General features: G+C 52.1%; 99 protein-coding genes and 1 pseudogene (1 of these 100 running past the window's edge). 46 read left to right on the top strand and 54 right to left on the bottom strand.

What is annotated here, in order from left to right; genetic code table 11:
• The 3 genes from PsAD46_RS11690 to fahA form a co-directional block, all read right to left on the bottom strand.
• Positions 1-944: the 5' portion of an FAD-dependent oxidoreductase gene (locus PsAD46_RS11690; RefSeq protein ID WP_063306929.1), read on the bottom strand. The gene continues 679 nt to the left of window position 1, outside the view; 944 of the gene's 1,623 nt are visible here — the first part of the coding sequence; its start codon is at positions 942-944; the stop codon falls past the left edge of the window.
• A 401-nt stretch (positions 945-1,345) separates the two neighbouring features.
• Positions 1,346-2,296: an MBL fold metallo-hydrolase gene (locus PsAD46_RS11685; RefSeq protein WP_057461345.1), complete on the bottom strand. Its 951-nt coding sequence runs from the start codon at positions 2,294-2,296 to the stop codon at positions 1,346-1,348.
• Between the two features lie 14 nt (positions 2,297-2,310).
• The gene (gene fahA, locus PsAD46_RS11680) at positions 2,311-3,579 is read right to left on the bottom strand and encodes a fumarylacetoacetase (protein ID WP_063293430.1); all 1,269 of its coding nucleotides are present in this window, start codon (positions 3,577-3,579) and stop codon (positions 2,311-2,313) included.
• Between the two features lie 310 nt (positions 3,580-3,889).
• Here fahA and PsAD46_RS11675 point away from each other — a divergent pair, with 310 nt between their 5' ends.
• From PsAD46_RS11675 to PsAD46_RS11640, 8 genes are all read left to right on the top strand, one after another.
• Positions 3,890-4,390: a MarR family transcriptional regulator gene (locus PsAD46_RS11675; RefSeq protein WP_208981803.1), complete on the top strand. Its 501-nt coding sequence runs from the start codon at positions 3,890-3,892 to the stop codon at positions 4,388-4,390.
• 89 nt (positions 4,391-4,479) lie between these two features.
• On the top strand, positions 4,480-5,115 hold the full coding sequence (gene maiA / locus PsAD46_RS11670; RefSeq protein WP_063306928.1) for a maleylacetoacetate isomerase: 636 nt from the start codon (positions 4,480-4,482) through the stop codon (positions 5,113-5,115).
• 413 nt (positions 5,116-5,528) lie between these two features.
• Positions 5,529-7,106: an ABC transporter substrate-binding protein gene (locus tag PsAD46_RS11665; protein ID WP_063287591.1), complete on the top strand. Its 1,578-nt coding sequence runs from the start codon at positions 5,529-5,531 to the stop codon at positions 7,104-7,106.
• Between the two features lie 186 nt (positions 7,107-7,292).
• Positions 7,293-8,234: an ABC transporter permease gene (locus PsAD46_RS11660; RefSeq protein WP_063287592.1), complete on the top strand. Its 942-nt coding sequence runs from the start codon at positions 7,293-7,295 to the stop codon at positions 8,232-8,234.
• Positions 8,231-9,106, top strand: coding sequence for an ABC transporter permease (locus tag PsAD46_RS11655; RefSeq protein WP_063306927.1), 876 nt, complete (start codon positions 8,231-8,233; stop codon positions 9,104-9,106). The genes PsAD46_RS11660 and PsAD46_RS11655 overlap by 4 nt, the downstream gene beginning before the upstream one ends.
• The gene (locus tag PsAD46_RS11650) at positions 9,106-10,101 is read left to right on the top strand and encodes an ABC transporter ATP-binding protein (RefSeq protein ID WP_063306926.1); all 996 of its coding nucleotides are present in this window, start codon (positions 9,106-9,108) and stop codon (positions 10,099-10,101) included. Before PsAD46_RS11655 ends, PsAD46_RS11650 begins: the two co-directional genes overlap by 1 nt.
• Positions 10,098-11,099 (top strand): oligopeptide/dipeptide ABC transporter ATP-binding protein, encoded by a 1,002-nt coding sequence (locus PsAD46_RS11645; protein ID WP_063306925.1) that lies wholly within the window; start codon positions 10,098-10,100, stop codon positions 11,097-11,099. Before PsAD46_RS11650 ends, PsAD46_RS11645 begins: the two co-directional genes overlap by 4 nt.
• A 26-nt stretch (positions 11,100-11,125) precedes the next feature.
• Positions 11,126-12,931, top strand: a complete 1,806-nt coding sequence (locus PsAD46_RS11640) for a M24B family metallopeptidase (protein ID WP_063306924.1) — start codon at positions 11,126-11,128, stop codon at positions 12,929-12,931.
• Positions 12,932-13,003: 72 nt separating this feature from the next.
• Here the strand turns inward: PsAD46_RS11640 and PsAD46_RS11635 are convergent, their stop codons facing one another.
• The 7 genes from PsAD46_RS11635 to PsAD46_RS11605 all read right to left on the bottom strand — a co-directional run bounded on the left by PsAD46_RS11635 (position 13,004) and on the right by PsAD46_RS11605 (position 20,976).
• The gene (locus tag PsAD46_RS11635; protein ID WP_063306923.1) at positions 13,004-14,167 is read right to left on the bottom strand and encodes an iron-containing alcohol dehydrogenase; all 1,164 of its coding nucleotides are present in this window, start codon (positions 14,165-14,167) and stop codon (positions 13,004-13,006) included.
• Positions 14,168-14,172: 5 nt separating this feature from the next.
• Entirely contained in the window at positions 14,173-15,555 is a 1,383-nt protein-coding gene (locus PsAD46_RS11630) for an aldehyde dehydrogenase family protein (RefSeq protein ID WP_063307056.1), read from the bottom strand.
• 35 nt (positions 15,556-15,590) lie between these two features.
• On the bottom strand, positions 15,591-16,988 hold the full coding sequence (locus PsAD46_RS11625; RefSeq protein ID WP_063306922.1) for a glutamine synthetase family protein: 1,398 nt from the start codon (positions 16,986-16,988) through the stop codon (positions 15,591-15,593).
• A gap of 131 nt (positions 16,989-17,119) precedes the next feature.
• Positions 17,120-18,175: a TRAP transporter substrate-binding protein gene (locus PsAD46_RS11620; protein ID WP_057461334.1), complete on the bottom strand. Its 1,056-nt coding sequence runs from the start codon at positions 18,173-18,175 to the stop codon at positions 17,120-17,122.
• A gap of 139 nt (positions 18,176-18,314) precedes the next feature.
• Positions 18,315-19,640 (bottom strand): TRAP transporter large permease subunit, encoded by a 1,326-nt coding sequence (locus tag PsAD46_RS11615; protein ID WP_063287599.1) that lies wholly within the window; start codon positions 19,638-19,640, stop codon positions 18,315-18,317.
• Positions 19,637-20,146, bottom strand: a complete 510-nt coding sequence (locus PsAD46_RS11610) for a TRAP transporter small permease subunit (RefSeq protein WP_063287600.1) — start codon at positions 20,144-20,146, stop codon at positions 19,637-19,639. Before PsAD46_RS11610 ends, PsAD46_RS11615 begins: the two co-directional genes overlap by 4 nt.
• The gene (locus PsAD46_RS11605) at positions 20,146-20,976 is read right to left on the bottom strand and encodes an N-formylglutamate amidohydrolase (protein ID WP_063293600.1); all 831 of its coding nucleotides are present in this window, start codon (positions 20,974-20,976) and stop codon (positions 20,146-20,148) included. The genes PsAD46_RS11610 and PsAD46_RS11605 overlap by 1 nt, the downstream gene beginning before the upstream one ends.
• A gap of 162 nt (positions 20,977-21,138) precedes the next feature.
• Here PsAD46_RS11605 and PsAD46_RS11600 point away from each other — a divergent pair, with 162 nt between their 5' ends.
• The gene (locus PsAD46_RS11600) at positions 21,139-22,014 is read left to right on the top strand and encodes a MurR/RpiR family transcriptional regulator (protein ID WP_063306921.1); all 876 of its coding nucleotides are present in this window, start codon (positions 21,139-21,141) and stop codon (positions 22,012-22,014) included.
• Here PsAD46_RS11600 and PsAD46_RS11595 read toward each other — a convergent pair.
• Entirely contained in the window at positions 22,011-22,988 is a 978-nt protein-coding gene (locus PsAD46_RS11595; RefSeq protein ID WP_063293439.1) for a TDT family transporter, read from the bottom strand. The genes PsAD46_RS11600 and PsAD46_RS11595 overlap by 4 nt on opposite strands.
• 155 nt (positions 22,989-23,143) lie before the next feature.
• On the opposite strand from PsAD46_RS11595, the gene PsAD46_RS11590 reads away from it, so the two are divergent.
• The 3 genes from PsAD46_RS11590 (at position 23,144) to PsAD46_RS11580 (ending at position 27,389) form a co-directional block, all read left to right on the top strand.
• Entirely contained in the window at positions 23,144-24,037 is an 894-nt protein-coding gene (locus tag PsAD46_RS11590; protein ID WP_063293440.1) for a LysR substrate-binding domain-containing protein, read from the top strand.
• A gap of 274 nt (positions 24,038-24,311) precedes the next feature.
• Positions 24,312-25,280: a helix-turn-helix domain-containing protein gene (locus PsAD46_RS11585; RefSeq protein WP_063293441.1), complete on the top strand. Its 969-nt coding sequence runs from the start codon at positions 24,312-24,314 to the stop codon at positions 25,278-25,280.
• A gap of 117 nt (positions 25,281-25,397) precedes the next feature.
• Positions 25,398-27,389 (top strand): tyramine oxidase, encoded by a 1,992-nt coding sequence (locus PsAD46_RS11580; RefSeq protein ID WP_063293442.1) that lies wholly within the window; start codon positions 25,398-25,400, stop codon positions 27,387-27,389.
• Positions 27,390-27,443: 54 nt separating this feature from the next.
• On the opposite strand, the gene PsAD46_RS11575 is transcribed toward PsAD46_RS11580, so the two are convergent.
• Entirely contained in the window at positions 27,444-28,088 is a 645-nt protein-coding gene (locus PsAD46_RS11575) for a DJ-1/PfpI family protein (protein WP_063293443.1), read from the bottom strand.
• Positions 28,089-28,503: 415 nt separating this feature from the next.
• Here PsAD46_RS11575 and PsAD46_RS11570 point away from each other — a divergent pair, with 415 nt between their 5' ends.
• Positions 28,504-29,112, top strand: a complete 609-nt coding sequence (locus tag PsAD46_RS11570; protein WP_063306920.1) for a TetR/AcrR family transcriptional regulator — start codon at positions 28,504-28,506, stop codon at positions 29,110-29,112.
• Positions 29,113-29,156: 44 nt separating this feature from the next.
• On the opposite strand, the gene PsAD46_RS11565 is transcribed toward PsAD46_RS11570, so the two are convergent.
• The 7 genes from PsAD46_RS11565 to PsAD46_RS11535 all read right to left on the bottom strand — a co-directional run bounded on the left by PsAD46_RS11565 (position 29,157) and on the right by PsAD46_RS11535 (position 35,454).
• Positions 29,157-29,507, bottom strand: a complete 351-nt coding sequence (locus PsAD46_RS11565; protein ID WP_063306919.1) for a RidA family protein — start codon at positions 29,505-29,507, stop codon at positions 29,157-29,159.
• A gap of 35 nt (positions 29,508-29,542) precedes the next feature.
• The gene (locus tag PsAD46_RS11560; protein WP_063306918.1) at positions 29,543-30,658 is read right to left on the bottom strand and encodes an FAD-binding oxidoreductase; all 1,116 of its coding nucleotides are present in this window, start codon (positions 30,656-30,658) and stop codon (positions 29,543-29,545) included.
• Positions 30,655-32,070 (bottom strand): NAD(P)/FAD-dependent oxidoreductase, encoded by a 1,416-nt coding sequence (locus PsAD46_RS28730; protein ID WP_063306917.1) that lies wholly within the window; start codon positions 32,068-32,070, stop codon positions 30,655-30,657. Before PsAD46_RS28730 ends, PsAD46_RS11560 begins: the two co-directional genes overlap by 4 nt.
• Positions 32,063-32,392: a (2Fe-2S)-binding protein gene (locus PsAD46_RS11550; protein ID WP_063306916.1), complete on the bottom strand. Its 330-nt coding sequence runs from the start codon at positions 32,390-32,392 to the stop codon at positions 32,063-32,065. The genes PsAD46_RS28730 and PsAD46_RS11550 overlap by 8 nt, the downstream gene beginning before the upstream one ends.
• Before the next feature lie 146 nt (positions 32,393-32,538).
• Positions 32,539-33,543: a TRAP transporter substrate-binding protein DctP gene (gene dctP, locus PsAD46_RS11545; RefSeq protein ID WP_063306915.1), complete on the bottom strand. Its 1,005-nt coding sequence runs from the start codon at positions 33,541-33,543 to the stop codon at positions 32,539-32,541.
• A gap of 95 nt (positions 33,544-33,638) precedes the next feature.
• Positions 33,639-34,937: a TRAP transporter large permease gene (locus tag PsAD46_RS11540; protein ID WP_057461316.1), complete on the bottom strand. Its 1,299-nt coding sequence runs from the start codon at positions 34,935-34,937 to the stop codon at positions 33,639-33,641.
• 1 nt (position 34,938) lies between these two features.
• Positions 34,939-35,454: a TRAP transporter small permease subunit gene (locus tag PsAD46_RS11535; RefSeq protein ID WP_057461315.1), complete on the bottom strand. Its 516-nt coding sequence runs from the start codon at positions 35,452-35,454 to the stop codon at positions 34,939-34,941.
• A gap of 143 nt (positions 35,455-35,597) precedes the next feature.
• Between PsAD46_RS11535 and PsAD46_RS11530 the strand changes: the two genes are divergently transcribed.
• Complete coding sequence (locus PsAD46_RS11530; RefSeq protein WP_063293450.1) at positions 35,598-36,539, top strand: LysR substrate-binding domain-containing protein; 942 nt, start codon at positions 35,598-35,600, stop codon at positions 36,537-36,539.
• A gap of 95 nt (positions 36,540-36,634) precedes the next feature.
• On the opposite strand, the gene PsAD46_RS11525 is transcribed toward PsAD46_RS11530, so the two are convergent.
• The 3 genes from PsAD46_RS11525 to PsAD46_RS11515 are packed head-to-tail and all read right to left on the bottom strand — an operon-like array spanning position 36,635 to position 38,328.
• Positions 36,635-37,252 (bottom strand): pyridoxamine 5'-phosphate oxidase family protein, encoded by a 618-nt coding sequence (locus PsAD46_RS11525; RefSeq protein WP_063293451.1) that lies wholly within the window; start codon positions 37,250-37,252, stop codon positions 36,635-36,637.
• A 14-nt stretch (positions 37,253-37,266) separates the two neighbouring features.
• Entirely contained in the window at positions 37,267-37,731 is a 465-nt protein-coding gene (locus PsAD46_RS11520) for a nuclear transport factor 2 family protein (RefSeq protein WP_063293452.1), read from the bottom strand.
• Positions 37,732-37,782: 51 nt separating this feature from the next.
• On the bottom strand, positions 37,783-38,328 hold the full coding sequence (locus PsAD46_RS11515) for a carboxymuconolactone decarboxylase family protein (protein ID WP_063287619.1): 546 nt from the start codon (positions 38,326-38,328) through the stop codon (positions 37,783-37,785).
• 131 nt (positions 38,329-38,459) lie between these two features.
• On the opposite strand from PsAD46_RS11515, the gene PsAD46_RS11510 reads away from it, so the two are divergent.
• Positions 38,460-39,359: a LysR family transcriptional regulator gene (locus PsAD46_RS11510; RefSeq protein ID WP_063293453.1), complete on the top strand. Its 900-nt coding sequence runs from the start codon at positions 38,460-38,462 to the stop codon at positions 39,357-39,359.
• Positions 39,360-39,417: 58 nt separating this feature from the next.
• Here the strand turns inward: PsAD46_RS11510 and PsAD46_RS11505 are convergent, their stop codons facing one another.
• The 3 genes from PsAD46_RS11505 to PsAD46_RS11495 are packed head-to-tail and all read right to left on the bottom strand — an operon-like array spanning position 39,418 to position 43,159.
• Complete coding sequence (locus PsAD46_RS11505; protein ID WP_063293454.1) at positions 39,418-40,206, bottom strand: enoyl-CoA hydratase-related protein; 789 nt, start codon at positions 40,204-40,206, stop codon at positions 39,418-39,420.
• A 2-nt stretch (positions 40,207-40,208) separates the two neighbouring features.
• Entirely contained in the window at positions 40,209-41,522 is a 1,314-nt protein-coding gene (locus PsAD46_RS11500; RefSeq protein ID WP_063293455.1) for a hypothetical protein, read from the bottom strand.
• A complete protein-coding gene (locus PsAD46_RS11495; protein ID WP_063293456.1) occupies positions 41,522-43,159 on the bottom strand; it encodes an AMP-binding protein in 1,638 nt (545 codons plus the stop codon). The genes PsAD46_RS11500 and PsAD46_RS11495 overlap by 1 nt, the downstream gene beginning before the upstream one ends.
• 152 nt (positions 43,160-43,311) lie before the next feature.
• Between PsAD46_RS11495 and PsAD46_RS11490 the strand changes: the two genes are divergently transcribed.
• From PsAD46_RS11490 to PsAD46_RS11480, 3 genes are all read left to right on the top strand, one after another.
• Positions 43,312-44,133 carry a DUF6502 family protein gene (locus PsAD46_RS11490; RefSeq protein ID WP_063293457.1) on the top strand — a complete coding sequence of 274 codons (822 nt, stop codon included), beginning with the start codon at positions 43,312-43,314 and terminating at the stop codon, positions 44,131-44,133.
• A complete protein-coding gene (locus tag PsAD46_RS11485; protein ID WP_063293458.1) occupies positions 44,133-45,023 on the top strand; it encodes a DUF5666 domain-containing protein in 891 nt (296 codons plus the stop codon). Before PsAD46_RS11490 ends, PsAD46_RS11485 begins: the two co-directional genes overlap by 1 nt.
• 184 nt (positions 45,024-45,207) lie before the next feature.
• Positions 45,208-45,603, top strand: a complete 396-nt coding sequence (locus PsAD46_RS11480; RefSeq protein ID WP_063306914.1) for a hypothetical protein — start codon at positions 45,208-45,210, stop codon at positions 45,601-45,603.
• A gap of 90 nt (positions 45,604-45,693) precedes the next feature.
• On the opposite strand, the gene PsAD46_RS11475 is transcribed toward PsAD46_RS11480, so the two are convergent.
• Positions 45,694-47,082, bottom strand: coding sequence for an NAD(P)(+) transhydrogenase (Re/Si-specific) subunit beta (locus tag PsAD46_RS11475; RefSeq protein ID WP_063306913.1), 1,389 nt, complete (start codon positions 47,080-47,082; stop codon positions 45,694-45,696).
• Between the two features lie 18 nt (positions 47,083-47,100).
• Entirely contained in the window at positions 47,101-48,669 is a 1,569-nt protein-coding gene (locus PsAD46_RS11470) for a Re/Si-specific NAD(P)(+) transhydrogenase subunit alpha (protein WP_057461303.1), read from the bottom strand.
• 844 nt (positions 48,670-49,513) lie between these two features.
• On the opposite strand from PsAD46_RS11470, the gene PsAD46_RS11465 reads away from it, so the two are divergent.
• Together PsAD46_RS11465 and PsAD46_RS11460 are read left to right on the top strand one after the other, a co-directional pair.
• Positions 49,514-49,861 (top strand): hypothetical protein, encoded by a 348-nt coding sequence (locus tag PsAD46_RS11465; RefSeq protein ID WP_208981801.1) that lies wholly within the window; start codon positions 49,514-49,516, stop codon positions 49,859-49,861.
• A gap of 121 nt (positions 49,862-49,982) precedes the next feature.
• On the top strand, positions 49,983-50,279 hold the full coding sequence (locus PsAD46_RS11460) for a hypothetical protein (RefSeq protein WP_063293462.1): 297 nt from the start codon (positions 49,983-49,985) through the stop codon (positions 50,277-50,279).
• A 119-nt stretch (positions 50,280-50,398) separates the two neighbouring features.
• Here the strand turns inward: PsAD46_RS11460 and PsAD46_RS11455 are convergent, their stop codons facing one another.
• From PsAD46_RS11455 to PsAD46_RS11445, 3 genes are all read right to left on the bottom strand, one after another.
• Complete coding sequence (locus PsAD46_RS11455; protein ID WP_063306912.1) at positions 50,399-51,910, bottom strand: FG-GAP repeat protein; 1,512 nt, start codon at positions 51,908-51,910, stop codon at positions 50,399-50,401.
• A gap of 187 nt (positions 51,911-52,097) precedes the next feature.
• Positions 52,098-52,448, bottom strand: a complete 351-nt coding sequence (locus tag PsAD46_RS11450; protein WP_063306911.1) for a RidA family protein — start codon at positions 52,446-52,448, stop codon at positions 52,098-52,100.
• A gap of 17 nt (positions 52,449-52,465) precedes the next feature.
• Complete coding sequence (locus PsAD46_RS11445; protein ID WP_063306910.1) at positions 52,466-53,566, bottom strand: FAD-binding oxidoreductase; 1,101 nt, start codon at positions 53,564-53,566, stop codon at positions 52,466-52,468.
• A gap of 697 nt (positions 53,567-54,263) precedes the next feature.
• Between PsAD46_RS11445 and PsAD46_RS11440 the strand changes: the two genes are divergently transcribed.
• Complete coding sequence (locus tag PsAD46_RS11440; protein WP_063306909.1) at positions 54,264-55,247, top strand: TRAP transporter substrate-binding protein; 984 nt, start codon at positions 54,264-54,266, stop codon at positions 55,245-55,247.
• Between the two features lie 77 nt (positions 55,248-55,324).
• Here the strand turns inward: PsAD46_RS11440 and PsAD46_RS11435 are convergent, their stop codons facing one another.
• From PsAD46_RS11435 to PsAD46_RS11425, 3 genes are all read right to left on the bottom strand, one after another.
• Positions 55,325-56,113, bottom strand: coding sequence for a pentapeptide repeat-containing protein (locus PsAD46_RS11435; protein WP_063306908.1), 789 nt, complete (start codon positions 56,111-56,113; stop codon positions 55,325-55,327).
• A gap of 482 nt (positions 56,114-56,595) precedes the next feature.
• The gene (locus tag PsAD46_RS11430) at positions 56,596-57,741 is read right to left on the bottom strand and encodes a helix-turn-helix transcriptional regulator (protein ID WP_057462401.1); all 1,146 of its coding nucleotides are present in this window, start codon (positions 57,739-57,741) and stop codon (positions 56,596-56,598) included.
• Positions 57,742-57,986: 245 nt separating this feature from the next.
• Complete coding sequence (locus PsAD46_RS11425; RefSeq protein WP_063306907.1) at positions 57,987-59,201, bottom strand: NnrS family protein; 1,215 nt, start codon at positions 59,199-59,201, stop codon at positions 57,987-57,989.
• A gap of 338 nt (positions 59,202-59,539) precedes the next feature.
• Here PsAD46_RS11425 and PsAD46_RS11420 point away from each other — a divergent pair, with 338 nt between their 5' ends.
• On the top strand, positions 59,540-60,247 hold the full coding sequence (locus PsAD46_RS11420; protein WP_063306906.1) for a DUF930 domain-containing protein: 708 nt from the start codon (positions 59,540-59,542) through the stop codon (positions 60,245-60,247).
• Between the two features lie 3 nt (positions 60,248-60,250).
• On the opposite strand, the gene PsAD46_RS11415 is transcribed toward PsAD46_RS11420, so the two are convergent.
• The 4 genes from PsAD46_RS11415 to PsAD46_RS11400 form a co-directional block, all read right to left on the bottom strand.
• Positions 60,251-60,778 (bottom strand): DUF1566 domain-containing protein, encoded by a 528-nt coding sequence (locus PsAD46_RS11415; protein WP_063306905.1) that lies wholly within the window; start codon positions 60,776-60,778, stop codon positions 60,251-60,253.
• Positions 60,779-60,978: 200 nt separating this feature from the next.
• Complete coding sequence (locus PsAD46_RS11410) at positions 60,979-61,341, bottom strand: VOC family protein (RefSeq protein WP_063302964.1); 363 nt, start codon at positions 61,339-61,341, stop codon at positions 60,979-60,981.
• A gap of 182 nt (positions 61,342-61,523) precedes the next feature.
• A complete protein-coding gene (locus PsAD46_RS11405) occupies positions 61,524-62,552 on the bottom strand; it encodes a 2-oxoacid:ferredoxin oxidoreductase subunit beta (protein ID WP_063306904.1) in 1,029 nt (342 codons plus the stop codon).
• The gene (locus PsAD46_RS11400) at positions 62,549-64,540 is read right to left on the bottom strand and encodes a 2-oxoacid:acceptor oxidoreductase subunit alpha (protein ID WP_208981800.1); all 1,992 of its coding nucleotides are present in this window, start codon (positions 64,538-64,540) and stop codon (positions 62,549-62,551) included. Before PsAD46_RS11400 ends, PsAD46_RS11405 begins: the two co-directional genes overlap by 4 nt.
• 307 nt (positions 64,541-64,847) lie before the next feature.
• Between PsAD46_RS11400 and PsAD46_RS11395 the strand changes: the two genes are divergently transcribed.
• Both PsAD46_RS11395 and PsAD46_RS11390 read left to right on the top strand, forming a co-directional pair.
• Entirely contained in the window at positions 64,848-65,660 is an 813-nt protein-coding gene (locus PsAD46_RS11395) for an SDR family oxidoreductase (RefSeq protein ID WP_063306903.1), read from the top strand.
• 201 nt (positions 65,661-65,861) lie between these two features.
• Positions 65,862-68,723, top strand: a complete 2,862-nt coding sequence (locus PsAD46_RS11390; protein ID WP_063306902.1) for a DUF2339 domain-containing protein — start codon at positions 65,862-65,864, stop codon at positions 68,721-68,723.
• A gap of 47 nt (positions 68,724-68,770) precedes the next feature.
• On the opposite strand, the gene PsAD46_RS11385 is transcribed toward PsAD46_RS11390, so the two are convergent.
• Positions 68,771-69,763, bottom strand: a complete 993-nt coding sequence (locus PsAD46_RS11385; protein ID WP_082826927.1) for a threonine dehydratase — start codon at positions 69,761-69,763, stop codon at positions 68,771-68,773.
• Positions 69,764-69,899: 136 nt separating this feature from the next.
• On the opposite strand from PsAD46_RS11385, the gene PsAD46_RS11380 reads away from it, so the two are divergent.
• Positions 69,900-70,757, top strand: coding sequence for an AraC family transcriptional regulator (locus PsAD46_RS11380; protein ID WP_208981799.1), 858 nt, complete (start codon positions 69,900-69,902; stop codon positions 70,755-70,757).
• On the opposite strand, the gene PsAD46_RS11375 is transcribed toward PsAD46_RS11380, so the two are convergent.
• The 3 genes from PsAD46_RS11375 to PsAD46_RS11365 all read right to left on the bottom strand — a co-directional run bounded on the left by PsAD46_RS11375 (position 70,711) and on the right by PsAD46_RS11365 (position 73,512).
• Positions 70,711-71,193 carry a GNAT family N-acetyltransferase gene (locus PsAD46_RS11375; RefSeq protein WP_063306901.1) on the bottom strand — a complete coding sequence of 161 codons (483 nt, stop codon included), beginning with the start codon at positions 71,191-71,193 and terminating at the stop codon, positions 70,711-70,713. The two genes, PsAD46_RS11380 and PsAD46_RS11375, sit on opposite strands and share 47 nt — an antisense overlap.
• A 21-nt stretch (positions 71,194-71,214) precedes the next feature.
• Positions 71,215-71,991 carry an SDR family oxidoreductase gene (locus tag PsAD46_RS11370; protein ID WP_063306900.1) on the bottom strand — a complete coding sequence of 259 codons (777 nt, stop codon included), beginning with the start codon at positions 71,989-71,991 and terminating at the stop codon, positions 71,215-71,217.
• Positions 71,992-72,171: 180 nt separating this feature from the next.
• A complete protein-coding gene (locus PsAD46_RS11365) occupies positions 72,172-73,512 on the bottom strand; it encodes a YheC/YheD family protein (RefSeq protein WP_063293477.1) in 1,341 nt (446 codons plus the stop codon).
• A gap of 534 nt (positions 73,513-74,046) precedes the next feature.
• On the opposite strand from PsAD46_RS11365, the gene repA reads away from it, so the two are divergent.
• From repA to PsAD46_RS11335, 6 genes are all read left to right on the top strand, one after another.
• The gene (repA, locus tag PsAD46_RS11360; protein WP_057462928.1) at positions 74,047-75,255 is read left to right on the top strand and encodes a plasmid partitioning protein RepA; all 1,209 of its coding nucleotides are present in this window, start codon (positions 74,047-74,049) and stop codon (positions 75,253-75,255) included.
• Positions 75,252-76,301: a plasmid partitioning protein RepB gene (repB, locus tag PsAD46_RS11355; protein ID WP_063306899.1), complete on the top strand. Its 1,050-nt coding sequence runs from the start codon at positions 75,252-75,254 to the stop codon at positions 76,299-76,301. The genes repA and repB overlap by 4 nt, the downstream gene beginning before the upstream one ends.
• A gap of 282 nt (positions 76,302-76,583) precedes the next feature.
• A complete protein-coding gene (gene repC, locus PsAD46_RS11350; protein ID WP_063293479.1) occupies positions 76,584-77,951 on the top strand; it encodes a plasmid replication protein RepC in 1,368 nt (455 codons plus the stop codon).
• Between the two features lie 50 nt (positions 77,952-78,001).
• A complete protein-coding gene (locus PsAD46_RS11345; protein WP_063293480.1) occupies positions 78,002-78,529 on the top strand; it encodes a GNAT family N-acetyltransferase in 528 nt (175 codons plus the stop codon).
• A 162-nt stretch (positions 78,530-78,691) separates the two neighbouring features.
• Positions 78,692-79,771, top strand: a complete 1,080-nt coding sequence (locus PsAD46_RS11340; RefSeq protein ID WP_063293481.1) for a trifunctional transcriptional activator/DNA repair protein Ada/methylated-DNA--[protein]-cysteine S-methyltransferase — start codon at positions 78,692-78,694, stop codon at positions 79,769-79,771.
• The gene (locus PsAD46_RS11335) at positions 79,758-80,522 is read left to right on the top strand and encodes an isocitrate lyase/phosphoenolpyruvate mutase family protein (protein ID WP_063306898.1); all 765 of its coding nucleotides are present in this window, start codon (positions 79,758-79,760) and stop codon (positions 80,520-80,522) included. The genes PsAD46_RS11340 and PsAD46_RS11335 overlap by 14 nt, the downstream gene beginning before the upstream one ends.
• Positions 80,523-80,571: 49 nt before the next feature.
• On the opposite strand, the gene PsAD46_RS11330 is transcribed toward PsAD46_RS11335, so the two are convergent.
• The 7 genes from PsAD46_RS11330 to PsAD46_RS11300 all read right to left on the bottom strand — a co-directional run bounded on the left by PsAD46_RS11330 (position 80,572) and on the right by PsAD46_RS11300 (position 91,230).
• Complete coding sequence (locus PsAD46_RS11330) at positions 80,572-80,859, bottom strand: hypothetical protein (protein ID WP_208981798.1); 288 nt, start codon at positions 80,857-80,859, stop codon at positions 80,572-80,574.
• Between the two features lie 351 nt (positions 80,860-81,210).
• A complete protein-coding gene (locus PsAD46_RS11325) occupies positions 81,211-81,549 on the bottom strand; it encodes a hypothetical protein (RefSeq protein WP_057462935.1) in 339 nt (112 codons plus the stop codon).
• Positions 81,550-81,857: 308 nt separating this feature from the next.
• Positions 81,858-82,871, bottom strand: coding sequence for a glutathione S-transferase family protein (locus PsAD46_RS11320; RefSeq protein WP_063306896.1), 1,014 nt, complete (start codon positions 82,869-82,871; stop codon positions 81,858-81,860).
• A gap of 61 nt (positions 82,872-82,932) precedes the next feature.
• Positions 82,933-83,847, bottom strand: coding sequence for an alpha/beta hydrolase (locus tag PsAD46_RS11315; protein ID WP_063306895.1), 915 nt, complete (start codon positions 83,845-83,847; stop codon positions 82,933-82,935).
• 130 nt (positions 83,848-83,977) lie between these two features.
• Complete coding sequence (locus PsAD46_RS11310) at positions 83,978-88,726, bottom strand: DUF5801 repeats-in-toxin domain-containing protein (protein WP_063306894.1); 4,749 nt, start codon at positions 88,724-88,726, stop codon at positions 83,978-83,980.
• Entirely contained in the window at positions 88,723-89,607 is an 885-nt protein-coding gene (locus PsAD46_RS11305; RefSeq protein ID WP_063293487.1) for a hypothetical protein, read from the bottom strand. Before PsAD46_RS11305 ends, PsAD46_RS11310 begins: the two co-directional genes overlap by 4 nt.
• 366 nt (positions 89,608-89,973) lie before the next feature.
• Complete coding sequence (locus tag PsAD46_RS11300) at positions 89,974-91,230, bottom strand: Hsp70 family protein (protein WP_063293488.1); 1,257 nt, start codon at positions 91,228-91,230, stop codon at positions 89,974-89,976.
• Positions 91,231-91,552: 322 nt separating this feature from the next.
• Here PsAD46_RS11300 and gmd point away from each other — a divergent pair, with 322 nt between their 5' ends.
• The 3 genes from gmd to PsAD46_RS11285 all read left to right on the top strand — a co-directional run bounded on the left by gmd (position 91,553) and on the right by PsAD46_RS11285 (position 94,066).
• A complete protein-coding gene (gene gmd / locus PsAD46_RS11295) occupies positions 91,553-92,614 on the top strand; it encodes a GDP-mannose 4,6-dehydratase (RefSeq protein WP_208981817.1) in 1,062 nt (353 codons plus the stop codon).
• Positions 92,607-93,575: a GDP-L-fucose synthase gene (locus tag PsAD46_RS11290; protein ID WP_063306893.1), complete on the top strand. Its 969-nt coding sequence runs from the start codon at positions 92,607-92,609 to the stop codon at positions 93,573-93,575. Before gmd ends, PsAD46_RS11290 begins: the two co-directional genes overlap by 8 nt.
• A gap of 146 nt (positions 93,576-93,721) precedes the next feature.
• The gene (locus PsAD46_RS11285; RefSeq protein ID WP_063302983.1) at positions 93,722-94,066 is read left to right on the top strand and encodes a RidA family protein; all 345 of its coding nucleotides are present in this window, start codon (positions 93,722-93,724) and stop codon (positions 94,064-94,066) included.
• A gap of 677 nt (positions 94,067-94,743) precedes the next feature.
• Here PsAD46_RS11285 and PsAD46_RS11280 read toward each other — a convergent pair.
• Complete coding sequence (locus tag PsAD46_RS11280; RefSeq protein WP_063287657.1) at positions 94,744-96,267, bottom strand: CoA-transferase; 1,524 nt, start codon at positions 96,265-96,267, stop codon at positions 94,744-94,746.
• A gap of 228 nt (positions 96,268-96,495) precedes the next feature.
• On the opposite strand from PsAD46_RS11280, the gene PsAD46_RS11275 reads away from it, so the two are divergent.
• The 8 genes from PsAD46_RS11275 to PsAD46_RS11240 all read left to right on the top strand — a co-directional run bounded on the left by PsAD46_RS11275 (position 96,496) and on the right by PsAD46_RS11240 (position 106,390).
• The gene (locus PsAD46_RS11275) at positions 96,496-97,158 is read left to right on the top strand and encodes a YrbL family protein (RefSeq protein ID WP_208981797.1); all 663 of its coding nucleotides are present in this window, start codon (positions 96,496-96,498) and stop codon (positions 97,156-97,158) included.
• Positions 97,159-97,394: 236 nt separating this feature from the next.
• Positions 97,395-98,684 carry an MFS transporter gene (locus PsAD46_RS11270; protein ID WP_063293491.1) on the top strand — a complete coding sequence of 430 codons (1,290 nt, stop codon included), beginning with the start codon at positions 97,395-97,397 and terminating at the stop codon, positions 98,682-98,684.
• Positions 98,685-98,799: 115 nt separating this feature from the next.
• The gene (locus PsAD46_RS11265; protein ID WP_063306892.1) at positions 98,800-99,957 is read left to right on the top strand and encodes an iron-containing alcohol dehydrogenase; all 1,158 of its coding nucleotides are present in this window, start codon (positions 98,800-98,802) and stop codon (positions 99,955-99,957) included.
• A 28-nt stretch (positions 99,958-99,985) separates the two neighbouring features.
• A complete protein-coding gene (locus PsAD46_RS11260; RefSeq protein ID WP_063306891.1) occupies positions 99,986-100,444 on the top strand; it encodes a thioesterase family protein in 459 nt (152 codons plus the stop codon).
• Positions 100,445-100,672: 228 nt separating this feature from the next.
• Positions 100,673-103,069, top strand: a complete 2,397-nt coding sequence (locus tag PsAD46_RS11255) for a HAMP domain-containing methyl-accepting chemotaxis protein (protein ID WP_208980592.1) — start codon at positions 100,673-100,675, stop codon at positions 103,067-103,069.
• A gap of 366 nt (positions 103,070-103,435) precedes the next feature.
• A complete protein-coding gene (locus tag PsAD46_RS11250; RefSeq protein ID WP_063293494.1) occupies positions 103,436-103,960 on the top strand; it encodes a PAS domain-containing protein in 525 nt (174 codons plus the stop codon).
• The gene (locus tag PsAD46_RS11245) at positions 103,938-105,263 is read left to right on the top strand and encodes a methyl-accepting chemotaxis protein (protein WP_063307053.1); all 1,326 of its coding nucleotides are present in this window, start codon (positions 103,938-103,940) and stop codon (positions 105,261-105,263) included. The genes PsAD46_RS11250 and PsAD46_RS11245 overlap by 23 nt, the downstream gene beginning before the upstream one ends.
• 107 nt (positions 105,264-105,370) lie before the next feature.
• Complete coding sequence (locus PsAD46_RS11240) at positions 105,371-106,390, top strand: alpha/beta fold hydrolase (RefSeq protein ID WP_063306890.1); 1,020 nt, start codon at positions 105,371-105,373, stop codon at positions 106,388-106,390.
• 34 nt (positions 106,391-106,424) lie between these two features.
• Here the strand turns inward: PsAD46_RS11240 and PsAD46_RS11235 are convergent, their stop codons facing one another.
• Positions 106,425-108,044 (bottom strand): alkaline phosphatase family protein, encoded by a 1,620-nt coding sequence (locus PsAD46_RS11235; protein WP_063306889.1) that lies wholly within the window; start codon positions 108,042-108,044, stop codon positions 106,425-106,427.
• Between the two features lie 191 nt (positions 108,045-108,235).
• Between PsAD46_RS11235 and PsAD46_RS11230 the strand changes: the two genes are divergently transcribed.
• Positions 108,236-109,135: an alpha/beta fold hydrolase gene (locus tag PsAD46_RS11230; protein ID WP_063306888.1), complete on the top strand. Its 900-nt coding sequence runs from the start codon at positions 108,236-108,238 to the stop codon at positions 109,133-109,135.
• Positions 109,136-109,259: 124 nt separating this feature from the next.
• On the top strand, positions 109,260-110,093 hold the full coding sequence (locus PsAD46_RS11225; protein ID WP_063307052.1) for an alpha/beta fold hydrolase: 834 nt from the start codon (positions 109,260-109,262) through the stop codon (positions 110,091-110,093).
• 63 nt (positions 110,094-110,156) lie between these two features.
• On the opposite strand, the gene PsAD46_RS11220 is transcribed toward PsAD46_RS11225, so the two are convergent.
• Together PsAD46_RS11220 and PsAD46_RS11215 are read right to left on the bottom strand one after the other, a co-directional pair.
• Positions 110,157-110,618 (bottom strand): SRPBCC domain-containing protein, encoded by a 462-nt coding sequence (locus PsAD46_RS11220; RefSeq protein WP_208981796.1) that lies wholly within the window; start codon positions 110,616-110,618, stop codon positions 110,157-110,159.
• Positions 110,602-110,952, bottom strand: coding sequence for a metalloregulator ArsR/SmtB family transcription factor (locus tag PsAD46_RS11215; RefSeq protein ID WP_063306887.1), 351 nt, complete (start codon positions 110,950-110,952; stop codon positions 110,602-110,604). Before PsAD46_RS11215 ends, PsAD46_RS11220 begins: the two co-directional genes overlap by 17 nt.
• Positions 110,953-111,369: 417 nt before the next feature.
• Between PsAD46_RS11215 and PsAD46_RS11210 the strand changes: the two genes are divergently transcribed.
• Positions 111,370-112,260, top strand: a complete 891-nt coding sequence (locus tag PsAD46_RS11210; protein ID WP_063287666.1) for a DMT family transporter — start codon at positions 111,370-111,372, stop codon at positions 112,258-112,260.
• An 82-nt stretch (positions 112,261-112,342) separates the two neighbouring features.
• A complete protein-coding gene (locus PsAD46_RS11205; protein ID WP_063306886.1) occupies positions 112,343-113,077 on the top strand; it encodes an MBL fold metallo-hydrolase in 735 nt (244 codons plus the stop codon).
• Here PsAD46_RS11205 and PsAD46_RS11200 read toward each other — a convergent pair.
• Positions 113,074-114,762 carry an EAL domain-containing protein gene (locus tag PsAD46_RS11200; protein ID WP_063293501.1) on the bottom strand — a complete coding sequence of 563 codons (1,689 nt, stop codon included), beginning with the start codon at positions 114,760-114,762 and terminating at the stop codon, positions 113,074-113,076. The genes PsAD46_RS11205 and PsAD46_RS11200 overlap by 4 nt on opposite strands.
• Positions 114,763-115,197: 435 nt before the next feature.
• Positions 115,198-115,343, bottom strand: a pseudogene (locus PsAD46_RS28555) (gfo/Idh/MocA family oxidoreductase); the annotation flags it as partial.

The raw sequence follows: 115,343 nt of genomic DNA, 5'->3' as shown, positions 1-115,343 counted from the left end.
CTGTCACCAGCAAAGATCACTCGGCCTTTGCGGAACTGTTCCATGCGGCGGCACTGGAAGGTGTAGATGGAAACCCACTCAAGCTCGAAGTTCACATCCTCGCCCAGCATGGCTTTCAGGCGTGGAATGACGTTTTCGGGCTTCTTCTCTTCTTCCTTGTCGACATCCCAGCCAAGCTGAAGATCGATGCGCCACACATTGTCTGGCTGCTTGTGAAGAAGAGCGGACTGACCACGGTTGAATGGCGGATCGAACCAGAACCAGCGCTCTGTCGGGAAGTTCGCTTCCATAACCACGTCAGCAATCAGGAAGTTGTCTTCAAAGATGCGGCCTACAAAATCCATACCCATCATGGCACGGATTGGAGAGGCAGCCCCGTCACAGGCGATCACCCAGTCGGCTTCGACGGAATAGTTGCCTTCCGGCGTTTCCAGCTCAACAGTTGCAAAGTCATTGCCCTGATCAACGGAGACAACCTTGTTGTTGCCGCGGATCTCGATAGGCTTGCCTTGGGCCTGAAGTTCTTTAACCCGGTCAACCAGATACTCTTCAAAGTAATACTGTTGCAGGTTGATGAAAGCCGGACGTTTGTGGCCATCTTCCGGCAACAGGTCAAACTGATAAACCTGACGCTCGTCAAAGAACACCTTGCCCACGTTCCACTGAACGCCTTTGTCGACAAACTGGTCACCACAGCCAATGCGGTCGAGGATTTCCAGCGGGCGCTTTGCATAACAAACCGCGCGAGAGCCCCAGCTCACCTTGTCGTTGTCATCAACAACAACAACTTCAACATCCTGCATAGCCAGTTCAATTGCTGCGGCCAGACCAATCGGGCCTGCTCCCACCACAACAACCTTATGGCGCACTGCCTTTTCCGCATCCTGATCCGGCGACCGGACATATGGATAAAGCGGAACTTCGAAAATCTTTTTTTTCGTCATACGCTGCCTCCCAGCAAGTGTGATGCCTCAGCCAGCATCCGGCAAAACATCAATCAACTTTGGAGTGCCGGCTGGAACTTGGGGTCCATCCGGCGCCCTGACGCATATGGGGTGGCTTTCGCCTGCGGTATTGAAGGTGGAAGGGGCCAGCAAAATTGGTGTTCAGGATAAACACTGCCAAAATGCTGAGAGAGACAAGAACTCAAGGTGTTGCCGTGAGCCAGTATTTTCTATTTCTTGGACGCATTCGCTCTGTTGCGAGTGACCCAAATTCTGTAGTTTCCTGTCGTCTCTATTTAGGTCTTCCACCTCGAATTTGCTTGAGCTTTGCGGTCTTTATCCCTTGAAGGGGAAAAGGTGGTGAGGAGGATCTTGGACATCCTCACCTCGGCTCATTCATATTAACCCTGCAACGCTGCCCACATTTCCTGATCTCGTTCAGCGGTCCAGATGCGTGGGGTGTCGATGCCGCGAGCCTCATCAAAAGCGCGGGCGACGTTGAAAGGCAGACAATGCTCGTAGATTGCGTAGTCAGCGAATTTCGGATCGCATTCTGCGCGCACTGCGTCCCATGCTTCTTTCAGCGTGCCGCCTCGTACTGCCACGCGGGCGGCTGGTTTATAGGTGCTCTCAACAAAGTCGCGCGTGTTTTCAATGGCTTTGTTGACCATGTCCTGACCCACAAGCGCATCACCGCGACCCGGTGCAATTGCGTCTGGATTGTAGGCTTTGATTGCGTCGAGCGTGTTGCCCCAGTCCTTGAAGTGACCGTCGCCGCAGTAACAAGCAGAGTGGTACTCAACAATGTCACCAGTGAACATCACGCCTTCATCGGGAACCCATGCAACAATGTCGCCTGCAGTGTGGGCACGGCCCAGATGCATCAGCTCAACCTTACGGCTGCCCATGTTGATGGTCATGCGGTCTTTGAAGGTCATGGTTGGCCATGTGAGGCCCGGAATGGAGTCCGCTGCATCAAATAGGCGTGGGAAGCGTCCGAACTCGGAGTCCCAGTCTTCCTGACCGCGCTCGTAGATCATGCCCTCACACTTTTCAGAGGCAATGATTTCTGAAGCGCCGTAACCGGACGCACCCAGCACGCGCACAGCGTGGTAGTGAGACAAAGTCACGTATTTGATCGGCTTGTCAGTCACTTCACGGATTTTATCAACCACGAGCTGAGCCATGACAGGTGTTGCCTGCGCATCAACCACCATGACGCTGTCATCACCAATGATGACGCCGGTGTTTGGATCACCTTCAGCGGTGAACGCGTACAGATCGCGTCCAACTTCGGTGAAGGAGATCTTTTTGGCTTCCATGTCGCCACTGGATGCAAATGCTTTAGCCATCGTCACTATCCTAATTAAGCTTTGAAATCTGGAGCTGGCAGAATTTTGCCGGTACATTCGCCGAAGCCAATGCGGAAGCCATCGCCCTGCGCCCAGCCTGTCAGCGTCAGGGTGTCACCATCCTCGATGAACGTGCGGCTTTCACCGCTGTCCAGAGTGATTGGCTCTTTGCCACCCCATGTGAGTTCCATCAGGGAGCCAAACTCGGACTTTTCTGCACCGGAAATGGTGCCGGAGCCGAGCAGGTCACCCGTGTTCATTTTACAGCCGCCAATGGCATGGTGTGTCAGCTGCTGTGCCGCAGAGTAGTACATGCGGTTGTAGTTGGTGTGGCAGAGCAGTGTCGCTTTATCAGCGCCTTCCGGCTGCATGTAGGCCTGTAGTTCAATGTCGTAGATCATCGGACCCGGCTCATTGAGGTAAGGCAGAAGCTCTTTTTCGCGCTCTGGTGTGCTGGTGCGGAAAGATTCCAGTGCAGCCTTCGTCACAACCCATGGGCTGATGGAGGTTGCGAATGCTTTTGCCTGGAATGGGCCAAGCGGCTGGTATTCCCAGCCCTGAATGTCACGAGCTGACCAGTCGTTCAGCAGCACGTAACCGAAGATCATGTCATCGGCTTCCTGCACGGTGATCGGCTGACCCATAGTGCTTGGCGTGCCAACAACAGCACCCATTTCCAGCTCGATATCGAGGCGAGCGCAGGCTTTGAAAGATGGGACCTGAGCGGTTGGCGCTTTGGTCTGGCCCAATGGGCGCTTGATGTCTGTCCCGGATACAATGACCGTTGAGGCGCGGCCATTGTATCCGATTGGGATATGCAACCAGTTTGGTGGTAGTGCATTCTCAGCGCCGCGCAAGATGGTGCCAATGTTCATGGCATGCTGCTTGCCGGCGTAAAAGTCAGTGTATTCGGAAACTGCAAAGGGCAGGAACATCTGCGCCGCGCTCATAGGCACCAGCGCTTTCGCTTTCAGCGTTTCGTTGCCGGAAAGCGCGTCATTGCCATCTTTCGCAAACAGGGATGTCAGCTGTTCGCGAATGCTGTCCCAGGATGTTTTGCCAAGGCCCATGAAGTCATTCAGAGTTGGCTTATTGAAAACGGTAGTGGTGCCGCCCGCCTTGAGCAGGCCGGCAGATTCCAGCGCAGCCATGTCAACAACCATGTCACCGATAGCAACACCACACCGTGGCTCTTCTCCGTTTTTGGCAAACACGCCGTAGGGAAGATTTTGGATTGGGAAATGGCAGTGCGGTGCGTTCGCACTCTCGATCCAACTCGTCATAACACATCCTTGGCAATTGAAGATCACAGCAAAGTCCTCCCAGACTCAGGCAATCTGTAATTTATCTAATCTCAGAATAGTTTCACTTGTAACTTTGTCAATAACATTTTCCGCCAAAACAAATTCCCTAAGCGTAAGAATGCGCGCTAAAATGCTGTAAAATGGCTAAAAACAGCTGATTATCCTGCTTTTGGATATATATCAGAGGCGCTGATCAAGCTCTTGACATATAGTTGCAATTGATACTATCAGGATGATTGTGCAAGTATGAGTGCGCAATAGTTTCATTTAAAACCAACGAGACATGATGATGGCGACTGCGAATAACACGATGGACAAGGAAGACTTCCAGCTTGGGTCGTTCTTTCCCTATAAGGTCCGTGTTTTTGGCACTGCCGTTAGTACTGCTGTCTCAAGTGTTTACCGGGAACGGTACGGCCTCAGCGTCTCTGAGTGGCGCACCATGGCAATTCTGGGTCGCAATCAGGCGCTGTCCGCCTCTGAGATTGTTGAGCGCTCCAGTATGGACAAGGTGAATGTCAGTCGCGCTGTGCAGGCGCTTCGTAAGAAAGAGTTCCTGCGCCGCGACATTGACGGAGAAGACCGCCGCAAGTCCGTTCTGCGCCTGACCGAAAAAGGCCTTGCCGTGTTCAACGATGTCATTCCGTTGGTCCGGGATGTGGAAGCTGCGCTGACTGGGAACCTTTCCGCAGAAGAACAGGCCGTTCTGCTGTCTTTGATGGAAAAGGTTCAGAAAAACGCAGAGGGACTCATTGGGGAAATGAGTGCCGAGGCTGCCGACGGGACCTAAAGCGTATCCCCCCGAAAGTTGGGAACCGACTCTCGGGGAAGGATACGCGTAAGATCATGAATTGAGCTCTGGGAGGGGGCGCCAATACAATGAGCAACATAAAATTATATGATTACTGGCGTTCTTCCGCGAGCTACCGGGTCCGCATCGCACTGAACCTGAAAGGGCTCTCCTTCGATATGGTCACGGTCAATCTGCTCAAAGGCGAGCAGAAGGCTGATGAGAACCTGAGCCGCAATCCGCAAGGCTTTGTGCCGTCGCTGGATCTGGACGGCGATATGCTGACCCAGTCGCTCGCCATCATCGAATATCTGGATGAGCTGCACCCATCCCCTGCCCTGTTGCCATCCACCGCCCGCGAACGGGCCCGCGTCCGTGCGCTGTCTCATGCAATCGCGATGGATATTCACCCGGTTTGTAATCTGGGTGTGGTTCAGCGCATCGTGGAGCTGGCTGGCAGAGACGATCAGGTCAAAATTGACTGGATGCGTGAGTTCATCGCCAAAGGCCTCGATGCTTTTGAGCAGATGCTGGCAGATGGGCAGAGCGGTAAGTTCTGTCATGGGGATCAGGTGGGACTGGCTGATATCTGCCTTGTGCCGCAAGTTTACAATGCGGATCGCTGGGGCGTAGACCGCTCTCACCTCACGCGCATCAGTGCTATTTTTGAGCAAACAGAGCAGATTGAAGCCTTTCAAAAGGCTGCACCAAAACAGGTTGCGTGAGGGAAAATATCCCTCAGTTTAATGAATGAGCTTCATTTTTAACGCGGTGTTGGAAAAATATTCCTGCGCCGCGTTTTCGCGTTTGAAGAGCATCATTCCAGAATACATCAATAGTTTGGCTCCGAGATTGTTAGAATACCTCCAAGCTTCCTAGGAGGAATGGGCGCAAGTTTCTCTCAGTGAAACTGCAATTTTAGCAATATTTCACTTCTAAACTATCTCCCCGCATGGATTTGTTGTCATGAAAATTCTTCTTTACTGAGTTTTGCCTCTTGCCAATAGAGATATATCAGAGATAATGCTGATATATCACCGGTGGCTAATGGAATTTTTGGGAGAGGCCACCACCTGCACGCCACCATGCATCATAAAATAATAAGCAGGTCCGGCGTGTATCAATTGAGGGGACTATCATGAAGACTTTGTTGATTGCCGCGCTTGCAGGCGTGTCGATGCTCGCCATCAATTCGGCTCAGGCCGTGGAACGTGGTGGCACGCTCACCTTTGCCCGCTATGATGATTCCAATCTGGTTGATCCAGTCTATGCAGACCGGAACCCGGATATCTGGATGGTCACAAACCTCTATGATACCCTGCTCCGCACCAAGGCAGATGGCAAAACCATCGTTCCAGGCCTCGCATCCGGTTATGAGGTTTCCGCAGATGGTAAAACCATCTCCATCACCCTACGCGACGGCATCAAGTTTTCCGATGGTTCCGCGATTACTGCGGCAGACGTGAAATTCTCTTTGGAGCGCGCCACCAATCCTGATTTCGGTCCATGGTCCGGTCTTCTGGGCTCTGTTGAAAGTATCACTGAGACCGACAATGGCGTGACGCTCGCCATGAAGAACCCTGATCCGACCATCATCTCAATTCTGGCGACCTTCAACACCGCGATCGTGTCCAAGGCCGCGTTTGACGCTGCGCCAGGGGCAAACGATCAGGAAAAGGCAACTGCCCTTTTCGCTCCGGGTACGCCTGTTTCCGGCCCGTTTACGCTGAAAGACCGTAGCCGCGGCAGTACCATGACGTTCTCTGCCAACCCGCATTACTGGCGTCAGGGCGAAGACGGCAAACCACTACCGTATCTGGATGAGGTCAGCTTCGTCGTGATTCCGGATGATGCAACCCGTATCCTGAAACTGCAGGCAGGTGAAGTGAACGGTGCTGAGTTTGTTCCATTCTCTCGCGTGGCTGAGCTGAAGGCAGACCCTGCGATCAACATGGAGCTGTATCCATCCACCCGCATCATCTACAGCCCGATCAATTCTCGTGAGACCCGCGCAGATGGCTCTCCAAACCCGATGGCAACCAAAGAGGCGCGTCAGGCGCTGAACTATGCCATCAACAAAGATGCGCTGGTTCAGTTGATTACGCATGGCACTGGCAAGTCGATGACATCCCCACTGATGGCATCGACAACCCAGCTGGCACATGATGGTGGCCCGCTTTACCCTTATGATGTTGCCAAGGCGAAAGAACTGGCTGCTGCATCAGGTCTTGAAGGGGCTGAAATCACGCTGACCACACTTGCAGGCTCTTCTGATGACGCAACTCTGTTTGCTGCCATCCAGCAGATGTGGGGCGCCATTGGCGTCAACGTGAAAGTGGAGCAGGTTGATAACCCGACCCGCGGCGCGAAGAACCGCTCCGGCGAGTTCGACATTCACACCTATGGCTGGGTGAATGATGTGAATGATCCGGCACAGGTTGCAGGTTGGCTGGGCTATTACCCAACCCGTAAAGCTGTTGGGACTGGTTGGAACAATGCGGAGTTCAACTCCCTGTTTGAGGCCTCCAACACCGAGATCGATCCGGAAAAACGCAGTGAGCAATATAAGCGCATGCAGGAAATCTATGCCGATGCGGCCCCGCTTCTGTTCCTCTATGAAACGCCATTTGCTGTTGCACTGTCGGCCAACGTGAACGGTTATCTCCAGACACCGTTGGGGAACAATGAGTTCTCCTCGGCGTGGATTGCAAAATAACTCCTCCTCTGAGTGCACCCGGCCTGCATCAACAGGCAAGCCGGGTGTGAAGTAAACGGAGCGGGTGGTCTGATCAGAAAACGGCAGGACCAGACCGTCTGCCCTATGCAATCCGGAAAGCCGAAGCGTCAATCCCATTATCAGTCGCTTCGGCTCTCAATGCTCACGCCCTATTAGGACTCAGGAATGTCGTCACTTTCCTATCTGGTGTCACGGCTGCTGCAGATTATTCCGACCTTTCTTCTTGTGATGGTCGTTATCTTTCTGCTGGTACGTATGCTGCCAGGGGATCCGGCCATCGCCATGGCCGATGCCAAAGCCACCGAAGCTCAGCTGGAACTCATCCGCCAAAAACTCGGGCTAAATGAACCGCTGGTCATGCAGTTCTTTTATTTTGTCAGGAACACTTTGAGTGGAGATATGGGCACATCCATTCTTCTCAAAGCGCCAGTTCTGGAAGTCATCATTGAACGCATTCCAGTCACTGCGTTCCTCACGCTCTATGCCGTTTGTCTTTCCATTCTCATTGCTGGCCCATTGGCCTTTGTCGCCGCGCTGAACAAAAACCGTGGGCTCGACATTGCCATTCGCAGTGGTTTTCAGGTCGGCTTGTCGACCCCTGTGTTTTACATCGGCCTGTTGTTGCTCACGTTCCTTGCAGCGTCCCTGCGATTGTTTCCGGTTGGTGGTTATGGCACGACGTTTTTGCAGCACCTGCACCACTTGATGTTGCCCGCGCTGACGGTCGCGCTCTACACCTCTGCCATCATCATGCGGAACTTGCGTTCTGCGGTGATTGAGGTGCTGGATGCGGACTATGTTCAGTTCGCCCGCTCCAAAGGGTTATCCCGAAGCGTTATTCTGGGTCGCCATGTCCTGCGCAATGCGCTCATTTCCACCGTTACACTGCTCGGCCTTTCTATCGGGAATCTGATGAGCGGAACGCTGGTGACGGAGACGGTGTTCGCGGTTCCCGGTCTTGGCCGGTTGATGCTGGAGGCGATATTTGCCCGTGACTACCCGCTGATACAGGGCCTCACCCTCACCTTCGCTGTTATGGTTTCTCTCGTGTTTCTGTTCACCGACATGGTGCAGGCATGGCTTGATCCGAGGTTACGCCTGTCATGACCCAGCTCGATACACTCCAAGCCAGCACGCCGCAGAAGAAAAAGCTCCATCCACGGGTCAAAGCTCTGCTTCGTCCAGGCTTCCTGCTTGGCTTCTTCATCCTGTCCTCTTCCATCCTGCTGGCTGTGTTCCCATGGGCGTTTGCGCCGTATGATCCCAACGCCTTTGACTTCAATGCGATCCAGAAGTCACCAAGCTGGGCGCATCCGTTTGGCACAGACAATCTGGGCCGTGACACGCTTTCCCGCGTGATCTGGGCGTATCAGGTTGATATGCAAATCGCGTTTTTTGCCACCTTCTTCGCCATGGTGATTGGCGTTGTGGTCGGATCGCTGGTGGCCTATCACGGCGGCATTGCCGATGTGCTCTTTGGCCGCTTGGTGGATGTCACCATCACCTTCCCGTTTCTGGTGCTGGTCATTGCAGTTGTTGCAGTTTTGGGACCGGGGCTGACCAACATGTATGTGGCGGTGACGCTTGTACAGTGGGTCTATTACGCCCGCCTCACCCGCGCTGAAATCATGACGCAAATGACCAGCGATTATGCCTCTGCCGGACGGGTGATGGGCTACTCCTCTGGCCGCATCATCTTCCGCCATTTGTTGCCCAACGCCATGACGCCGCTCATCACCTACTGGATGACCGACATGGCTCTCGCCATCCTGCTCGGGTCCTCCCTTGGCTACCTCGGCCTTGGCGCGCAGCCGCCGCAGGCAGAATGGGGCGTACTGATCGCAGAAGGCCGCAACTTTATCACCACCGCCTGGTGGATGAGTCTGATGCCAGGTGTCGCGATTGTGTTGACGGGGCTTGGATTCTCTCTTGTTGGAGACAGCCTTGCTGATGTTCTCAGACCACGGGGGGCATCCTGATGACCAACCAAAACGAGAGCCTGTTACAGGTTCGAGACCTCACAACCACCTTTCACAGCAAAGGCCGCGCGTTGCGCGCTGTTGATGGCATCTCCTTTGATGTGCGTGCTGGCGAAGTGCTTGGTCTGGTGGGCGAAAGTGGCTCTGGTAAATCCATCAGTCTGCGCTCCATCATCGGCCTAGCCCGCGACTATGGCACGGTGGAAGGCAATGTCTACTGGAAGGGAGAGGATCTGCTCACCCGCACAGACAAGCAATTGCAGTGCGTTCGTGGAAGTCAGATCTCCATGATCTTTCAGGAGCCAATGACCTCGCTCAACCCGCTGCTCACCGTGGGCTTGCAGATTGAGGAGAACCTGAAAGCCCACACGGATCTGGATCGCCGTGCCCGCAAGGCCCGCGCCATCGAGCTGCTGGACACTGTTGGTATTCCTAGCGCCTCGTCCCGCCTCAAGGATTTCCCGCACCAGTTCTCCGGCGGCATGCGCCAACGGGTGATGATCGCCATTGCGCTGGCGTCCAATCCAGAATTGTTGCTGGCGGATGAACCCACCACCGCGCTGGACGTGACCATTCAGGATCAGATCCTGCAGCTGCTGTTGTCGCTGGCCAAAAACCTCAATATGGCGATTGTGCTGGTGACACATGATCTGGGCGTGGTCGCGCAAACCTGTGATCGCGTGGCGGTGATGTACGCTGGTCGATTGGTAGAAACCGGTTCCGTTCGTGACGTGTTGAAACGACCTCAGCACCCTTACACGCTCGGACTGCTGAAGTCGGTACCAGAAAACATTCCACCCCGCACACCACTCTATTCTGTTCCCGGCACACCTCCGGCGCTGGATGCCCTGCCGAAAGGATGCGCCTTTGCGCCGCGCTGCCACAAAGCGGAGGATGTATGCCTTGGTAGCAAACCACCACTCTCCCAGTTGGGAGATGGAATTTCATCTGCTTGCCATTTCACAGCAGATATTCGTGAGGAGGTGCTGGCATGACCTATGAAGCTCCGGTTTTGGAAGTTGAGGGCCTGCATTTACACTTTCCGCTCAAAAGAACCCTCTTCGACGCAATTCAACGCAAAGAAAAACGCATCGTCAAAGCACTCAATGGGGTAAGCCTTGAGGTGAAACGGGGTGAAACTCTTGGAATTGTTGGCGAATCCGGCTGCGGAAAGTCCACTTTAGCCCGCTGTCTGGCCCGTCTTTATGAGGCTGACAAAGGCACCATCCGCTATGACGGGCAAGAGGTTGCGGCCAAAGATGCTGGTGCATTGCGGGAGTATAACCGCAAGGTCCAGATGATGTTTCAGGACCCGTATTCCTCCCTCAATCCCCGCATGACAGTCCGGCAAGTACTCACGGAAGCTCTGCGTGTTCATAATATGCGACCTCCTGAGCAGATTAGTGATCGCATTGCCGAGCTGCTTGATCTGGTGCGCCTGCCGCAAGATGCTGCGGATAAGTTGCCCCATGAATTTTCTGGCGGGCAACGCCAACGCATTGCTATTGCAAGGGCTTTGTCGGTTGAGCCGGAGGTGCTGGTTGCGGATGAGTTGGTGTCGGCGCTGGATGTTTCGGTGCAGGCGCAGGTGGTGAACTTGCTGCTGGAACTGCAGGACAAACTGGATCTGACTATTCTGTTTGTGGCGCATGACCTCAGACTTGTCCGCCATGTATCCCACAGGGTCGCGGTGATTTATTTGGGCACAATTGTTGAGATCGGCGATTCAGAACAGCTCTTCAACGCCCCCAAACACCCCTACTCCAAGGCTCTGTTGGCAGCTGCCCCTTCTCTTGATCCAGACAAACGTCATACTCGGCCTTCAATATCAGGCGAACTGCCCAGCCCGCTCAACGTGCCAAAGGGTTGCGCATTCCATGCAAGATGTCCCCATGCCTCGGGGCAATGCCAAAGTGAAACTCCCAGATTGAGGGCGTTAGACGAGCTCGGTAAAGTGGCTTGTCATCATGCTGAAGCTCTTTTATCAGCATAAAACCCCATCACACGATCGAGAAAAAAATGTTGGAAAATCAGAAATTTGAAAGAACCACAGATCGCTTGAGCCTCATACGAGACGAGCTGAAGCGCAACGGACTGGATGCGGTTATCATCCCGCGTTTTGACGAGCATCAGGGGGAGTATTGCGCCCCGCATGATGAGCGTTTGGCATGGGCAACTGGCTTCACTGGCTCCGCTGGTCTGGCGATTGTCACGGTAGATCAAGCGGTTATGTTTGTTGATGGTCGCTACACCGTTCAGGTGCGCAACCAATGTAGCAGTGAGTTCTTCTCCTACCAGCATATCTTTGATGAACCATTGGAAAACTGGATTTCTGCCAATATAAAGGCAGGACAGCAAATCGGCGTCGACCCGATGCTTATCCCCTCCGCATGGTGGGATCGTTTTGCTGGCGGAGCTAAAGACACAGGTGCCACACTGGTGGCAACAGCTAGCAATATCATTGATGCAGTCTGGTCGGACCAACCAGAACAACCGCTCTCTCCAGTTACGCCGTACTCCCTTGATAAAGCAGGGAAAACCAGCCTTGAGAAACGGACTGAAATTGCAGCGCACCTGAAGCACAAAGGCGCAAAGGTGCTGGTTGAAACCCAGCCCGACAACATCGCCTGGCTTCTAAATGTTCGCGGTGATGACGTGGAATTCAACCCTATCCCACATTCCTTCCTGCTGCTGAAAGACGATGGCTCTGCGAGTTGGTTCGTGGATTCTCGTAAACTTTCCAATAGCTTGGATGAGTATGAACTGGAGAAAGTGGAAACCGCTGACCCTGCTAGCTTCATCAGCTCGCTGGAAAAAATGACCGGAGAAGGAACGCAGGTTCTGATCGATCCGATGTTCTCTCCCGTCGCAACCCGTCTTGCTGTTCAGGCCTCTGGTGGTATTCCCGTCTTGGAACAGGGTGCTGTGACACTCACTAAGGCTAAGAAAAACGCAAATGAACTCAAAGGTTTGCGCGACTGTCATGTGCGTGATGGCATCGCATGGACCGAGTTTTCTGCGTGGTTGAAACGGCAGGTTCCGCATAGAGCCAAGGTAGGTGATCCGGTGTACGAGCTGGAAGCGGAAGAGCGCATTCTGACAGAACGAAAACGCCAGAAAGACTTTGTTTATCCGAGCTTTAGAAGCATTTCTGCCGCTGCTGGCAATGCCGCAATGTGCCACTACGCTGCTACAGAAGCGTCGAATACTGCAATCCTGCCCGAGCACACATACCTGCTGGATTCTGGTGGTCAGTATCAGGACGGGACAACGGACGCCACGCGTACCTTTGCCTTTTCGGAAACATCTGATGAGTTCAAAGCCGCCTACACCGCTGTTTTCAAAGGCTTTGTAGCGTTGGCTTCGCTGCGTTTCCCGAAAGGCACACAAGGCCACCACATCGACGGATTTGCCCGCAGGCCACTTTGGGATCTGGGGCTCGATTATGATCATGGTACTGGTCATGGGATCGGGCACTTCCTCTCCGTTCACGAACAGCCGCAACGCATCGGAAAGCCTTACAATCCGGTGGACTTTGTTGCTGGCATGGTGATGTCCATTGAACCGGGATATTACGTTGCAAATCAATACGGTATCCGGATTGAGAACCTTTTTGAGATCGTAGAGGAAGACGATGGTTTCCTCGTTTTCAAGAACCTCTCCTACATCCCGATTGAACCGCAGATGCTCAACATGGTTGAGCTCACCCGCGCCGAAATCAAATGGCTTGGCGACTACAATGCTGATTTGAAACGGGTTCTTGGCCCGGAACTGAGCCCGGATGCCTATGACTATCTGATAAGTTGTTGTGAACTGCCGGAGTAATTACGGCTGACAAAAAAAGCCCTGCAGAGCTTGAAGCTTTGCAGGGCTAATCGTATGTAAATTAGAGAGAAATCAGGCCGATACCTGTTCTCCAATCGCTTCAATAAGCAGCGCTTTCGCAGCTTCCAGCGTAAACTCAACTGGATTGCCGCCTGCACTTGGATCTTTCACTGCTTCTTCTGCAAGCACGTCAATCTTGTCAGTACCCACGCCAAGCTCGGCAAGGGTATTTGGCACGCCCATATCCGAGCGCATCTTCATAACAAAATCGAAGAAACCGTCGAAACCGCCGGGAATATCAAGGTAAGCCGCCAGTTTCTCAATTCGCTCTTCAATCGCTGCACGGTTGAACTTGAGCACAGTTGGCATGATCACAGCATTGGTCAGACCATGATGCGTGTTGTAAACCGCCCCAACCGGATGAGCCAGCGCGTGAATACCGCCAAGGCCTTTCTGGAAGGCGACAGCACCCATCGCAGCGGAACTCATCATGTGACCGCGAGCTTTGATATCATTCGGATTTGCAACGACTTTCGGCAGATTCTCCTTCACAAGGCGCATACCTTCCAGCGCGATGCCCTGAGACATCGGATGGTAGTGCGGAGAGCTGTAGGCTTCCAGACAGTGCACGAATGCATCGATGCCAGTCCCAACAGTGATCATCTTCGGCATGCCAACAGTCAGCTCTGGATCACAGATCACAACGCTTGGGAGAATCTTTGGATGGAAGATGATCTTCTTTACGTGGCTCTCAGAATTGGTGATCACGCTTGCGCGACCAACTTCTGAGCCAGTGCCAGCAGTGGTTGGAACAGCAATGTTCGGGTAGATCGCATCCGCGTCAGCTCGTGTCCACCAATCACCAATATCTTCGAAATCCCAAACAGGGCGAGTTTGACCTGCCATGAACGCAATCAGCTTGCCAAGATCGAGGCCTGAGCCTCCACCAAATGCAATCACGCCGTCATGACCACCAGCGTTGAAGGCTGCAACGCCCGCTTCCAGATTGATCTCGGTTGGGTTTGGATCAACCTCAAAGAACATGGCACGGCCAAGGCCAGCCTTTTCCATCACATCCAAAGTGCTGGCAGTGACTGGTAGATTTGCGAGGCCTTTGTCAGTGACAAGCAGCGGCTTTTTAAAACCAGCAGCAGCGCACGCGTCGGCCAATTCCTTAATGCGCCCGGCACCAAAGCGGATGGCGGTCGGGTAGCTCCAGTTTGCTGTCAGAGTCATTTTTCTTATGCCTTTTTAAGGTGATATGATTTTGGACGGGTCAGGTTCTGGTAACCGATCTCAGACAGAGCACCGCCGCGGCCCGTGTCTTTGCAGCCTGTCCAGCACAGGGCCGGGTCCAGATAGTCAGCGCGGTTCATGAACACGGTACCGGTCTCGATCTGAGCGCCGAGCTTTGCTGCCCGTGCAGGATCCTGTGTCCACAGCGATGCCGTCAGGCCGTAGTGGCTGTCGTTCATCAAGCGGATTGCTTCTTCGTCGCTCTCCACTTTCATGATGCCGACCACAGGACCGAAGCTCTCTTCGCGCATAACTTCCATATCGTGGTTTACATCCACGAGGATTTGAGGTGCGAGGTAAGCTCCACCATCATCTTCCGGGAAGAGGCCCGCGTCGATCATAGGCTTTGCGCCCTGCCCAACAGCATCTGCCACCTGTTTGCGTACCAGCTCTGCAAAACGAACGTTCGCCATCGGGCCGATGGTGGTTTTCTCATCCAGCGGGTTGCCGAGTTTATAACCGGAAACGATCTCGACAGCCTTCTTTACAAAGGCATCGTACTTGGAAGAATGGACATAGATGCGCTCGATACCACAACAGCACTGGCCGGAGTTGAACATAGCACCATCAATGAGTGTTTCAGCCGCAGCCTCAACATCCGCATCATCCATCACGTAGCCCGGATCTTTACCACCCAGCTCAAGGCCAAGGCCCGTGAAGGTGCCCGCTGCTGCGATCTCCATCGCACGACCGCCACCAACAGAGCCTGTAAAGTTGACGAAACCGAAATTGCGGCCTGCGATCAGGTGGGAGGTGGTGTCATGATCCAGGAAGAGGTTCTGGAATACCTCTGCCGGAACACCTGCCTCTGCAAAGGCACTTGCCATACGCTCACCAACCAGAAGCGTCTGGGTGGCATGCTTCAGGATCACCGCGTTGCCAGCAATCAGGGCCGGAGCGACGGTGTTGACCGCAGTCATGTATGGATAGTTCCATGGTGCGATCACGAGGATGACGCCGTGCGGCTCCTTCTCGATGCGGCGCTCGAAGTTGTCACTCTCTTCGGCAATGATCGGCTTAAGGCTTTCTTCCGCGATCTTTGCCATGTGAGAGGCACGTTCGTTAAAGCCGCCAAACTCACCGCCATAACGGACCGGGCGGCCCATCATCTTAGCAAGTTCAGGAACGATTTCGTCGTTCTGTTCACCAATCTTTGCGACGCCAGCCATCACCAGTTTGATGCGCTCTTTGAGTGGACGAGCAGCCCACTCTTTCTGCGCGCTCTTGGCACTGGCAATGACGGCTTCTGCTTCTTTCTGGCTTGCCACCGGACGTTCTGCAAATACAGAACCATCAACCGGCGAAATACATTTTAGTGTTTTTGTCATGGTCAACTCATCATTCACAGCGTGGGCTGGTTTTATCAGGCCCGTTCAAACCCGCGCGCAACTTCCCAGTCGGTTACACGGCGGTCATATTCATCCTGCTCGATCTTGGCGGCATGTGCGTAGTGATCAATCACATCGCCCCCAAATGCAGCACGAAGCATCTCGGAAGACTTCATTTCGGTAGCTGCGTCGCGCAAAGTTGTCGGAATTTCGCGAGCACCCTCACCTCCGTAAGCATCGCCTCTGAACTCTGGCTCCAGCTCAAGTTTGTTTTCGATGCCATCAATACCAGCAGCGAGCAGCGCGGCCATTGCCAGATATGGGTTCAGGTCTGCACCGCCAACACGGCACTCAACACGCACAGCCTTGGTACCATCGCCACATACGCGATAGCCAGCGGTACGGTTGTCCATACTCCAGATTGCTTTGGTCGGCGCAAAGGTACCAGCGGCAAAGCGCTTGTAGGAGTTGATGTTTGGCGCAAGGAAATAGGTGATCGAACTTGCGTGCTTCAGCAAACCAGCGAGGTAATGGCGCATCATCTTGGACATGCCGTACTCGCCGGATGGATCGTAAAACAGAGACTCGCCATCCTTGCCCCAAAGAGACTGGTGCACGTGGGAGGAACTGCCGGAAGCATCATAATGCCACTTGGCCATAAAGCTGATGCTCTGGCCGTTCTGCCATGCGATCTCTTTACAGCCGTTTTTGATAATGGAATGGCGGTCTGCCATATTCAGTGCATCAGAATAACGGACGTTGATCTCTTCCTGACCAGCATCAGCTTCGCCTTTGGAGCACTCAACCGGAATATCGGCGCCGTTAAGGCCGTTACGAATGGCACGCATCACGTTCTCTTCCTTGGTGGTCTGGAAGATGTGATAGTCCTCATTGTAGGCGGAGACTGGCGAAATATTGCGGTAACCCTTGGCGTGAGCTTCTTCAAAACTCTCTTTGAACAGGAAGAACTCCAGCTCGGTCGCCATGTTAGCGGTCATGCCCATGCCTTCGAGGCGGTCGACCTGGCTTTTCAAAATGGCGCGCGGAGAATGTGGAACTTCTTTATGGGTGTGGTGGTCCAGCACATCGCACAGTACCAGTGCGGTGCCTTCCAGCCACGGAATAACGCGCAAGGTGGCAAGGTCCGGCTTCATGACGTAGTCGCCATAACCCGCTTCCCAACTTGTTGCTTTGTAGCCATCCGGAGTGGCCATCTCCATGTCGGTTGCAAGCAGGTAGTTACAGCTGTGGGTCTCTTCCCAGGCGCTGTTCACGAAGAACTGAGCCTGAAAGCGCTTGCCCATCAAGCGGCCCTGCATGTCCACTTGTGCGGCAATAACGGTGTCTATCTCACCGGTGTCGACCAGCTCGCGTAACTCGTCGAGGGTCAGTTTTCCGGTTCTACGTGTCTTTTTGGTTTCTTCTCGCAACATACCTGTTCCCCGAGGACCCTGTTAAAGCGGCGGATGCCTGTGCCTCTCCTGCATGGCATCACCGACACTGCTTCGTTACTGTGTGGTGTGGCCAGCCCGAAAACCGGGCTGACCAATCTTGGAAAAACAGTTTAGCCGTAGCGATAAGGACGACCAGCTTTTGCCATTGCTGCGTTGTATTCCTTCAGGATTTTAACAACGCGGGCGTTACGCTCGGATTTGGCTGCAATTTCATCCCAGAACTTGAGAGCTTCGTCTTCAACAGTTGCCCACTCTTCATCAGGAATGGAGGTCAGCTCCATCTTCTCGCCTTGTGTGCGCAGCTTAGCTTCGCCTGCCCAGTACCAGTGCTGGCGGTAGTAGTGAGAACTATCCATGCACAGGTTAAAGAGGGTCTTCAGGTGATCTGGCAGTTCATTCCAGCGCTCTTCGTTGGCAAAGTAAGAACCAGCCCACGCACCGGAGATGTTGTTGGTGAGGAAGTAGTTGGTCACGTCAGCCCAACCTACAGTGTAATCCTCAGTGATACCGGACCACGCAATCCCGTCCAGTTCGCCAGTCTGCATTGCAACTTCAATGTCTTCCCATGGCAGGGTGACCGGAACAACGCCGAAGCGTGTCAGGAATTTGCCAGCGGTTGGGAAGGTGAAGACGCGCTTGCCTTTCAGATCAGCAAGGCTGCGGATCGGGTCTTTTGTCGCAAAGTGACAAGGATCCCATGCACCAGCGGAAAGCCACTTAACGCCTTCAACTTCGTCATAAGCTTCTTCCCAAATCTCTTTCAGACCCCAGTGGTTAAACAGAGCTGGAACATCAAGGCTGTAACGGGAAGCGAATGGGAAATAGCCACCGAAAACAGATACATCTACTGGTGCTGCAATGGAGTCATCATCTGACTGAACAGCATCAATGGTGCCGCGCTGCATGGCACGGAACAGTTCACCAGTTGGTACCAGCTGGTCTGCGTAGTATAGCTCGATCTCCATCTCACCATTTGCTGCCTTGTTGAAGGCGTCAATGGATGGCTTGATCACATGTTGAGCAAGTGCTGCACCAGCATATGTCTGAAGGCGCCATTTGATAGGACGACCTGCAGCATGAACAGCCGGGGCTGCAAGGGTAGATGCACCAGCAGCGGCGACGGTTGTTAAACCAGCTTTCTTAAGAAAATCACGTCTATTCGTCATACTCAATTCCCCTTGGAATATGAATTTCTGGATCCCTCAGAACCGGTGGACTTTTTATAGCGAGGGGTGTGATTTTTATCTGTCTCCATCCGGAATTCGCTAATTACTTCAATGGGTACGTTTGTGATGCCTTGTCATGTCACCTCGCGTAGTAAAGGTTGGGCAGCCAAAGCGCGATTTGCGGGAAGACCGTGACCAGAGCCAATCCAAACACCATGATTGCCACGAATGGAATGATGGATTTGTAGATGTCTGTCAGCGAAATCTCCGGCGGCGCCATGGCACGCATCAGGAACAGGTTGTAGCCAAATGGCGGTGTCATATAGGCGATCTGACAAGTGATGGTGTACAGCACGCCGTACCAGACCAGATCAAACCCAAGCACTTTGACCAATGGCACGTAAAGCGGAGCCACAATCACGAGCATCGCGGTGTCATCCAGGAACATGCCCATGACGATGTAGGAGAGCTGCATCAGCAGAAGGATTTCCCATGGGCCAAGACCAAGGTCGCCCACGAAGAAGCCTTCAATCGCACGCACAGCGCCCAATCCGTCAAACACAGCACCAAACGCAAGAGCTGCAAGAATGATCCACATGAACATACAGCTGATCTGAAGCGTCTTTTCAGTGGTGATGTGCAGCAAGCGGAAGGTGAGGCGCCGTTTGAATGCAGCGGCCAGTGTCGCAGCTGTTGCTCCAACAGCGGAACTTTCCACGAGGCTGGTCACACCCATCAGGAACAGACCAGTCATCGCAAAGAAGATGAACAGCGGGATCACACCAGCTTGTAACAAGCGGATTTTCTCAGACCATGTGATCTCTTTGCGCTCTTCTTCAGAAAGGGTTGGACCCAATTCCGGCTGAAGGCGGCAACGCACCACAATGTAAAGAATGAACAGTCCTGCCAGTAACAAACCCGGAATAGCGCCTGCGAGCCAAAGTTTGCCAACTGGTTGACGGGCAATCATGCCGTAAAGAACCAGAACAACGCTTGGCGGTACGAGAATGCCCAGTGAGGAACCAGCCTGAATAACGCCAGTCACCATAACCTTGTCATAGCCTCGACGCAGCAACTCAGGCAGAGCGATGGTTGCGCCGATGGCCATACCGGCCACAGACAGACCGTTCATGGCTGAAATCATCACCATGAGGCCGACTGTGCCGATGGCCAATCCACCATGAAGGCCACCTGTCCAGACATGGAACATCTTATAAAGATCTTCGGCAATGCCTGATTCAGAGAGCATATAGCCCATGAAAATGAACAGTGGCAGCGTGAGGAGCGGGTACCACTTCATCAGCTTCATGCTGGCGGAGAAGGCAATTTCGGAGCCACCATCACCCCACAGCAGAAGGGCGGCGATAACAGCAACGGAACCAATTGCAGCAAAAACACGTTGCCCGGTCAGGAGCATCAGCATCATGCTGGAGAACATCAAAATTGCGATCAGTTCATAACTCATGGCGCAGGCCTCCCAAGGGCTGCGGCCAAGTCTTTAAAGAACGTCGCGATTGCCTGAAGCAGCATCAAGAATATTCCAAAACACATAATGGCTTTGATTGGCGCCATAGGTGGTGCCCAAGCCGAGTAGCTTTCCTCACCGTATTTGACTGCGTATTCCAACGAGGAAAGACCGCCGTAAAGGAGGAAGATGAGGTACAAAATCAGAAGCAGGATGGTCATGACATCCATGGTGGCTTTACGCCGTGGAGACCAGCTTCCATAAAACAAGTCCATGCGCACGTGAGACTGTGTCTGCATGGAATAGGCGCCACCCAGAAGGTAGTAGGCTGCCATGGTGAACTGGGCTGTTTCCAACGTCCAGAGCGGCGGTGCGAAAAAAGTCTTCGCGATGGAGGAGTACAACAGCACCCCCAGCATCACGAAAATGAGGTACATGGCAAAGCGGCCAACATATTTGTTGATCCAGTCCACATACCTGACGAAAACAACTATTCCCCTTGGCATTAATCTGCTGCCCTTGCTTTTGTTGTTGCTCCCTGCCCGCTCACAGTTATTTCAGCGCTAAACTGTGGCAGGACTTGCAGAATTGCCTCTCCTAACAAGTCTGCAATTTTCTTCTGGTCTGCTCGCTTTGCGATTAAGTCGTTGCGCACTTCAATCATAACGTTTAGCAGGCCGCGGGATTGTGCCTGATCAACGAGGGTATGCGTAACCCCGTCTTCCGGCCCATATGGTTCGTTTCTTTGGATGACGTAGAGATCCGATGGGCACAGTGCTTCCAGCAGTGCATCGGCAAAGCGGGTATCGCTGTCATGCAGCACACCTACCTCGACGGCTCTTTTCTTGCCGTTGTAAACTGGTGTGAACGAGTGGATCGTGACCATCACCGGAAGCTGACCCGCCGTATATTTGGCGTCGATCACCTGTTTTACTTCAGACTGGAAGGGGCGATAAAATTTGTTGGCCCGGTCTTGCCGCTGTTCATCATTCAACGAAACATTGCCCGGCACCTCGTAGATCTCGCTTTTTTCCGGCATGGCACTGGGTGCTTCCGGTGGGCGGTTACAATCATAAACGAGGCGCGAAATTCGTTGAGCGACCAAAGGTGCGTTCAGCTTGGTGGAGAGAAGTTTGGCAATCGCCAAAGCTCCTGGATCCCAAGCTGCATGGCTGCTTGCAGCTTCTTCACTTAGACCGAGGCCATTTAGGTATGCAGGAATAAACTTGGATGCATGTTCGCAGATCAACACAACTGGAGCCGTTCCTCCTGTATTGATCGTTTCAACAGTGTCGTTGCCAACAGATTCTATCTGGTCAGTTTTGACTTCAGACAAGAACAGTCCCCCCGAATGCATCTTGTTTTTCCTTGTACTTTCAGTCTTTTTATTCGTAAAAGAGTTTCTGAAAGAAACGTTTCCAAGGAGACTAATCTGAAAGGAACGTTTCACAAAGCCTAAAAACTAGGCAAATATACATACATCAGGTAGGTGAGAGACGTGCGAGACCCAAATGAACAGACCGTCGCAGAAAAATTACGCGGACATTTTAATGGGTTAACTCGTGCAGAGCGTCAGCTGGCCGTCTCCTTGCTTGCAAATTATCCAGTCAGCGGATTAGGCAGCGTTTCAGAGCTTGCAAAGTCGGCAAATGTCTCTGGTCCAACGGTCGTCAGAATGGCGCAAAAGATTGGTTTTGCTGGGTTTACGGAGTTGCAATCAGCCTTGAAGTTGGAAGTGGAAGAAACAATTTCCAACCCGATTTCCAAACAAGAGCGCTGGACCCGAAATGCACCTGATGCACATATTCTGAACAGGTTTGCTGACGCGGTCATCGACAATCTGAAACAAACCTTACAGCAACTCGATACGCAGGATTTCGATCAGGCTGTGGGTTTGTTTACGGAGCGCGAGCGGGCTGTCCACATTGTTGGTGGTCGTATTACACGTGCTTTATCGGACTATTTCTTTACGCATTTGCAGGTGATCCGTGATGATGTAATTGCCATCGCCTCCAACTCCAACACGTGGCCGCACTATCTCCTGAACATGAAACCGGGTGATGTTGTGGTGGTGTTCGACATCCGTCGATACGAACATGATATCCTGCGCTTTGTCGATCTGGCGCGTGAACGCGGGGCGGTTGTGATCGTCTTTACCGATCAGTGGACGTCGCCCGCAGCTGTTAATGCGGAATATGTTTTCAACGCCCGTATTGAAGCGCCGTCGGCCTGGGATAGCAGCGTTGTCATCATGTTTATTCTGGAAGCCATGATTGAAGCCATGACCACCTCCACATGGAAGGTGACCAAGGAGCGGATGAACACGCTGGAGAACCTGTTTGACAAGACTAAAATGTTCAGCAAGTCCAGTTAGTTGGTCTGCTGTCCCGTTGCGCGCGCTGGTAACAGAGCCGGTGCGAAGAATGTCAGGTATTTGAAACTGACATAGAGAACGACGGCTGTTGCCACATAAAGTTCAATGTGCGCCAAGGCTCTGATCTGCGCGACAAGATTGGCATTCGCACCCAGACTTTCCATCCATGATACCGTTTTAAAGAGCGCTGTTGCGCCAATTACGAGCGGAAATGTGAAGGCGGAAAAGCCTGGAGAAAATGGCAGGCGGAACAAGCGCAGGAATGAGATATAAATCAGCGCCGTCATAGCAACTGCAATTCCGCCAAGCACGGCGACCATAATTGGAGATGGATTACTCGTCAGAGTGAGATAACCAGCAAGCGAAAGACTGGCAGGTGCGGCGAGGATCGCGATGGTTGGTTTCGCTGCATCGGGCACTTCGGCGTGAAAAATCAAACGATACAGCATCATTGGTAACATCAGCGCATAGGCGACCAGACCAAACCAGAGCAAGGCGTTCGCAAAGCCTTCAAACACACCGCCGGGAAAAGCAACAGCTGCCACGATGATTCCAACTGGTGGCACAAACCAGCTTGGGACCATGTGCTGTAGACTGAAGCTTTTTGCACGATGATAAATGAACACAGATAAGAACGTGAGATGCAGGGCAATACCCAATAGCCAAAGCATCTGCCCGATTGTGAAATTGTATTGCGCGATTGCGTAGGATACGATCATCAGCGCCATTGCGGTTGTCGGGAGCACACTGCCAACAACTGGATGCCTCAGATCTTCAAAAACTGCGGTGTGCGCAAAAAAGATTTTTCCAAGCAGTAGCACGAGCAAAACGCTCGAAATCAATGCGCCCGTGAGTTGCAGCGCCCCTCCAAAATTGCCAGCATTTTCCATTGACCAACCGAGACTTGCTATCCCTAGCGCGAGACCACCGAGAGGGGCCGGAACATGAGCCAGTTTGTTTCGAAGAGTATTCATCGGAAATGCCAATAACCTGAGGGTGAGAAGACAAAGTATGCAACTCCAGTTCCTAGCTGATTTGATATGTCCTGAAAATCTGAATATATTGAATAGGTGGTTCAGTAAAATTGAACCCCATACAATACTGTCCCACAGATTGGCCTTGAAAAGAAATGAATGTAACGTTTCGTCAGCTTAAAGTGTTTGTTTCGATTACGCAGGAAGGCTCGATCACAGCTGCGGCAGAAAAACTGTTTCTCACCAAATCAGCCGTTTCTATGGCTCTTGCTGAGCTGGAACGTCAACTGGGGTGGAAGATGTTTGATCGTGCCAACAAGCAACTCATCTTAAACGAGCAAGGCCGCCGTTTACTTCCTCTGGCGGATGAACTGCTGGATAGATCTGAAGCGATCACGCAGCTTTTTGAAGGGGATGATGCAACCAACGGTAACTTGCGGATTGGGTCCAGCTACACAATTGGTAACCACCTGCTGCCCACCCTGCTCGGAGATTTCCGTGAAAACACGGGGTATCTGCACCAGTCTATGAGCCTCTCCAATTCCACCAAAACCTGCAGAATGCTACTGGATTTTGAGTTAGATCTTGGGTTCATTGAGGCAAAGGTCAGTGACAAACGTCTCAAGGTTGAACCGTGGATGACGGACGAAATGGTCGTGGTCTGCGCGCCATCTCAATGTCCCGCTACCGATAAGCCGCTTGAGTTAGATGCGCTCGAAGGCAAGAGCTGGGTTTTGAGGGAACCGGGATCTGGCACACGAGAGTATTTTCTGACTGAAGTTGCTGCGAACCTTGAAGAGTGGACAGAAGCGTTCGAGCTCAACAGCACCACGGCTATCGTCAACTCAGTCATCGCAGGGCTCGGTCTGACTGTGCTTTCTCGCCGCTCTGTCAATGCCGCCGTTCAAGATGGTCGCTTATCGATCGTGCCCTTGAAGCACAAGATGATCAGGCAATTTTCGCTGGTCTATAACACGGAGAAATACCAGAGCCCCGTCTTCAAATCCTTTCGGGAGTTCGCCCACAACTGGACTTTGGGTCGGGATTAACGGGCAGCTTGCGCAACATTAGTTTTATGGAAATGCAAATAATTAGCGTTTGAATGTATTTCGACTATCGTACTCACTCCTGTGGTTTAATAGCCATTTTATCCAATAAAACCATTATCTTGCAACCTCATATCCAAGACGCACCTAGTTGATCTTGTAGTTGAAACTGACTTAGTCTGAGCATGAAATAAGCGATTTATAGGAAAATGCATATATCTGGCTTGATTGCTGTTTAGATTCTTTCTAGCATTCCCCTTGGTTAGGGGAGGCGCCAGTGTGTATTCAGATACCTTCAACTCAATCCTGCCGATATGAGCTGGATGAATGGAACACACGGCTGACTGAAATCTGTGGTCACTTTGTTACAAACACAGAAGCTGGAAGTGTCATGGGAAATGCCTCCATACTCCAGCTTGGTGATGTTGATTGCGCCCGCGTCACTCACAATGCAAGAGAGATCACCCGTGGACCTGCTGATATCAGCAAGGACGGCGAGGCCTACTATTTTCTGATCCTGCAGCTTCGGGGAGAAGCGGAGCTGGAACAGAATGGACAAACCGCGCTGCTTTCCAAGCCCGGAGACATGACGTTGATCGATTCCGTCAAATCCTCCATTTTCCGGGCTAACCGCACTTTGGGGTCTGACCAGATATCCATGCATATCCCGCGCCATCTGCTGCATCGGCATTTCAATTCTGCTTATGCCTGTGGTCGCAAGGTCTCCGCGTTTTCCGGGGCTGGCCAGCTGATCAACGCCCACCTAAATCTGCTGCTTGAAGCCCAGCCGGGAAGCCAGAAACAACATTTGCTCTCAGGGGCGTTCAACGATGTGGTGAGTGCAACCTTTCTTGAAGAAGACACCAGCGTTTTGCAGGAGGGATATGACAAGCTGCAGTTCCTGTTGTCTCTTATTCACGACAATGCGCTGGAAGAGAGCTTCAACATCGAAGAGCTTTCAAAGCTTTCCAGCATGTCGCGCAGTAGCATTTATCGTCTTTTCAGAGAGCACGGATTGAGCTGTAACGAGCAGATCGCCAAGGTGCGTGTCGGCAGGTTCAAACGTGAGTTATCGCGTCGTCTGCAATCCCGGCAGGCCTTCAGAATCTCTCAGCTGGCGTTTGAATTTGGCTTTCGTGATCTGTCGACCTTCAACCGGGCGTTTCGAGCGCAGGTTGGTATGTCTCCGCGAACCTTTGCGGAGCAGATACGGCAGAACAAGCTGGCTGTGAACCGATATGCCTAGTAAATTGCACAGGATGCGCAGACACAGCGATCCGGGCTCGCCTAAGCTTTGATTGGACGGATTTAGGGGGAGAAGACACAGGTGGGTTCATCTCCCCCTCCCGATGGGAGGGAACCAATGACTTTAAAGATGCTGGGGGGGCTTGTAGCCGCCTCAATGCTCACGACTGCCGCGTATGCTGCAGATCCTCATCCACTCGATGGCCTGACAGGAGATGAACTCAATACGGTTCGGGCAACCCTGATTGAAGCCAATGCTGCCAGTGATAAAACGCTATATCCGCTGATTGAGCTGTTGGAGCCACACAAAAAAGCGGTCATGAGCAATGTGACAGATGGGAGCCTTGATCGCAGAGCGACTGTTCATTTTCAGGAAGATGGCAAATTTCACCAAGCGGTGGTGAACATCACCAAAGGCACTGTCGAAAGCAGGTCAGACCTTGAAGGTCAGCCCATGATCATGCTGGCGGACTTTTTGTCGGCTATGGAGATCGCGCTGGGAGATGAGCGTATGGTTGCCGGGCTCGCCAAGCGTGGCCTGACGCCAGATGACGTTTATTGCCTTCCGCTGACTGCTGGTAACTTCTTTACTGATGCAGAAAAAGGCAAACGCCTGATGAAGGTGCCTTGTTATGTGAACCCGACAAGCTCTAACTTCTATGCCAAGCCGGTTGAGGGGCTGGTGGCTGTGGTGGAGCTTTCAGAGCGTAAAGTTCTGGAAGTTATCGATGAAGGCGCTGTCCCTCTTCCAGAAGATGACTGGGGCTACAACGAGGATGAAGTGGCCAAACGTACGGCATTGAGAGCCAAAACCAATCCGGCACGCCTGCGTCAGGAGGGTGGTCCAAACTTTACTATTGATGGCAGTGAGATCACCTGGGACATCTGGAAGATGCGGTATCGCGTCGACAAACGCCCAGGACTTGTTCTGTCGCAAGTCAAAGCCAATGATGGTGCGAACTGGCGTTCAGTGCTCTATCAAGCCTCTCTTTCTGAAGTGTTCGTACCGTATATGGACCCCTCCACTGGCTGGTATTGGCGGACCTATATGGACAGTGGCGAATACGGGTTTGGCCTCTTCCTGACACCATTGCGCAAGAACGTGGACTGCCCGGATTACGCAACTTTCCTTCCGGCATTGATCCATGATGATATGGGCCAGCCGCTGGAGATTCCCGACGCGATTTGCATCTTCGAGCGTGATATTGGAAACCCTGCATGGCGCCACTTTGAAGTCTTTGCCCAGTCAGAAACGGAATTTGTGCCTGCTGAAGGGCGGCCAGAAACAGAACTGGTCATCCGTACAGCTTCTGAGGTTGGCAACTACGACTACCTTATCGACTATCGATTCAAGCAGGATGGCACGATTTACCTGAAGGTTGGCGCATCTGGTCTGGATGCCGTGAAGGGCGTTGCGTCCAAGACCTTACAGGATCCATCCGCTGCCGAAGACACGAAATATGGCTCGCTCATTGCGCCCTATCTGGTTGCTCCATTCCACGACCATTACTTCAACTTCCGCCTGGACTTTGACGTAGATGGGCCGGACAACACCATGATGGTGCAGGAAATCGTTGGTGGTGAACCTCCGGTCAATGTGCCACGTCGCTCACTCTGGACGGTTAAGAACACACCGGTCAAAAGCGAGATGGAAGGTCGCTTCCGCCTCAGCTCCATGAAGCCGAAAGCCTTTATGGTGATGAACGGGAATGTCGACGGTTACCTTGGTCACAAGCCGGCCTACATGCTTCACCACGGCAGCGTGTCCTATGCTCCGTTTGACTTCGAAAACGATGCGCCGTTCGTGCGTAACCGCTACATCGAGTACAGCGTCTGGAATACTGCTTATGATCCAAAGGAGCGTTATGCAGGTGGCGCGCTTGCCATGGGATCTGACGGCTCTGATGGTTTGGCGGAATGGGTCAAGCAGGACCGCGAACTCATGAACAAGGATGTGGTCACATGGTTCACTGCTGGCTTCCACCACGTACCACGTTTGGAAGACTGGCCTGTCATGTCAACAGAATGGAAGACCATCCATATTCAGCCGATGAACTTCTTCCCTCGCAATCCGGCTCTCACAATCCGGTTGCCTGACGAGTCCAGCTAAGGCAGCACCCTTGGTTAGAGTATCCTCCTTGATTGCATTCAAACGGAAGGTGCTCTAACCGAGGCTTTTGTAAGTATATCCTTCTCCGGGAGTGGGTTTCACGCGGCCAGCTTTGGGGGGCAAATCTATGATGACCCCAAGCTTTTCCATGAAGGCCTGCATCCACGTCCAAAGGCCATGCCATTCCACGCCATAAACAATGTTTCCATCAACCACGACACCTTCGTATCCCAGCTTTTCGTAGGTATTGCCAGACATCTGAACTTCTGTTTGACACACAAAATTCCCCGTCATGGTTTTGCCCTTCAAAAGCCCCGTGGCAAGCAGGATCTGCACCCCTCGGCAAATGGAAGCGATCGGTTTGTTTTCCTTGATGAAATGAGATGTTACATCACGGACAATTGGGTATGTGCGCAAGTATTCGCAGGAGCGCCCCCCGGGAAGCACAAGGGCGATGTAATCGGCAGGATTCAGATGCTCAAGAGACACGTTGATGTTGATCCGATGCCCTTCCCATTCAGTGACTGTTTGATAGTCCTTATTGATATCGTGAATGGACGAGGCGACCGTTTCGCCCTCCCGTTTTTTAGGACAGGCAACATGAACTTCATAACCGATGGCTTTCAGCAGCATGAACGGAACAATGACTTCATAGTCCTCACCAAAGTCACCGGTAATCAGCAGAATCTTGAGCTTCATAAGGACATCCCTCCAAAATAATTGGTGTGAAAGATGCCATGGTGCGCTGAGCAAACTGTTGGGCGATCAACTCAGTTTTGATCCGTGATTAAGTCAGATTGTGCCGATTTGCTCGTTGATTGGTGGATGGAAACTCGGCAAAGTGTCCCACAAAACGTAAGCAACCCGTCTTCAATCTGAGTTGTGATTTCAGCTGCCGAATATGAACTTAGCAAGTTTGTAAACTTACGCAAATTCGTCAAACTCAAATCAATAGAAGCTTTGAGCTTAGTGAACAGGAGAAAAACGTATCAACCTTGCGCAACATCCTCCGGCCTCACCCCTGTGATTACATGCTAGCTTTTTCTCTGAGTTCCTGAAGGATGCCGACTTTTAGCCTGAAGTGAGATTGCAAACCAGCGTGCGGAGAGCGTTTATGGACGACCCCCAACAACGGAGAGAGGATGTTCCCGCTGCTCTGCAGGATGATCGTATGATCATTCTCAACGGGTCACTGCGTTGTTTCGCACGCAACGGATATTTCAATACCACATTCAAGGATATTGCTAAGGAAACGGGCCTCTCGCAACAAAGTATTGGGTCCATTTTTGCCAGTAAGGATGAGATTCTGGCAGAATATCTGCAAATGTGTGATGACGAGATCGTTCAGCAAATTAAAGAAGAAACAGCATCAGAGACGGATGTGCTGGAACGGATTCAGTCCATCTGCGTCACCACCCTGATCTATCTGGGCACACATTCTGAACTGACAGCAATTTGGGTTGAGTTTTACAAGCACCATGTGGCGCGTGTGGTTCTAAAGAAATTCTTTGGCCTGCTTCGCACGCGTATTAGTGAGCAGATTGTTGAGGGAATGGAAAGTGGTGTTATCCGGCAGGCAAATGCAACGCATATCGTGGAAGCCATTGTAGAGTTGTTTGAAGGGACACTGATCCTCAGTCGTTTGGAAGGCACCAACAACGAAGTGGAACGGCGCTTCCTTGCTTCCTGGGAGGTGATGGTGGAAGGGCTCGTACAGAAATAGCAGGGCTTGGTAAGAGCCCGTGATTACCACAGGCTCTCTGTGTTTTATTGAGCTGCAACCACAGTAAACTCAACCAGAATCTCTGGACGAGCCATGCGTGCTTCAACGCAGGCACGTGCTGGTTTTTCACCCTCTGCAACCCAGGCATCCCACACGGCGTTCATCGCAGCGAAGTCCTTCATATCGCGCACATAAATGGTGGTGGACAGGATTTTGTTGCGGTTGCTGCCAGCTTGTTCCAGCAGTGCATCAACTTTGGCCAGACAGCGTTTTGTCTGTTCGGTGATGTCCCAGCTTGGGTCATCAGCAGCCGTCTGTCCGCACAGATAAATTGTGCCGTTGTGCTTCACGATCTTACTCATGCGGTGGTTGGAATCCACGCGTTCAATTGTCATGGTTTACTTTCCTGTTGTCTTGGAAATCTTGGGGGCTAAAGAACCTTGCGTTCAAAGCGGTCGATGCGGAACGGGTTCAGGTCAAAACTGGTTTTTCCTGTGGTGATCAACTGCGCGAGTACATCACCAACGACTGGTCCGAGCTGGAACCCATGGGCGGAAAACCCGAAGGCATGGTAGGCATTGCGCGCATTCGCCCCTGCTCCAATCACAGGCAGGTTGTCGGGCATGTAGGCTTCCAGTCCAGCCCACGTCCGGTTGATGACGGCTGTCTTCATGATTGGGAAAAAGGTTTTGGTTGTCTCAGCTGCAAGGGCCAGCTTTTTGTAGTCCAGCGTTGTCCGATTATTATCACGATCCGCAAAACCTTTGGCACCACCGCCGATGAGCACAGTGCCATTTTCGAACTGCTTGAATGACAACTGACGAGAGATTGCGCCGACAACAGGACCAGCAAAATGCGGCATGCGCGCAGTGATCATCAGCATGGGTGCACTGTGAGAGAGTGGGGTGTTGTCGCCCATCATCATGGCAGTTTTGTCCGCCCATGCTCCAGAGCAGTTGATCACAGTGTCAGTGTCATAGCTGGCTTTGTCGGTTCGTACCTGCCAGGTATCGCCAATCTGGCGTAGGTTTGCGAGAGCTTCACCTTCGTGAAATGTTGCGCCAAATCGCTCAGCTGCCCGGCAAAAAGCACTGGTTGCCTTGTAAGGGATAGCATAGCCGTCTTGTTCAGACACAACGCCGCCCACACAGTTATGCGCCACATGGGGCAATCGCTCGCGCAGTTCCTGCTGGTCGATCTGTATTTCGTGATCGTAACCCAATCCGGCGAACTTAGTGATCCGTGTCCTGATCGTGCTCATGTCTGTGTCATCAATGGCAATGTTGATCAGGCTACGCCTGCGAAAACCAGTATCGCCCTCAAGCTCATCATCCAATGTTTGCCAGCGGGACATGGCTTCTTTAGAGAGCGGCACCTCAGCAAAATCTCGGCCTAACAACCGCACACCACCTGCGTTGACACCGGAGGCATGACGGCCAACATAGTCCTTTTCCAGCACTAGCGTCTTCATACCAGCCTTGGACAGATAGTAAGCCGTTGCGCTGCCGTGAATGCCGCCGCCAATGATGATTGCATCAAAATTCATGCGGACACCTCAGCCGGTTTTTTTGCTGGTTTGATGTTCTGAAACTGGCTTAACTCATCAACACTGAGCAACCTTTGCGGAGAACGCAGGCGATAATAGCCGATGTCGGAAACAGGCTTGTTCTGCCAGACAGCAAGTAACTCACTGACGGTATGCCCGCATTGGCGGCCCTGACACGGGCCCATTCCACAGCGGGTCAATGCTTTAAGCGCGTTCGGGTTTTTCGCACCTTGCTCAAATCCAGCACGCAGCTGCCCCATTGTTTGCTCTTCACAGCGGCATACCAGCGTATTGGACGCAGCAGGGATGCGATGCTCTGGTGTTGGTGCATAATACGCATCAAGAAAACTGCGGAAGGCTTTGAAGGACTTCATGGCTCTCAGATGATCAGAACTTTTCTGCTGCAGACTTGCCTCGCTGAGTTTGCCAAGTTTGTTCATAGCCTTAAGTGCTGCAAGGCGTCCGGCATGTCGCGCAGTTTCCGCCCCCTGAATACCAGCTGCATCACCGACCACTGCAAGGTGTGGGATCGAGCTTTGGCCCCAGTCGTCCAGTGTCGGTGTCCAGCACAGTTGTTGCTCTGCCCAATGATGTTCCATGCCAAGTGCTCGGGTCATGTTGAGGTTGGGTATGACGCCCTGATGCAGGAAGATATGATCTGCGTTGGCGGAGTGGGTTCGTCCATCCTGTTCAAACTGAAGGCCAACGGCCTTGCTTTCTCCAAGCACGCTCAGGTTTGAGGCATGGCGGAAGACGGGAACACCAGCACGGCGAATTTCATTGAGGAGCATCAGACCTTTGATGAGGTAGGCTGGTTTGCCGAGCGCACCACCAATGTACTGCATCGCGCGGCCAACACCGCCTGCTGGCGTTGTGTCCACTACAGCGTTGACGGTTACACCAAGCCGCAGATACTGGGCCACGATCAGGTAAAGCAAGGGTCCGGTGCCAGCAAAGATAGCACCGTCTTTGACCATGCCGTCAGACTTGAGCATCACCTGTGCGCTGCCTGCTGTCATCACACCTGGCAAATGCCAGCCTTCAATAGGAAACGGGCGTTCCATCGCGCCCGGACTGATGATGAGTTCACGTGCAACAAGACGGCGGGTCTGATTGTCTTGTGAGTACAGGACCTCGCCGGTTTCTCCGATATGCCAGACATCCGCATTTTGGTGGCGGTCAATGTCTGCCTCCATAAAGGCTTCAACCAGCTCCGCGCCCTCGGTGTATTCACTCCCGAGAACGGACGGATCCAACAAAGGGCTCTGCGTCACATCCCGGTAGATCTGGCCGCCGGGGGTTGTTTTGCGATCCAGCACAGTGACCGAGGCTCCCTGCTGCGCTGCCTCCAGTGCGGCGGACATGCCAGCCGGGCCTGCACCGATGATTGCGATATCGAAAATGTCACTCATGATCAGCACTCTCTTTTTGATGAAGTGCAGCAATGGATTGTTCGGTCAGGCCTTGGCTACAGACGTGCATGCCCTCTTCTACCGTCGTCAGGCAGGCCTGCTGGTTAGGCACGCCATTGACCTCAACGAGACACTCAAAGCACACGCCCATGGCGCAATAAGCGGAGCGTGGTTGGCCCGAGACTGAAGCAAGGCGGGTTTGTGTTTCACCGTGCAACGCCATGGCTGCCCAAAGGCTAGAGCCTTCAGCAACCTGAACCATCTGCCCGTTGATGTTGATGGAGACGCTTTGGGTCTCGGGTTTGCGCAGTGAGCGGAACATTGGACCTGACCTTTAGTGGCAAGCTTTAAAACAAGTGGGTTTCCCAATGAAACCGGGAGGATCAGGCAGCTCATGTGAAACCGGGATTGGGATCCGGTTAGGGAACAAAGCTGCCTGATCCTTTGGAGACCTATCGGTCTGGACTGTTAATTCTTGATTTTTTCAAGAATAGATTGACCCCAGTCAGCGCCAACATCGTTCAGGATCTGTGGCCATACGTCTGCGCGTACTTTCTTGGCCGCTGCTGCCAGCTCATCGTCAGAGAGATTGACGATGGTTGCGCCGTAGTCTGCCAGTTTCTGCTCAAACGCATCCTGATCGGATTCCGCTTTAGCCCAACGCTTGGCTTCAAACTCTTTTGCTGCTTTTACGAGAGCTTTGCGGGAGTTTTCATCAATGCCTTCAAAACGTTCGGAGTTGATGATCAGGTACCAGACTTCGAAGTGCGTGTTCACCGGGATGTAGGTTTTCGCAACATCGCGGAAAGAGGCGTAGTAGCCTTCAGCACCGGAGCCCACGACACCGTCAACAACACCGGTCTGAACAGCGGTGAAGGCTTCGGAGAATGGAATTGGGGAGCTGATGTAACCCAGCGCATCTGCGGTCAGCTGGAAGCTTTTGATGCCAGGCACACGAACTTTGATGCCTTTGTCAGCGTTTGGATCACCTGGAGCCACCGCATCACGGTTCAGCGCGATACCGCCGAAGTACACCGGATAAGCTGCCAGCATGGTGATGTCCTGCTTGGCGTAAAGCTCTTTCATTGCGTCGTGGATCGCGCCACCCGGACCGTAGATTTTTTGCGCCTGCTCCCAGTTTTCAGCCACATATGGGAAGGCACTGATCTGCATTTTGCGCTCAACAGCGGTTGCTGCCGGCTGTACAGCCATGTCGATTGCGCCAACGGAAATACGCTCCTGCACAGTGGTGTAATCACCCAGTGCACTTGCAGCGAAGATCTTCATCTTCAGATCGCCATTGGTTACTTTCTTTAGCTCTTCAGCAAGGTCTTTCACTTCAAGATCAACAGTTGCGCCTTGCGGGCGGATATGGCTGATCTTCAGCGTTTTGGCGTGTGCGATGGATGCTGCACTTACACCACCAATGATGGTTGCCAGCGCAAGGGTCGTTTTCAATGCCTTCAAAATCATAGTTCACCTCTGTGTTTTGTTTTCAATCGCAACTGAGGTTGCTGTTATCGGAGCTGCTCCCACAGCTCGCTTTGGGCTCTTGTCTGGTGATGGGGTCAGTAACCAAAGAGCCGGGGAATGAAGAGAGACAGGTCTGCCCAGAAGGAAGTCAGGAACACCACTGGCAGATAGCCAAACAGGATCAGGATCATGGCCGGGCGGATCACTTGCGTGACTGGCACCTTGCCGATACGTGCGCCCAGATACAGGATCGAAGCATATGGAGGGGTTACACCGCCCATAGCTGTGTTGACGCCCATGATCGCCGCGAACTGAATCGGGCTGATGCCGATCGCTTCCATAAGCGGCAGAAGCAGCGGAGCAATCAGGATGATCGCGGTCACGTCATTCACTACCATGCCCACAAGGAACAGCAGGATGTTGATGAGGATCAGCAGCAGTACCTTGTTCTCCGTAATGGAGAAGATTGCTTCCACCAGTTCCTGCGGTACACTTTCCAGAACGAACATCTGGGAAAGGATCATGGAGAAAAGGATCATCAGCATGATCGCGCCAACGGATGTCGCAGCCTCTTTGCCTGCGCCGAGGAAGGTTTTGGCATCCAGACCACGGTAGATGAGGAATCCAACAGGGATCGCGTAGATCACTGCAACAGCTGCTGCCTCAGTCGGGGTCATGATGCCGCCGTAGATGCCGCCGAGGATGATGACGGGCATGAGCAGCGCTGGAGTTGCCTTGAACCCGCGGTGGCTGGCTTCCTGCACAAATGCTTTGCCGCGTGGGCGGTCTTCCAGTTTCAGGTCAAACTTGCGGGCCAGACGCAGGTTTACAACGGAGAAGCTGGACATGATCAGCAAACCTGGACCGAGCGTTGCGAGGAAGCAGGCAAGGATGGACGTGTCAGTTACCCAGCCGTAGACGATCATGGTCACGCTTGGTGGGATCAGCAGGCCAAGCAAGGAAGCGTTGGCGATGAGCGCAGTTGCATAGGCACGCGGGTAGCCCTGCTTTTCCATCTCAGGAATGAGGAGTGGACCAATAGCGGCCACGCCAGTCAGGCCAGAGCCGGAAATTGCACCGATCAACGCACAGCTGACGGTCGCCACAACGCCCAGGCCGCCACGTAAATGGCCGATGAAGATGTTGACGAAGTTGAGCAAACTGGCAGCAATACCGCTGACGCTCATAATCGTGCCCGCCAGAACAAACAGCGGAATAGCAAGTAGAACCGGATTGCCGAGCTGCTGGAAGCCCCAAAGCATGTTGCCCTTCATGATGACGTCACCAGCGAAGTACATGGTCATCAGGCCTGCGCCAAAGCAGTAAGGCAGCGGTACGCCAAGTGTGAGCAGAATCACGAGAACTGCAACGGAAAGAAGTGCGATCTCAACCATATCAGGCCAGCTCCTCTTTTGGGGATTCTGTGGTGGTTGGGAGCGGCTCAGGGAACGTCCCTGTCAAAACCTGATGGATGTGTCGGCCCAGCTGAATTGCGGTGAACACCATCATCAGGACAAGGCCGGTGATCAGCGATATGTCCACGTAAAAAGTCGGGATGTAGAGGGTCGGGCTTTCACGCCACACACGCATAGAATATTTGGTGAAATCCCATGCCCAGTAGGTGAGCCAACAACCAATCGCGAGGCTTAATGCTTCCCCAATGAGGGCGAGCACGGCCACTTGCTTTGGTGTTTTAAGGAAGATTTCCAGAACGTTGGCGCGGATATGGCTGTTTTCACGGGATGCGTTGACCGCGCCCACCATGTAGAGCCACATTGTTGGATAAAGCAGACTTTCTTCCAGCCCCAGAACTGGAATTTCAAGCAGGTATCGCGTGATCACCTGTACAAATTGGCCCAGTGCAACAAGGCATATCAGCCCCGTCAACAGCAGGCTCATTAAGCGATCCATCAGCAATCCTCCCTAAGTAGATGTCCGCAGCGCTGTTCGGGGAAGATTTCGATTTTGACCTATAAAATCAAAGTGATTTAATCTATTAAGGTATAGAAAAAAATTATGGGGCATGTAATTGCCACACAATAACAGGCGGTTACATGAACCTGAGTTTTCGACAGTTGCAGGCATTTCGTGAAGTTATGCGAACGGGCTCAATCTCTGAGGCGGCACGTATCCTTGGTCGGACGCAACCTGCAGTAAGTTCTCTGATTTCCAATCTGGAACAGGAACTGGGGATCGAACTGTTTGAACGTCAGCGCGGCAAACTCCTCCGAAAACCGGAAGCGCAGTTCTTTTTGGGGGAAGCAGAAGCAATTCTGGACCGCCTCGCCCGTTCGACACGGACCATGCGCGAAATTGGCTCTTTGCAGCAGGGGCGGCTCAACGTGGCGTTCATGCCGGCCTCCTCTCAGGTGCTTATTCCGCAGCTGATCTCAGAGTTTGTCCAAGACAAACCGGAGGTGAAGGTCTCGCTGATGATGCGCGGGTCCAACGTGATTGAAGAATGGGTCGCCTCTCAGCAATATGATGTAGGACTGGCAGAAACCCCTGCTCCCAACAGTGCGTTGATTACGCATGATTTCCTGCTCAACTGTATTTGTGCCTTACGGAGTGATGATCCGTTGGCACGCAAAGAGGTCATTGAAGCAAAGGACCTTTCGGGCAAGCCGTTGGCGACATTGCCTGAAATGCACCCCAATTGCGTTTCCACGCGCATGGCGTTTGAGGAGCAGAAAGCGGAGTTCAACCAACGCTTTGAACTGCGTAACTTCCTCCCGGCCCTGAAGCTGGTGGAAGATGGCTTGTGCTATTGCATTTGTGACCCGATGACGGCGGACGGTTATCTGAACACGGCACGCGAACACAGCTCTCTCGTTTTCCGCCCGTTTGCACCCAAGGTGGTGCTGGCGATCTCAATTTTGCTGCCGTCCCAACGTCCGGCGTCTGCATTGGCAGACGCGTTCAGCGAAAAACTGCTGGGCGCAGTTACGGAGATTGAAAGGAAGCAATGGGGAGATTTTTATGGGGGGCCACAATAGTGGTGAAGGGTAGTGCGTATTCCCGAGATTAGGGCCAGATAAGTTTCGGGAATACGCAGTAACGGGTGAGTTTGCTCACCCGCTATTCGATATAATCAGCTCGCTTGTACGGCGCTTTGCAGCTTCTGGATCTGTTCTTGCAGTTCAGCGATCTTCTGTTCTTTTTCTTCCAGAGCGGATTTGACCCAATCTGCGTCGATGCGCACTGGAATGTGCTGCGGGCAGTTGGCATCCCATGCATCAACACTGAAGATAATTGCCTGCTCTGGAGCAGCACGATAGGGTTGATCGTAATCCATCAGCTGTTCAATCAAGCCCGGGTCATCCTCGATGACCTTAGCTGTGCCCCAGATCTTGATCCGCGTCTTCTGCATGTAATCGATTAGAAATATGAAGGCCTTGGAATTATCTTCCAGATTTCCCTGACTGATGTATTGCCGGTTGCCGCGAAAATCCGCAAACCCGAGGTGGCGATTGTCCAGCACCTTAAGGAACCCGGTTGGGCCCCCACGATGCTGAATATAGGGTTGACCATCAGCATTGGACGTTGCCAGAAAGAAGCTGCGCTGATCGGCGATGTACCGCGCCAGTTCTTCTGTTACTTCGTTTTTCCAACCACCGCCCTCTTCCATGCTGGCATAGCCGCGTCGCGAGCCTTTGCGGCTCTGGATGGCTTTCACTGTGGGAGTGAAGGCAATATCACTGGAATACATGGGGTTTCCTCCAGTTACAGACCCAGATCACTCAGGCTTGCATGATCATCAGGGCGGTGACCCAGCGGCCAATGGAACTTGCGGTCCTCTGGTGTGATCGGATGCTCGTTGATGCTTGCAATCCGGCGCTTCATGAGGCCGTCCTCTGCAAACTCCCAGTTTTCATTACCGTAGGCTCTGAACCACTGTCCGGAGTCGTCATGATACTCGTAGGCAAAGCGAACCGCGATCCGGTCTCCCTCAAAGGCCCATAGCTCTTTAATAAGGCGGTAATCGAGCTCTCGAGCCCATTTGCGAGTGAGCAGCTGCTCAATCTCAGGGCGTCCAGTTACAAATTCTGCTCTGTTCCGCCATTGGCAGTCTGGCGTGTAGGCCAAAGCTACCTTTTGCGGATCTCTAGAGTTCCAGCCATCTTCCGCCGCACGGATTTTGATGCTGGCTGTTTCCCGTGTGAATGGAGGGAGTGGTGGTCTGGTCATGACGATCTCCGGAAGGGTGGCAGGTGGATTGGGCTCCACCCGCCCGTGGTGTTAGGCAAGTTCTTTAACAGCAGGGAAGTCAACTTCGGTTCCCAAAACTTCGTTCATGTAGTTGGTCAGCGTGTTCAGAGCGACATGGCCAACAATTTCAACGAGTTCCGCGTCAGAATAACCAGCGTCGCGTACAGCCCGCACCTGCGCATCAGAAACCTTTCCGCGGTTTTTGACGATTGCGACGGCAAACTCGACGGCAACGGCTGCTTTCGCATCTTCAGAACTGCCGCGGCGGTTCTTGGCAATTTCATCTGCAGAGAGTTTGGCAAGGTTGGATGCAAGGTAAGTATGCGCGGAGAGGCAGTAGTTACAGCCATTCTGCTCGCCAACGGCCAATGCGAGACGCTCACGAGTAGCGGCTGGCAGTGTTCCTTTGCCGAGCGCACCGTTCAAACCGAGGTAACCTTCCAGCGCCTGCGGGCTGTTGGCAACAATTCGGAACAGATTTGGCACCGAGCCGAGCTGAGAGTTGACGGCCTGAAGGGAAGTCTGGGAGCCCTGAGGAGCTGCCTCAATGGAAGATGGGGTAGGAATGCGTGACATTATTTTATCTCCATATTTTTGAAATCGGATGATGGTCTTCATGTAACCAATGTTTGAAAGGAAATAATTGGGCTTCTGTGCAATTCACTATTACACTCAGCGCAATAAATGAGCGTGATTGTGGGATTGAAATGGATAAGCTCGAAACAATGCAGGTGTTTGTAGAAGTGGCTGAACGGGAGAGCTTCGTGGAAGCCAGCAAGAAGCTTGGCCTTTCAGCTCCTGCCGTCACTCGCTCCATTGCCCGGCTGGAGCAATCCCTTGGCACAAGATTATTCAACCGAACCACTCGTCACGTCCGACTGACGGATGCGGGCAGGCACTATCTTTGCGATGTAAAAGGCATTTTGGAGAGCGTCGAACAGGCAGAAGCGTTTGTCAGCGGCAGTTATGCCAAGCCGATCGGCGAGCTTTCCATCACAGCGCCCATACTGTTTGGGCAGAAGTACATTATCCCTTTGATCACAGAGTACCTCGACCTCTACCCTGAAGTGACTGCCAATGCCGAGTTCTACGATCGCATCGTCAATATGGTGGAAGATAATCTGGACGTGGCGTTCCGTATCGGACATCTGCAGGATTCCGGGCTTTATGCGACCCGCGTGGGTAGCATCCGCCGCGTGATTTGTGCTTCACCAACGTATTTTAGTGAGCACGGCACCCCGCAAACACCGTCAGACCTTGCCGAGCACAAGATCATCCAGCCGACATCGGTTGAAACGAGCAACCATTGGAAGTTTGCTGGAGAGAAGGCCGAGGTGGTGAAGATCAACCCATATTTGCGCTGCAACCACAACTGTGCAGCTATTCAGGCAGCGACAGGTGGGGCTGGCATTACCCGATTGCTGTCCTATCAAGTGGCGAAAGACGTTTCGAATGGTGTGCTTCAGTTGGCGCTGGAGGATTATGAGCCTGAGCCGCTTCCAGTCCACATCGTTTACATGGAAGGTCGCCGTGCCAGCGCTAAAGTGCGTTCCTTCGTGGACTTCGCTGCTGAGCGCTTGCGAGACAATCCGTTTATCGGTGATTGATGTTTAAGAGCTGAAACGCCCGGAAAGCTGATATCGCATCCGGGCGTTTCTCGTTTAGTTAAGCGTCTTCCTGCTGAGCCTGCTCATTGAAATTTGGTGGTCGCTTTTCAAGGAACGCGGCCATGCCCTCTTTCTGGGCAGGTGAACCAAACAAGGCATGGTACATCTGCCGTTCAAAGCGGATACCATTTTCCAATGAGTTTTCATCCGCCGCATTTACGCAGGCCCGTGCCATCATGGTGATGTCTCGGGCATATCCCGCAATGGTTTTTGCAGTCTCATTCGCAACGGACATCAGCTCATCTGCAGGGATCTTTCTGCTGATGAGACCCATGTCGTAAGCCTCTTGCGCATCAATCATGCGGCCTGTGAGGATGAGATCCATGGCGCGTGCTTTACCAACCAACTTGGTCAGACGCTGAGACCCACCAATGCCTGGAATACAGCCGATCTTCACTTCCGGCTGGCCAAACTTAGCCGTGTCTGACGCCAAAATGATATCGCACATCATGGCGACCTCACAGCCGCCGCCCAAGGCATAGCCGGAGACCGCTGCAATCTTCGGGATGCGAAGCGCTGCAAAACGATCCCATCCGGTGAAAAAGTTGCTGGCGTACATGCTGGCATAATCCTGCACGTTGAGCTCTGCGATATCAGCACCTGCTGCAAAGGCTCGCTCATTACCAGTCAGAATTAGGCACCCGATGGCAGGATCTGCATCATATTTAGTTGCCGCATCCAGCACCTCTTCCAGAACCTGGGAGTTAAGTGCATTCAGCGCTTTTGGCCGATTGAAGCGAATGATTGCAACGCGGCCTTCGACAGATGTTTCAATGGTTTCATACATGATCAGCTATCCCAAATTGCGCCGTAAGCAGGAATGCCGAAGCTTTCCATGTCGTGAACGAGTTTGCGGGTCAATTTCTGGTTGGAAATTACAATGACAGCCTCTGCTCCGCTCTCTTCAACTGCTTTCAGAGTTAATGCGGTCAGATCAGGCTTTCCTTGAGAATCCGTATCCCAGATCACCGGGTTCTCAGTGCTTGCCTCAATCTCATCAACGAAAGCATCGCCATAGGTTTTACGTGGGTTGCGTGTGGACCAAATCACCTTGTTCGGCACGTCACCTGCGAGCAGATGCGGCACGATTGGGCCAATGCCAGAACCAGTGCCGACGTAAACCACCTTCTTGAACAACACTTCGATACGCGCAACACCAGAGGTGGTGATGCCCTTCACCCAAACATGGCTTGGCGGGTTTTCAATGAAGTCTCCTGTCCAGTCCCCTGCCCGACTGATCGCGAGACGATACCCAGACTCTTTCGGAGACGGGATATTGGCAAACGCGTGATACTCGCCAAATGGTGTGTGACTGATTGCGTTTGAGCTGCCCGGGAAGGGAGTATCGCCATAATCGAACTTCGCCAAAACAGCATGGTTAGAAGGCTTTACCACGTCCACTTTGACACGCTTCAACGACAGCCATGGTGAGACGATGGACAGTGTGATCAGGCAGAGCATCCAGAATGCTGGGGTTTCCATAAGAACGCCACCAGTATCTTGCGTGATAGAAACAGTCTGTGCCCAAAACAAGCCAAGCACTGTCCAACCAACAAAACGGTGCACCTTCTCAAAGGTGTTATGATGGCGCGCGCGGAAACCTCCTTGTGCCGTGACGATCAGCAGGACCATCAACGAGACCATCGCCCCGCTGAGAGCAAGCGTTTGGTCTGACGGCAACGCTGCCCCTTCAATACGGTTAGCCACCATGGCGTAAAGCAGGAAGCCAAACCAGATTGTGCCGGACACTGTGCTGCTGGAATGAAGGCCACCGAAATGAAACACTTTGCCTGCACCCCAACGAAGCCAGAGCGGCCAGCTGGTTGGAATGCGGGTTGCCAGCCAGAACAAGGCGTTGACCACCCGTTGCTGCCGGATCAGGATGCCAAGAGACAGGTTGATCAGCGCCATATCTGCAATAGCACCAAGAGCAAAGCCGGTTTCGGCAAACCAGCGTCCCTCCTGTAAACCAGCGATGAAGACTGCGATATTGACCACGGCGACCAGCATCACCAGTCGGTTGTATTCCATCAAGGATGGATGGCGCGTAATACGACGCCAGTTGTAACTGCGTGTTTCGGCAGTTGTTGCTTCAATAGTCATTAATTTAACTCCACACCCTGAGCGTCAATATGGTCTTGTGCCAGCTTCAAAAGCAGGCGCTTGTCCAACTTCCCGCGTGGTGTGCGAGGCAACTCATCCATGGAAAGGATCAGTGTTGGACTACAATAATAAGGAAGTTTGTCTTTCACGGACTGCGCCGCGGTGTTGGTGCACACATTCGCCGGACTGATGAAGGCGACCAGGTTACGGCTGTCGAACTTGAGCGTGACCGCCTGATCACAGCCTTCCGTCGCTTCCAATGTGTTGGAAACGCCATCCAGCTCAACGCGAAAACCTCGGATTTTCACCAGATCATCAACCCGTCCAAAGTGCTCCAGCTCTCCGGTGTTTGTCCAGCGTCCAAGGTCTTTGGTGCGGAACATCATGTGACCGGGACGGAATGGGTCAGGTCGATAACGGTCAAGCGTAAGCTCGGGATTGGCAAGGTATCCAGCAGTTACACAATCACCACCAGCCCACATTTCGCCCTTCTCGCCAATGGCAACGGGGCGCAGGTTTTCATCCAGAACATAAACCGTGTTGTTGGGTGTCGGGCGCCCAATGGAGAGGATTTCCTTTCCCGGATAATGCGGTTCGGCTGTATTGATGATGGTGGTTTCTGTTGGGCCACAAGAATTGTAGAATCGGCAGAAACTGCTCCATGCGTCTGCAAGTGGTCTTGGGCATGGTTCTCCCGCGACAGCAGCAGTTTGCACCTGCTGGCAACGGCTGTGGTCAAGTGAGTTCAGGATTGACGGTGTTGCAATCAGCACGTCCACCTTTTCGGCTGTTTCCTGAATGCTTTTGCCGCGAATAACCAGCGTAGCGCCGTTTGAAACAGCACCAAGAGTTTCCCAAGCCGCCATATCAAATGCGATCGAAAGAATTTGACCCACCCGAAACCCCGGACGCATGCCAAGATCACCGGGGCTGGTTTGCAAAATGTTGCATAGGTTCTTGTGGGTGATCTGAACGCCATTCGGGACGCCTGTAGTGCCAGAGGTGAACAGGATCATGCACAGATCGTCCGGCTGTGCTTTATGTTGTTCGCCCTCTAGTGGCGTGGCCGGCAGAGTTTCATCCTCGATCACATCTTCAATCGCGATAAGAGTTTGGCCCTCTGCAACCGGCACCTGATCTTTAAGGCTGCGCAGCGTCAGAATGACTTCGGCACCGGTCACTGCTGCGATGTGGTTCAATGCCTTTTCAGGAGCGACGCCCACATGCTGTGGAATATAGGCAGCACCTACGCGAAGAGCTGCGACGATGCCGACCAGCATTGGAATGGAACGCTGCAGGTACAGACAAACGGCGTCCCCTCTCTTTACGCCGTGCTGTGCCAAGGTGTGAGTGAGCCGGTTCGCGGCGTCATTCAGCTCACCGTAGCTGATCTCCTGATCTTGATACTCAGCTGCGACGGCATTTGGCTGCGCAGCCATAAAGTGGTTCATTGCGGAAATGATAGTTGGAAAGCGTGGAGCGGTTTCTGGTCCCCATCCAAAATCCAGAAAACGTTCCTGATCAAAATCGCTCAATGCCGACTGAAGTGGATTACGTGGCGCAACTCCTGTCAGTTTTGGCATGGCCGGAAACACTGGCCGAATGTCATTTAGATAATCTGCAGCAATATCCCGCATGGCGAGTCCCTCTTATGGTGATAATCACTCATTCTAGATAATGGGAAAAATTCCCATTTGAGTATAACAAGTGTTCAACAAGCAGTAACGAATTCGTAGGATGAAAAATTCTGGTGTAATGATTAGAGAACTGGACAGCACAGGAAACGGAAATGAGTCCCGAGCAAACAGACCCTTTTGAGACCGCCCTCACAGCGCTTCTTGCCCCATTGGCAAAAGCGATGGTGGCGCGTGGCGTCACAATCGGGCCAGCGACCGAGGCACTGAAACGGGCCCTGCTCCAGGCCGCTATTGAGGAAAATCCCGGTAAGACGACAGATAGCCGCGTCAGCCTTAAGACCGGCATTCACCGTAAGGATGTCAAACGGTTACGATCTGATGAAAACGGCAGTTCTCTCAAGAAATCCGTCAATGCGACGGCCCTTGCGATCAGTTATTGGGCAACGTCTCCAGAGTTTCAAAGCGCAGAAGGAACGCCCCGGAATTTGCCGCGGCAAGGCAGCGAAAAGGAGCCTGGCTTTGACGAGCTGGTTCGCCTCACACGCGCTGATATGGCGCCTGGAACTGTTCTTGAGGCTCTCGTTGAGCAGGGTGTCGTTACGGAATTAGATGACGGATTTTATCGTTTATTGACTCACGCCCTTTTGCCCGCACCTGGAAGTGCCGAACAAGTTGCTGCCTATCAGGCGACACTTTCGACGCACCTTTCGGCCGCTACCCACAACTTAATTGCCCCTCAGGGAGAAGCTCTCAATTTTGATCGAATCCTGCGTTATTCGCATTTGTCAGAGGAGTCAGTGGAGACTCTGAACAGGTTGACGCAAGAGAAGGCCCAGATGCTTTTGGAAGAAGTCAACGCTCTGGCACGGGAGATGCAAATGAATGATGCGGAACAGACCGCCAATGGCCGTTTTGCCTTTGGGGCCTACGTCCTTCCAAAAAAAAAGCCAAAATCAGATGAGGCTGCTGCGTAATGGTTTGGAGGCACACACTTTCCGCTTTGATAGCATCCACTTTTCTGATCGCTCCAGCAGCAGGCCACGCAGAAGAAGAGCGTGAAGGCGGTATTTTGGGGACTGGCATTGTCGGCACGATTACGCGTCTCGGCAGCATTATCGTAAATGATCAACGCGTCACCTTCCCTCCGGATCTGCCAGTCAAGAATGAACTTGGCCCTCTGACGGCCTCGCAATTGGTACCGGGAGATACGGTTGCCGTTGTTGCTGCTCTGACTGGCTCAAATTGGGAAGCGAAGAGTATCCGCAGAATTGTGCCGATCATCGGGCCTGTTTCTGAAGTGAAGTCAGATGAGACTGGCAGAACCTTTGAGATTATGGGAACGTTCGTTCACGTACCAGAGGCCATCACGACCACGGTGAAGCAAGGGGACTGGGTTGCGATCAGCGGTCTGTGGCAAGATGAAGATGTGGTTGCAACACGCGTTGAGGTGGTTCCACCCCGCCAGTCCGCAGTCATCATCGGCAGTAACCTTTCTGTTGGCGCAAGCAATGTTCCACAGATCGGTAACACGTTGATTGCAGGCATTATTCCGCAACACGTTCAGTCCGGTGATGTTATCCGTGTCATTGGGATACCTGAAGCTGGCAGTATCCGCGCGACCTCGTTAGAGGCTGGGATCTTTGATGGAAAGGTTGGGCTGGTTCAGGCCGAAGGCTACTTGTCTCCGCCAAACTCGACCGGTCTTTACACCTTGCTCGGCTCCGGCATGGTGGCCTTCACAGACCAACCAGACATGATCGACGAAACAGCCAAGGTGGTTGTGTGTGGGTATGATGGCGAGCTTGGAAGTGACCCGACCAAGGCAGCAGATCCTGAATTACTGGAGAAGCTTGGCTGTCAGTAGCTGTCTCGGGAGCGCGTGGCTAAACGGCTACGCGTTCCTGACAAATATCATATACTTGCGTATATCTACCACATACTGTTCTAGCTGATTAATAAGTAGCTACAGACTCTTTGCTTCTTTTGTTCCTTCTGCCTACAAGGCTTGAAAACTGGAGCATTGACAACTGAATTAGGTGGGAACTGAGATGATCAAGTATTTTGTTGGAGCAGTTTTTTTGATTACTGGTCTAAGCACAGCGGCTGCAGAGACACATTCGCGCGATGTCGCCGCGCGCAAAGCGTCCGTTGTCAACGGACATGTCTATTATAACCAAAACCAATGTACCTCAGGTCCAATTGCTCAAGTAAAGGTCAAAGTTGCGCCCAAGCATGGAAGCGTTGAAATCCGCAGAACAACGTACAACCCTCCTAAAGGGCAACGTTGCTACGGAAAGAAGTTTAACGCTGTCGTTGTTGTATACACCCCGAAGAAAGGCTATCACGGCAAGGATACATTTAAGACTAGGTATTCAATGCCTAAGTATGTTCAGGGTAGCCAGATGAATTACTTTACCGATACCTATAAGATAAACGTAAAATAGGTAGTGCCATTTGCAGAGGCATTGCAAGAAAAGAAAACCCCGGAACGTTCCTCACGTTCCGGGGTTTATCGTTTTTATCAAGAAATCAAACTAGCTGATTTTGCTCAGTAGGTTGTTCATGGAACTCTTCGCATCGCCGTAGTACATGCGGGAGTTCTCTTTGTAGAACAGCGGGTTCTCGATGCCGGAGTAACCGGTACCCTGACCACGTTTGGAGATGAACACGTGCTTGGCTTTCCAAACTTCCAGAACTGGCATGCCAGCGATTGGTGAGTTTGGATCTTCCTGAGCAGCCGGGTTCACGATGTCGTTGGCGCCAATGATGATGACAACATCCGTATCAGGGAAGTCATCGTTGATCTCATCCATTTCGAGAACGATATCGTAAGGCACTTTCGCTTCAGCGAGCAACACGTTCATGTGGCCTGGCAGACGGCCTGCAACCGGGTGGATTGCGAAGCGGACGTTCTTGCCTTTGGCACGCAGACGCTTGGTCAGCTCAGAAACAGACTGCTGTGCCTGAGCAACGGCCATGCCGTAACCTGGTACAATCACAACGCTATCTGCATCATTGAGTGTCTCAGCTACGAAGTCCGTATCAGTTGCAACCATCTCGCCTTCGATTTCCTGCGCTGGACCAGTCGTGGTGCCAAAACCGCCAAGAATAACAGAGACAAAGTGACGGTTCATCGCCTTACACATGATGTAAGAGAGGATTGCACCGGAAGAACCAACCAGAGCACCTGTTACGATCAGCAGGTCGTTGCCAAGCAAGAAACCTGTCGCCGCTGCTGCCCAACCGGAGTAGGAGTTCAGCATGGAAACAACAACGGGCATGTCCGCGCCGCCGATGGCCATAACCATGTGCCAACCGATGAAGAAGGCGATTAGGGTCATCAGGTAGAGCGTCCAGGAACCTGCGTGGTTCATGTACATGAACATCAGGATCACTGCGAGAATGAGCAAGCCTGCGTTGAGAGCATGACGACCCGGCAGCAGAAGTGCCTTACCGCCGATCTTTCCTGCAAGTTTGCCATAAGCGACAATGGAGCCGGTGAAGGTGATAGCACCGATGAAGACGCCGATGAAGATTTCAGCTTCATGGATAACCAGCTCCGCGCCTGCCAAACCTGCTGGTGGAGCGATATCAGAGTTGATGCCGATGAACACAGCAGCCAGACCCACGAAGGAGTGCAGAGCTGCCACAAGCTGCGGCATGCCAGTCATTTCAACGCGTTGAGCCACAATCACGCCGGCAGTGGAGCCAACGGTTACAGTCACAAGCAACATGATCAAAACGGCTGGGCTTGTAAGATCAACACCAGGGCCAAATACTGTTGCAAGAACAGCCAGTGCCATACCGGCGATGCCAAACCAAACAGCGCGTTTTGCGCTTTCCTGATTGGACAGACCGCCCAGAGACAGGATGAAGAGTACGGTTGCCGCAATATAAGCGGCGGTTTGAAGTCCAATAGACATAATGCTTCCCTCCCCCGCTTAAGACTTGTTGAACATCTGGAGCATACGGCGCGTGACCATAAACCCGCCGACGATGTTGACCGATGCAATCAGCACCGAGATGCCTGCGAGGAACCAGACGATCCAGCTGCCAGAGCCAAGCTGCAGCACAGCGCCAAGAATGATGATGCCGGAGATTGCGTTGGTAACAGCCATAAGCGGTGTATGCAGGGAGTGAGCCACACCCCAGATGACCTGGAAGCCAACAAACACTGCGAGGACAAACACGATGAAGTGTTGCATAAAGCTTTCAGGGGCATAAGCACCTATCAACGCCATAACAGCACCACCGCCAATCAGAAGACCAAGTTGTTTACGACCGGCAGCTTTGGCAGCCGCAGCCTCTTCAACCGCGAGTTCCTCTGGGGTTTTCTCAGGCGCCTTTGGCTTTTGAGCAGCAATTGCAGCGATCTTCGGCTTAGGCGGTGGGAAGGTGATTTCCCCGTCTTTGGTTGCCGTTGCACCGCGGATAACATCGTCTTCCATGTTGATATTGGCCTGACCGTCTTTCTCAGGGGTCAGATCAAACATCATGTGACGGATGTTGGTCGCGTACAGCGTGGAGGACTGCGTTGCCATGCGGGATGGGAAGTCAGTGTAGCCGATCACGGTGACGCCGTTGTCGGTTACGATCTTCTCGTCCATCTTGGTCAGTTTACAGTTGCCGCCTTTTTCAGCAGCAAGGTCAACAATCACAGAACCCGGCTTCATGGACTGGACCATGTCTTCGGTCCAGAGCTCAGGCGCATCGCGGCCTGGGATCAGTGCTGTGGTGATGACGATGTCAACATCTGGTGCCAATTCGCGGAATTTCGCCAGCTGCGCTTCGCGGAATTCTGGAGAAGAAACAGAGGCATAGCCGCCAGTGGAAGCGCCGTCCTGCTGCTCTTCCTCAAAGTCCAGATAAACGAACTCAGCACCCATGGATTCGACCTGCTCAGCCACTTCCGGGCGAACGTCGAACGCAAGGGTGATCGCACCAAGAGAGGTTGAGGCGCCAATTGCGGCAAGACCTGCAACGCCAGCGCCGATGACGAGCACTTTGGCTGGCGGCACTTTACCGGCAGCGGTGATCTGGCCGGTGAAGAAGCGTGGGAAGTTGTTGCCAGCTTCCATAACAGCGCGGTAACCAGCGATGTTGGCCATGGATGACAGAGCATCCATCTTCTGCGCGCGCGAGATACGCGGCACCATATCCATCGCCAGCACGTTGACCTTTTTATCGGCAAACTGCTGAAGAAGCTCACCATTTTGCGCTGGCCAGAAGAAGCTGATGAGGGTTTGTCCCTCGTGTGTCAGTTCCAGTTCAGACGCTTCGGGCGGACGGACCTTGATAACAATATCTGCGGTTTCCCAGAGCGTTTTTGCATCTGCGATAACCTTTACGCCAGCATCTTTATAATCTGTGTCAGAGAAGTTTGCAGCTTCACCAGCGCCGGATTCAATAGCGCACTCATATCCCAGCTTTTGCAGCTGTTGGGCGCTGTCCGGCGTCAACGCGACCCGACGTTCCCCGTCAAGGACTTCCTTGGCAGCCCCTATGATCATGTTCTAACCTCTTGCCTGTTAAATAGGTTTCCAGCAGAAATCGCTCGTTACCAACTGTTCCAATCGTTTTTTATTCTCTTTCCCAGCGTAGGCGCTGGTATCGTTTTTGTGCAATGCACCAAAGGCCCTAAACTTTACCGAACCGACCAAAGGAATCTCTTTGACCAATTTTACTCGAAAGGCAGGTTAAGCTCCTTTGCGTAAACTGCAAGTCTCTCCTAAAAACTTCGAAAATCCCTTCATCTTTAAAATGGACCTCGTTCAAATCCCAGTAGGGTAAAGCCCTATCTGAACGACAGTTGATCACCTTTACCCAAGTGTTTGAGCTCAAACTAAAGAACGAGGTGGATAAGTGAAATTGAATGAATCTCAATATAGTTCACATATATAAGAGCGAAGGTGAGTATAAACCGCATTTCATGCAGATTATCGGGGTTTATACTTGCATTTGCTCTTAGGCCGCGCAGAGGAAAACTATGCCTAAAGTGGAAGATTAACTGAAATATATTTATGTCTCAGTCTGAAGTTACAGGTAGATATACCAGCTTATCACTTTGGCGCATGTGACAACCTGACATAGAAGCTGCCCCTTCACCCATTCACGAAAGCCACTTTCCGCCTTTGCGTTATTCTGTGCGTTTCTTTGCGCGATTTTGCGTTTTTATGCGTTGCTATGTGAAATCCAGCTGAAATAGGTCTTCAGGAAGGTGGCGTACCACTCCACCACGGTAGGTTCTCACCGCTGTACCCTGACAGGCCAAACTTTGCTGATGATTGTTCTTTGCATACGTGCTAAGGGCGCCCTTCACCAAATTAGAAGACCAACGCTACGGCGCTTCACCGCATGGGCATAAGTTGGCTTGCTGAGGGGCATAAGACAAATCAGATGATGGATGCTTTACGGTACATCGGATTAATCGTGATTTTCGCTGGAACTATCTACTCGTTTCACAAGATCCGGCAGAGGCCAGAATACGAAGAGCTGAGAAAGCGCAATCTCGCGCGCAATCTGAATTTCATCTTCCTGCTGCCCGCATTTTGGTACAAGAAGGAGCCTGCACTGAAGCCAGCCTATGTGAAACTGGCTAAGATTGGTCTTGTTCATGCGTTTGGCGCCCTGTTCGGGATATTGGGCTATTTTTATCTTCTGGATTTCATTTACTTCTATATGACTGGCCGATTACCCTTATAATCTCTGAAAACAGCTGGAAGAATTTATCCCCCTCCTCCAGGTCTGTGGCATTCTGTTTGTATGGAATGCACTCGAAGAATAGACACTCAGAGATAACTGGCTGCAGGGAGAAAACCAAGAAATGGACGCCGCGTTCTATATTGGCATCTTCTTGATCTGTACCGGCAGCCTCTACACCTTTTACAGGATCACTCAGAAGTCAGAATATGATCTGCTGCGAAAGCACTCTTCCAGTAAGAACTATAAGCTCGCTGTTCAAACGCCTGCTTTCTGGCGCAGGCAGGATACCGCGTTCAGGCGCGCATCCGCCAAACTTCTCGCAACTGGCATCCTCTACGCCCTTGGCTTGCCTGTCACAATCTGGCTCTACGCCACCCTCCTCGCTCTTCTGGAGCTCTACTCAGATGGCCGTTTATAAGCCCTCAGAGAGAAAGACCATGTCCCTCTCTCTGAGTGTTTTGCAATTCTGATCAGGAAGAACAGTTGTAAGCCAACAGCTACTCGAAGGGTTCGAAATTGCTGGCTCGCACGCACGACTTAGACAAACTGGAAATCATCTACGTGGAAGTCTGCCAATGAAACATTTTTCAATGTTACAGAGTTATCAGCGTCAAGGGGGATGACCGTATCAGCACCATTCGTGCTGGCAGCAGCAACCACTTCATCGAAATCAGCAAATACCGCCTGATCAAATTCGATCACACCATTTGATCCTTCGCCAACTTCAAAATCTACAAGTGTTGCCTGACCAAAGCCACTTTGCGAGAGATCGAAGGTTTCGTTTTCAGCCATTTCTGGCTGCGTCTCATTAGCCGTGTTGGTGTAGTTGCCGTGCTCGTCTGGTTCAATGACGTAAATTGCGCCCGTATCAAAGGCGGTTTCTGTGTCTTCACCTGGTTTGCCGATGATAATTGCTCCGGCTTCATTGATGGCTACAGAATATCCAAACTCATCGGCATATATTGTATCAGGTACCGCGACTTTAAATTCTTTGTAGCTGCCGTCATCCTGAGCTGTGAACACTGAGACAAAACCACCTGTTTCCGTTGCCTTTGCTCCGATGACGACTACACCAGAAGAATTCATGGCTACAGAGGAGCCAAACATATGGCCATCAGCTGGATCGGATACAGTAAATTCAACTTTTTGAGTGTAGTTTCCTTGTGTGTCTGGTTTGAAAAGCAAAACAGAACCGGCAACATATTTTCCATCAACCATGTTGCCTGGCTGACTCACCAAAATCTCTCCAACATCATTGACTGACACAGCAGCTCCAAGCTGGTCATTAAAGAACAAGTCATCCACTTCGAGTTTGATTGGGTCTTCATATCCATTCTCTGTGGGTTTGTAGACGTATAAAGCCCCTGTTGTAGTTTGCTCGCCAGAAGCCCCGACAGCAATAAGACCATCCTCATTGATGGAGACTGATGAACCAAAGTAGGCGGCTACAGAAGGTGCACTCAGTTTTAGTTCTGTGTAACTCCCATCTTCTTGCGGAGTAAAGACGTAGATAGCGCCGGCGTTATAGACACCGTCTGCATCCTCACCCTTTGCTGCTACTACAATTTGTCCATTTTCATTTACCGAGACTGCAGAGCCGAAGAAGTCAATATGATCGGTATCTGAAGCTATCAGTTTGATGGGGGCAGAATAGTAACCATCTTCACCAAGTGGGTACACATAAACTGCTCCGCCCTGATATAAGCCATCTAGACTGGCATGAGGGGCGCCAACAATCAGAGTGTCGTCGTTCATGATGCTTATTGCCTCACCGAATTGAGCTTCGGTAAGATCTTCTGGTGCGGCTACATATATTTCTTCATAATTGCCATCGCCTAGAGGTCGAAAAATTGTAACGGAGCCAGATCGGATCAGGTCTGCTTCAGCAGCCGTGCTTGCTCCTACAGCGATAACCCCTGCCTCATTAATTGCAACAGAATTTCCTAATCTGCCTTCCTGGCTGATTCCTGGTACCGTTAACCTCAGAAACTCAGTAATTAGGTTGGTTTCTTCCGATGAAAGTGAAGGGTTTTGAACTGTGTTGCTCATTGTAACTAACTCTATAAATGATTGCAGTATGCACAAAATAGAAGTTAGGTGTATAAGTAATTTTATGCAACTTTAAAGTGCATTAGCGACAATGAGAAAGCTTCTAAATCGTGTCCTTGAAGCGCTCATTTAGATGCTATTGACATGGGCTCAAAATGAGCCCATGCGTCGAATATAGAGCACCCAATCAAGCCGTGGCGGCTGTGATGAGGATTTCTACTTTGAGGCTGTCGAGGGCGAGTTTGCATTCGCCGCAGGCGCGGGCCGGTGGGTTTTGCGGGTCAACCCATGCGTCCCAAACGGAGTTCATCTCAGCAAAATCGGCAACATCATTCAGCCAGATGGTGGCTTGCAGGATGCGGGACTTGTTGGAGCCAGCGTCTTCCAGCAGTTTCTCAATATTGGCGAGAATGGCGCGGGTCTGGTCAGCTGCGGTTTTGCCGTTGGTGTCGACCTGGCCGGAAAGATGCACGATGCCGTTGTAAACGACGATCTGACTCATGCGTGGGCCTTTGCCCAGGCGAGTAATATCAGACATGGGGGACTTCCTATGCTTTATGTAAATCGGTTTGGTGAAAGCGCTGCCACGATCTCCTCCGGGAGTTCCGAAGGACGGTTGAGGCAGAGATCTGCGGTGAGACGGGAGAGCGCCGGACTGGTTTGAATGCCGTAACCACCTTGAGCGGCGAGCCAGAAGAAGCCTTCTGCATCAGGAGCAAACCCAACAACGGGGCTGCGATCCTCCACGAAGCTGCGAAGGCCTGCCCAGCTGTGTTCCACACGGGTGACGGAGAAGTTCACGGCATTTTCAAAACGGTACAGGCCTTCGGCGAGCACCATGTCATCTACAAAGGCATCATGAGGTTCAACAGGGTCTGCATCCACAGGAGAGACGAGCAGTTTTCCCGCTTCTGGCTTGGCGTAGAAGGGTTCTGCAGCGCCCTCAAACAAGGGCCAGTTGCTGCTGTCGACACCGTCCGGCAAGGGCAAAATTGCAGCGGTCCGGCGTTTTGGGGTTAGGCCAATTGTTTTGATGCCTGCAAGTTCTGCAATCTTATCAGCCCATGCGCCTGCGGCGTTGATCAGAACAGGCGCGCAAAATACGCCTTTGGGCGTGGTCACCTGCCAAAGTCCGTCTTGCCGCTCTATTTGATTGGCAGGTGCTGAAAGGACGATCTCTCCACCGCGGGACTTGAAGAGGCGGGCATAGCCTTGAAACAGGCGGTCCACGTCAATGTCCAATGCGTTAGGCTCGTAAAGCGCGGAGGAGACTTTTTCCGGGTCGAGGATTGGGACCATGGCAAGGGCTTCTTCAGCGCTGCGCGTCTCCAACCCTTCTGCGTCTTCCTCGTAGGTTTCCAGCTGATCTTCCTTGCCCTTTTCCGCCAGCATCAATAGCCCGCGCCGCGTGAGCACGGACCCCTCGCAGATGCCTTGCGGGTTCATGAGGGTGGGTTCGGAAGCTGCGTTTAAGGCGCGGATGACGGCATTGCCGTAGTTGCGAATGAAGATAGCAGCAGAGCGGCCTGTTGAGTGATGGCCGATCACATCTTCCATTTCCAGCACAATGGCTTTTGCGTTCTCTACCAGTTGAGAGGCTGCACTGATGCCAGCGATACCGCCGCCGATAATCAGGAAATCGCAATGCTGTGCCATGTCAAACCTCACAAAGATAAAAAGCAAGGCTGATATATCTAGTAAAGCGCGCGGCGATGCGAGGAAAAACCGATCTTACGCACTTTTATGTTGTTCTCATAACAATGTTTGGACCGCAGGTTTTCATTTGGTTGGGATGGCTTGAAGTATTGGTCAGCCAATTTTGAAAGAGCTAAGAACTGCCAAAGAATACGAATCTCTCTCGGGATAAACTGGGAACTACTCTGAGGTTGTATGTATTTGGTCGACCTATTTTGGGTGATTTCGATCGAGAGGTCGGACATTTTTTCAGATCGGCTGCCAATGCCTGCCAGTCAGTATAGTTAAATGTAAGTTTCTGTCGGATTTAGCATAAAGTCCGGCGTTGAAATAAAGAGGTCGGTTACTGCGAGCTGTGTTCGATGTAAGTTGACGCTAATATTATTATTACTCAGAAAGCATTAGTAAACCGCACTTTTTATGAAGGTTATGTGACTTGCATCATCTATGTTTTGTTTTTCTGGGGTGCGTTCCGCGAGGCGTGACCAATTGTCAGTGCCAACACCTAGATTTGATATTTTGGTTGACCTTTTTGTGAAATTGGTCAGAAGTACTGGTAAGGGATGTCGCCGAAGGGAAGATCGGTCTCATTTCGATAAATCGGGAATTCCGTAGCAGGCGTCGTTTGTCTGTGTACTTCAAGGGAGAATTTAGAAGAATGTTCCGCAAGTCTCATTTTATTGGTGCTGTGCTTACATCTGCTCTTATGGTGGGCGCGACCGTTGCAGAAGCGAAGACCCTGAAGGTCAGCCATAACCTGCCGACTGACAACCCGGCACATATCTCTCTGGAGTTCATGGCAAAGCGCGTTAAAGAGCTTTCCGGCGGCGATGTTAAAATGCGCATCTTCGCAAACGCGCAGCTTGGCACACAGCGTGAATCCGTTGAACTGATGCAAAACGGCCTTTTGGACATGGCCCGTTCCAATGCAGCAGAAATGGAAGCCTTTGAAGAGTCATATTCTGCGTTGACCCTCCCATACATCTTTGAGAGCGAAGATCACTATTACAAAGTGTTGACCTCTGATGTTGCTGAAGACGTCTTCATGGCTTCCAAGGACAAAGGCTTTGTTGGTCTGGCGTTTATGGTGGACGGTTCCCGCTCGTTCTACGCAAACAAAGCAATCAACAGCCCAGCTGATCTGAAGGGTATGAAGATCCGCGTTCAGCCTTCCCCATCCGCAATCCAGATGGTTGAATTGCTTGGCGGCGCGCCTACCCCAATCTCCTTCGGCGAGCTGTATTCCGCTCTGCAGCAGGGCGTGGTTGATGGTGCTGAAAACAACCCGCAGGCACTGGTGGATGTGCGCCACGGTGAAGTTGCAAAAGTCTACTCCCGTGATGAGCACACCATGATCCCTGGCGTTCTGATGGTCTCCACCAAAGTGTGGGATGGTCTGGAAGCAGATAGCCAGAAAGCGCTGAAAACAGCTGCACGTGAAATGATGGACTTCCATCGCGACCTTTACAACAAGCAGACCCTTGAAGCGATTGAAGCTGCAAAAACCAAGCTTCAGGTGAAGTTTGTGGAAGTTGAAAAAGCTCCATTCATCAGTGCTGTTCTGCCAATGCATGACGCGCTTGCAGAAAAGTCACCTCAACTGGCTGATCTGGTTGCACGCATCAAAGGCCTTGCTAAATAAGCAAAACACTCTCCGGGCAATGAACTTAAACCCCGTCGCATTTGAGGCGGGGTTTTTGTATGGATACTGTGCCGGCTTTAGTCCGGATCAACCTTGATGCCGAGGCCGTGCAACAGAAGGTGTTGCTGGCTGGCAGAAACAATCATGCCCCGATATCCGCGCAGGCTTGTTAGGAAGAGCGCACCCACATCAGCACCTCGCAAATCCGCGTAGGTCAGATCAAGATCTTCCGTCTCCGCATCAGAAAGCGTGCTGCGCTTCAGGTCTGCATTGGTCAGGTTCGTGTTGGACAGATTGCTGCTGGTCAGGTCGCAATCGGTGAGAATGCATTCCTCCAGATCCAGATCAGACAGGGTTGCGTAGTTCAGCTGACAGTCGGTGAATGTTGCCCGTGTTTTCAACGCGCGTTTGCCCGCAACCTTGCCAAAGTCACAACCCGCAAGTGAGGCACCCGTCAAACGGGAGTTTTGGAAGGTGATGCAGAACATTTGCGAATACGGAAAGATGGTGAGGCGCAGATCGCAGTTGTGAAACTCCACATTGCTCAGGTCTGCATGGCGAAAACACCCGCCTGCCCGTGTGTCGGCATAATAAAAGCTGCAGTTTTCAAACTTTGCCTCACGCAGATCGCAGCTTTTAAAGGTGCAGGCCGGAAACTGGGTGTCTTTCCAGCTGCTTTCACGAAAATCTACGGAATTGAAGTCACCTTCGGGCTCAAAACTGCAATTGACAAACTGCGCATCCCGCAGGTCTTTGCCCTCAAGCCAGGACGCTTCCAGCTCAGCATCTTCAATTGGTCTGCCAGATTCCAAAAGAGCCGAGAATTTTTCATAGGTGAGAGCGATGGAAGTATCTGAGGAAGTCATGTGAGCACCGTGATGAACGAGGAGATAACCACTGTGCCATGTGCAGTGGGTGCGTTCAATCCGACAGCTTCAATTAAGCAAGAAAAGACCGGCGTCGCCTTTTGAAATATGGAAGGCTAAGCCGGCTAGGCAATAATTTGCAACAATACAGGCGGCTCATTTCCCAAGCAAACAAACCACCAAGCAGCAAACTTAAGGACCGAATTGCGGTTGAAGGTATGCCTTCTGTGCCAAGACTGCCTCCGAAAACCTGTGCTCCCGACGCCTCTTGTTTGCTGAGTTAAATTTACTCAGAATTTTTCGAGGTGACTTGATGCAATTGCACTAATTTTCTGCAGAAAAACATAAAATTCTAAAATAGGGTGGTAACGCGCTGATATATCTAGCAAAAATATCAGATTATTTTCCTCGCCAATATGTCAGATGCATGAAATTGAGGGGATGGGTTTAGGTCACTGAGGGAAAACCCTGAAGGGATTATATCAGGCCTGCCACGGATAGCGTGAAAGCGTGGTCATCACCAGCCGCACGATCTCCGTTTGCGAGCCAACATCCAGCCGCCGGGACACGTTGGCGATGTGGTTTCGTGCGGTATTGTAAGAAATGCCGAGTTGCTCAGCAGCGTCTCGTGTTGACGCACCATTGGTCAGCGCCTTCACAACCTCGGTTTCCTTCGGGGTGAGATTCAGCAGATGGCTGATCATCTTGTCTGGCACTTCGGCAAAATCGGTCGGATCAAAGATCATCATCAGGCAGTATTTTGGTCTGGCCAAAAATTGCGAGAGATACGCAGGAGCGTCCTTTTGGGTCTCGATAGGCTGGATAAAGACCAGTGTGTTCGGACCAAATTCGTTGCGGATGATGACCGGAGACGGCAGAGTGTGGGTGTAGATGGACTGCCTGACCGCGCTTTCCAGTGCGCTCGCCTCATCCACTGCCTTGGCAGAGAGCCGCATATAACGCCCAAGCTGCAAGTTGGTGTGCTTGCTCAGCAGTTTTTCTGCGCGCCCGTTCATCACCTGCACGCCGCTGTTTTCATCCACCACCAGAGCGCTGAATGGCATCTGCTCCAGCCAGAACTTACCCAATGCCTTGGTGGGCGCAACCGCCTCGCGCATGCGGCGCTGCAACGCCAGCTGAAAAGCATTGCGGAAATACGGCTGCAGGAACTTCACTTCCTCATAGAGCTGGTCCTCATCTCTTTCTGACACAGCATAAGGAAGGGAAATGTTGATGTAGGAACACAAACCGTTCTGACGATCGATCATCAGAGTAATAGCGCGATCGATATTGTCGTTGGGCTCAATGAAGTTGCCGACATAATCAGCGTGGATGTCTTCCTTGCGGAAATGGCGATGCGGGCGGCAGGGCTCTTCAATATCAACCCGCTTTAAAACGGAGGGCAGCGGATTGAGCTGGGCAACGGGCGCAAAGCTGTCGTGGAACGCCTGCCCCACATTCAAAACCTTCCGATAGTCATAGTGACGGTCCGCCAGGCTTTGCACATTGATGGCAAAGGGAAACTCTGAGTACTTTGTCTGCAGTTGCTTCAACGCATTTTCCAGCGGCTCTTCATTCATGAAGGTCCGGAAGATATCGCTGATACTCTGATCAAGGAGCGGTGTCATAATCTATGGTCTGCAATATGGCTCGAAAGGAGTGGTACAGAGCGGTAATCAAAGATCTCTAATAAAGAAACCTCTTAAGTATTGAGCCGTCAGACGGGTTAAATCAAGTAAGTTGACCGTTTGGTCTAAAAAGAAACTGACGCTGCGATATATCAGCAACAGTGCATAGGTATATATGAGAATATTCTGAATAAAGAGGTGTGCTTGAATACAGGAAAGGCCCGGAAAACCGGGCCTTTGTGGTTTTAGAAGATTGTATTTGGCCGGGTGACAATGCCCCAGTATCTAACGGTAAAGAGGCCAAATGCACCAACCCAGCACAGGGCTGAAAGACCCAGAACCATGAAATATCCCTGCGGATATAGGAGAATACCAAACACCCGCACCGCTGCACTCATGACAATGAGATAGTAGATCGCGATCTCAACCCATGTTGGCTGAAGTGGTCTGCCGGAGTGACCCAGCGCACTGCGTGTCATCATGGCCAGCATCATACCTGCGATGGAACCAACAGTGATCGCGTGGATCGCCAGCACCTGATCCCATGGCGCATCCAGCAAAGCCCCTGCCCGCAGCAGCAATGCAATTGGCAGCCAGGCGTAGGAAACCGGCAGGATCCAGAGGATCGGTTTGCCCCATGTAATCTGAGGGCGCCACAGGCCCATCTTTACAATATGCAGTCCGGCAAGCACCAGCAGGCCCACCGCGCGTAGGGTTGCAGCCTCATAGCTCATGCCAAAATAGATGTCGCTGACCAGCAGCAGAACCATGCCAAGACCAATTGCATCTTCAAGGCGCTGGTTGCGCACTGCGCGTTTCACACCGAGGGCATTGTTGGTGAAGAGCGGGATAATACGCCCACCAATGACGCTTACGAAGATTGCGAAGACATCAACAGCCCAGAGGAACACATCGGCAGAGTCATAACTGATCAGATCAAGCGCAATGGCGTGGAACAGACCGTTTGCCACAGCCAGCACCAGCAGCAAAGCCACCGCGAAGTAGTTGCGTTTGTTTTTCGCCTGATACAACGGAATTGCGATGCCAAGAGCGGCAAGAGGCAGGAAGAGAAGATCAAGAATTTGCCCGAGAGACCCAAGTGGTCCACTGCCCACAAACAAAAGTACACGCGCCGCCAGCCATAAGGCAAGCAGTCCGCCCAGAACCAAGCCATTCGGTGTGCGCCGGCCCGTCCAGTTTTGAACGGCGGTGTAGAGGAAACCGATGAGAATGGCGACCGCAAAGCCAAAGATCAGCTCATGAGAATGCCAGAGCACACCTTCAAGTGGGCCATTGATCTCGACAAAACCGATAATGGAGGCAACCCAAAGCGGAACGCTGATGGCCGCATACGCTGCACCAACAATATAGAACGGACGAAAGCCGAGGGATAAAAATGCTTCCCAGGAGAAAGCTGCGCTCGCTCTGGGATGCTTCGGCATAGTTTGTGTTTGCTGCATTTATCAGATCTCGGTCGGCGAAGGATCTGCCTTCGCTCATTTTCTTATCAAGGCACAGGAAACGCATTCGACCAGAAGGGATGGAGCGATGGTCGAACTTCTCCACTTATCATTCCTTATAAACATGAAACTAATACTCATATTTGTGCAATGTCAAATAATTCTAAAATAGCCGCTCCGGTCATTCGCACATGACCTTTAAGGCACTGATTTCAGTAGGATGGTGGGCCAGTTCAATCAGTTGCGGGTAAGTTGAAATGTGAGAGGCTCTGCCGGATTTTTGCCTTGTTCTGCCTTGAGTCTGACGATATCGAGCGGCGGGACACAGGATTGATTCATTGCACGCATTGCAAGCAGACAGAAACAGCTATGTCATTGCGGGGTCCAACAAGACCTATACGCTGGTGTTTGCGTCCTCTTTAATGGTGCATCTGTTCGCCTACTGGGTGCTGGCCATGTCGCACCTGCCTCGTAGCTTTCGTGGAAGCCCGGTCAAAAGCATTGGCGTTGAGCTCATTGGCACTGCTCAGTTTGAGCAACTCATCGCACCGCCAATCCCACAAGAACCACCAACTGCATCGCTCTCCTCTGCTCCACTGGAACAAGCAGCCCCGCAACCTTTGCCGCCGCCAGTTGTGAGAGAAGAAGTTATCCAAACCCCGCAACCGGTTGTTGCGCAGCACTTTCAGTTGGGCCGTTTGCTGGACGCGCCTGAAAACAAAGAGCTGAAAGAGTCGCTGGTTCTGTTTGACCCGTCCGACCAGCGCGAGCAGCTGTGCAATCTGGAAGTGATGGAGCAAATCCAGTTATGGAACGAGAGCTTCAACCCGGAACGCGTGGTCGCCTTTGCCTACAAAGACCCGGTGGTCTTCGGCAATTCCGTCAGCGCAGACGGCGCCGCCTTCCGCAGCAAGGGCGACTGGTACCACCTCACCTACAAATGCACCTACAACCCCACCACCAACCTCGTCACCGCACTGGAATTCCTGGCAGGCGACGTCATCGCACGGTCAGAGTGGGACGATCATTTTTTGTTTGCGGAGTGAAGGTTACTTTGTGTCGCGAACGGCACGGACGGCCAGAGAATAGCCCTGGCTGTGGAAGTCTAGGGCGTAGGTGACGAAGTCCAGATAATAGTACATGCCTTTCAGCTTCTGGTCTCCAGTGGCGGACCAGAAATCAGCGTAGTCGGTGAAGGTTGGTGCTTTAAGGTCTGGAAACAGGGCGTGCAGTTCGTCTTTATCAGCGCAGGTGGAATCCAGCAGGCCATAAAGCTCACGGATTGTTGGCAGACGCCAGCCTTGGCTGTTCTCCGCAAAATGAGAGGCCGCGATGTCTTGCCCTACCTGCATTGGTTCACCGGAACAGCTCTTACTATTGCTTTCCCACGTCATGCCTTCTGCGCAGCGTTTCCATTCCAACGCGAAACCGGTTTGTTTGACCAGAGCTCCTTCAAGAGTAAAGCGCTCTTGCAAGGCAGGTTTGTTGCTGCAATCAAGTTGCGCAGCGGCGGGGAAGGCTGACAGGAAGAGGCTGAGAGCGGCACCTGTGGTGAGGACGAAAGGCTTTTTTGTCATTATAAAACATCGCAAAGTGATTTTTGAAAGATCGCGGTGCGTGCATGTTTTATCAAACAAACCGCAGCGCTATTTCACTTCACTGACGGGAAATAGTGGTGTGTTTATGGCAGCTTGGGCATTTCCAAGATTAACCTGTGCGTCCTGCAAAGAAGAGCGGATTGGGGCCGCTCTTATTCTCTTTAAAGATGAAGGGCGCGTTATGCCGTCGGTTCCCAGAGCTCAACGGGATTGCCTTCCAGATCATGAATTCTGGCGAAGCGACCAACGCCATCCATGGTTTGCTCCTGAGAGATTTCGATATCAGCCTTGCGAAGCTGGTTGAGCATTTTGCCCAGATCCGCCACGCGGAAGTTGAGCATGAAGCCGTGGTCTGGCGGAAAGTAATCGGTGTCCTGAGCAAAGGGCGAGAACACGGTGACGCCCTCAGTCGAGACCCAAGGTGTCATTTCCATATTTGTTGGCGCCAGATTAATACCCAGATGTTGCCCGTACCACTGAGCGACAGCTGCAGGATCTTTTGCTCTAAAGAAGATCCCTCCAATTCCTGTAACTTTTTCCATAGTAGTTCCCCCAAATGCTGGCCGCAGAACATACTCCTCAATTGCCTTGACCTTCGCAAGGCAGAAGCTTCAAGAGCTGATCAGAGGATGAAGGGGTTTGGAATGATCGTTTTAAGATAAACCGTCTCACCAGAACCTGAAGCAAGGCTTGTCAGATTCTGGCGAGTGAGCAACGGGTGGAATTAAGCCGCGTCCTCCTCCACATCCCACGTTTCTGCTGCACGCAGGGTTGCGGAGAGGTGAATGAGTTTTTCGGTCATGCTCAAGGGCCTTTCTGGAAGGCCGATGCGGCTGGCGGCACCGAATTCGGTGGCTTGTTCGCGGAACAGGATGCCGAGGACGGTTGGTTCGCCGTCTTTCTCTCCCAGCTCAGCCAATGCAACTGCCAGTGCGTGGTTGGTTTCGTCATGAACCAGCAGATCTGCTTCGGTCAGGCCATCCTCTTCCAATGAAACGATATCCAGTCCAAAGCCGCCGGGTTTTACACGGATGCCTTTGTCTTTATTGACACCGAACACCATGGGCTGACCATGTTCCACCACGATGGTGTGGTTCGGTCCCTGCTTCTTATCTTTCAGGTGATCAAACACACCGTCGTTGAAGATCACGCAGTTCTGCAGCACTTCCACGAAGGCGGTGCCGTCAAAGTCGCGTGCCTCTTGCAAAATAGGGCCGAGCACTTTGGCCTGTGTGTCAATGCTGCGTGCGATGAACTTGGAGCCTGCCCCAATGGCAAAGCGAGCCGGGTTGAGCGGCATTTCCACTGTACCGCCCGGAGAACTCGGCGTGCGCATGCCCTTTTGTGAGGTTGGCGAGTACTGGCCTTTGGTCAGGCCGTAAATCTGGTTGTTGAACAGCACGATCTGCATATCGAGATTTCGGCGCAGAGCGTGGAGCAGATGGTTGCCGCCGATGGAGAGGCCATCCCCGTCGCCCGTGAACACCCACACATCCAGCTCAGGATTAGCAAGCTTTGCACCGGAAGCAATTGCAGGTGCACGTCCATGGATTGTGTGGAAGCCATAGGTTGCCATGTAGTATGGCAAGCGGGAGGAGCAACCGATGCCGGAAACGCACAGGGTGTCTTCCAGCTTTGCGCCTGTATCTGCCAGCATCTTGTGCAGGCTTTTCAAAACAGCGTAATCACCGCAGCCCGGGCACCAGCGAACATCGAGAGAACTGGCGAAATCTTTTGGTTTCAGGTCAGTCATGATGAAACTCCCAGCGCGTCCTCAATGATTTTGGCGATCTCACGGACGAGGAATGGACGTCCCTTCACGCAGGAAACGCTCTCAACCGGAACATCCATCTGGCTGCGCAGCACTGTTGCCAATTGGCCGTTGTTCATTTCTGGAATGATCACCCGATCAAACCCCAAGAGCAGCTCCTCCAGATTAGGCGGCAAAGGCCAGAGGTGGCGCAGGTGAATGTGGGAGACGGACTTGCCTTCCAGCTCTGCACGGCGGGCCGCCACGCGGATTGGCCCCCAACTGGAACCCCAGCCAAGCAAAGCCAGTTTGCCTGTGGCCTCTCCGGATTCCACATGCTGCGGCGGAATGCTTTTCGCGATGGCCTCCAGCTTTTGGGCGCGGATCTGGGTCATAAGCTGGTGGTTTTCGCCGTCATACGAGATGTTGCCACTGCCTGCCTGCTTCTCCAGCCCGCCAATGCGGTGCATCAGGTCAGCAGTGCCCGGGACAGCCCATGGGCGGGCCATGGTGTCGGGATCGTGGTCATAGGGCAGGAAACCCTCTGGATCTGTGGCTTTCTTGACCGGGAATGGAGCATAAGTCGCATCACTGAAGTCCGGCAATTTCCATGGGGCACTGGCGTTGGCTATGTAGCCATCAGTGAGCACCATGAGTGGTGTCATGTGCTTTGTGGCCAGCTTGGCAGCTTCCACACCCATGTCGAAGCACTCAGCCGGATGAGCTGGTGCGATGACGGGCAGCGGAGCATCCCCATTGCGGCCCCAGATGGCCTGAAACAGATCCGACTGTTCCGTCTTGGTTGGCAGGCCAGTGGAAGGACCGCCGCGCTGCACGTTGACGATCACCAGCGGCAGCTCTGTCATGATGGCAAGGCCAATTGCTTCCGTCTTCAGTGCTATGCCGGGACCGGAAGAACCCGTCACGCCCAGATGTCCGGCATAAGAAGCGCCGATAGCTGCGCAGATGGCGGCAATCTCATCTTCCGCCTGAAACGAAATCGCACCCAACTCCTTCAACTTTGCCACTGTGTGCAGCAGCGGAGAGGCTGGCGTGATTGGGTAGGAGCCGTAAAACAGTTCAAGATCAGCAAGGGTGGCGCCAGCATAAAGGCCATAGGCCATGCCTTCATTGCCATTGATGGAGCGGTACTCGCCTTCCATCAATGGGGCTGGTTGAATGCGGTAGCGAGAAACATCCGGCGGCAGATCGGTGACTTCTCCGTAAAGATGACCTGCCTGCAATGCCATGATGTTGGCCTTGGCCACATCAGGCTTTTTGTGGAACTTCTGCTCGATCCAATGCTCAACATCTGCGGTGGAGCGCTCGAACAGCCACAGGACCAGACCAAGGGTCCACATGTTCTTACTGCGCCGCGCATCCTTGGCGGAAAGGCCGGTTTCCTTCAGCGCTTTTTCTGTGTTGCTGGTGATTTCCAGCGGTAGCACGCGGAAGCTGGAGAGAGACCCATCTTCTAGCGGATTGGCGGAAAAACCTGCTTTGGTGATGGCGCGCTCGGTAAAGGCGTCCATATCAATGATCAGCAGACCGTTCTGCTTCACACCTTCCAGATACTTGCGCAGGGCTGCCGGATTCAGCGCCACAAGTGCGTCAGTTTCATCACCAAACGTGTCCACCTCGGTGTGACCGATGTTGAGGGAATAGGCTGAGACACCATAGATCGTACCGCTTGGTGCGCGTATATCCGCCGGAAAATCCGGGAATGTCGCAATGTCATTGCCAAATCTGGCGGCACTTTCAGCCAGCCGCGTGCCCGTCATCTGAATGCCGTCGCCCGAGTCTCCGGCAAAGCGGACGCGCACATAGTCGACCTCCGGCTGCTGGGAGACAGGAAGCTCACGCGTTGTTGTGCTGTGTTCCAGTCCGTTCTGCATAATCGGCTCCAAAATACTGGCAGCGGCAGTGGCAGAAATCTCGTCTGTTCTTTTGTCCCTCAGGACATTGCCAATCAGCTGAGCCAGAATACCCACTTCTCTGTGGCTTTTTGTAGCCTGTAATAGCAGGAATGGAGTTGCGACCCGTTAACGCAGCCCGCTGGTAATTGGTCGAACAGCCCTCAGCAGTTGTACCGATCTTGGTGGTTTCGGCCTCATGTTTTGCCCTGTATCCCGTCCATTCTCGTTCTGCACCCTGACAGATTTAAATTTGGCGTTATTTGCGAGTCATTTGGCGCGATATGGCTTTGAACCGATCCAACCGCATCCCTAGTTTGACAGAGACGAAGAATAACAAGCGAGTTCCAAAAAGATATCTCGCATAAGGTTTCAGGAGTTTCTCATGTCCAACACTATTCTCATCACAGGCGCGTCCTCTGGCATTGGCAAGGTCACCGCACAGTCCTTTCACGACAAAGGCTGGAACGTGATCGCAACAATGCGCCAGCCCGAAAAGGAAGAGGAGCTGACGCAGCTTGATAATACTCTTGTGACCCGTCTGGATGTGACGGATGAAGCTTCCATTGAAACGGCAGTTGCTGAGGGCATCGCGCGCTTTGGCAAAATTGACGTGCTGCTCAACAACGCCGGGTATGGCGCTTATGGTCCGCTGGAAGCCTTTTCCATGGAGAAAGTACGCCGCCAGTTTGAAACCAACGTCATCGGCCTGATTGCCGTGACAAAAGGTGTCCTGCCCCACCTTCGCGCCAACAAATCCGGTACGATTGTGAACATTTCGTCCATCGGCGGCCAGATGACCTTCCCGCTCGGCGCGCTGTATCACGGCACAAAGTTTGCGGTTGAAGGCATTTCAGAGGCGCTTCATTTTGAACTGGAGGCTGCTGGTATCAAGATGAAGATTGTTGAGCCCGGTATGGTCAGCACCGATTTCGCCGGTCGTTCTTTCGACTTCACCAATGACGAGAGCATGACGGAATACCAGGGTGTTGTGCAAGCGCTGTTCGGTGCCATGAACGGGGGCATGCAGCCTTCCGAACCAAGCGTTGTGGCAGACGTCATCTATACCGCTGTCACGGACGGCACCGATACCCTGCGCTATCGCGCTGGGGCAGACGCCGTCCAGTTTCTCGACAACCGTAAGGCGCTGGATGATGCAACATTCATTGGTGGCCTAAAAGAACAGCTTGGCCTTTAGGGCCTGATTGTACCGTTCCCCCAACAGTACAATTTGAAAGCAGAGGATGCGGCGGTGTCCTCTGCTTTTTGCTTGAAGCTTCTGAGGCCAGCTGAGACTGCTGCAGGTCAGGCACAGGAAAAATTGTCGTGGCTCTTAACGGTCAATGCGTGTAGGTTTGCCGCAGTCTTTTTTCTTTAAGTCTTGCTTCCTCAGGTTTTCATGGAACTCATAATTATTGTTGCCGTCGCCCTTTTTCTTGGTGTGGCATTAGCATTTTACAACCGCCTCTCAGATATCGCGCTCAAACTCACGTTTTTGAATGCGCAGATGAAAGAGCTGCACAAGAGCATGGCTGAGTTGCAGGGCCAGCCTCCAAATGTGGGGACTGCTCCAACTGCTGCTGAAAAGCGAGCGACGCATCGTGAAACTTATGTGCCGTCTGTGTCGAAGAAGCCATGGATGAGAGACGTGGATACCAGGAGTGAAGTGGCGAAACCAACGCCACCTCCTGTGCCGAGTAGCATCGCTGCACAAGAAGCACCGAAAGAGGATGCCAAAGCACAGGCTGTAAAGCGGGCTGCTCTAGCTTCTGAGCAGGCTTCAATCTCTGAGAAACGCGACACGCTTGCTCAGAAAAATGCCCAGAAAGACGCTCCAAAATCTGAGCAGAAGGCAGACTCGCATCAATCTGCGCCACCTCAGCCAAAGGCTGATCCGGTTGAAGCGTGGTTTACCGGTGTTGCCCGCAGCGTTATCGACAACGTCCGCAAAAACTGGGTTGTCTGGCTGGGTGCTCTGTCGCTTGCATTCGGCGGTATCTTCTTTGTTCAATACGGAATTGAGAACGGAGTCCTCTCACCAGCCATGCGCATCAGCTGTGCGCTGGCCTTTGGTGTCTTGCTGATTGCTGGCTCCGAGTTCTTCCGCTACCGGCAGAAAGAGGCGCATGTTGATCCGTTCGGCCCGCTGGTTGCGGCGGCCAGTGGTGGTCTTGCGTCTCTGTTTGGCGCCACAGTGGGCGCTTATTCGCTTTATGGGTTGATTGGCCCAACGACCACCTTCATCGGATTGGCGCTTGTGTCATGGCTCGCGATTGGCGGTGGCCTTCTTTATGGCCCAGTGCTCGCGACCATTGGTATTCTCGGTGCCTATTACTCCCCGCTGCTGGTGGGTGGGTCAGAACCGTCCGCCTTGCTCTATCTCTATTTTGCGATGGTGCTGGCAACAAGTTTTGCGGTTGAACGCTTGCAGCGCTGGATCTGGCTCTCCACACTCAGCGTCCTTTCCGTTTTCGTCTGGGTATTCCTGTTGCAGATCCAGATGCCGGAGCAACAACTGACACCGCTTATGCTGGCCGCAATTCTTGCGCTGACAATTACGGTGCCTGCCTTTGGTTTTCCGCCGAAATCAGCGATCTCTTGCTGGCCATTGGACAACGCGTTTTGGGACTACAAGAAGACCTATCCAGCTTTGCTAAGCTATGCGGTGACAGGTCTCGTGCTCCTGACCGGGTTGTTCTTTGCGGGTGAAGACATGGGTCTGGCACGGCCAATGACGCTGATGTTCGCCGGTTTGCTGGTCGCCCATGTGTTCTTTTTGAGTAAAGCGGAAAGCCTTGACCTGATTGGACCAGCACTGCTTGCAGGTTTCGCGTTGATGATGTGGATGCCGAAGGCGCTGGCCTGGCAATCTGTGCCAGACGATCAGCTGTTCTATCTTGCCACTTTGGCTGTCACGATCACAGCGGTGACAGGTGGCAGCTTGCTGCGTGGCCAAACCTCCACGCGTGCGTGGTTCTGGAACTGGTCTGCCGTCGCCTTGCCGGGGCTTGGCGCGGGGGTCTACTTTGTCTACACGGTCCTGCACGCGCCAGAGCTGCTGAGCGCTATCGGAGCCTTTGGCTACCTGTTTGCGCTTGCTCTGCAAGTTTGCGTGGCGGTCTATTTCCGCAAGTCACCGCATAAGTTTGAGTTTGGAACTGAGGGCAGTGCTGCGCTTGCCTTCCTGCTATTCTTGCCATTTGCCTACTACTTCTTTGGCGAGATCACACTTCCGATGGTTCTCATGATCGGAGCCGTTGTGGTTCTCGAAATCTCAGATCTGTTCGGGCTTAGCATAGCGCGAAAGGCGTTCTTTGCTTACCTGAGTGGCATGGTCTTCTTCACCACGCAGCGTTACATCGACGGATTTGGTGAAGCGGGTTACGGAGACATTTCGCTGCTGTTCCTGCCAGTGCTCGCGCTCAGCGCATTTGGCTGGTGGCGCGGCCAGCAGCGCGGGGATGACAGCGAAGCAGTTGTGTTTGAAACGACTGTCTGGGCAGCCCTGTCCCTGTTCTTCTGCGCCTTGCTTCAGGTGTTCTACCGCGATCAGGGCGACATGCCCATGTATGTGATGCATGGGTCCTATGCCTTTGTTCTGGCAATTCAGGTTTCCGTTCAACTGAAGCGGATGAGTTTCTCAAATTCCTTCGCCAAGTTGAGACGAGGGCTATTCCATTGGTACTGGGCCATTGCAGTGTTGAACTGTCTGGTTGCGATTTTGGCCACCCCACTGGCTCGGGACCATGTCTTCGGCTACTTCCCGATTGATAGCCTCTCAATTGCCTATCTGTATCCTGCTCTGGCATTGCTGTTGGCAACTGAGCGCTTCTGGACCCGTGAGGCTTACCTGCAAAACGTGACACGCGGTCTGGCGGGCGTCTTGCTGGTTATGTTTGTCGGGTTGGAAATCCGCGCCTTCTGGCAGGGGCCTGTGTTGACAGCGCCTGGTGTGGTTCTGGAGGAACTCTACAGCTACACCGTCGCGATGCTGATCTTCTCAGTTGGGCTAATCGCCTTTGCCTCAGTGAAGCAACGTAAACGGGTTGGGCAGGCAGGACTGGCGTTCATCATCATCACCTGCCTGAAAGTGTTCTTCATCGACATGTCGGGTCTGTATGGTCTTGCCCGCGCAACATCGTTCATTGGTCTTGGACTAACACTGGTTGGTATTGCCTGGGCAAACAAACGGTTCTTGTCGTTTGACACGCCAGTTGAAGAGGACGAGCCGGAGCTCAAGCCTCAGCAAGATCAGGCTTAATTCATCAAAAGGCCGGAGAGAGCAAACACGTCTCTCCGGCCTTTTTGTTAGGCTGGAGCAAGTTCACCAGTTGCCTGTAAGTGGGTGTTCATCACACTCAGGAAGGTGGTCAGGTCAATGTTGCCACCCGTCAGGATCACACCTGCCCGTTTGCTCTGTAAATTGTGTTTGTTCGCCATCAGGCCGGCTAGTGGTGCAGCCCCTGCCCCTTCTGCCAGATTGTGGGTGTCTTTGTAGTAGGCCGCCATCGCTTCAGCAATCTGCGCCTCGCTCACGCTGACCACATCTTCCGCGCCTTTCAGGATGATCTCCAGCGGCTGTGCCTGCGGGTCGCGGCAGGCCATCCCATCTGCGAAGGTGTTGGCTGTATCTGTCTGGATTGCCTTGCCAGCTTTAAAGGACAGTGCAAAGGCAGCTGCGTTTTCAGCGGTCACGCCAATGATCTTGGTTTTCAGGCCGAGCAGATCGCGAACCGTGATGAGGCTGCAAATACCGGAGCCCATGCCAATTGGCACATAGACCACATCCAGATCAGAAACCGCACGGTACAGCTCCAGCGCATAGGTGGAGACACCTTTGACGATGTTCTCGTGGAATGGAGGCACCATGTGATAGCCGTGCTTTTCCTGCAATTGCTGTGCAACCACGCGGCTTTCATCAAAATCCTTGCCGGCAACGATCACATTGGCTCCAAACGCGCGCATGGCGGCGTTCTTTTCCAGTGAGTTGCCTTCGGGCACAACAATATAAGAGGGAACGCCATTTCGGCTCGCGCCAAGAGCAACGGACTGACCATGATTGCCACGCGTCGCCGTCACCAGCCCGGTGGGCTTTTGCGCAGACTTCATCAAGGCATCCACATAGGTGAACCCGCCACGAGCCTTGAACGAGCCTGTTGGTGTATGGTTTTCATGCTTCACGAAAACATCAACACCACTACGTTCTTTCAGCAATGGCCATGCATAACATGGGGTTTCGGGGACAAACTGCTTAACAGTGGTGTGGGCAGCTTCCAGATCCTCTAGCGAAAACAGCGGCATTCGATTTCCTTTTGGCAGTTAAAAACACTTTGCCATGAGCTTAAAACCTGACGCCGATGATGGCTTTCAAAATACTGACCTAAACGCCTTTGGCCAATGTCCCCTTGTTTGCCGTGGGTTAGTCGGCTTATAGATAATGCGTCGGAAATCAGATGAACCTATTGAAGCAACTGAGGCTATGAGTTCAGCGCGGGACATTATCAGCAAGTGGAAGCTGCAGTTGTTGCCAAGCAGTGCCTATGCTGTTGCCTACACGGCGGCGCGGGCCTCAATCGGGTTTGCGTTTGAAAGCCAGCGCGGGGCGCATTCTTTTGACAGCGATCGTCGGGTTGATTTCTGGACCCGGCCCAACAGCCTCGCCTTTGTGCCGAAGGGATGCGATGTCACCTCGGAGAGCGAGCGCGGCGGCGAGTATCTGACCTTTACGGTACCAGCTGAACTCCTGCCAGATCGCGGAGACCAGATGCGCTTCAACCATGCCATCTCGCCTGATGCGATTAAAGCTGCTTTTCATCTTCGCAAGGCACTTCTCGCAGCAAAACCTCAGGACACCTTAGCGATAGAAGCTCAGCTCTATGCTCTGCTGGATGTGGTGGAGCAAGTTCAGGCAGGCGCCTATGAAGATCCTCCATCCGCAGCGTCTATGACAGACACGCGGCTGAAACGGGTGGAAGAGTTTGTCGAAGATCACCTTGCCCGGCAGATGTCCATGTCTGATCTGGCAGCATGTGTGGATCTGTCAGCGGGCTTTTTCAATCGTGCGTTCAAAGGTGCCACTGGCAAAACGCCCCACGATTATGTGGTGGAGCGACGCGTGGCGCGGGCGCGCAAACTTCTTGGCGCACCATACAGCACACTCAGCCAGGTTGCTTATACCTGCGGGTTTTCCTCCCACGCACATATGAGCTCGACCTTCAAAAAACGCCTTGGTGTTACGCCCACCCAGCTTATGACGAGGCAGGTTTATCCAGCGCCAGCACGTTCAACTGTTTGACGTGATACTCAAGCACGCGCCAGCCCATTTTCTCATAGAACGGGGTGTTGTCGTCAGAGGCGCACAGATACACACGTGAGTACCCGTTTTCAAACGCCAGTTGGGCCATGCGTGCAACAAGGGCTGTGCCAATACCTTCGCGGCGATGAACTTCCTCTGTCCACACAGCTGCAACCCATGGTGTCAGTTGAGGACGGGCGGCAAAGTCGCTTTCAATCAGCAATGCGCTGCCAAGGTATATTCCGTCGTGGTGGGCAACAAAGGCGGTGGGGACAGCTTCAGGACAAAGAGCTGCGCGGACCTTGACTTCGATCTCGTCTTGCAAAACGCCTTTGTCTCGCCACCAGGTCTGCCAAATGCGATGGGCAATGGTGGGAATGAAATCGGGAGTTTCGCTCATTTCAGAAAGGGTAAAAGTGCGTTCTAAACTTTCCATAGGACTGGTGACCTGTAAAATCTAAATCGGTGTACCTCCTCCGGAAACGCTAATGATTTGTCCTGTTATTTTAGCAGAGCCCGGACCGGCGAGGAAGTTGATCGCTTCGGCTACTTCGTCGGGCTTGATGACGCCCAGATGAGCGTTCTGCTCGACTTTTGAGATGAGGCTTGCAGCAAAAGGATCTCTTTGAAGCTTATCATAAAGAGGGGTTCCACGTACAACACTTGGGCTGACACAATTGACCCGGATGCAATGCTGTTTGGCTTCTACCGCTAGGGCACGGCAGAACATGGAGATGCCTGCTGTTGCAGACCCGACGGCTGTGCTGCCAAAGGTCGGGATTATGGAAACATCCGAGGTTAAACAAATAATTGAACCGCAGCGTTGCTTCGTCATGACCGGATAAACCGCATGAATTGGGTGCAGAATACTGCTCATGAGCGAGGTGATTGTGGGCATGAGCTCTTTCAGTTTCAGCTCATGCAATGGTCTGGGGATGAGCCCTCCGCCACCGGTACTAACCAGCACATCGATTCGCCCCATGGCCAGTTCTGCGTGGGTAATGGCGGTTTCAGTGCGACCCGGGTCTGAAGCGTCGCATTGGACAAAATGCAGATAGGCGCCGGGAAATTCTGCTGCAAGTTTGCTTAGAGCATTGCGGCCCTTGGTGACGTCACGTGCGCAAATGGTGAGTTTTTGAAGACCGGATTGGAGGAGTGTTTTGGCAGAAGCAAATCCGATGCCGGATGTGCCTCCGACGATGACTGCTGAGGATTCATTTAGTTTCCGCGCCACAGTGACCTCCAGATGCGACTGAACTCTCGTCGTGATCTTGCTCGCGTAGATGTTCAAAGAGTTGTTTTAGTACAGATGCCGTATGTTTTTGCTCAACACGTGAGAGCCTGACAGGCCAAACAGCAATCAAAGTAACCGGAGCGCTAAGACCTTCCTGACATCTATATGTTTTGCCGCTCGTCACTCAGGCTCGTCGCCAAAGCCGGAAAGAAACGCACCATAATCGATGCTGGCCTCCAGCGTTGTCACTCTTGCTTCTGCGTGGCGCGGATCGAGAAAGATCATGCGTCCGGGCTTGGCGTTGATCTCGAGAAGCTTCGGACAACCTGTTTTGTCGACACCTATATCCAGTCCCAGTTCCCCGATTGGAGAGGTGTGATAGTCGTCCATACGATGTGCAATGGCGAAACCGCATTCCTCGACAGCCGCTTTCACCGCCTCGGCCTTCTTGCCAAACGCGTTGGTGAAGTAATCATCCGGATCAATCACATCCGCGCCCTGGCTGAAATGAGATGAGATGCAGCCGTGCGCGCAGACCCTTGGGCCGATCATCAAGCAGCGCCATGTGCCGCTGATGTCTTTTTGCATCTGAACGCGGCAATCGACAGACCGGCCATCGAACGAAGAAAAGTCGAGACTTTGCTGCACCAGATACTGGTCCAGTGACGTATGACTGAAGGCGAACTCAAATGCGTCTTCCAGCTGCATGAAATCCGCATGTGGGCAGGATAAGTCGGTCAACCATTGCAAACGGTAGCCTTTATCGCGCCTGGACAAGCGCATCAGTAGTTTGCCCCCTCGCCCGTCGACGGGTTTGAGATAAGCGGAGTGATGGCGGTCCAGAATCTTCTTTAAAAGCGGTGGTGTTGGGGCTCGGTGGGTTTCGGGCAGATACTTGCGCAGCTTTTGCCCGTACATCAGGTGCTCATGCACCTCCCATTTATCAAAGAACCCGGGATTGTAGATGTGAGAGCCCAGAGCGCGCATCCGGTTCTTCACCGCTTCCACACGTAGTTTGTGCTCTTCGTCGCGGGTGTGAATGCGGTTGTAAATGGCGGTGGGCAGGGGCAGACCGGGCTGGCGGTGACCGGGCATGGTCTCCCCCGTGATTGTGTTTGTCGCCCAGTTGTAATCTTCAGGCGAAAACAGAAAGGCGATGTAGCCACAGGTTTGCGCGTATGTCAGCATGTCCTGCTGGTGGCGGCGCTCAGGATCAAACTTGCCCGCACCCATGATGCCAATGGTCGGGCCTATGTGAATGGTGTCCCCGTCCCGCTTAACATGAAGGCCATCGATGAGCGCAAGGCCGAGTTCGTCAAACACATCTGCTGGCAGGCCAAGGGCTGACCTGCGCTCGGTGTTGATTGCCGTTTTGGCAGAAAAACGGTGACAGGCACCTATCTTGAAGGACAGGTGTTCACCGGCTGTGGCGCCGATTTTTTGAAGAGCACCTTTGGAAAAGACCACTTCATTGTTTGAACTGGACACACGATAAAGATGAAGTTTGACAGCGGAAACCACAGGCCCCCCAAGATCAGCTGGAAATCAGGACAAAACAGGACGAAACCGGTTGGGCCGGACCATACAAGACAGGTTCTCGCCAAAGCCTTGCGGAACTTTGGAAAGCTCTAATGGTTTAGGTTTTTGCGTGTACTTGGGGCCTTTACGACTCAGTGCGAATCTATGACTGATTCACGTGTGCACTGCCGATTGAGAGGAAGGTTCGAACTGTCAAATCGGTATTTCATCGATTTTTGCACATAAACCGTCATGTCCTAGTTTTTTTGTTGGCTTGGCGAAAGTGACGTTTCTTAATAAGATTGTTCTGTCTTATTATGGAAATATTGCTGTAAAATCGGTGGTTTACGCAATATCTGGTAATTCTCCGGTTCCGCAGTACAAGGACAGCGGAAAGAACCTTAACGATCTCTTAATATTGGTTAATACTCGTTAACTATAAAGATATTGACGCGCGTTTTGAAACGGAGAAGGATGCGCTGTGACGGATTATTTTCGCTCTGAACTTCAAAACCGTCATAGAGGTTAAGAGGCAATATGCTGCTCGCTGCTGAACATGATGAAACTTCTGCTGAGAAGATTGCACGCCATTCTGACTTGTTGTCACGGCAACTGCAATCCTTAAGGGAGAAGATGTATCCGCCTGAAGCTATGAAGAAGCTGAAGACGTTCTCTTCGCGCGAGGTTGCAGGCCTGCTCGGCGTTGCCGAATCCAGTTTGCGCCAGCTTTCTCTCAACGGTGAAGCAGTTATCCCCGAAAGGCTGGATAACGGCAGACGTATTTATACACTTCCTCAGATCAACGAATTACGTCGTTATCTGGCCGAAAAACGGCCTGCAGATGCCCTTCGTCTGGACCCGCGCCGCCGTCATGGCGAGAAGATGCAGGTTCTGGCCGTTGCCAACTTTAAAGGCGGCTCCGCAAAGACCACCACAACCGTCCATTTAGCGCACTATTTGGCGCTTCAGGGCCTGCGTGTGCTCGCCATCGACCTTGACCCGCAGGCCTCCTTGTCTGCCATGTTCGGGTATCAGCCAGAGTTCGATGTTGACGAGAACCAGACTCTTTATGCCGCGATCCGTTATGACGACGAGGAGCGCGTTCCACTCAGCCATGTTATCCGCAAAACTTACTTTGATGGGCTCGATCTTGTCCCCGGTAACCTGGAACTGATGGAATATGAGCACGAAACCCCGCAGGCAATTGCTCAGGGGCTTTCGCGCGGCGATGGCATGTTCTTCCGCCGCATGGCGACCGTCCTGAAGGAGGTGGAAGATGATTATGATGTTGTGCTTATCGATGCGCCGCCACAGCTGGGGTATCTCACCCTTGGCGCGCTCTATGCAGCAACCGGAATTGTCATCACCGTGCATCCGGCCATGCTGGACGTGTCATCTATGAACCAGTTCCTCTCCATGACCTCAGAACTGCTGGCGGTGATTGAAGAGGCTGGTGGCACCCTGAGCCACGATTTTGTGCGTTACCTGCTCACACGCCATACACCTCATGATGTGCCGCAGGTGAACGTTGCAGCGCTTTTGAGAGGTCTTTTTGGTGAGGATGTGCTGGCAGCGTCCATTGTGGAGACCACAGCGATTGCCAATGCGGGACTGGAAAAGAAGAGCCTTTACGAGGTTGAGCGCGGAAACATGACCCGCGATACCCTCAATCGTGCTCTTGAATCGGTCGATGCAGCCAATACGGAAGTGTTCCAACTGATCAAACAGGTATGGGGTCGTCCATGAACAAGGCAACTGATCGTTCCAAGAAGATGCGTGCCATGTTTGGCGGTGTTGATCCGGCTGAGCTGGCGAAATCGCCCGGCCCTGCCCCGTCCATGACGGCGACAACGAAACAACGCGTTTCTCCGGGGGCGATCAAGTCTATGCGCAACACCTTCTCCAACGTGGAGAAGGAGAACGAAAAGCTGCGCCAGATGATCGAGGACGGCAGTGTCGCGCATGAGCTGAACACGGAAGACCTTGACCCATCCTTTGTGTCTGACCGTATGGTCGTGGCCAATGATGAGGATTTTGAGAAGCTCAAGGCCTCCATCTCTGCCAGCGGCCAGCAGGTGCCTATTCTGGTACGCCCGCATCCGGACCTGCCGGATCGTTATCAGATCGCATTTGGTCACCGTCGTTGGCGTGCCTGTAAAGACCTTGGCATCTCGGTTCGCGGGATCATCAAAGAGCTTTCCGATGAAGCCCTTCTGATTGCTCAGGGTCAGGAAAACCATGAGCGGAAGAACTTGTCTTTCATCGAGACGGCGTTGTTTGCCTCTCGTCTGGCAAAGACATTCCCGCAGACGGTCATTTCCAAGGCGATTGGTAAGGACGCGACCACCGTATCCAAGCTGCTCAAGCTGATGAATGCCCTGCCAGAAGAATTTGTCCGCGAGATTGGCCCTGCGCCAAAGATCGGGCGTCCAAGATGGGAAGAGCTTGCTGGTCATTTCACTCACGGCCAGTTGCCTGACCCATTCAAGGCCCGTGTTGATGCCGTAATGATCAGCGCCGACTTCGAGCTTTCTGCAAGTGACGAGCGCTTCAGCGCGATCCTGTCTGCCTGCAAGTTTGCCGAGACAACGGCAGCAGTCACAACTGGTTCTATCGCCACAGCCGCTAAGAGCTGGATTGGCGACAAGCAGATCCTGATGAAGGATGGTCCGAATGCGCTGAGCTTTCAGGTGGATGCGAAAAAGCAGCCTGAACTTGCCGCGTTTTTGAAGCGCCGCCTGCCGGATCTGATGGATGAGTTTGAAGAAGAAATTCTGAAGGAGGATGCATGACGGTCTAGTTACGTCTCTTCCAAAGAAAAACGGTCCTGCTGACGGCAATCAACAAGACCGAAATTCCTTGGGTACAAACAAACGATAGCGCTCGATGTAACCCTTTTTTGTATCTTCAAATTACTTCGAGACGCGGTACGAATCAACCCTTCACCAAGGTGTTGAAGCGTCTTTCTGCATGCTAATCGCCAGTTTGTCCCGTTTATCCTCAGTTTGGGGAGGATGTTTTGCGTCCTGACCCATGAGAACACCTACTAGACTTAGTAGGTGAACGGTGTAGCTATGCAATCTGTTGGTTCAGTGGCGTCGTTCAGAAAACTGACGCCGGCAATGGTTGCCAGTCAAAAACTGGCGATGGCCAATGACATTGTGAAGACGACAAAATCAGAGGTCGCAATGGCTTTGAAGAAGGCCGCGCCTGCTTTGGGAATTGATGGGACCACCTATCATATTCTCGATATTCTGATTGGCCTGACGGCTGCAGAGGACTGGTCGCAGGACCGCCGTCCGCTTGTCGCAATTTCCAATGAAAAACTCGCTGAGTATGTCAGCCGCTCCTCTCGTACTGTCGTGCGCTCGTTACGCAGGCTAGTGGAAGCTGGTGTTCTTGCTTACAAAGATAGCCCAACGGGACGTCGTTATATCTACCGCGCGGGTGAAGATCGTCAGATTGAGCGTGGCTATGGGTTGGATTTCTCTCCGGCACGTCAACGTCTGACTGAACTAAAGCAGATTGGTACTGAGTTTGCAGCCCGTCTTGCCCAGGAAAAGGAAGCCAAGCGTACAATAAGCCGGCTTTCAAGAGCTATGGCAGACCTGTTCCGTCTTGCCAGCCTTGAGGAACTGGAAGTCTCAGAGATCGCATCCGCATTCAATGAGCTGATGGACCAGCCAATGGGTGTTGTTGACCGCTCTGAGGCATTGACCATGCTTCATGAGCTTTTAGTAGCTCGCTTTGATATGAGCGAAACACCAACAGAAAAGGGTGATGCTGATGTTGCTGAACATGATGTTTTTTTTGATAGAAACTCAGAAATGTCATGCGCAGAAGACAACGATGTCACCCCATATAATAATACAACCTCTCAAGACTCTTGGAAAAAAAGTAAGCAACAACGGAATGCGTCTAACGACGCATCCATAAATACAAGCAAATCAGGTTACACCCGATTTGAAATGGCTCCTGAAAAGGAACCAGAAAGCGAAATTCGTGCCACAAGCCAAAAGCTGAGCAAGGCTGAAAGTCTGAACTGGTCAGAACATGTTGATCCTCATCAAAGCGAACAGTTCTCCCCTCTCCTGTCTGAGGTTTCCCTTGGGTTGATCAGTTCAGCAACTGCAGAAACTCAAGCTGCAATTGGGCTCGATCTTTCCAGCTGGAGCAGTTTGATTGACGCGTCCGATGACATGCGTTTGCTGATTGGCCTCTCTCAAAAAGGCTGGTTTGATGCGAGAAAACGGGTTGGCGATTATACGGCTTCTGCGGTTTTGATCACCACGGTTGAGAAAGCCCTGCGCGATCCGGAAAGCATTGCACGACCGGCTGGATATTTCCGCGCTTGTGTTGACCGGGCAATTGATGGAAAGCTGGCCTTGCACCGCACGTTGTTTGGTCTGGCCGCCTCCGGGTCCTCTGCTGCAGATAACTAGCGCTGAGTTAGGTGGTTTGCCCTTAGCAATTAGAATTGGATGTAAAACTCATGGCTCATGGATCAGCTACAACGCAAATGCCTCTGATCACGTTGTTTCAGGAGGACGACAAACAGGAGCTGCGTGATTTTCTAGCGTCGGCCTGGACACAGGCCCATGAGGATGAGTTGGGCACTGAGCTGACCAAACAATTGGTTGCAAGGCTGGAAAGCGAAGATCTGGGCGGCGTTGTTCCTGGAGAATATGGGTATCTATACCTTGCCAAGAGCGAGCAGAAGATCGTCGGGTCTTTGGCCTGTGCCCTTCGCGGCGAAGTGGTCTTTATCTGGGCGTGTTATCTGGCCAGCGACTTTCAGCGCAAAGGGTTGGGCCGGGCACTGATGAAACAAGCTGTCTCCGAATTCCCCGAGGATAAAGTCGCCGGAATCTATGTGCTTGAAGGGAATGAGGAAGCCAAGCAGTTTTACCAAAAGCTCGGCTTCATTGATTGCGGCGAGGCCGAGTTTGAGGTCATCGCGGACATCTACACCCCTGCCCGCGTTATGCAAGTTCGCATCGCAAACCTGAACTTAGGTTGATCTAGAGCCCGACTGGTACTGCATAATTTCTGCATTCGGCGCTTTGCTCTATGCTGCTATTGATTAGCTTTGGTCAGGTGCTGAGGTAACATGAAAGCAGATGTCCTTAATAGACGCCCGAAAACCGTGCGCATTTGGGGGCAACTGGATCTATAAGAAACTATGCTTTTTGAACTTCCAGATAACAAAGTGCTTTATCAGGCGCTGATTGACCGAAATCCGGACTTTGATGGTCGGGCTTATGTTGGTGTGCGCTCAACCGGAGTGTTTTGTCGCCTCACCTGCCCCGCCCGCAAGCCAAAGTTTGAGAATTGTTGTTTCTTCGAGACCATTTCCGAATGCTTTGAAGCTGGGTTCCGCCCTTGCAAACGCTGCCATCCGGTGGGCACGTCTGCCGAGAACGATGAAGTCGTGACCCGGTTGCTGTGTGAGTTTGAAGCTAAACCGCATCATAAATGGTCCGAGTCCGATATTGCGAAACTTGGGTTAGATCCTTCCACCGTTCGCCGCGCCTTCAAACGCCAGTTCGGGATTACGTTTCTGGAAATGGCCCGTCTTTCTCGTTTGCGTGATGGATTTGAGACGCTTTCCGATGGCGGCAAGGTGGTTGAGGCGCAGTTGGCCTCAGGGTTTTCGTCTCCGGATGCTTTCCGGCAGGCATTTGCCCGTTTGCTGGGATGTAAACCGGCGGAACTGAAAGGCGATGGTCTCCTTAAGGCGGATTGGTTCGATACACCGCTTGGTACAATGATTGGCGTGAGTGATGATCGCGCACTACATCTGCTGGAGTTTGCGGACCGCAAAGCACTGCCTGCAGAACTTGCCCGTTTGCGTAAGCAAGTTAAGGGTGATCTGGGTCTTGGCCGGACTGCACCAACCGACCAGATCGCCTCAGAACTGCGAGAGTTCTTTGAGGGCAAACGACTGGATTTTGACGTGCCGCTGGTTATGCACGGAACCGAGTTTACAAAGGATGTCTGGCGCGAACTGCGCCGTATTCCGATCGGCGCAACCAAAAGCTACAGCCAGCTGGCCAAACAGATTGGGAAACCCAGTTCTACCCGCGCTGTTGCCCGTGCAAATGGAGCAAACCAGATTGCCATTGTCATTCCATGCCATCGTGTTGTTGGGATGGATGGTGGCCTTACCGGATATGGTGGCGGGCTTTGGCGCAAGCAGAAATTGATTGACGTTGAATTGAAAATAGCAAGATCGAAGGGCCTTATTGATGTCTCAGGCTGATAAAGCAAAACAGTTCGCCGCTCTGCATAAAAAAGGTGAGCCAATCGTCCTCTACAACATTTGGGATGCAGGTACTGCTCAAGCCGCCACAAAGGCAGGTGCCAAGGCCATTGCAACGGGAAGCGCATCAGTTGCTGCGGCGCATGGGTATGGAGACGGCGAAGAAATCCCACTTTCGCTGGTCGAAATTATCGCAAGCCGCATTGCGGAAAGCGTGGATGTTCCCTTCTCTCTCGATTTTGAAGGCGCCTATGCAGATAGGCCTGCGGATGTGAAGGAAAATGCGGCTCGGATTATCAAAACGGGTGCTGTTGGCGTCAATTTTGAGGATCAGAAGGTCCACGGCTCCGGCCTTTACTCGGTCGATGAGCAATGTGCGCGGATTGCAGCCTTTCGGGATGCCGCAGATGAAGCAGGCATTCCGTTTTTCATCAATGCGAGAACTGATCTGTTTTTGCAGGAACCAGATGCAAGCAAACATGCTGCCTTGGTGGAAGAAGTTGTGCTGCGTGGGCAGCGCTATGCCGAAGCTGGCGCCAGTGGGTTCTTCATTCCGGCCTTAACGGATCCTGATCTGATCGCTCAGATTTGTGAGGCGGTGCCACTGCCTGTGAATGCTTACATGATGAAGGGCATGCCTGAAATCGCTAAGCTTGGAACGCTTGGCGTTTCGCGGGTGAGCTTTGGGCCGGGACCTTATTGGGAAGCAATGGTTGATCTGAAGCGGAAAGTTGAAACCATACTTGGTTGATATGAGAGGGGAGCATATGCTCCCCTTCGCTTTTTGTCGGCGCGCTGTCTTATTTGCCTTCTTTGAATTTCTTTCTCATTTTATCGCGCATTTCCTGCTGCATCGCGCTAAACTTTTCCATCTGCTCTGCGCTGAGAACCTGAGCTATCTGCTCATTCATCTTTTCTCTGGACGCTTGCATTGGACCACGAACTTCGCGAAGTTGTGAAAGGGTTGGCTTCTTGCCACGCTCAATGCCAGCATCTTTCAGGATCGCGCGGCGATCTTCCATGGATTGCTTCATGATTGGGCGGACTTTTTCTTTCTGCTCATCCGTCAGCTGTAGCTTTTCAGCCATCATTTCCAATCGTTGACCCTTGCCAGGATCCGCCTGGGCGATGAGAGGTGTTGCAAAGAGGAGAGACAGGGAGAGAGCGATTGCCTTGACATGGGGGCTCTTTTTTTTTTGTAAGTCGATAGCTCATGAAGACAGTGCGTGGACGCAGCGTTAAGTGCAAACCAAATAGTGTAAGAGAACGTCTCCGTTCTGATCCTTGTGACAGGTCGTTACACTTTCACTAACCCATTAAAATTATTGGGAAATATTCTATTCAGGTTATTTCACATTTTCATAAAGATATGCCCGCCTCGGGTAGGAGGCGGGCACCGTTGCCAGCATTGGGATTTAAGGCAACTTTAAAGGTGAAGCTTAGTCAAAAAGATCCTGACGAGCTTCGGTTCTGCGAATGACACGGCGCGCGGTTGCTCTGTCCTGACGGCGGTCCCATGCTTTGGGGGCGACAGCGACCGGGGCCGGAGTGACAACTGTTGTGGTTGGGGCTGGTACAACAACTGCAGCAGGCGCCGCATTCATTCGGCAGATCTGGAGTGGATTGCGTCCGGAGTCATAAATGGCAACGCATCCGGTTAATGAGTTTGTCTGAATAATCGTTTTGGTGCCGTTGCTGTCGTAAAAAGTCAAAGCATCAGCGAAAGCTGCGCCAGAAAGAGTAACGAGAGCGGCGCTTGCGATTGCAATTCTTTTCATTCTGATCTCCGGTGGTTCGGTCGTCCAACATGTCTGTTTGGGGTAAAGACACTGTTTGATTGCGTTGAGGGGACTATCGGGGATCAGTTGAAAGAGAGCAATTTGAGTTTTGTAATCGGCTGTCGCTCAACTTGAATTCTGACAAACTCGGTTACAAATTGGGCAGATAAGCCCCGTTGATGGATACAGTTTGATGCACACCATCGCAGTTTTCTGCCGATTTTGGGGAAAAGTAACGCACAAGCAGGTGAGTTTGGCAGGGCGTGGATGACTTGGCAGCTGCCAACAATTGCTGCCAAGTCAGATTTTTAAGAGGCGGGCTGTACCAGTGAGACGTCGAGGATCTCTGTCCCTCCAATGAGGAACTCGCTGAGTGTTTCGCGGTGCTCAGGCGTCAGCTTCGCCCACTCATCTCGCAGGCGGTCGAGGCACTTCTTCTGGTATTTGAAGATGTCTTGGGTAAAGAAACCTTCTGGCAGATCTGCAGTAAAGGACGCTTCCCCTTTGTCGATGGCTTTGGAGTTCGCTAACAGGAACGGTAGATAAGTATCGCCTGCCATCTTAAGAAGCTCTTTGACTGCCGGAGTAAGTTCGGTGATCCAATCACCGTCAAAACCGGAGGCGTCATCAATGTGGTCAAGCCAGCGGAAGACGAAAGGGAACTCATTTTGCAACATGGCAGACGGGGTTGGGTCGTCTTTGAGTTGGTAGAGCTGGCCGAAGAGAGCCACATCTGCCAATGAGGCCATATCGCCAAACAGGAAATGCTGCTTAGACAAAACCGCTTGTTCCAAAATAGAAAGCATACGCTTGGTGGATGCTTCAATGATAGGCGCTGTTTCCGGTGTGCATCCAACCTTCGGCATGCGGCTGATCTGACGCGCGCCAAACTGCTGGCCCATTGCCTTGATGGTTTTTTCATCCAGACCAAGACAAGCGTCGTAAAGCAACCAGTTCGGCACGATCTTTCGGTCTTCCTCATAAAACCACCGATAATGGAACATGGCTTTCACAAGCCACTCGTCTGCCATGTCCTCAATCAGGTAACACGCGAACCGTATCAGTGGATCGTCGGGAACAAGCGACCTCCCCTCCCCTTTTGCCTCCAAGTCCAGAAGCAGCGGAGTGGAATCGTTCACCCACGTCTCATCCGGATACTTGACGACAGGGATGACCGGGATCTTCACATGCTTGGTTGGGCTGTTTGGCCCCATAGGTGCGCAGAGCTTCCATGCGTGTGGAATGCGTTTTGCTCGGAATGCCGCACGCACTTTCATTGAGTATGGTGAGCCCAACGCTCCGTGTATTTCAAAATTCCCCATATTCCCCTCCCCTGACTTGGCAGGTTCTGAATTCCCTCAGGTCCACTGCCAAACTTGATGTTTACATGTCGTTCAAGATCGCTCCGCCACCGTGCCACCGGATCTCCTCTCCCCTCTCCATCTGAGCCATCATGTTCAAAATGGCGGCTGGGTTTTCCATTGGTAGGAAGTGAGTGTGGTCAGGAACGTAAATGTCTTTTGCATTGGGCATGTTCTCTGCCAACAGCTCCCAGGTGGGCGATGGTGAGAAATCATGCAAGGGCTCATCTGGTTTACGACGACGCGCGCGCACAATTGTCGTTGGCATGGTCACAGCATCCAGAAGCGGATAAATGTGGTCTCCGTAACAAGTGCGATAAACCTCGGCTTCAGCATCTGGTGGACAAGCGAGTTGGTATCCTTCGCCCCGCTCTGAAGCGACTAATCCGTGATCGCAGTAATCTTGCAAAATTTCGGGTAGCCAGCTGTTGTATGGTTTGCGGGTTTTGAACCGCTCGTACATTTCACTTACATCCGCCCATTGGTTTCGGCGCCGGGCAACCGGATGGTCCTGATCTGCGATTTGCTTGAAGAACGGAAGCAGCGGTTTTGGAAACACGACTGGATCCAACAGAAGAATGTTTTTGTAGAGCTCAGGAAACTTGGCAGCTGCCAAGATAGACAAATGACCTCCACAAGAATGGCCGACACCGAATACTTGATTGAGCCCGAGTTGCTTGACCACTGCGAAAAGATCTTCTCCCAGATCAGTCCAGAGTTTCGGTAAGGCAGCATTGTCGCTTTGGCCATGACTGCGCATATCCCATGCTATGACATGGCGACCGGGAAAATGCTTGATGATGTAATCCCAGACGCGACCATGAAATCCCGTGGCATGGAGAAGCAAAAATGTAGGACCTTCGCCCGCCCATTCGTGAAGACAGATCTTATGATCTCCTGCATGGACGAACTTCTGAATGGGGGTATCTGAACGCATGGAATTTCCTCTGCAGCAATGTCAGAAGAAGTGTAGTCATACCGTATGGGAGAACAAGCTCTACCAAAGCAGAATAGTGATTTTATTTCAAAATTCTCGACTTGGCAGCTGCCAAGTTTGGTAAGATTGCCTAGGACATAGGGAATGCATTTTCAATCGGGAGCTCGACCTCCGGCATAAAGCCTTTCACTTCGACACTTAAGGTGGCACCAACTGCGTCCGCGTTTTGGAAGTCTAATGTGGTGACGGTTTCCCATGTCTGGTCATCATCGCGTGCGTCCAAATCGACTTGCACGGCATATTGACCGTCTTGATTTTCCACGATGCGGACGTATTGGTTAGTGAAATTATAGTATTGGCTGGTTCCACCTTCGCCGTAGTCGTCGAGCAGTTTGGAGAGGTCCAAGATATCTCTGTCTCCTCCGGCAGAGGTTTTCAGCTGGAAGTCTGTGATGTGATCTGCTGCTCCGTCGAGTTGCTCAAAGAAGAAGATGTCAGAGCCTTCACCACCTGTAAGTTCGTCGGTTCCAGCTCCGGCAGTCAGTTGGTCGTTGCCTTCAAAACCATTGATCACATCATCTTCATCGGTGCTTTTCAGAGTGTCGTTGCCGGCTGTCCCGTCAATCTGGTTCCTCGCATCAGTGGACCCATCATCTGGATTGGGGTGAACTTGAATACTGGTAATGGACGGGTTGGAGTTCCCATCCTCGGAGTGAACAATGACTGAGAGGCTACGCGCCTGCAAGCTTTCAGATGTGGTTGTGAAGGTGATTGAGTTCAGCAAATTCTGATAGGTGGAAGCATCGGCTACTCCAGATAACGTGAGTGTCATAACTCCGCTGCCGTTGTTTTCCAGTTGGCTGGAGACGCCATCGACATCCAAGAAGTTGAGATGATCACCACTCTGCGCATTGAAGAGTTTGAGAGTCAGGCCCGAAATCTCATCCTGCACTCCGTCGATCTTGGCAGACTTGGCAATTGCCAAGTCGTCATCTCCAAGCTGAAAGGATGCCTCGAAGTGTTGCTGTTCCAGTGGCTCTGGCTGGACTATTGAAACCGTCAGCTCCTCAATTCTCAATGTGTCTGCAGCGGTGAGATCCGCTGGTGCAACCAAACGGATCGTTGTCGCAGATGAGATGTAATCGCTTAGATCAAGGTTGATCGTCTGAGACTGAGTGTGACTGATCAGACTGGAAATCTCGCCAATCTGGTGGGCGGACCCATCAGCCAACAGGGCTTCAATGTAGAATGACTTCGCCGGACCGTTCGTTGCGAACTCTGCTGTGTATGTGAGTTGGATTGAGGCACTTTGCGCGCCTGTCAGGTCAAACGTTTTGCTGATGCAGGCAAGATTGTCGTCTCCCTCTGAAGACGAACCGGATCGATCTGAGAGAACCAATTCGCCAGTATCGGCGTCAATGTAGATATCTGAGGAACCATCACTGGCGGCTTTAGCTTCTCCGTCATCTCCACTTTCTACCCAAGGCGTGGATTGAATTTGGCCCATTAGCTCAGAAGAATACAAGGTTTCATCGAAAGTCCAGCTGACTTGGTAACTGCCAGGTTCTCGGGTGTGAAGGAAAATGGTGGGCGGTGCAGTGGGCGGACTCGTGCCTTCGGTGACTTCAATGCGGAACTTTTGAGCAGCCTCCGCGCCAGAACTATCTTTCGCGACTACAGTGATCTCATAGATGTTGTTACCGTCCAGATCCATGGGTGCTTCGAAGGATACATCTTCTTTCCAGCTTACCTGGCCGGTCTGTTCGTCGATGTTGAAACGGGCCTTGTCAGACCCTTCGAGAAAAAAATGGAGAGGGTCTCCATCTGCATCTGAAGCATTTGCCGTGAACACAGTATCGGGACCATCATCCTCGACACTCATGTGAAGCGGCGTATCGTGGCCAACACCGGAAAAGATGGGTGCGTCGTTTTCCGGTGATAGCTCTATAGAGACGGTGACGGTATCGCTGCGCTCTCCATCCGCATCCTCAATGTAGTAACTGAAGCTGTCCGAGCCATTGGCGTTGGGGTGACCCGTGTAATTAAACGTGTTGTCCTGGTTCTGAGAGAGGTGGCCCTTGGCAGGTGCCAAGACGATGCGAACAGTGAAGCCTTCACTGCTGAGAGTATCATTGCCTAACAGATCCAACACAAGCGGTGTATCTTCCGTACCAGAAAACTGATCGGGGGACGCCGATGACTTTCCGTCCAAGATGCTGAAGGTGAAGTCCAGAGGGATCGTGTCTCCGTCACCATCGGAAGCTACTGCTGAGAACGATAGTGAAACCTCGCTTGCTGATGTGTGGTCAATCGGTGTGAAGAACTCGACTTCGTAGTTTCCTGATCCGGTGGGATCCAGTTTGATCGTGAAAACGAGCGTGCCATCCTGCGTCTTTGCGCTGAGTTGATTGCCCGTACCTTCAATGGAGTAATAGACCTGAGCACCGTTGACAGTGAAAGGAACAAGACTGCTGCTCATGCTGGAAGAGAAGGTGAGCGTCGTTGCAAACTGTGTGTCGGCGCCCCAATGAACGTTCAAATCACCACTTTGAACGATCGAGGCTTCATCGTTCATACGCGCTTCGAAGAGAGCATTTTCTGAAAGGCTAAGTGCTTCAGGCGCGGAACTGAGGACAGGCGTGCTGTCTGCAATCGTGATTTGCAGCTGACCATTAACGGCGTCCCCATCTGCATCACTTGCAACATAATGCAGTTGAAACTGCTCAATGCCCCGAGCATGGTTCAATGGAGCATGATGATCGACAGAATACGCGCCACTGCTGGAATTCAGCGTCGCGGTGAAAATTGCCGTCGTATTTTGGAAAAGCGTCAGTTTCTCGCCAGTCAAGTCCCAGCTGAAGCTGGGAGGAAGCGCGGACTGAGTCCATGAAACCTGCCCTCCATCTACACCAGCTGAGATCGGGAGTACACCGGTTAACGTATGAGTATCCTCAGCTTGAGCATTTCCAGGCGCTGATAGGGCAAATGCGTCGTCGCTTAAACTGAGGTTGACCGTTGCTCCTACTTCTGGAGTGTCATCTTTAATTGACACCATGAAGTTGCCTGAAGCTGTGTCGCCGTCTCCATCCGTAATTACAAAGGGAAGGTTGATGGTCTGTTGGTCTACGCCGTGCTGGTGTTGCAATGGATTGTGTTGTTGAACCGAGTAAGCGCCATTGCTGCCGGTAAACTGAGCAGTGAGAATGACCGTATCGCCCTGCAAGACACTGAGCTGTTTCCCCTCGATAATGTAGATCAGACCATCGGGATCATCAGGTAATTGCCAGCGTATCGTGGCCGCATCTGCCCCTGCTGAATGAGGCAAGGACTGTGACGAATAGCTCAGCTCAGGTTCAGTGCTCAGCTGGCTTTCATCAAAATTGATCTGGTTGAGCGGAAATGCTTTTGGCGCATCATCCAGTGACGAAACCAGAAGCTTGCCTTCTGTCGTCTGACCTTGCGTATTTGTCGCGCTGAAACTGAGGTTAAAGACGGCCTCCGCAGCAGATCCATGATTGATCGCGCTGTGCTGGGTGACGTTGTAAGAGCCTGTTGTTGAATTGAGTGTGACTGACAAAACGACTTTGTTTCCCTGCATGATCAGGAGCGTTTGTCCTTCCTGATGAAAACTAAAGCCTTCAACCGGAGATGCTGCGTTCCAAGACAGAGCGACAGGACCTTGTTCAGCAGTGATCGGTAAGTCCCCAGAGGCTGAAGCTTGCCCCGGATTGCCATCTGAACCACCCGCGAGCCCTGCCTCTGAAACCGTGGCTGACAGGTTCCACTCTGTTGGCATCGGATCATCTTCAACACGTATGTCTAAATAAGAAACAAGTGTGTCGCGATCCGCATCCTTTGCAATGAACCTAAAGCTCACTAAGAGTTCTGCTGAACTACCCGGATGGTCCAAGGACGCAAATTGCTCATAGCTGTATGTGCCGTTTGGTGTACTCGGATCCAGCGTAACCTTGAAAACAAGCGTTCCGTCGCCTTTCAAACCTTTCAATATGTGTTGGCCTTGCGGGCCAAACTCAGATTGAAAAAGAACCCGCGCACCGCCACAGGTAATATCGAGCGGATCACCTGAGCGGCCGAGTGGGCGTCCGGCTGCATCAAGTGTAAAGAGCAGTGCGCGGGAGTTGGTTCCATCCACGCCGAAATCAAGAGCGAGACTATCGCTGACAGAAATACTGTTGGATGTGCGAAAGGATGCTTCCTGAACTGAATGGACAGGAAGATCACTTGCCCGGGTAACTGTGCTGTTTGGTTGAACGTATAGATCAGAGACAGATAACCGCGGAACGATAATGTTCTCTGATTGTGTATTAAGAGCGCTTACAAGTGGAGCAGCCTGATAGTTATCCTGCGTGTTTTCAGAAAGCTGATCAGACTGCGTAAGACTGTTCAGCTTTTCAAGCGCTGGTTCGTGGTGAACACTCTGCAAACTTGTTTTGGATATGGGCTGCCAATTGGTTTCTTCTGAGGACTTGTCAGCATCCTCCGTTTCTTTCTGGGCAGGGGAGGGGAGGTCAACTTGAAAGCTGCCAAGTCTTGGTGCCGTCTCGACTTCAACGGCCTTCAGAAACTGGCTCTGTGTTGTGAGCGGACCAGATGGCATCAAAATGAAGAATTCATTGGCAGGTCCACCAAAGAACTGTTCGATGACAACAATCTGCCCATTCCCATCCAAAATATGAAGCTCGTCTCCATCACGGATAAGTTTTGCTGTGCCGATGGTTTTGGAGAGGTCAACAAGCTGGCCTTGCTCCCGCACCATCAAGATTGGTGTACGGGAGGGCGCCAGCGGCTCGGCAAGCAGAATTGGTGGTGGTGCGGACTGAGAAGGCGCAGTCGCGGGCGTTGCGGTCAGGTTCGTCATGGCTGCGTCTCCTCTTTCTTCCGGTTTACTCTGTGCTTATTTGACGTGCTGGCGTGCCAGATACTTCCTGCGGGCGAGCTTCTTCTTTTCAAGCAGCCGGGGGAAAGCCCCAGATGCAACAGTATGTCTGATTGTTTGGTTCTCGCCTGAAAATGCAGGCGTACGAGGTCAGCTTCAGACACTGCCAGTTTCAGGTCTGCTTTTTGCAGATCATTGAGGGCACTCAGAAACTCCGCAAACAATGCCGGATCAACCAGATTGGCCGCGCGGGCCTGATGATAAGCACGTGCTCTCCGAGCCGCGTGAAATTGCAGCTGTTTGTGCTGGTCAACGGCGCGCTGAAAACGCTTCTCAGTTCTGCGATTATCTCTGGTGAGCGTGGACCCGCTGAAGAGAGAGGGACCGAGGGAAGACTGCAGATTTGATGCTCTCTCTCCAGTCAGCTCAACGTATTTTGTATGCGCAGAAGTAAGATATCTTTTCGCTGAAATATTCAATTTATTCAGTGTGTTAAGGGAGCTCTCGGATACTTTCCCAACAAGCTCGATAGCCTCAGGAACATGGACGCCTTCAGTATCTGTTAGCGTTGCGACAAATGCCTTCAACTCACTCTCAGATTTGCTGTAAATCTCAAGAGTTCGGGTGTTCAGGTGAAGTGTCAGATAGGCCTCAAGAACGCTCAGGCAAAGGTCATTCTTCTCTTGCTCTGATGCCTTGATCCAACTCCCACCAGTTTCAGCTGAGGTGAAGAGGAAGCTATCTTCTACTGCGTCGCGAAACGTGGTTGCGCCGCTGGATGTGACCATGAAGGACGCAACCATCATGCTGGCAAATTGGTAAAACCAACCTTGTTTGAAACACAAATTTTGCCACTGTTTCATGACGCCCCCTCAAGGCGCCCAATCCACCCTCCGGCAGCACCTCTCCTCTTAAGAATTCATTAACATTTGCATCTAGGGAACCTGAATTGGTTGAAAGTGACAATTCCAAAATCAGGGTAGAGAGATAACGTAGATTTAAATATGGGGGTGTTGTTTTTGAGGGGGGAACGCCTTTTACAAGGCAAAGGATCTTGTTCTTACGCCGCAGCGGGGGAGGGGCTATTCGTTCATGCTGAGACGAGGCAAGAAAAAAGAGGCCCGGTGGCCTCTTGATGTTTTTTGGGAAGGTGTACGCACGTTCGTCATCAACTAAAACATGCTGAGCAAGGCGCAGGCTCCACTCAGCATGGTTCTGGCTCGATAACCCTAGGCAAACTTGCGGCGGGCATCTGCTGCAAGGCCAAGGCCAACAGCGCCGAAGACGTTGCCTTCAACCACAGACGCGTTTGGCATCAAGGACTTGAAGTGTTCGCGCAGCATCGGGATGCGGGTTGTACCGCCAGTGAGGAACATGCTGTTGATCTGATTTGCGGTTACGCCAGCCTTGTTCAACGCTTCCTGAATGGTGGCTTCGATTTTGCCAACGGATGGGCCGATAGCGGCATGGAAATCAGCGTTGGTTGCATCAACCAGAACGTCTTCTTCTTCCAACTCAATTTTGAGACTTGCGATCTCTGCAGAGGAAAGGTCGATCTTGGTCTGCTCCACGCGGGTGGCCAGCATGTGGCCGTCTTTTGCGCGGATCACTTCGCGCAGACGTTCCACCAGATCAGGCTGCGCTGCTTCGCGGCGCACTTCCCCCAATTCCCGCAGGATATTAGGCGAGTAAAGCTGGTTGATGAACTGCCAGGTTGCCAGATCAAAATAGTATTTTGAGGGCAGGGCGCGTTTGCCATCTTTGGTCAGCGTTTTATAGCCCAGATGCGGCATAACCTGCGCAAGTGAGAGCAACCGGTCAAAGTCGGTTCCGCCGATATGAATACCCGTATTGGCGAGGATATCACTGGTGCGATCTGCTGCGTTTTTGCGCTCTGGTGAAACGCGAATGACAGAAAAGTCGGCGGTACCGCCGCCAATATCCAGTACCAGAATAAGCTCTTCGCGCGTTACTGTTTGCTCATAGGCCAGCGCCGCTGCAATCGGCTCATACTGAAAGGCAATGTGCTCAAACCCTTCCTGACGGGCGATCCCTTCCAGCGTTTTTTCTGCTGCACGGTCAGCGGTTTCATTGCCATCGATGAAATGCACCGGACGCCCCAGAACCACGCTGGAAACGTTCTCCTGCATGTGTGTATCCAGCTTGCGTTTCAGCTGGCGCAGGTAGAGCGCAATAATATCTCTGAATGCCATACGGCCACCCATGACAGCCGTTTTTTCCTGAATGAGGGATGTGCCCAAAACGCTTTTAAGCGCCTGCATAAGGCGGCCCTCATCGCCCCTGATGTACTCTTCCTTGGCCTTGCGTCCATAAACGATCTGCTCGTCTTCAAAATTGAAGAAGATGGCGGACGGCATTTCGCTGTGGCCGTCTTCAAGCATCACAAGCTCAGGGCTTGCGCCGGAAAAGATGCCCACGGTTGAGTTGGAGGTTCCAAAATCAATGCCTGCGAATGCGCTGTTCATTTTTTAGACCTCTCATCATGCCTCAAGTCAGGCAAAGGTGGACGGCTGCCAGGCAATTGGCGGCACCAATGGGTTTTCAGGTTCGGGATACCTCCCTAGGCATTTGGGAGGGCGAGCTTGATACACGCTGCTTTACGGGATTGCCAGTGAATTTTGACGGGACTTGGATATCTTTGTGGGTGAAAATCAAAACCCGTTTAAAAACATCAGATTGTAGAAACACCCAAAGAATACAGGGGCGTGTTTTCAGAATTGCGACAACAACCAATCTGCTTCTAGGTTCATGCTCTGTTTCCCTCAAATTTTTGAGCGTGCCATGGCCTTGCAGAAAACCGCTTTGATAACAGGTGTTACCGGACAGGACGGAGCGTATCTAAGCCGCTTTCTGCTGGATAAGGGGTATGTGGTGCATGGCGTCAAACGCCGCTCCTCTAGCTTCAACACGGGAAGGATTGAGGGGATCTATCAGGGGCCCCATGAGGATGATGCCCGTTTCATCCTGCATTATGGCGACCTGACGGATGCCACCAACCTCATCCGTATCATGCAGGAGGTGCAGCCCGATGAGGTTTATAACCTCGGTGCGCAATCTCATGTGAAGGTGAGTTTTGAAACGCCGGAGTACACTGCAAACAGTGATGCGCTGGGTGTTTTGCGGTTGCTGGAGGCGATCCGTATCCTCGGATTAGAGCAGAAAACGCGGTTTTATCAGGCCTCGACCTCAGAACTTTACGGTTTAGTGCAGGAAGTGCCCCAAAAAGAGACGACACCGTTTTATCCGCGCTCCCCTTATGCGGCGGCCAAGCTTTATGCCTACTGGATTGCGGTCAACTACCGGGAAGCCTACGGAATCCACGCCAGCAATGGCATTTTGTTTAATCATGAGAGCCCTCTGCGCGGTGAAACCTTTGTAACGCGGAAGATCACTCGCGCCGCAGCAGCGATCAGTCTGGGGCAGCAGGACAAGCTGTATCTGGGCAATATTGAGGCTACCCGGGATTGGGGGCATGCGCGCGACTTTGTTGAAGGCATGTGGGCCATGCTGCAGCAGGATGAGCCGGATGATTATGTGCTGGCAACAGGCATCACGACTTCCGTGCGCAAGTTTGCAGAACTGGCGTTTTCAAAATGCGGCATCACACTGGAATGGCAGGGCAGCGGCATTGATGAGAAGGGGGTTTGTTCTTCAAGTGGTCGTATTCTTGTTGAGATCGACCCACGCTATTTCCGCCCCTCAGAAGTGAATGAGCTGCTTGGTGATGCGAGTAAAGCCAAGGAAAACCTTGGTTGGCAGGCAAAAACTACCCTCGAAACACTGATTGAGGAGATGGTGCAGGCAGACTTGCTGGAAGTGAGAGACAGCAAGGTGCTTGAAGATGCCTGAGCCGCAAGCCACTGACTTTGATCTGACTGGAAAAACGGTTTTCGTAGCCGGGCATAAGGGCATGGTTGGTCGTGCCCTCATGAAGCGGCTGGCACGGGAAAACTGCACTCTTCTGACTGCGGATCGGACACAAGTAGACCTTACCATGCAGGCAGAAACCCTTGCATTTTTGCAGGAGGCGAAGCCAGAGGTCGTGATTGTTGCTGCCGCCAAAGTGGGAGGCATTTGGGCAAACAATGAGTACCCCGCCGAGTTTCTTTATGAAAACTTGGCCATCGAGACCAACCTCATTCGCGGAGCCTTCGCTGCTGGCGTTCAAAAACTGCTGTTTCTGGGGTCATCGTGTATTTATCCCAAACACGCCCCACAGCCGATAGAGGAGGGGGCTTTGCTCTCCGGTCCTCTGGAACCCACCAATGAATGGTATGCCATCGCCAAGATTGCAGGCATCAAATTATGTCAGGCCTTCAGGCGGCAATACGACTGTGATTTCATTTCTGCCATGCCCACCAACTTGTATGGACCCGGCGATAACTTCGATCTGACAAGCAGCCACGTGTTGCCGGCTCTTATGCGCAAGGTGCACGAGGCAAAAGTGAGCGGAGCTGAATCCTTTGAGATCTGGGGAACGGGTGCGCCACGCAGAGAGTTTCTGCATTGTGATGATTGCGCGGATGCCCTGGTGCATCTGCTGAAGACTTACTCCGCAGAAGAGCACATCAATGTTGGCTTTGGTGCAGACATTTCAATTCTAGAACTTGCGCAACGCATCTCCAAAATATTGGGCTATCAAGGCGCCATTACGCAGGACACCTCCAAACCAGATGGAACTGCGAGAAAACTGATGAGCTCGGCTCGCCTGCAACAGTTGGGGTGGGTGCCATCCATCTCGCTGGATAAGGGAGTTCGTCATACCTATCAGTGGTTCCTGGAAAACCGGGTGCAGGAAGAGCTGGTTTAACGCAGCCCTCTTGAAAATACTTGGACACTCGCAAATGTCACAGTGAAATTAAGAGCAGTTTCAGTCATGTTATCCAGCTGAGATTGGGCGTTGGAGCGGATGTTGATCTCTGCATCCTTCAGCCCCGAAACCAAAGGGATAGCACCATGATTGAACGCATGCACACCAAGCAGCGTATGAGCAAGATCGTTAAGCACAACGGCACAGTCTATCTGTGTGGCCAAGTTGGCGTGCGCGGTGAAAGCATCAAAGAACAGACAGCAGAATGTCTGCACCGTGTTGATGAACTGCTTGTTGAAGCGGGCTCCAGCCGCGAGCAGATTCTGCAAGCTATCGTCTGGCTTTCTGACATGCGTGACTTTGCTGAAATGAACGAAGTTTGGGATGCATGGATGCCAGAAGGGCATGCGCCTGCACGCGCGTGCGGTGAAGCCCGCCTTGCCTCTCAGGAACTCCTGGTGGAAGTCATCGTAACAGCGGCTTACGACTAAAACGTGCAGGCGTTTGGAGCTGACGACTGGGGGATACATTCGACCAAACGGTGCAGCTCCAAACACCCAACTATGCGAGTGTGCCTCCCAGTATTGGAAATGAGCACAAGGTGCGCCGGACTGCTTAATCGGCAAGCGAATTGCTGTTTTTCCTGCATTGAAGTGAGTTGCTGATAGCCCAAACTTATTCCCCTTTCCAATTTCTCCCGTACTCTGAATTTATGCCTACGTAACGGGCAGCTGGCGGACCGTCCGTCAGTTTGTCGTAGGCTGGGTGGGGCTACTGGAAGAAGTAACGTATCTTTCAGTGGTCCGGTGGAACCGATTTTCAAACGTGACCGCATGGTTTGAGAGGAAGGGCCCAAGTCTGAAGGGCATCACGCGGTGGCACGAACCAGTCAGAGTGGTGCGTGTCAGGGATGAAGGAACTGTTTGGACAGGGAAACCTGCCTGAATAAGCCATTGTCCTTCCAGGAAACTGGCTATCGTGTCTTTCAGGATAAGAGGCGATGTTGTCCATACCAAAATGCCCGGGCAAGGCGACAGCCAATGCCGAAGAAACTAACTACAACAAGTAGCGCAGGTGTTGCCTGCTCGCCTTGCTCCTCCCGTCTTTCGGGAATTTAAGCTCCAACACTGCCGGCATAGCCGTGCGGTGCTATTCGTGTTTGTAACGGCTACAATGCGTTGAATATGTGCTCCGGCATCTTGCGCTGCACATCCACTTTGCAGGCAAACCCCATATGCGCCAGTACATCCCGCTTGGGCTTTATGCCAGGGGCAACTTCAGTCAGCACTAGCCCATTAGGCCCCAGCTGGAAGACGGCGCGCTCGGTCACATAAAGCACTTCCTGCCCATTGGTTTTGGCATTTAAGGCATTGAAGGTGATGTGGTCTGTTTGCTCCACAAACTTTGTGTGGGTGCCATTGCGCGTCACCTTGAGTTTGTCTTTGCGGTACTCAACCTGAGAATCCACGCCCGTCAGTAAACCGCAAAACACGAGCTTTCTGGCGTTTTGTGAGATGTCGATGAAGCTGCCCGGCCCAACGATTTTACCATTCACTTTGGACAGGTTCACATTCCCATGCCGGTCCACTTCGCTCATGCCCAGAAAGGCAATATCCAGCCCGCCGCCGCTATAAAAATCAAACTGATCCAGTGAAGAAAGCAGTGCTTCAGACCCCAGAGCTGCGCCATAAAGAGAATCTCCCAGGAACTGGCCGTTGTGATGTCCGTGTTCGCAAGAGAGCCAGATCCTTTCCGCCAACTGCTTGCGCTGCTCAGCAAAGCGAATGCCAGCAGGAACGCCAAAGCCGATATTCACGGCTGCGTTTTCAATCAACTCCTCCGCAGCCCGGCGAGCAATCACCTTGCGGGCAATCTCGCTGGGTTCGTTTTGAACTCTTGTATGAGAGGGTTTGATATCCCCGCTGAGAGCAGGGCTGTACGGCGTGTCATAGGCAATGGTCTGGCCGGGGGCTTCGACAATCGCATCCAGAAACACTCCCGGAACCGCAACAGAGCGGGCAGGTAGGCTTCCGGTCTGCACCACGTTTCTAACCTGCGCAAAACAATGGCCACCACTGTTATGCGCAGCCGTCGCCAAACTGAGACAATCAAGTGTGACGGCTTCTTCATCAAGGCTGAGATTGCCTTTCGTGTCCGCCGCAGACCCGCAAATCAGAGCAAGGTCGATCTTGAACGGGCGGTACCGGAGGTATTCCTGACCATGCAGATGAAGCAGTTCCACAAGCTCATGCTTGGAAGACTTGCTGCATTTACCGCCGCCATGTCTGGGATCAACAAACGTCCCCAGTCCGGTGCGGGTGAAGAGACCGGGACGACCCGCACCAATTTCGCGGATCAACTGCTGAATAACACCAGCCGGAAGGCAATAAGCTTCCAGCTTGTCTTGAGAGATCAGTTTTTGGAGGGAAGGAGTGAGAACGAAGTGAGAGGTGATAATGCCGCGCAGCATTCCCTTATGAGCAAACCGGTTCAGCCCCCGCTTGTCGCCATCTCCGATGGAGAGCGAGTTGATGATGAATAGGTTTTTGGGTTGCCCTGTCGAAAGAAACCGCTGCTCAATGGCCTCCAGCAAAGCTTCCGGCGTTGCAAGGCCCCGCCCACAGCCGCCAATGACGATGGTGTCGCCATCTTCCACAAAGGCCGCAATTTCACGCGCACTGCAGATCTGCATCCTGCTGGTTCCCGGAGTTCGTGTCCGTTTTGTCTTTGAACCAATTATCCCTCAAACCCTGAAAAGTCCGGTTAAGGCGCATGCAGATGAAATAAAGATCTTTGGAAGCAATACTTTAAGCATGTGTGGCAAGAAAGATGCTTTTCAAACCATTATAACTTGTTATGTAAGTGGCTCAAATTTACAAAAAAGACTGGCTTAAAGTTGATTGTGTTTCAGGAAGATCAAGTGTTTCAGGTGGGAGAGTTCATTCGTGGGGGCGGATTCCGTGACACTTATGAATGTGCGTCTGATCCAACGAAGCTCCTGAAGTTTGACCGGTACGAGGCTGGTGAGCGCAAAGTCAAAAGCCGCGGATTTTTGAAAGATCTGTTTCGGTCAGTGCGTGCGAAACTAGGTTACAAGAAGCAGCGCCTAAGCGGCAATCAGGATGAGTTGCTGGGGTGGCAGCACATTCAAGACGTTGGTTTGGATGAACACCAGTCTTTCGCGAAAGTCTATGGGATCGTGGAGACTGATCGCGGACCTGCTTTGCTAACCGAGAAGATCGACAACTTTTGGCACCCGGAAATCCGCAGTATCCGGGATTACATCAGTCGCCATGGTCGCGTTGAGGACAAAGAACTTATTCGCGCTCTGATTGATTACTTTAAAATCTTACGTCAGAACCACGTTTCCTGTTTTGCCGACAGGCCAGAAAACATGGGCATAGTTCTCGATGCTGCAGGCAATAAGTACATCAAGAGCTTTGACGTAAAACCATACCTGAATCATCAGTTGCTGCCTCTTCATAAGGTTGATTATCTTAACAAAAAGCGGATCAGGCGGCGGTTAGATCGTCACCTCGATATATTAAGTGGCGAGAGCTCTGGCGACGGCCATAAGATTTGATCTGGCCAAGCTGAGTGGCTTGTTTTGTTAAACTGACCTCTGATTGAGAAAGCCAGCCTCATTTCTCACCTGCAGTTCGTTTGCTCTCCGTATTTCAGCCAATTTTCTTCACCTATGCGCGCCTTGTATCTGGGGTGGCTTCGGTTAAGCTGATGGGATTGCAAATTTGGTGAGCGCGATATTTTGTGCGCTGATTTTTCTGGTGTTATCAATCAAATGAAATTGGGGCGGGCTTCGTGGCGCAGAGTGAGGCAGTAAATACTTCCGTGTTGGCATTGTTTAAGCTGAGCGCGTTTCGTCGATTTTTTGGTGTTCTTGTTCCGGCAGCATTCGCGGACTGGATTGATTTCATCGCTATCATGGTGCTCGTCAGCTACAGCTGGGAAATGGGTGCGACCGAGGTTGCCAGTGTCATCATGGCTGCGACCTTGCCCCGTGTGATCTTCGGCCTGCCAGCCGGTGTTCTGGTTGACCGGATTGGGGCTGGCCCTGTGCTGATCGCCGGTTTGCTTATCCGAGCCGGGTTGATGGTTGGCATGTTCTTCTTTGCAACCAGTCTTTCGCTCCTTATCGCTTTTGTGTTTCTCAAAGCCACTGTGTCAGCCGCCTTTATGCCTGCGCAGCAACTGGCGTTGAAGAAAATCGTGCCGTCAAACATGCTGACACAAGCGGTGAGCGTGGATCATTTCGTCATTCAATCTACCAAGATTTTTGCGCCAGTTATGGGTGGTGCTTTGCTTGCCATCTGGAGCCCACACTCTGTCTTCTTGTTAGGGGGCGCGAGCTTTGCCGTAGCTTCTCTGATTTGCCTGAGCTTGTTAGGGGTGCTGAAAAAGGATGCTAACGATGCCTCGGAGGAAAACACCGAGAAAAGCAGTGTGGTGAATGATGCCAAGGTTGGTTTGGCTTATCTTTGGAAAACACCGCGTCTTCTTTTAGGCATGGCGCTCATCTGCCTCTTTATATTCAGCGTCTTTCTTTATGAGGCTGTCCTGTTGCTCCTCATCAAGGAAACCGGTCAGCCAGAGAGTGCGGCTGGACCTATCCTGGGTTCGATTGGCGTTGGCGGGCTTATCGGAACTTATCTGACGGCCAAGGTAGGAGATCGTGTCAACTTGCACCTGCTGATGGTGATTGGCTCTTTCTTCGGGGGTGCTCTCACCATAGTCGTGGGCTGGATTCCGTTCAGTTCAGTGCCTTTTGGGATGCAGGAACAGATGGCTCTCTGGTTCGTTGGCGGTGCCTTTACCAGCTTTATCACGGTGCCGTTTGGGGCAATCGTTGTTAAGCAAACGCCTGAGCATTTGCTGGGACGTATCACTTCGGTTGGCGAGATGTTGCAATCGGGTCTCATGCTGATTGCGATTCCGATCGGCGCCTTTTTGGCAGAGCAGTGGTTTGTATCCATGCCCTTCTTTGCGGGCGGTGCTATTATGTGTGGTGGAGCGTTGATTGGGCTGTTTGCCGTGCTTAACCTCGGCAAAGCGCCAGACGTGGAACCCGTGATTTCAGAGGAAGTTGTCTAAGCATTCCATCAAGCAGTTACGACTTTAATTGTGCTCGACCTTGCTTGATGGCTGAGGCATTCTCGCTGCATTGCTCAAATCTGCCACCTGCGCTGAGCAATGAGGGGGGAATGAAATGACAGGCTTTGTATTTAACACGGCGGCCAGCGTTGTATGTGAGCCCGGTGCGGTTCAGAAGTTGGATGAGCTCACGCTGAAAACCATCGGCAAGCGTGTTTTTCTGGTGAGTGATAAAGGACTGATGAAGGCAGGTCTTGTTGAGCCTGTGATTACTCAGCTGGAAGCTGCTGGAATAGATGTCACCTTGTTTGATGATGTTGTTGCCGACCCGCCAGAAGCCATCGTTTTGCACGCTGCAGAATTAGCAAAAGCGGCTGATGTGGACAGTGTTATCGGTCTGGGTGGTGGGTCCTCGCTGGATGTTGCCAAGCTTGTCGCACTGCTCGTTGGGGGAGGAGAGCAGCTCGCTGACATCTACGGTGTTGGAATGGCTAAAGGGAAAAGATTGCCCCTGATCCTTATCCCAACAACCGCTGGCACGGGATCTGAAGTGACGCCAATATCCATCATCACGACGGGTGAGGCTGAAAAGAAGGGCGTTGTGTCTCCGTCCTTATTGCCTGATGTGGCATTGCTGGATGCTGACCTCACAGTTGGGTTGCCGCCTCATGTCACGGCTGCAACTGGCATCGATGCGATGGTGCATGCAATTGAGGCCTACACGTCGACATCTGCAAACAACAACCCGGTGTCCAAAGTGCTAGCACAAGAAGCCTTGCGTTTGCTGGGTGCGAATATCGAGAAGGCCGTGAACACGCCGCTGGATAAAGAGGCGCGTTCCAATATGCTGCTTGGTTCCATGTTGGCAGGGCAGGCGTTTGCCAATTCTCCGGTGGCGGCTGTGCATGCGCTGGCTTATCCGATTGGCGGCATCTTCCATGTGCCTCATGGAGTTTCCAATGCGCTAGTTCTGCCGCATGTGATGCGGTTCAACCTGCCAACCTGTGCGCAGGCCTATGCTGAGCTTGCTCCTCTGGTGTTTCCGGAACTTTCAGAAATTCCGGCGGATAATCGAGGCGGCGTATTTGCAGACCGGTTGGCGGAGCTTTCCAAAGTTCTGGGCGTTGAAGCAACGCTTCGCGAAGTGGGTATTGGTGAGCAGGACGTCGTGAAGCTGGCCAGTGAGGCGATGAAGCAAACGCGGTTGCTGGTGAATAATCCACGTGAGGTGGATGAAGACAGCGCCTTGAAGATTTACCAGCAGGCTCTTTGAGAACGGATTGAAGCGGAGACCATAGACTATGAACAAACCCAAAAAGCCGGCTGCGCATACCCGTGCACATTACGCGTTCTTCAGTGATGTCCAAACCCGTTGGGAAGACAACGATGTATATGGGCACATCAATAATGCGGTCTACTACAGTTATTTTGATAGTGCTGTGAACGCCTACCTCATCGAAAACGATGCCCTCAACATATATGAGGGGGATGAAATAGGGCTGGTTGTGGAATCTGGCTGCCAGTACTTCTCTGAGATCGCCTACCCGGAAAAGATCGATATTGGGCTGCGTGTCGGGCACCTGGGCAACAGCTCCGTGCGATACGAACTGGCCTTGTTTGCGCAAGATGCCGAGAGAGCAGCCGCACAAGGTTTTTTTACGCATGTGTACGTAGATCGTGCGACACGCAGGCCGCAAACGCTCTCCGGCAATCTGCGTACTGCACTTGAGGCACTTCTACTACAGGTTGCTGATTCTTGATTGTTAAAAATGTAATGATTAATTGCACTTATAATAAATAGATGACGAACGCATAAAACGATAAAACTTTCAGAAATTACTCAATTAATGCCTTAAATACCCACGGGTTAACCACTGGTTGAGATTTACAAGCTTAGGATGCCGCCAAGTCATGGGCAATGACTTCTATTCGGGAGAAATCGGGTCATGAGGCGGGTCCTCCAGCTATTTACGAATTTGCAGCTGTCGATGAAAATCGGTGGTGGCTTCATTATTGTACTCTTGCTTTCCGCTGCAGCTGGTGGGATCGGAATCTTTTCTATCTCTCAGCTCACCAAGCAAACAGAGATGACAAATGCAACCATGCGTTTAATGCAGGGCCTGCATGATACGACATCAGCGCGCGAAACTTATTTGCGCAGCTTGAGCAAGTATGATGCAACCGCTGCAGCTGATGAGCTGAATCTGTTGGGCGCAGATCTGGAAGCTCTTCACGAGCAGGTTGTTGCAGATGGCAAAGATGGTACCGCCTTTGAAGAGACCCACGAAAATGTTCGGGCTCTGAAAGGTCTGTTCAGTCGTGTTCGTATGTCGACTGATATTCAGGAATCTCAGGTTGCCAAGATGATGTCTGCTGTTGCCAATCTTCAGATGATTGGCAAAAAGGTTCAGGCTGACATCTCAAAGATTGCGGCCTCGGCAACAGAGCAGGACAAGCTGGCCAAAGAACAGCTGAAAGAAGCTGACAAAGCAGGCCGTCTTGTTGCGACTATTCAGAGCCAGGCCCTGAACATGCGCTACTTCTTCGTGAAGGCGACAACAAGCTCTGAAGAAGGCGCTCTGCGCAAGACATTGCTCAGCGCTGCGAAAGCGCGCCGTGAGATCAAGAAACTGCAGAAAATCCAGCTGTCACATCTGGATGCCAAGGTTCTTCAAAGTCTGGCAGGCGTTTCAGATACGCTGGTTGATAAGCTGAAAGCCCTGCGCGATTCTACGGACTTCTCCGAGATGTATTCGCTGCGTCAGGACATCACTGCAAGTATTGATGTGCTCGGCGAAACGGCTCAGCTGGTCATCGGCTTTACCTATCGCTCTATTGATGATGCGAACAGGAAGCAGGCTGAAGCGGTTGATCGTAAGCAGCAGGTTGATGCCGCTCTGGCCTCAGTCTCCAACATCACACGCCAGACACTGGCTGTGAGCTCGTCTTCTCTTTCCTTCCTGCGTGCAGGTTCTGGTGTGAAGTCTGAGGAAGTCTCCAAGGAGATTGATCAGCTTGGCGCAGCGGGCCGCGAGTTTAAAGCGGGTGTGAAAGACATTGAAGGCGGCGTGAAGGCGTCTAAAGATGCCATCAAAGAAATCGCTGCGATCCGCTCTGGTTTCGGTTCAATGGCAAACGGTAAGAAAGAACTTGCCAGCCTTGTTACAAAGCTCACTGAGCAATCTGAAACAGTTCAGGGTCAGATCATCGACATTGCAGCCTCTGAGGCTGAAAATGCGAGTGCAGCTGGTGACCTTGCAACCAATCTGATTGCAACGACTGTTGCTGTTGGTCTTGTACTTGGTGCGTTGATTGCACTGGGCCTGTCTCTTGCCATCACTCGTCCGACCAAGCGTCTGACTGGCATCATGGAGCGTCTGGCAAATGGCGATACCGATGTTGAGATTGCCGGCGCAAAGCGCAAAGACGAAATTGGTGACATGAGCCGCACGGTTCAGGTCTTCCGTGATAATGCTTTGGAACGTGCACGTTTGCGCGAAGAGCAGGCACATGTTGCTGAAAAGGACGCTGAAAAGCAGCGCGAGATTGAGCAGCTGATCACTGACTTCAGAAATACAGCCGCAAACTTGCTGACCTCTGTGAATGACAGCATGGGTGAGATGGGCGAGACAGCCAGCGTGATGGCAGATCTTGCTCGCGGTACCTCTGATCAGACAGAGCGGGCAGCGGCCTCTTCCACTGATGCTGCGAACAACGTGCAGATGGTTTCTGCTGCCGCTGAAGAGCTGAGCAGCTCCATTGAGGAGATTGCACGTCAGGTGAGCGCGACAACCTCTGTTGTTGCCAAAGCAACTGAGAGTGCGCACGTTTCCAACGACCGCATTAATGAGCTGGCCGATGCCACAGTCAAGATTGGTGAGGTTGTGGGGCTGATTCAGGCAATTGCCGAGCAGACCAACTTGCTGGCTTTGAATGCGACCATTGAAGCAGCGCGTGCTGGAGAAGCTGGTAAGGGATTCGCAGTCGTTGCGGCTGAGGTGAAAGAACTTGCCAACCAGACGTCCAAGGCTACAGAGGAAATTAGTTCCCAGATCTCTGCGATTCAGAACTCCACGACAGATGCTGTATCCTCCATCGAGGGCATCTCGCATACAATGGATGAGGTTACCGCATTTACCTCTGCAATTGCGACGGCTGTTGAGCAGCAGGGGGCTGCGACAACTGAGATTAGCCGCAACGTGCAGGAAGCTGCTGTGGGAACATCCAGCGTAAACGAGAATATGACGTTGGTCTCTGATGCAGTGAGTGAAACCAATACCGCGTCCTCACGTGTGCTGACAGCCTCTACAGAGGTGACTGAAAGTACGCGTGCGCTAGGCAGAGAAGTTGATGACTTCCTGACTGCGGTTGCTAAAGTCGGCTAACACACTCAAAATCCTGAAAATTGGAAGGCAGCTTAGATATTCTAAGCTGCCTTTTATTTTGACCTGATTAAACAAAATGATTTCATTTATATATTTCCAGGAGGAATAGCATTTTAGAGTTGTAATAGTTCGAATTTATAGAATTACACGTAAGTATTTTGTCTTTGTTGTGCCGCAAAGATAAATACAAAACTCTGATATATATGTATAGAATAATATATGCATGCTGAATATACTAAGGAATGACTTGGTGAATTAATAATAATCGTTTTTTATATTAACTGCTCGTCAATTTATGAAATACATATTCTGTCTGCTTGAATTTTATTCACTTAAGTAACGAAATAGAAAAACATAGAGGCAGCTATGTCGCCGGGTGCACATCTGTCCGATACTGAAAAAACATTCAGTGAGGCAGACATCATTGTTAGCAAGACTGACCTAAAGGGCCGCATTACGTACTGTAATGAGATCTTTTGCGAGATTGCGGGATACTCCTACAAGGAACTCATAGGTCAGCCACACAGCATTATTCGTCATCCAGACATGCCTCGGTGCGTCTTCGAGCTTCTTTGGAAGCGGATTGCGGATGGGCAGGAGGTCTTCGCATATGTGAAGAACCTTTGCCGGGGCGGTGAGTTCTATTGGGTGTTCGCCCATGTGACTCCCACCTTCGACAATGCAGGAAAGATCATCGGATATCATTCAACACGCAGAGTGCCAGAGCGAAAGATCCTCAATGACGCGATCATTCCGTTCTACCAGCAGCTCATTGAGATGGAGCAGGCTCCAAAGAGCCGGAAAGACGGGCAACACAACAGCTCTGAGTTTCTGGCGAACTACCTCTCCGATAATCGGGTGACCTATGATGAATTTATCCTCACTCTCTAAGAGTGTCTTCCTGAGTTGCCTGACGGCTGCAACCTGCGTTGGAATTGCGCTTCTAGGAATGGGAGGAGAGAGCAGTCTGCTTTCAATCCTTTCTGGTCTGGCAGGTGTGGCAGCGGTGCTCTCACTGTTTTTCGTGCTTAAGGTACGGCGCGTGCTGAAGCATGTGACTGAAATTGCAACCTTGCAGGCAAGTGGTGATCTGGAAGCACGCACTCTTGTGGGAATGGATCATGGAGAGTTGAAGGACCTGCTTGCGAGTGTGAACTATTCCACTGACAAGACAGATTCCTTTATTCGCGAAATGGTGGCATCCACGCACGCTTTGTCAGCGAACAAGTATTATCGGCGTGTCGTCACGCGCGGGCTGCAAGGCTCGTTTCTGGTTTATGCAACTCAGGTGAATGAGGCGATCGCGAAGGTACAAAACCGGATCTGCGATTTTTCTGGTCAAACCGATGCCTTTGAACAGCTGACCCGCAATGCGACGGACCTGCTTTCCAGCTCGGGCCAGAACATGAGCGACAACGCGCAGCAAATGGAACAATCCGCCGACCTGACCCTTCAGCGCGCATCTGCCGTGACCGTGGCGTCTGAAGAGACATCCGCAAATGTGCAGACCGTATCTGCTGCTGTTGAGGAGCTTTCTGCCTCTGCCGCAGAGATCGGCAATCAGGTGAAATTTACCGCTGATGTCACCAGAACCGCTGTTCAGGAAGTTGAAGCTGGCGAAACCAAGATCAGCAGCTTGAGCGCTGCCGCCGAGACCATCGGCGATGTTGTGGAACTCATCAGTTCCATTGCCGAGCAGACGCATTTGCTGGCGCTCAATGCGACGATTGAAGCAGCGCGGGCAGGGGAAACGGGCAAAGGCTTTGCCGTTGTAGCTGGTGAGGTAAAGGATCTGGCAGGCCAGACCTCTGATGCGATCGGTCAGATCTCCGGTCAGATTGAGGCCATCCAGTCAGCTACCGCGGAAACAGTTGTCTCGTTTAAGCAGGTAGCAGAATCCATCTCCAAGATCGAAAGCGTCACGGATTCCATTTCGCTCTCTGCAAGACAGCAAGCAGAAGCGACCACCGAGATCGCTCAGAACATTGCCGAAGCTTATTCTGGTACACGGCTTGTGGCCAGCAATGTAGCGGATGTTTCGACTTATGCGAATGAAACGGAAAATGCTGCTGAGCATGTGATCGGATCTGCGGTTGAGATGAACCAGCAGATTGCATCGCTGTCTTCCGCCGTGACCGAGTATATCACCGAGCTGCGCAACGGGCCGCTGAGCAACAGCGAGATGCGCACTTGATACTTCCTTTGTCCTGAAACACGATATGGGAGACCTAATTCGCGTTTCAGGACGCTCTAAAGGACTGAGCCACCTACCACGTTGCTATCACAACAAAGGATAGCAACATGAAAACTCTGGTTCTTGGCACACTCTTAGCAATGACCTGTACGTCTGCTTTGGCGGATCAGCAGATTGCGGGCTATGACCGCCTTACCGTATCGGCTTCTCATCGCACGTCTGCTGTTGCAGCGTCTGTGTGGTATCCGATCAAAACACCAACCTACCGCAATGTGATTGGCGACAACGCGGTGTTTAAGGGCACCTCCGCCTATGTTGGCGCCGCAATCAAAGAAGGCAAGCATCCACTTATTGTGCTCTCGCATGGTTCTGGCGGTAACATGGATGGGCTTTCATGGCTGTCATCCGGACTGGCACTGAAAGGCGCAATTGTCCTCGCAGTCAACCACCCGGGCAGCACCTCCGGCGATTCCTCACCCCGCCGGTCGCTGCGCCTTGATGAGCGTGCTAAGGATCTGACGGCAGCACTGGATGAGCTTCTGAATGATCCGGCTTTTGCAGACTATATCGATGAAAGTCGCATCAGCTCACTTGGGTTCTCTTTGGGGGGGGCGACCGCACTGAACCTGGCAGGTCTGCGGTTTAAGGGCGATCAGTACAACGAGTACTGCAACGGGATTGGTAAAGGACAAGCAGACTGCGTCTTTCTCTCCAAGGGCGGCGTTGCTTTTTCCAGGCTGCCTGCAGGCTTTTCAAAAGAGGCACGAGATAGTCGGGTTACCGCCGCTATTGCCGTCGACCCCGGCTTTACTTATGTCATTGACGAGCAAAGCCTGATGGAGGTTAAGCAACCTGTGCTCTTACTAAACATTGGCGAAGAGAACCTTTGGAAGGCGGCTGATGTGGGACCAGAAGGCAGTAACCTAGTAGCTAAGCTGGAAAATGCGAGCCTTGCTGTCGTCAAACCCGGACATCACTTCACATTTCTGGCGGAGTGTAAGCCAGAAGGGCCTGCCGTGCTGGCAGCTGAAAATGATGATCCGGTATGTGATGACCCTGAAGGAACTGATCGGGCACAGATCCATGAGGACATTCTTGAAGAAATCGCACGCTTCTTGAAGCTGTAAACGGAGAGAGCTGCGAAGCTCCCTCTCCATGCAATCAGAGGAGGCCTTGCTCGCGTTTGGCCTCTTCCAACTCTTCTTCATCGGTATATCCAATGAGAATACCGGCCTGAAGCTCTTTGCCTGCGTTGGCTTTGATTTGTTCGTCGGTCATCGTAATGCGAGTGTGGTGCTTGCGGTACCAGGCAAACAAAGCCTCGCTCATGCGTTCCCGTTCTGCAGTAAATGCGGGATCAGCGCCAAGGTCATTCAGCTCCTGAGGGTCTTCTTCAAGATCAAAGAGCATAGGGCGGAAACCTTCCGCATGGATAAACTTCCACCGCTTGTCCATGATCATTGCAAGGCGGCAATCTGCCACCGGCAACCCAAGATCCATCCGCGCATTGCGCATGGAATAGTCGTACTCACTAATGGCAAACTCGCGCCACTGAACAGGTTCGACAGTTTCCAGCAATGGCAAGAGAGAGCGGCCTTCAAGCACGTTTGATTTGGGCGTACCGCCACAGAACTCGACAAAGGTCGGAGCCAGATCGATTGCTTCGACCAACTCTTCGCTGACGGTGCCACGTGTCTCATCAGCCTCTGCTCTTGGATCAACAACGATCAGCGGAATTTTGACGGATGGTTCGTGGAAGAGCTCCTTCTCGCCCATCCAATGATCGCCCAAGTAATCCCCATGGTCGGAGGTGAACACTATCATGGTGGTGTCTGTCAGGCCCTTTTCGTCGAGAAACGCCATGAGCTTGCCGATCTCATCGTCGATCTGTTTGATCAGGCCCATGTAGGCAGGAATGACTTTAGCTCGGGTCTCATCATTGGAGAACGCCATGGAAACGCGCTCACCCATAAAGGCCTGAAACACAGGATGCGGATCTTGCTTCTCGTCATCTGAGCGAACGACAGGCAGAACATCATCTGCCCCATACATGTCATGGTAGGGGGCTGGAACGATATAGGGCCAGTGAGGTTTGATAAGTGAAAGATGCACACACCATGGCTCTTCACCAGCAACGGCAACAAAGTCTTTGAACCGGTGGATCATGTAAGGCGTTTCAGCATGTTCAGCCTGAACCCGCGCTGGTTTGTCTGCGTGACCAAGCAACCAGCCGGAGAGGATCTCACCGTCCTGGCTCTCAGCGGAGTTCGCCCATTGCTCCCATTGGTTTGGGCCATGGTATCCTTTGGCTTGGAGGTAACTGTCGTATTGCGGATTTGGAGAGTATAACCCATCGGGGTGAAGTCCGTCATCTCGCTCGAACACTTCAAACCCGCATTCAGCAACGCGGGCACCAATGAAGCTTTCCGGAGAGATGCCGAGGCGGGCCATGCCGTCAGAATCTGCACGCATATGGGTTTTACCAACCAACACGTTGCGCACGCCAATCTCTTGCAAGTGATCCCCGAGCGTTGGCTCCCCGACACGAAGCGGTATGCCGTTCCACGTGCTGCCGTGAGAGCGCACATAACGCCCGGTATAGAAACTCATGCGAGATGGACCGCAAATGGGAGACTGAACATAAGCGCGGTTAAACCGGACACCTCGTTCCGCAAGTTTGTCAATATGTGGAGTGTGCAGATGCGGGTGACCATAGCAACTCAGATAATCAAACCGTAATTGATCACACATGATCCAGAGCACATTGCGCCCGTTAGCCATACCAAACACCTCCCCTGATTGATGTGGCTATATTCCCTTATTTGTCACGGGATTAGCAAGAGGAACTCCGTGTTTTACTTGATCTAAATGGCGTTGAGTTTTTCAACCATTGCTGAGCAAATTTTGCTGGTTATACTCTGGTTATACTATTGCGTGTTTCTGAATAAAGAATTTTGAGGGAGATAGTTGAAATGTATTTGTCGAATAAGTTTATTGCATCGAGCGTTGGGGTATTGGGCTTAATCAACTTGTTTATGATGCAAGCTGCAGGTGCAGCAGAACGTGTTGTCTCCATTCCTATCGACAACCAGAGTGTGGTCGGTACTTTGGAGACCGCAGCACAAGAAAACGCCCCAATAGCAATTCTGTTGCATGGTTTTACCGGAACGCGTGACGAGTTACCTGTAAAGGAAACTGAAGAAGGTGTCTTCTCTCGTATGGCACGCTTGCTGGCTGAAAGCGGTGTTTCATCGCTGCGGATAGATTTTCGAGGCTCAGGCGAAAGTGATGGAAAGTGGGAGGATACAACGTTCTCCGGGCAGATTAAGGATGCTGTCACAACCATTGACTGGGTACGTGCTCAAGAGCAATTCAAAGGCACTAAGATTGCGCTGATTGGGTGGAGCCAGGGTGGACTTGTTGCCAGCCATGCAGCTGCTGCACGACCAGATGTAGACACCGTTGTTTTAATGGCGCCCGCAACCAATCCGTTGGTGACGTTTACGGGTCTCTTCGGAACGGAGTTGGTGAACAACGCGATGACTGCTGATCCTGAAATGCCGGTCACAGGAAGCTTGCCATGGGGTGTTGAAACAACACTGAAAGCCCGGTTCTATCAGGAAATGCCTGTCACCAGTCCATTGGCAGCGATGGCGCACTATGACGGGCCATTGCTTGTGATGATGGGGCTTAAAGACGCCCTGATCACACCACAGCCTGCAATCGGCCAGGCCTGGATGGCTTATCATGATGGGGAAGAGAAACTCGTCGTGCTCGACACCGATCATGTTTGGAGTGCGTTTGAAGGCCCTCAGATGATTGATGAGAGCGTTGTTCCGGCTATCTTAGGATGGTTTGACACGCAGCTTTAAAGCTGAGCTTGGTCAGCTGCTTACACCAGGCAGCTGTCCGCAGCTGAATAACTTTCAGTATAGTTTTGCCAATGTTCCACTAAGCTTTGTGCCGCAATATGATGGAAGTTTAAGGGCAAGCAAGGTGCTGGATGTAAAACTAAAAGAGCAAACAGTCGCGATCCCAATCGGAGAGCAAAAGATTATCGGGACACTCGCTGGTGCGACGGAGGCAAAGACTCCCCTATTGATCCTTCTGCATGGCTTTCATGGAAGCCGTGATGAGCTGGCGATCAAGGGGACAGAGGAAGGCATCTACTCTCGTATGGCTCGTATACTAGCCGAAGTTGGCTATGCTTCCTTGCGCATTGATTTTCGTGGGTCTGGTAACAGTGACGGGGCTTGGGAAGATAATACATTCGATAGCCAGAGAGATGATGCTGTTGCAGTTATTGATTGGGTCCGCAGGCAAAATCATTTTTCATTTTCAAAACTCATCCTGGTTGGATGGAGCCAGGGTGGCTACATAGCTGGCTGCGCAGCAACCAAACGGCCTGATCTTGATGGCATTGCCTTACTGGCGCCAACTGTGCACCCGAGGAAGACGTTCCGGCATTTGGTTGGTGAGAAAGTCAGAACCTGTTCGGCCTTATCAGATCCAGATCGATTGGTTTCCGCGGAGTTTCCATGGGGAACCAAGATTCAGATTAAAGCCCGGTTTTTTCACGACTTGCCCGAAGTTCCGCCAGTTCTGGAGCAATCAGGCTTTGCCGGAGCGATGTTGGTCGTTGCTGCCATAAATGACCGAGTCATTTTCCCTCAACCAACTGTCAGTGAAATCTGGCTGCGTCGCCATTCGGGACCAAAGCAACTTGCTGTCATCAACACAGATCACGTATTCGGCGTGATGGAGGGCCCAGAAGAATTCGATCACCAGCTCATGCCCGCATTGTTGAATTGGTTGGTAACTCGCTTTTGAAGGTGCTGCACCCACCCACGATATCGGATCGTGAATGGGCGCTTTTTAGGAGGGGAGAGCGTCTTAGCTTTCGACGAAGCGTTGCAGGTCGTTGAAGCTGCTGCTCCAGCCGTGGTTGTGGTTTTTGGTCTGCTCTGGATCGGCGAATACATTTTGTAACATGATCATCCGGGTGCCATCCTTGATCGGCTCGAAGGTGACCTCAACGTCTGTCTCGTGGCCGCGAACGCCATCATTTATCCAGCCCCATGTGAAGCAAAGGCGGTTAGGACGATCCAGAACCTTGTAGATGCCCGAAACCGTATAAGCTCCGCCTTCCTTGGTGGATGTCATAGTGGTTTTCCATTTGCCACCTGTGCGTACATCCATTTCGCATTCTGGTGTGGTCATACCTTCAGGGCCCCACCACTGCACGAGCATCTCTGGATTTGTCCAGGCATCAAAGACTTTTTCGGGAGAAGCTTTGAAGTCCCGTGTGATGCGCAGTGTGGTTTCTTCCTGTGTCATGCTATCGGCTGCCGTCATTGTCTTCCCCTTGCTGTTTATCGAGTAACATTTCCAATCGGTCGAAACTGGTGTTCCAGAAGGCTCGGTAACGCTCGATCCATTGATGCAGGTCTGCAAAACGTTCTTTTTTCAATGCACACACCCTCCATTGCTTTTCGATGCGTCGTTCGATGAGGCCAGCGCTTTCAAGCAGTTTAAGATGCCGGGATATGGCCGGAGCAGACATCTTGAAGGGTTCAGCCAGTTGTCCGACTGGCAAGTCTCCTTCATTGAGAAGTCGCTCGACAATGGCAAACCTCGTTGGGTCGGCCAAAGCTCCAAATACTTCCGGCAAGTTGGTTTGTGTATTCATTTCACCATCTCTTTAATTAACGTAATTGTTAAATGAAGATTCAGGCTTCGTCAACCCGCACGGCTGATTCACGTATTGTAGGATCTTCTTTTGCTTGGGAGAGAAAGGTGTCTATGGAAGCGATGGGCGTAGAAAGTTGCTCACAGGCTGAGTAATTTACAAATATATCTGCGCGTCATTTTGGTAATAAACAATAACAATTGGTGCCCAAAAAATAGATCTGCCAAACGCTGCAATTTATTCAACATTCAGCGGCAGAAAGTCATAGAAAACCAAGAAAAACTGCGATAGGTGGCAATCTATTCTTTGGTGTCTGGACATGAGTTTCAGCACCTTCTCACAAAATCAAACGATGTGTCGCTCGCTGGCCAATTTCTGCGGGAACAACGGCATAGTCCCGGAATTCGCAGGCCAGTTATGAGTGAGATGGTTTCGCATGCCCCAGCTCAGGGGAACGTTAAATTTGGCATCCTTTGGATGGTGGCAGCCATGTTTATGTTCGTCATTGTCGATAGTGTCGGCAAGTATCTGTCTTTGTCCTATCCGGTGCTGCAGGTGGTCTGGGGCCGGATGTTTTTCCATCTGCTGTTCATGCTGATCTTCTTGGCGCCCCGCGTGAAAACCATGATCACACCCAACAACGGGTCAGTCGTGTATCTGCGTGCAATTCTTGTTTTGGTTATGACAATCGGTTCGGTCGCTGCTGCGCAGCTTATCCCCGTCGCAACGCTCCACGCCATTGCCTTGCTTTCTCCTATGATGGTGACGGCCATGTCTGTTCCAATTCTTGGCGAAAAGGTAGGTTTGCGGCGTTGGGCTTCAATTCTCGTGGCGTTCATCGGAGCGCTGTTGATTGTAAAACCGGGTGCAGGTGTACTTGATCTTGGCGCGTTGATCGCTGTAGCGACCATTGTAGTGTATTCCGCAGGTCATATCGTGGCGCGGTACGCCAGTAAATTTGATAGTCCCTCGACTGTGCTGTTTCATACAGCTCTGCTGGGAGCTGTCGTCACCTCCCTGTTTACGCCGATTTTCTGGCAGGCACCTGATCTGGAGGGTTGGGCTTTGCTGGCATTGATCGGCGCGGTGTCTGGTTTTGGGCACTACGCTATTGTGAAAGCGTTTTCTTTTGGGGAGGCTTCAACCATCGCACCCTTCAGTTACAGCAGCCTTATTTGGGCGATGCTGATTGGACTGATGTTTTTTGGTGAGTTTCCTGACGGACTGACTCTTGTTGGCGCTGCCGTCATCTTTGGGTCCGCCATTTATATGTGGCATCGGGAAAAAGTCTTGGGGGGAGCGGCGTAGATCAGCCACCAGTTCGGCATAATGCTTTGATTGTTAAAACTCTCTGCTTTAAAACTGGGGGATCACTGCGAGGGGGAACAGTATGCATGTGAAAATGCTTGGTTGTGGCGACGCGTATGATCCGCAAAAAACGAACTCATCTTTGTTGATCTCAGAAGGTGAGTTCAAGCTTCTTATTGATTGCGGCCCAACCGTGCCTCAGGCGTTGTTTGCAAATGGCATGACAGCTGAAGATATCAGCTGCATCTACATCTCGCATTGCCATCCGGATCATTGTCTTGGTTTAACAACGCTGCTCAATTACATGAAATCGTTCAAGCGCTCGAAGCCGTTGACCATCTTTCGTCAGGCTTCTCAGCATCAGGCTTTGTATCGGCTTATGGAGTTTGCGTACTGGCCGGAAAAAGACCTGGGGTTTGACCTCCACTGGCAAGATTCTGAGGACTTGGCAGTCGTTGGGCCTTGGAATGCGGCGACCACCGCCAGCAATCATTCAGTTCCAAACCGCAGCCTGCAGCTCAAAAGCGAAACTGTAACCCTGTTTTATTCAGGCGATGGCCTTTTGTCTCCAGAAGGGGAGCTGCTTGCTGCACAGGCGGACCTTGCCTTCATAGAATGCGAATACATGACTGCTGCAAACGGGCATGGCTCCTGGGCAGATGTAAAAGACTTGCCGCGAAAAGCAGGCAGTCGCTGGCTGCTGTACCACATTGATGACGCGTCCAGACCTGCCGTGGCTGAAGCCATCAAGGATTATGCGGAGTTTTCTCTGGGTGAAGATGGTCGTGAGTTTGAACTCGCGGAACTAAAGGCTTAGGCGACTGCCTGAGCCTTTCCAAGCCAGTCAGTGGCAAAGATTTTTGCCGTTAGAGGCTTGGCGAAATGATAGCCTTGCGCATAGCAGCATTTGATATCTTTGAGCAGGTCAACTTGCGTCAGGTTTTCAACGCCTTCTGCAATAACCTTCAGATCGAGCAGGCTGGCCATCGCGGTGATTGCTTCAACAATATCGCGTGTGGCCTGATCTGTTTCCATCCTCTGCACAAAGCTATGATCAATCTTGAGCTTGTCCAGCTTTTGGGTACGTAGTTGCCAAAGCGCAGAGTGGCCGGTGCCAAAGTCATCAATGGCGATGATCATGCCAGCATTGGCAAGGGCATCTAGATTGATTTGAGTATGGCCTGTTTCGTTGATGAATGCGGACTCACTCAATTCAATCTCGTAGATTTCTGGTGGAACTTCCAGGCTCTGCAGCAGAGCGAGAATCTCGACCACACGATTTGGCTTTGCCAGCTCTCGTTCCGAAAGGTTGATTGCGATGCGGCCTGCGAACTCGAACCCTTCAGCAACCCATTGACGATATTGGCAAGCTGTCTCGCGGAAGAGCCAGTCTGAAATGTCGTCGATCATATTTTGACATTCGGCAATCGGAATGAACTCGGAGGGGGAGATCGCACCAAGGTCCGGGTCTTCCCAACGCATCAATGCTTCAACGCCGTAAAGCTTGTCGTTCTTCAGCTCTACAATTGGCTGATACTTGAGGCGTAAGTTGCCTTCCTCAATAGCAGCTGTGAGCTTTTCGGAAATCAGAACTTTGCGAACGACGGCTTCTTCCATCTGACAGGTGTAGAAGCTGAAGCCGAGATTGTTGTACTTGGAATGGTACATGGCAATGTCGGCTTGCTTGAGCATGGTGCTGCTGGACGCACTTGCCAGCTGGCTCACAGCAACGCCGATACTTGCAGAAAGAATTGGAGATTGCTCGCCCAAATCAATCGGGGCGACCATTGCTGTCTCCAGACGGTGAACCGTCATTTCGGCTTCCGCGTTGGAAGTATCTCGCAGCAAAATGACAAACTCGTCACCACCAAGGCGAGAGAGCAGGGCATTCTCGGTCAAGACGCTCTCAAAGCGCTTAGCGGCCTGCACCAGGAACTGATCGCCAGCGTCATGCCCCAATGTATCGTTGATCTCTTTAAAACGATCCAGATCCATATAAATGACAGCGCACTGGTTTGAACCATCCTTGGTCGTTGCAACAGCGCTTTCCAACTCTTGCAGAAAGTGCGCGCGGTTTGGCAGGCCAGTCAGAGCATCGGTGTAAGCGAGCTTGGAAAGTTCCTCTTCGCTCTCTTTTTTAGCCGTGATGTCTTTCTTGATCGCCAGATAGTACTTCTTGTTCGCACTGCCACCTTGCCATTCAACCGGAGAGATCTTGGAGTGCTCGACGTACTCGGAGCCATCCTTGCGCCGGTTGATGAACTCACCTTCCCATGGCTTGCCATGGTTCAAGGTTGTCCAGAGATCATCAAAGGTTTCGCGTGGTGTCTTACCGGAGCGCAGGAAGTCCAGATTTCGACCAACAGCGTATTCTGCGGAGTATCCGGTCGCTTTCTCAAACTGCGAATTCACATAGACAATTGTACCTTCATGATCTGCAACCATGATGGTTTCAGAACATTGCTCTACTGCAACTGAAAGAAGCTCAGGAGGTACTGGCACAAGATCCTCGGCTAGACTCAAAATAAAATTGCATGCACTGAATAATTAAACTCAAAGATAATCGCAATGCTTCACTGCAGATAATTAAGGGAAAGATTTAGTTATAATTGTCTTTAATGTTTCGTTTAGGAATAATGAAATCTAAACACCGAAGTATGCGTAAGTATTGGTGTGTATTTATATTATAAATTTTGTTGATGTATTAGTACTGCTTGGCGCATTTTTGCGCAACATTAAGTCTTATAGGGCATTTGAGTTGAAATAGAATTTGCATTCAACATCGTGCCGATGTTTCTTTGGGTGTTTGGAAAAGAATATTTACCACTACATTTATAACTAGAGATTTAGTTCTAATTATTGTCCATAGTTTTCACGGAGTATACAAGGGTAGATTGCAGATCAAAAAAGGAGAGCAATTGCTCTCCTTTTTGTTGATTATGCGTTCTGCAGCTGTGCGGTTATCGGGATATCCCGATAACCGCCGGCCGTGCTGCTTTCAACGGCGAGGTCAAGGACTTGCTGAAGATTCGCTGCATGGCGGAAGGTTGGGTGGCCATTCACACCAGATTGCACGGCCTCTG

The organism is Pseudovibrio sp. Ad46, from assembly GCF_001623065.1.
Lineage (GTDB): Bacteria > Pseudomonadota > Alphaproteobacteria > Rhizobiales > Stappiaceae > Pseudovibrio.
This window is presented reverse-complemented; position numbering and strand designations above follow the sequence as displayed.

Coding starts and splice junctions, on each gene's coding strand:
- PsAD46_RS11280 (WP_063287657.1), bottom strand. CDS start 96,267: ATGCAGATCTGCAGTGCGCGTGAAATTGCGGCCTTTGTGGAAGATGGC.
- maiA (WP_063306928.1), top strand. CDS start 4,480: ATGAGCAACATAAAATTATATGATTACTGGCGTTCTTCCGCGAGCTAC.
- PsAD46_RS11465 (WP_208981801.1), top strand. CDS start 49,514: ATGGGCATAAGTTGGCTTGCTGAGGGGCATAAGACAAATCAGATGATG.
- PsAD46_RS11455 (WP_063306912.1), bottom strand. CDS start 51,910: ATGAGCAACACAGTTCAAAACCCTTCACTTTCATCGGAAGAAACCAAC.
- PsAD46_RS11660 (WP_063287592.1), top strand. CDS start 7,293: ATGTCGTCACTTTCCTATCTGGTGTCACGGCTGCTGCAGATTATTCCG.
- PsAD46_RS11650 (WP_063306926.1), top strand. CDS start 9,106: ATGACCAACCAAAACGAGAGCCTGTTACAGGTTCGAGACCTCACAACC.
- PsAD46_RS11495 (WP_063293456.1), bottom strand. CDS start 43,159: ATGCGGGATATTGCTGCAGATTATCTAAATGACATTCGGCCAGTGTTT.
- PsAD46_RS11590 (WP_063293440.1), top strand. CDS start 23,144: ATGAATGTAACGTTTCGTCAGCTTAAAGTGTTTGTTTCGATTACGCAG.
- PsAD46_RS11625 (WP_063306922.1), bottom strand. CDS start 16,988: ATGTTGCGAGAAGAAACCAAAAAGACACGTAGAACCGGAAAACTGACC.
- PsAD46_RS11510 (WP_063293453.1), top strand. CDS start 38,460: ATGGATAAGCTCGAAACAATGCAGGTGTTTGTAGAAGTGGCTGAACGG.
- PsAD46_RS11615 (WP_063287599.1), bottom strand. CDS start 19,640: ATGAGTTATGAACTGATCGCAATTTTGATGTTCTCCAGCATGATGCTG.
- PsAD46_RS11480 (WP_063306914.1), top strand. CDS start 45,208: ATGATCAAGTATTTTGTTGGAGCAGTTTTTTTGATTACTGGTCTAAGC.
- PsAD46_RS11575 (WP_063293443.1), bottom strand. CDS start 28,088: ATGAAGCTCAAGATTCTGCTGATTACCGGTGACTTTGGTGAGGACTAT.
- PsAD46_RS11500 (WP_063293455.1), bottom strand. CDS start 41,522: ATGACTATTGAAGCAACAACTGCCGAAACACGCAGTTACAACTGGCGT.
- PsAD46_RS11645 (WP_063306925.1), top strand. CDS start 10,098: ATGACCTATGAAGCTCCGGTTTTGGAAGTTGAGGGCCTGCATTTACAC.
- PsAD46_RS11300 (WP_063293488.1), bottom strand. CDS start 91,230: ATGAACAGCGCATTCGCAGGCATTGATTTTGGAACCTCCAACTCAACC.
- PsAD46_RS11250 (WP_063293494.1), top strand. CDS start 103,436: ATGTCGCCGGGTGCACATCTGTCCGATACTGAAAAAACATTCAGTGAG.
- PsAD46_RS11475 (WP_063306913.1), bottom strand. CDS start 47,082: ATGTCTATTGGACTTCAAACCGCCGCTTATATTGCGGCAACCGTACTC.
- PsAD46_RS11565 (WP_063306919.1), bottom strand. CDS start 29,507: ATGACAATTGAACGCGTGGATTCCAACCACCGCATGAGTAAGATCGTG.
- PsAD46_RS11315 (WP_063306895.1), bottom strand. CDS start 83,847: ATGCGTTCAGATACCCCCATTCAGAAGTTCGTCCATGCAGGAGATCAT.
- repB (WP_063306899.1), top strand. CDS start 75,252: ATGAACAAGGCAACTGATCGTTCCAAGAAGATGCGTGCCATGTTTGGC.
- PsAD46_RS11255 (WP_208980592.1), top strand. CDS start 100,673: ATGAAAATCGGTGGTGGCTTCATTATTGTACTCTTGCTTTCCGCTGCA.
- repC (WP_063293479.1), top strand. CDS start 76,584: ATGCAATCTGTTGGTTCAGTGGCGTCGTTCAGAAAACTGACGCCGGCA.
- PsAD46_RS11665 (WP_063287591.1), top strand. CDS start 5,529: ATGAAGACTTTGTTGATTGCCGCGCTTGCAGGCGTGTCGATGCTCGCC.
- PsAD46_RS11290 (WP_063306893.1), top strand. CDS start 92,607: ATGCCTGAGCCGCAAGCCACTGACTTTGATCTGACTGGAAAAACGGTT.
- PsAD46_RS11560 (WP_063306918.1), bottom strand. CDS start 30,658: ATGAATTTTGATGCAATCATCATTGGCGGCGGCATTCACGGCAGCGCA.
- PsAD46_RS11405 (WP_063306904.1), bottom strand. CDS start 62,552: ATGACTGACCTGAAACCAAAAGATTTCGCCAGTTCTCTCGATGTTCGC.
- PsAD46_RS11430 (WP_057462401.1), bottom strand. CDS start 57,741: ATGACACCGCTCCTTGATCAGAGTATCAGCGATATCTTCCGGACCTTC.
- PsAD46_RS11630 (WP_063307056.1), bottom strand. CDS start 15,555: ATGACAAAAACACTAAAATGTATTTCGCCGGTTGATGGTTCTGTATTT.
- PsAD46_RS11610 (WP_063287600.1), bottom strand. CDS start 20,146: ATGCCAAGGGGAATAGTTGTTTTCGTCAGGTATGTGGACTGGATCAAC.
- PsAD46_RS11215 (WP_063306887.1), bottom strand. CDS start 110,952: ATGAATACACAAACCAACTTGCCGGAAGTATTTGGAGCTTTGGCCGAC.
- repA (WP_057462928.1), top strand. CDS start 74,047: ATGCTGCTCGCTGCTGAACATGATGAAACTTCTGCTGAGAAGATTGCA.
- PsAD46_RS11580 (WP_063293442.1), top strand. CDS start 25,398: ATGACTTTAAAGATGCTGGGGGGGCTTGTAGCCGCCTCAATGCTCACG.
- PsAD46_RS11210 (WP_063287666.1), top strand. CDS start 111,370: ATGAGTGAGATGGTTTCGCATGCCCCAGCTCAGGGGAACGTTAAATTT.
- PsAD46_RS11235 (WP_063306889.1), bottom strand. CDS start 108,044: ATGGCTAACGGGCGCAATGTGCTCTGGATCATGTGTGATCAATTACGG.
- PsAD46_RS11415 (WP_063306905.1), bottom strand. CDS start 60,778: ATGACAAAAAAGCCTTTCGTCCTCACCACAGGTGCCGCTCTCAGCCTC.
- PsAD46_RS11380 (WP_208981799.1), top strand. CDS start 69,900: ATGCGTCGGAAATCAGATGAACCTATTGAAGCAACTGAGGCTATGAGT.
- PsAD46_RS11595 (WP_063293439.1), bottom strand. CDS start 22,988: ATGAATACTCTTCGAAACAAACTGGCTCATGTTCCGGCCCCTCTCGGT.
- PsAD46_RS11655 (WP_063306927.1), top strand. CDS start 8,231: ATGACCCAGCTCGATACACTCCAAGCCAGCACGCCGCAGAAGAAAAAG.
- PsAD46_RS11265 (WP_063306892.1), top strand. CDS start 98,800: ATGACAGGCTTTGTATTTAACACGGCGGCCAGCGTTGTATGTGAGCCC.
- PsAD46_RS11635 (WP_063306923.1), bottom strand. CDS start 14,167: ATGACTCTGACAGCAAACTGGAGCTACCCGACCGCCATCCGCTTTGGT.
- PsAD46_RS11325 (WP_057462935.1), bottom strand. CDS start 81,549: ATGAAAAGAATTGCAATCGCAAGCGCCGCTCTCGTTACTCTTTCTGGC.
- PsAD46_RS11540 (WP_057461316.1), bottom strand. CDS start 34,937: ATGGTTGAGATCGCACTTCTTTCCGTTGCAGTTCTCGTGATTCTGCTC.
- PsAD46_RS11490 (WP_063293457.1), top strand. CDS start 43,312: ATGAGTCCCGAGCAAACAGACCCTTTTGAGACCGCCCTCACAGCGCTT.
- PsAD46_RS11505 (WP_063293454.1), bottom strand. CDS start 40,206: ATGTATGAAACCATTGAAACATCTGTCGAAGGCCGCGTTGCAATCATT.
- PsAD46_RS11390 (WP_063306902.1), top strand. CDS start 65,862: ATGGAACTCATAATTATTGTTGCCGTCGCCCTTTTTCTTGGTGTGGCA.
- PsAD46_RS11470 (WP_057461303.1), bottom strand. CDS start 48,669: ATGATCATAGGGGCTGCCAAGGAAGTCCTTGACGGGGAACGTCGGGTC.
- PsAD46_RS11440 (WP_063306909.1), top strand. CDS start 54,264: ATGTTCCGCAAGTCTCATTTTATTGGTGCTGTGCTTACATCTGCTCTT.
- PsAD46_RS11260 (WP_063306891.1), top strand. CDS start 99,986: ATGAACAAACCCAAAAAGCCGGCTGCGCATACCCGTGCACATTACGCG.
- PsAD46_RS11435 (WP_063306908.1), bottom strand. CDS start 56,113: ATGACTTCCTCAGATACTTCCATCGCTCTCACCTATGAAAAATTCTCG.
- dctP (WP_063306915.1), bottom strand. CDS start 33,543: ATGATTTTGAAGGCATTGAAAACGACCCTTGCGCTGGCAACCATCATT.
- PsAD46_RS11675 (WP_208981803.1), top strand. CDS start 3,890: ATGGCGACTGCGAATAACACGATGGACAAGGAAGACTTCCAGCTTGGG.
- PsAD46_RS11640 (WP_063306924.1), top strand. CDS start 11,126: ATGTTGGAAAATCAGAAATTTGAAAGAACCACAGATCGCTTGAGCCTC.
- PsAD46_RS11330 (WP_208981798.1), bottom strand. CDS start 80,859: ATGGCTGAAAAGCTACAGCTGACGGATGAGCAGAAAGAAAAAGTCCGC.
- PsAD46_RS11485 (WP_063293458.1), top strand. CDS start 44,133: ATGGTTTGGAGGCACACACTTTCCGCTTTGATAGCATCCACTTTTCTG.
- PsAD46_RS28730 (WP_063306917.1), bottom strand. CDS start 32,070: ATGAGTGACATTTTCGATATCGCAATCATCGGTGCAGGCCCGGCTGGC.
- PsAD46_RS11385 (WP_082826927.1), bottom strand. CDS start 69,763: ATGCCGCTGTTTTCGCTAGAGGATCTGGAAGCTGCCCACACCACTGTT.
- fahA (WP_063293430.1), bottom strand. CDS start 3,579: ATGACGAGTTGGATCGAGAGTGCGAACGCACCGCACTGCCATTTCCCA.
- PsAD46_RS11375 (WP_063306901.1), bottom strand. CDS start 71,193: ATGGAAAGTTTAGAACGCACTTTTACCCTTTCTGAAATGAGCGAAACT.
- PsAD46_RS11245 (WP_063307053.1), top strand. CDS start 103,938: ATGAATTTATCCTCACTCTCTAAGAGTGTCTTCCTGAGTTGCCTGACG.
- PsAD46_RS11335 (WP_063306898.1), top strand. CDS start 79,758: ATGTCTCAGGCTGATAAAGCAAAACAGTTCGCCGCTCTGCATAAAAAA.
- PsAD46_RS11310 (WP_063306894.1), bottom strand. CDS start 88,726: ATGACGAACCTGACCGCAACGCCCGCGACTGCGCCTTCTCAGTCCGCA.
- PsAD46_RS11340 (WP_063293481.1), top strand. CDS start 78,692: ATGCTTTTTGAACTTCCAGATAACAAAGTGCTTTATCAGGCGCTGATT.
- PsAD46_RS11205 (WP_063306886.1), top strand. CDS start 112,343: ATGCATGTGAAAATGCTTGGTTGTGGCGACGCGTATGATCCGCAAAAA.
- PsAD46_RS11425 (WP_063306907.1), bottom strand. CDS start 59,201: ATGCAGCAAACACAAACTATGCCGAAGCATCCCAGAGCGAGCGCAGCT.
- PsAD46_RS11530 (WP_063293450.1), top strand. CDS start 35,598: ATGAACCTGAGTTTTCGACAGTTGCAGGCATTTCGTGAAGTTATGCGA.
- PsAD46_RS11570 (WP_063306920.1), top strand. CDS start 28,504: ATGGACGACCCCCAACAACGGAGAGAGGATGTTCCCGCTGCTCTGCAG.
- PsAD46_RS11520 (WP_063293452.1), bottom strand. CDS start 37,731: ATGACCAGACCACCACTCCCTCCATTCACACGGGAAACAGCCAGCATC.
- PsAD46_RS11550 (WP_063306916.1), bottom strand. CDS start 32,392: ATGTTCCGCTCACTGCGCAAACCCGAGACCCAAAGCGTCTCCATCAAC.
- PsAD46_RS11345 (WP_063293480.1), top strand. CDS start 78,002: ATGGCTCATGGATCAGCTACAACGCAAATGCCTCTGATCACGTTGTTT.
- PsAD46_RS11305 (WP_063293487.1), bottom strand. CDS start 89,607: ATGAAACAGTGGCAAAATTTGTGTTTCAAACAAGGTTGGTTTTACCAA.
- PsAD46_RS11395 (WP_063306903.1), top strand. CDS start 64,848: ATGTCCAACACTATTCTCATCACAGGCGCGTCCTCTGGCATTGGCAAG.
- PsAD46_RS11285 (WP_063302983.1), top strand. CDS start 93,722: ATGATTGAACGCATGCACACCAAGCAGCGTATGAGCAAGATCGTTAAG.
- PsAD46_RS11515 (WP_063287619.1), bottom strand. CDS start 38,328: ATGTCACGCATTCCTACCCCATCTTCCATTGAGGCAGCTCCTCAGGGC.
- PsAD46_RS11450 (WP_063306911.1), bottom strand. CDS start 52,448: ATGTCTGATATTACTCGCCTGGGCAAAGGCCCACGCATGAGTCAGATC.
- PsAD46_RS11410 (WP_063302964.1), bottom strand. CDS start 61,341: ATGGAAAAAGTTACAGGAATTGGAGGGATCTTCTTTAGAGCAAAAGAT.
- PsAD46_RS11620 (WP_057461334.1), bottom strand. CDS start 18,175: ATGACGAATAGACGTGATTTTCTTAAGAAAGCTGGTTTAACAACCGTC.
- PsAD46_RS11320 (WP_063306896.1), bottom strand. CDS start 82,871: ATGGGGAATTTTGAAATACACGGAGCGTTGGGCTCACCATACTCAATG.
- PsAD46_RS11535 (WP_057461315.1), bottom strand. CDS start 35,454: ATGGATCGCTTAATGAGCCTGCTGTTGACGGGGCTGATATGCCTTGTT.
- PsAD46_RS11240 (WP_063306890.1), top strand. CDS start 105,371: ATGAAAACTCTGGTTCTTGGCACACTCTTAGCAATGACCTGTACGTCT.
- PsAD46_RS11220 (WP_208981796.1), bottom strand. CDS start 110,618: ATGACGGCAGCCGATAGCATGACACAGGAAGAAACCACACTGCGCATC.
- PsAD46_RS11460 (WP_063293462.1), top strand. CDS start 49,983: ATGGACGCCGCGTTCTATATTGGCATCTTCTTGATCTGTACCGGCAGC.
- PsAD46_RS11685 (WP_057461345.1), bottom strand. CDS start 2,296: ATGGCTAAAGCATTTGCATCCAGTGGCGACATGGAAGCCAAAAAGATC.
- PsAD46_RS11230 (WP_063306888.1), top strand. CDS start 108,236: ATGTATTTGTCGAATAAGTTTATTGCATCGAGCGTTGGGGTATTGGGC.
- PsAD46_RS11445 (WP_063306910.1), bottom strand. CDS start 53,566: ATGGCACAGCATTGCGATTTCCTGATTATCGGCGGCGGTATCGCTGGC.
- PsAD46_RS11525 (WP_063293451.1), bottom strand. CDS start 37,252: ATGTATTCCAGTGATATTGCCTTCACTCCCACAGTGAAAGCCATCCAG.